Genomic DNA, 114933 nt, shown 5'->3' with positions numbered 1-114933 from the left:
ACGGCGTGGAAGGTGACGTCGTCGTGGTGGGTGCGGGTGAGCGATGACGGGACCAGGGAGACCCCGAGGCCGGCTGCGACCAGCCCGAGAATCGTCTGCATCTGCACGGCTTCCTGCACCACGGTGGGCGTGAAGCCGGCGGAGCGGCAGTAGTCGTCGATCTGGTCGCGCAGACCGGGGCCGAGGCGGCGGGGGAACAGCACGAACGGTTCGTGCGCCAGCCGGACCAGAGCGATGCCGCGGGTACGGGCGAGGCGGTGGCCGGCGGGCAGGGCCGCGACGAGGCGTTCGCGGCCAACCGATTCGACGTGCAGGCCGTCGGCGTCGGGCTCGGGCACCGGTGGCCGGAGCAGTCCTATGTCGAGCCGGCCCGCCCTTAACTGGCCGGCCTGATCGGCGGTGGTCAGCTCGCGCAGGTCCAGCGTCACGTCCGGGTAGCGGTTGCGGAACGCGCGCAGCAGAGGCGGCAGCAGGGTCAGCGCGGCCGAGCCGACGAAGCCGACCACGAGGTGCCCGGTCTCACCGCGGCTGGCCCGTTGCGCGGCGCGGGTCGCCGCGCCAGCGTGGTCGACCGCCTTTTGCGCGTCGGGCCGGAACGCTTCACCAGCGGCGGTCAGCCGCACCTGCCGGGTGCTGCGGTCGAACAACGCGACGCCCAGCTCCGCCTCCAGCGCCTGGATCTGCTGGCTCAGCGGCGGCTGCCGGATGCCCAACGTCTCGGCGGCCCGGCCGAAATGCAGGTGCTCGGCGACGGCGAGGAAGTAACGCAGGTGTCGCAGCTCCACCCTCTGACGATATGCGACGGATATCTAACAGTCGTCAGCGATATATGAAACGTGACGACAGCCCTCGTGGCCGAGAACGGTGGATGGCGACCTAAGGAGGAAACGATGATGAGGAACCTGCTGCTGGCCGGTGCCGGTGCGATCGTCGCGGCGACCCTGCTGCCGGTGACAGCCGACGCCACAGAGCACTCACGCACGATCCGAACAGATCTGCGAGTCACCAGCGATCCCGGTGTCCGGATCGCGGTTCGTGAGGTGCGACCGGCTCGCCCTTCACTACGGCCGCCGGTGCTGCTGCTACACGGCGCGCGGGTGCCCGGGGTGGCCAGCTTCGACCTGCCAGTGCCGGGTGGCTCCCTGGCCGGCGTCCTCGCGGACGCGGGCCACCGCGTGTACATCATGGACGCGCGCGGCTACGGCGCCTCCACCCGCCCGCCGTCGATGGAGCAGGACCCGCGGGCCAATCCACCCGCCGCCCGCTCCGCCGAGGTGGTCCGCGATGTCGCCGCTGTCGTCGACCTGATCAGCCGGCACACCCGCCACCCCCGGGTGGCCCTGCTCGGCTGGGCCACCGGCGGCCATTGGCTGGGCCAGTACGCCGCCGCCAACCCGCACCGCGTCAGCCACCTGGTGCTCTACAACACCTTGTACGGCGCCCACGACGGGCATCCGACCCTCGGACGCGGAAGCGACTACGAGGACCCCGACCGGCCCGGCCAGTTCCACGCGGCGGCTTTCGGCGCGTACCGGCTCAACACCGCCGACAGCCTGTTGCCGTCCTGGGACGCCGGCATCCCGGGCGACGACAAGACGGTGTGGCGTGATCCGGCCGTCGCGGCGGCCTACCAGCGGGCCGCGCTCGCCTCCGACCCGACCAGCGCCTCGCGGACCCCGCCAAGCTTCCGGGCCCCGACCGGGGCGCTGGAGGACAGCTTCCTACTCGCCACCGGGCGCCAACTGTGGGACGCCAGCCTGATCACCGCCCCGACGCTGATCCTGCGCAGTGAGTACGACTTCTGGAGCCGGCCCGAGGATCCCCGCGCGATGCGAGACCACCTCGTCCACGCCGCCGAGGTCCGCAGCGTCGAACTGACCGGCGCGACCCACTATGCCCACCTCGACCGCGACAACCACGGACGCAAGCGGTTCCTCGCCGAGACCACCAATTTCCTGGCCCGACGCTGAACTCGCTCAGGCGGCGGTTTTGCCGATCCGGGCCGGCCGAGCAGCCGTGCGGGCGACCTCGCCGACGCCTACCTCGACCTCGTAGCCGCCACCGGCAGCTCGGTGGGCGAACTCAACCGGGATCGGCCCGTCCCGGGCGGCCCGCCTGCTCGGTGACATCGCAGACGTCAGCCGGTTCCGCAGCAAGGCCCACTTCGCCTCGTGGAACGGCACCGCGCCGATCGAGGCATCCTCAGGCGACCAGAAACGCCACCGTCTGTCCCGGGCCGGCAACCGTCGCATCAACCGGGTCCTGCACATCATGGCCATCCTGCAACTACGCCACGACACTCCCGGCCGCGCCTACTACCGCCGCCGCGTCGCCGAAGGCAAGACCACGATGGAAGCCCTTCGCGCCCTCAAACGCCACCTGTCCGACGTGGTCTACCAGCGAATGGTCCTCGACACCCGACGCACCCAGACCAGCAAGGCCGGCCCGGGAGGACACCAGGCAGCGACTCTGCAATCCACCGCGGCCAGCCCAATCCCAACAGCCAACTCTTCGAACAAGTCACAACCCGGACCCGCTGCCCACCAGCCTAAAACATCCCTCGCCGCAACCCCTTGACCTAGAGGGAAGCCAAATGAGTGAAGTGGTGGGGCGACGTGGCCGTGTTTGCGGTGGCCGGCCACGTCGCTGGCTGCTCAACTTACTCGCTGATCGACAGATCCCGGCGGATGCCAGGCCCGTGCGGGCAAGGCCGCGACGCCAGGCATGCTGTGCCGGAAGGTACTCCCATACGCCGCCGGCACGGCAACGGACCAGGGCTCCTCGGGCCTAGCCGTGGGTCGGGCCGGCCAGCAGGGGCCCGCGTGGCGGTATGCATTGATGTTGAGGCGTCTCTAGGATTTCGGGTCTTCTTGACATGTAATCAAGTGCTCGACAGTTGAGCTTTGTGTCGTCGGACGGCTGCGGAGCGTTCGGCCAGTTGCAGCATGTACGCCTTCCGCGCGTGCTTCGCCATCGCGACGCGGGTCTCCTCAGGTAGCACGCCCTCGGGATCAACCTGACGCTCGAACCGATCGAGGAACGCCCTAGTGCCAGAAGACGTCCGGGCCGTCCGGTTGACGGTCCTGGCCCATGATGCGTGCGCGGCGATCCGAGCTCGGCGACTGCGCTGCGCCGCGGTCAACCCACTCCCCCGCACCCGGCCGCCGCGCCCATTCCGCTTTTCAGACACGTTCGCCTACCTTCAGCCGCGCGTGTATCTTCTGGGCGCGCTCGGCTGCGGCGCTCGCGCCGTAGCGGCGCGGCATGTCATCGGATGTCCAGCCCAGCAGGAGCATCAAATCGCCGGTGTCGCCGCCGGCCAGCTTCCACTCGTGGGCGAAGGTGTGCCGCCAGCGGTGAGCGTGCAGATGTGGCACGCCGGCCGCCTCGCCGCGGCGGCGGAGCATAAGCTTGATCCCGTTCGCGGCCAGCGGGTTGCCGCCGCGCACGGCGAGCCACAGGTGCTCGGAGATGGCGTACCGGTGCTGGGCGCGGGCGCGCAGGTATCGGCTCAGCGCTCGGCCGGTCCTCGGTCCGAATCGGACCTGCCGGTCCTTGGCACCCTTGCCGTGGTAGTGCACCACGTCGCGATTGAGATCGACGTCGGCGACGGCCAGGTGGGCGACCTCCGACAGCCGCGCTCCGGTGTTGTACAGCAGGCGGATGATCGCCTCGTCCCGTAGTCCGGCGAAGTCGTTGCCCTTGCACACGTCCAGGACGCTCTTGGTCTCTTCGTCACGCAGGACCGGGATGAGCTTCTGCGGTGTCTTCGGCTGCCGCATCCGCTCCATCGGCGACCGTTCGATGACCTCCTCGTCTTGGAGCAGCCAGCGGAAGAACTGCTGCAAGGCCTTGTACTTGTTCATCGCCGTGGACGGTGAGCGGGTCTGCACCATCCACGCCTGGAAGCTCTCCAAGTGCGCTCGCCGCACGGCCGTCGGATCCGCGGCGGCGGCCTCGGCGCTGGCATCGACACGGTGGTCGTCGAGATAGCGAGCCAGTTGCACGACTGCCAGCAGGTAGTTGTACCGGGTTGTCGTTGGATAGTTGCCGGCTCTCAGTGTTCGGTCCCAGTCCCGCACGAATCCGGCCCAGACGGCGGCAATTCCCGTTGTCAGCCGCACCAGATCTCCGGTCACGGCACTTCACCGTCTTCGCAGGTAGCCGCGCGCCGCTCCGCTCCCCTGAAGCTGCCGGTCACGTCAACGTCGGACGGCGTACGCGGGAGTGGACGCGTAGCTGCTTGTGTCTGTTCGAGATGACGCTCTCGCGTCGGATAGGCAGGCCCTTCATGTCCTTTGAAGGCCCAACAGCGCCGACGAATCTGTCGACCGGTGACGGTCAAGGAGCCAACAGCACCCAACAGCGCCGCTCGAGCCCGGACATCGACGGCCAACAGCGAGTGCTGTGCACTGGATCGTGTTGACCGGTGCCCTGGGCCGCAGAGACTCCCCTGACTGCCTGACCGGCAGCGACCCCCGCGACCGGACGCCGTGTCGTGGCGTGTTCGGGCCGTCGTGTGTCTCATGCCTTGCTCGTGGCGGCCTCTCACAACGGTCCCCGCCCCGGGGCGTTCGCGGCGAGCCGCCTGATCGCGATGTCGTGGTAGTCGGCCTTGATATCGATGCCCCAGTACTGCCGCCCGAACTGGACGGCGGCAACGCCGGTGGTGGCGACGCCACTGAATGGATCCAGGACGCGCCCGTCTGGTGGACATCCGGCCTTGATTGCCGTTGTCGGCAGATCCAGTGGATAGACGGCGAAATGGGCTCCGGCGTACGGGCGGGTGGGGATGCTCCAAACCGACCCCGGGTTGCGGCCTCTGGGGTGCGTGGTGGAGTGCGTGGTTCCGGTGGCCAGCAGGTGCCTGCGGCCTGGCTCGCTGTGCTGGACGGCCCGGTCGGTCGCGTATGTGGCGGGTTTGGCGCCGTAGGCGGTGGCTCCGCGGCGGCGGCGGGTCGGGCCGATCCCGCCTGCCTGGCCTTTGTGGCGGCCGCCGATGATGCGGGTGCCGTCGAGGGCGTCGGGTCGTGCGAGGGGGACGCGGATCGCGTCCAGGTTGAAGTAGTAGAAGCGGTTCTTGGCCAGCAGGAACACGTACTCGTGGGAACACGACGGCCGGTCCCGGACGGATTCGGGGGTGGCGTTGGGTTTGTGCCAGATGATCGCCTGCCGTAGGTACCACAGCCGGGTGTCCTGGAGCGCGAACGCGACCCGCCACGGAATTCCAATCAAGTTCTTGGCGGGCAGCAGATCCTGGGTGCGGGGCCGGATCAGGCCGGGGCGGCTGGTGGCGGTGCCGCGGTAGCCGCTGTAGGTGCCGCCGCGGGGTGCGCCGCCGGAGTTGAGGCTGTAGGAGTCGCCGAGGACCAGCCACAGCGTGCCGTGGTCGCGTAGGACGCGATGGACTTCGGTGAAGACCCGCACCATCGTGTCCACATAGGCCTGTGGGGTGGGTTCGAGGCCGTACTGGCCGGGCACGTCGTAGTTGCGCAGACCGTAGTAGGGCGGTGAGGTGACGACGGTGTCGACGGACGCGGTGGGCAGCGCGGTCAGGACGCGGTGGGCGTCGCCGAGGTAGAGGGTGACGGGGCCGTCGCGGTGGTAGAGAAACCGGTCGGCGGGTTCCGGCGCGGCAAGCGCGGTGCGGGTCATGATCGCCTCCGCGCGGCGTCGGCGGCCGTCTGGTCGCTGTTGTGGTTGTCGGTGGGGCGGGCGTGCCAGTCGGGGGTGGTGACCTGCCAGCGGGTGCGGGCGACCTGGTCGGCGCCGTGGCTGGTGCGGGGGCGGGTAGGTCGGTCCCAGCCGCTGCTGGCGGGGATGTCGGCGACGGCCCGCCAGCCGGCGGCGCGCAGGCTGGTGCCGGGCTCGTCGTGGCGGGTGTAGGTGATCATCCGCTGGTAGCCCATGCTCCGGGCGACCCGCCAGGCCGCGGCCAGCAGCGCGGAGCAGGTGTTGCGGGAGCCGTTGGTGGCCAGTCGGGTGACTTCGGCGGTGAGGCCGTCGTCGTGGTGGCGGGCGATGGGCCGGCCGACCATCGCGACGCCGACCAGGTCTCCGCTTGGGGCGGCCAGGCCGATGGAGTATTTGTGGCCTTGCGGTGGTCCCAGGTGCCGGTGATGGGTGCGGATGAACGCGCACGCCTGCCGATAGCTGATCGGACGGATCCGGGGCCGCGACCCGCGACGGACACGGTCAGTGCTGCGACGGGCACCGTGGCGGGTCATCGTGGGGCTCCGTCCGCCTGGCCGGCGGCCACCTGGATACCGCAACGCACAACAACGGGGTTGGCCGCCCGCCGTTCGCGGCCTGCTCGCCGCGGACTGGAGGTCGTGTCGCTTCGGCGGGCCGGCCGGGTCGCGACATCCTGGCCGTCCGGTCGCGACCGGTCTGGCCTCCTGGCGGCTGCGCCGCGACACGTCGCCTCGACGCAGCGGCGCATCTCGGGTGACGGCAGCCGGCCGGCGCCGGTCTTCGCGATGGGACGTTCGCCCTCTGGCCGGCGACGTGGTCTGCGCCCGAGCTGTGGTAGTCGAAGGGTCTGTGGGGACGGGGCGTGGCCGGCCTGCGGTTTCAGCGTTGACGTCTGGAGGCTATGCATCGGTACCTACCGGCAGGACGAAGACCAGTAGGTCTTGGTAGTGGCCACCGGTCTGGGCGGCGTCGTGGTGCAGCGCGGCGACCTCGTCTGGGGTGGCGACGTAGGTGAACCGGTCGGTGGCGATCGGCACCGTGACGGCGACGATGTGATGCAGCCGGCGCAGCTGCGCACGACAGGCCGCGGCGAGCAGGGTGCGGGCGTCATCGGTGTAGCGGCGGTCCGGTGTTGTGGTGGCACGGCTGACGAGCAGACACCCGTCGGGGGCCAGAAGCCCACGACAGGCGGTCAGCAGCTCCACCAGATTTCCGTCGGGCTTGTCCTGCTGGTGAGGCCAGCGCAGTGCGATAAGTCCGGCCGGCCGCGGGAGATGCGTCGGGGAGGGCACTCGGGTCGGCGAGGTGACCGGCATGTAGCGGCGACCCGTTGCCTGGGTCACCGAGCGGAAAGTTGGGTCGTTGTCGAGGTCGACGACCACCGCGCCGGGCGTGGTGTAGGTGCGCACCAGCAGTCGCGCCAGCCGGGCGGCGGGGTCGCTGCCGCTGTCGTGGCCGGTCGCGAATCGCCAGACAATGACCGCGACCGGGCCATCGCTGTCGTTGATGGTGAAGGCGTCGGCGGCGACGAGGGCGTCGGTGAGCCGGCCGACTGCGGCAGCCAGCTCAGTAGCGATGAGTTCGGTGTCGGTAGGTTCGTTGTGGACGTGCGGGGGTCCAGTCATACGCGGGTGTTGCTCCCGCGCCGGCCGGCCGTGTTCACATCCATACAAGGCCCAACAGAAGTGCCCGTTGGCGCTGTGTGACCCGATCCGCCACCCAACAGCACCCAACGGCCCTGACCAACGCCGCCAACACCACGTCGGCAGACAGCCTCCACCGCGGAGCGCGTGGCCGGACGCCAACCGTTGGCGGCTGTCGAGATCTACGGTGCTACTCGGCTGCCGAACTGTCGTCCGCGACGCGGATGGTGGTCAGGGTCAGCCACTGGTGCTGCTGCATCAGCTGCGGTAGCGGCCCTTGCCCCCGGCGGCCCGGCGCCACAGCTCTTGCGGTGTGGGCCGTGGCGGCGGCGTTGCGTCGTCCGTCGGGAAACGGGCGGTCAACGCATGGTCGACGTAGTCAGCGTCGACCAGGAACGGTGCGGCCGCCTCGACCACCGCGCGCGCCAGTCTGCTCACGTCGCGCCGTAGGTCGGCGGCGAACTCCTGGGTGATAAGAGCGGCGGCGTGGTCGGCGGCTGCCGAGCGTCGGTCGTTGGAGAGGCTCAGACCGCAAGCCTTCGCGCCGCTGCCGCGTGGTGGAGGCCGCCCAACGCTGTGGTGTGGCCGGCGCTGTTGTGCCCGTTGGGCGCAGGCACTTGTGGAAGGCGGCGCCGTTCGAACATCACGTTGGCCGGTATCGAGTTTCATCGAACAAACACCTTCTGCGTGGTGGTGATGACCTGCGCCATCGCGGGAGAACCTGTCCGCGACAAGGTTCTTGGCGCTCCGCGCTGCCGTTGCCGTCGCGGCCTCGTCGGCACGGCTGCTGAGCTGGCCCAACAGCCGGTCATCGCGGCGTTCCGGGCGTCTGCGCCCCGGGTGGACTTGTTGGCGGCTGTTGGCCGGCTCGCGTTGGGTTGATGTGGCTGGCTTGGGGTTGCGGCACACCCGGGTGGTGTCGCGCCTATCCCCTGTTCCTGCTCTGTGTCGGGAGCCAAGCCATGTCATCAATGCGAGTCTCCGCCTGGTGGATGTCGGCGCCGGAACACGCCGAATCGGCCTTCGACGTTCTCGCCGGCCCACCGTCGCCATTGCAGGTGGACGGCGAGGTACCTGGCTTTCCGGAGCGCACGCTGCGTCTGGACGAGCTACAGACGATCGTGCGGGCGGCGCGGACACCGCACCGGGTGCGGGTGGCGGTGTGGCGGGTTCTGGTGTTGCGGGCTCGCTACGACGGTCCGGACTGGACGGTGGCATGGGTCGGCTTGGCCATGCCTGGCCTTCGCCGGCGTGCCCAACTCCTCGCCGACCGACGAGGCGGCGACGCATGGCAAGACGCGGTGCTGACCGGCTTCCTCACCGCCGTCCGGTTGGTCGAACACGACGACCGGCCGGGCGGCCGTCTGTGGGATCCGTACCGTGTGCTGGAGCGGCCGGCAATGATGGCCGCCAACCATGTCTACCGCCGTGCTGGTCGCCGGCTGGCGTGGGTTCGTCTGGCGGTGCGGTGAGCGGGGTGGCTTCGTCGTGGCCGTCGTCGTCTCTGGCCGCCGCTGATCGGGCTTTCGCTCTGTTGACCTGCCCGCCGGCCCCGCTCGCTTTTGACGGTCGAGGCTTCGACGGGTTACCGGACCGCATCGTGGCTTTGGACGAGCTCAAGAAGCTGCTGCTCGGGCGGGGCATGTCCCGGCTGGAGCAGGACGCGGTCTGGCGCGAACTCGTGGTGCGGGCTCGCCGGGACGGTCCGGCCTGGGTGATCGCCTGCGTTGGCCTGGCCATGCCGGGCCTGCGTCGCGCGGTACGCCGGGTGGGCAGTGACTGGGCGTCGCCTACGGTCGACCTGCACGCCGAGGTCTTGGAAGGCTTCCTGACCCAGTTGAAGAGGGTCGACCTGGACGACGACCGGATCGTCGGGAAGCTGGTCGATGCCGGCACGCGTCGTGCGCGTAAAGCCCGCGACGCGGACGCCGACGCGTCCGCGATCCGCGTGAATCGGCCGTGGTCGCGGGCGCCGCTAAACCCGTGGGACCATCCGGACTGGGTCCTGGCCCGCGCGTTCGCGGCGGGCGTGATCGATAGCGAAGAGCACCAGCTGATTGGCCGCACTAGGTTGGAAGGTCACACGGTGGCCACGGTTGCCGCGGAGTTGGGCATCAGCGCAGCCGTCGCGGGTGACTGGCGGCGCAAGGCACAGCTGAAGCTGGCCGATGCGATCCGCGCCGGCGAGTTGGACCACGTCCGGCTGGACGCCACCCTGGTCCGCCGCCGTAAGCGGCTGCGCGAACTGTTGGGCGTCGTGCCGGTCGCCGCATAGCTGGTTTGTTGGGTGCTGTTGGGCGCTCAACAGGCCGTGGCGTGCTAGATCGGCCACCCAACACGAGCCCTTGGAGGGGCAAGGAGTCACCACGGCCGGACGCGGTCACCGGTGTCTCCCTGCGCCGCCAAGGGCTCAACCGTGTGTGGTGACGGGCTGGCCGACCCGGTTCGTGTTCACACCTGGCCCGCATTCGGCAGACAAGGAGCAACGCTCCCACCCGCTTGCCGCACGCCTTGTTGATCCCTTGGTGGCGCTTCCCCTACCGCTTCGTGCACGCCCCCACCTGTGGGTGGGGGCGGGAGGTGCCCGTCATGAACCGCATCATCCGTACCGTCGCCCGGACCGCATCGGCTGTGACCACCGCAGTCGTGCTGGCCGCGCCCGAACCGGGCGAGGACCCGACCGCCGACCTCGAGCTCGTTATCGACGACGCCACCAAATGGATCGCGGGGATCGCGTTCGCCATCGCGACCCTGTGCGGCACCGCTGGCCTGGCCCTGTACATGATGGCCGGCGGCGACACGACCCAGCTCGAACGCGCGAAGGTCGCGTTCAAGGCCGCCGCTGTCGGCTACGCCGGCGTGATCCTGACGCCGGTCTTCATGGGGATCCTGGGCCAGATCCTCGGCGAGATCTGACATGGGCTGGACCCCCTGGGGCTTCGGTGTCGAGGCGCTGCTGGATCAGGTCGTCAAGTGGTTGGGCGGTGTCGCCGCTGACGTGATCAACACCGTCTGGGGTTGGCTGGCCGCAACTGTGCTGGTCGTGCCGAACGTGACCGTCCTGCCCCAGGTCCAGGCCCTCCATGACCGTTCCTTGGCGATCGTCAACGTTTGCTATGTCCTGGCGTTTGTCGCGGTCGCGGTCGTGGTGATGGCCCGCGGCACGGTCCAGATGCGCTACGGCTTCACCGACCTGGCCCCGCGTCTGGTGATTGGGTTCGTCGCCGCGAACTTCGCTATGCCGATATGTGATGCGCTGATCACCTTCGGGAACGCGGTGACCCGGGCGATCACCGGGCAGGACATCGCCTCCGACGAATCGCTGTCCCAGATGCGGCGGATCGTCGAGGGGTCACTGGCGAACCCGGCGATCGGGCTGTTCACCACGATCGTTTCACTGAGCATCGCCGGTCTGGTGATGTGGATCATCCTCGGCTGGATCCTTCGGCTCGGGCTGGCCATCGTCCTGGTCGGCGTGGCGCCGATCGCTTTGGCCTGTCATGGGACTCCGTGGACCGATCCGGCCGCTCGGTTGTGGTGGCGGGCGTTGTTCGGCGCGCTCGGCACGGTGACCGCGCAGGCGGTCGCGTTGCACACCGCCGCGGTCATCTACTTCTCCCCCGACGCGCAGGTCGACCAGTTCGGGCTGCCCAATGACCCGACCGAGGTGTTCAACCTCTTCGTGATCGCCTGCATCCTGTACGCGGTCGCGAAGATCCCCAGCCTGATCCGCCAATACGTCACCCACAGCCGCGGCGGCGGCAACGTGCTCGGGATGATCCTGCGGGTCGCGGTCGTCCAGCAGGTGACCCGGGCCGTGACCGGCGGCGTGTGGGGCGGCGGACGAGCCGGCGCCGCCGCAGCCGCCGGCGGCAAGACCAGCCGATTTCCGCGCAGCGGAACCGGCCGGCTGCCCCGCACCACCCACACGCGGATCCGACCCACCTGGATCCGGCCACGCTCGGCTCGCACGTCGACCACCAACGCCAGTCACGTTTCGGCCAGCGCCGCAACCGCCGGCTCATCGCAGGCCGATGTTGATCCGGCCGCACGGTCGCGGCCGGTCGTGCCGTCGCATGTCACCCCGGGCACCGCGATGCCGCGCAAGCCGTCCCGGTGGTCGCGGCCTTGGGCGCACACCGGCTCGGCCACCGGCTGGCCGGCCGAGCCGATCCAAGGCCCGCAGCCGTCCACCGCCCGGTCCTACCAACGCGCCGTCCCGGCCACCTTGACCGCCTCCACCCACGGCTCACCGCTGATCACCGCGGGCGAACCCATCCGGGCCACCGCCCCAGCACCGGCTGGGGTCGCGCCCACCGGACGCCGCGCCACCGGCACCGGCTGGCCGGTCCTACCCGACCGGCCGGTCCGGACCCGGCCACGGGACCGGCCGCAACTGTGGCCGGACACCCAACCGAAATGGCCGCGGCCGGCCGGCTGGCACGCGCCGCCACCAGCCGCGACACCACCCCGAAACCGCTGAAAGGACCAACCAGCGATGCCCGCAACCCACCCGCCCACGCCCGACACGAGCAGCGCCGACACCGGCGGGCAGGCCGCCACCCGGGTGCCTACCGGCACTGGCTGGCCCACCGACCCACCCACCGCATCACCAACTGGCCGGGCGACCGGCACCGGCTGGCCCACCGACCCACCTGCGGCGAAGGAGCACCCCGATGTCTGAACCGGAGATCCGCGCGAAGATCCACGCGGACGTCGAAGCCCCCGACAAGATCCTCTACGGGCTGACCGCCCGGCAGGTCACCATCCTGGCCGCCGCCGCCCTGGCGGCGTATCTGATCTGGCGGGTCGGCGCCGGCTGGCTTCCGACGCCGGTCCTGGCCGGTGCTCTCATCCCGCTGACCGCCGCCGCGGCGGTGCTCGCCCTGGGCCGCCGCGACGGGCTCAGCTTCGACCGGTGGCTGCTGGCCGCGCTACGCGCCGCCCGCGCCCCACGCCGGCTGGTGCCCGCCGCCACCGAGGTCACCGCCCCGCCGCGCTGGGCACCCGCCGGCACAAACCCTGCCGCGGATCCTGCGCCGGCGGTGCTGCGGCTGCCCACCAACGGCATCACCGAGGCCGGAGCGATCGACCTGGGCGGCAACACCTACGCCGCGCTGGTCGCCGTGTCCACTGTGAACATCGGGCTGCGCACTGGTGAGGAGCAGGCGGCGATGCTCGGCGGGTTCGCCCGCTGGCTGCACGCCCTGTCCGGGCCGACCCAGATCGTGGTGTCCACCCGCCGGGTCGACCTGGCCGCCCACGCCGACCGGGTCCTGGACGCCGCGCAGGCCCTGCCGAACCCGGCCCTTCACGATGCGGCCTGCGACTACGCCGGCTTCCTGCTCGACCTGGCCGAGCATCGCGACCCGCTATGGCGCACCGTCACCATCGCGCACACCGCGACCGGCCGCCACGCCGATATCGAAGCGATGCGGCAGGCCGAACACACCGCCGGCGCCCTGTCGGCGCTCGGCGCCGCCACCCGGGTCCTGGACGGCGGCACCGTCACCGGCGTCCTGGCCGCCGCGACCGACCCCTATGCCGGTGTCGACCCGCATCCGGGCCGGGCGCGGCCGGACCAGCCGGTCACCACCAACGGGTGGAGGCCGTGATGCGGGTTCCATGGTTGACCCGGCCACGCCCGGCACCGCCGCCCGCCCAGGGCGCCGACACCGCGGCGGCGACCGCGGTCCTCGGCCCAGCCGCCGTGGAGGTCGCCGCCCGGCATCTGCGGGTCGGGGATGGCTACGCCGCCGTCCTGATCGTCACCCAGTATCCGGCGGAAGTGTCCGCCGCCTGGCTGGAGCCGCTGCTTGCCTGGCCGGGCCGCCTCGACCTGACGTTGCACATCGAACCGCTCCCGGCGCCGGTTGCGGCTCGCCGGTTGCGGGCGCAGCGGGCCCGGCTGGAAACCGTCCGCCGCTCCGACGCCGACCACGGCAGGCTGCACGACCCGAACACCGAGGCGTCCGCCGAGGATGCCGCCGACCTGGCTGACCGGGTCGCCCGCGGCGACGCCCGCCTGTTCCGGGTCGGGATCTACCTGGTCGTGCACGCCCCCACCCTGGACGAACTCGGCGAGTCGGTGGCCGAGGTGCGAGCCATCGCCGCCTCGGTTCTGCTGGACACCGTCCCGGCCACGTGGCGGCAGATGCAGGGCTGGACCTCGGGGTTGCCGCTCGGGGTGGACAGCCTCGGCATGCGCCGGGTCTTCGACTCCGACTCCCTGGCCTGCGCCTTCCCGCTCGCCTCCGCGGACCTGCCGGCGCCGCTGCCCGGCGACCCACCCCAACCGGGCGGTGTGCTGTATGGGCTGAACACCGCCACCGGCGGGGTCGTGTGGTGGGACCGGTGGAACGCGGACAACTACAACAGTGTCGTGCTGGCCCGAAGCGGTGCCGGCAAAAGCTACTTCATCAAGCTGGAGATCATCCGGTCCCTGATCGGCGGGGTGCTGATCCAAGTGATCGACCCGGAGGACGAGTACGTCCGCCTCGCCGCCACGGTCGGCGGCACGCTCATCCAGCTCGGCGGCCCCGGGGTCCGGATCAACCCCCTCGACATTCCGCCCGGCGACCGGCATCCGGCGGCGTTCGACCGGCGGGTCCAGTTCGTCGTCACCCTGGTCGCGGTCATGCTCGGCACCGACCACCTGTCCGGCCCGGAACGCGCCGCCCTCAACGCCGCCATCCTGGCCGCCTACGAACAGGCCGGCATCGACCTCGACCCGGCGACCTGGTCTCGGCCAGCGCCGCTGCTGCGTGACGTCCTCGCCGCGCTCGAAGCGGCCGGCACCACACCGGCTTTGTCGCTCGCCGCGCAGCTGAGGCCGTGGACGTTCGGCAGTCTCAAAGACCTCTTCGACGGCCCATCCACCACCATGCCGGACGGGCGGCTGGTCGTCTGGTCCACCCGGCAGCTGTCCGAGGAACAGCGGGCGCCGGCGATGCTGCTCGCCTTGGACGCGATCTGGCGGCAGATCGACACCCCCGCCCCGCAGGCGGTCGCCGACGACCTGCGCCAGTTGGTCATCGTCGACGAAGCCTGGAAACTGCTGCAAGACGACGCCGGCGCCGCGTTCCTGCGCACCCTGGCCAAGTCCGCCCGCAAACGCCGCGCCGGCCTGTCCGTGATCACCCAGGATGCCGCCGACGTCCTGGGCAGCACACTCGGCCGTGCGGTGGTCGCCAACTCCGCCACCCAGATCCTGCTGCGCCAGGACGCCTCCGCGATCGCCGACATCGCCACCGCGTTCGGGCTGACCACCGGCGAGGCACGGCTGCTGCTGTCCGCCCGCCGCGGCGAAGGCCTGCTGCTGTCCGGCGGCCACCGGCTCGGATTCCAGGCGGTCAGCTCCCCCGCCGAGCACGCCGCGTGTACCGGGGACCGCGACGTCGACGGCGGCCAGCCATGACGCCGCTGCGGGTGTGGACGGATCGGGCCTGGCTTCGGCCTACACCGACGCCGTCACCGACCAGCCGCACCCCGCGGCAAGACCACCACGATTCGTCCCACCCGACGATCGACGCGATCGGGCAGGCGGCCTGGTGGCTGCGGGACCGGCCCTGGCTGCTGCTGCTCGCCACCGCCACACTCTTCGCCACGATTGTGGTGCACGGACGGGTGCAGATGTGGCGGCACCAACGCCTCGCCCGGCACGCGCACCAGATCACCATCACCCCACCACCGGAGGTTCAACCCGAAGGCTCGGCGGTGTGGTGGGCGACCCTGGCCCAGATCCTGCGCCCGATCTGGTGGCGCCGGCTCATCTACGGCACCCCACACGTGGCCATGGAGTACCGGTGGGCCGGCCGACAACTGACGATCATGCTCTGGGTGCCCGGCACCATCCCGACCAGCCCGATCGTGGCCGCCGCGGTCGGGGCCTGGCCCGGCACGTCCTGCATGGTCGACAGCGCCGCATCACCACCCGTGCCGCCCCCACCGGCCCACACCGTCACGGCGAAGCCGGACGCCCCCGTCGAGCCAGTCAACCGCGGCCGTTCGACGGTCCCGGGCATGCGCGCCGCGGCTGGCCGGCTGTTCACCTGCCGCGCCAAGGCGAACGCCCCGACCGCGGTCGCCGCTGGTGGCGCCCTGGTCCCGGCCCTGCCCGGCTGGCAGCCGCTGCGCACCGAACACGACACCGACCCACTGCGGCCGCTGCTGACCGCCGCCGGTGGCCTCGGCGACCACGAACACGCCTGCGTGCAGGTCCTGACCCGGCCCGCCACACCGCATCAGGTCCGCCGGCTACGCCGCACCGTCGGCGCCCTCCGCGCCGGTCACCCACCAACCGGTCTGCTCAACCCAGGCCGGTGGCTGGGCGCACTACTCGACCCGCTGCTGCCCACACCAGCCCCCCGCCCCCAAGGCCCGGCCGGCGGCCGGGTAGTCAACGTTCACCACCCGGAACGGGACCGAGACATCCGGGCCGCGGTGGACAGGCTCGTCGACGGCCCGATCTGGCAAACCTGCATCCGCTACGCCGTCGTACACACCAACCCCCGACGGGTGCCCGCCGCCCACCTCCACGCCCGGGTCAAGACAGTCGCGCACGGCATCGCCGGCTCGTACGGCGTCTACAGCGGCGCCCGGCAACGCCTGCGCCGCCTAGCCATGCCCCACCCCGCCCGGGTGCTGGCCGGCCGGCCGCTGCGCGGCGGGTTCCTGCTGTCCACCGACGAACTTGCCGTCCTCGCCGGGCTCCCCCTGGATCTGGCGGTGCCCGGGCTGCTGCGGGCCCGCGCGAAGCCGATGCCGGCACCGATCGAGGTCCCGGCCGGCGGCCGCAACGTCAAAATCCTCGGCCGGGCCGAGGTCGGCGGCCACACCGTCGGCCTCGCGGTCGCGGACGCCCGACATCACCTGCACGTCATCGGCTCCACCGGCACCGGCAAGTCCACCCTGCTGGTACGGATGATCGTCGCCGACATCCTGGCCGGTCGGGCCGTGGTGGTCATCGACCCCAAAGGCGACCTGGTCACCGACGTCCTCGACCGGATCCCCGCCACGATGGCTGACCGGGTCATCCTGATCGACCCCGACCAACGCGTCGGGGACCGGCTCAACCCGCTACTGGGCGACGACCCCGATTTGGCCGTGGACAACATCGTCTCCATCTTCTCCAAGATCTTCCAAAGGTTCTGGGGACCACGGATGGACGACATCTTCCGCATGGCCGGCCTCACGTTGATGCGGCACGCCAACCCGGTCCTGACCAACATCTCCCCGCTGCTGCTGCAAAAACAGTTCCGCTCGCAGCTGACCGTCGACCTGGACGACCCGGAAGGTTTGCGCGGGTTCTGGGACTCGTTCGAGACCACTCCGCACGCCCAACGCGCCCAGATGATCGCCCCGGTGCTGTCCCGGCTGCGGCTGATCCTGACCCGCCCGTTCCCGAAGTACACCCTCGGCGCCGCCACCTCCACATTCGACATGGCCAAGGCGCTGAACACCGGCGGTATCGTGCTTGCCCGGCTGCCCAAAGGGCTGCTGGGTGAGGACACCGCCAGGGTGATGGGCTCGTTCGTACTGTCCACCGCCTGGCAGGCCGCCACCGCCCGCGCCCGCGTCCCTGAGGACCAGCGCCGGGACGCCACCGTCTTCGTCGACGAGGCGCACAACTTCCTCAACCTGCCCGGCTCGGTCGACGACATGCTCGCCGAAGCCCGCGGCTACCGCCTGTCCCTCGTCCTCGCGCACCAGAACCTGGCCCAACTGCCGAACGAGACCCAACGCGCTTTGTCGGCCAACGCCCGCAACAAAATCTTCTTCGACATCGCCCCCGAAGACGCCGTCGATCTGGCCAAACACACCCTGCCCGAGCTCGACGCCCACGACCTGTCCCACATGGACGTCTACCGCGCCGCCACCCGGCTGGTCGCCGCCGGCCGCCCCACTCCAGCGTTCACCCTGCGCACACTGCCGCCGACCGACCCGGTCGGCGAAGCCACCGCGATCCGGCAGGCATGCACCGCCCGCGTCGCCAAGAGCGACCCGGACGAACCCACCGGCATGCAACGGCTGGCCCGCCGCAGATAACCAGCACCGCGTCGGATGGCGACAGTCCCGGCGCCGGTGCCAGGCCCGGCTCAGACCCGGCGCAGCCATGGTCACCGAACTGCCGACCCTACGCCGGCCCACACCAGCCCAACACCGCAGCTAGGAGACGGTCATGCCCGCACCCATCCGATCCCAACAGTCCCCACAGGGGGACTCACTCCTACCGGGGGAACCCGTGTCCACACCAAACGATCGACGGTCCGCTCCCCGCTCCACCCGCCGCACACTCGTCGACATCTCCCCCCGGCTCCAACCCCGCGACTACGCCATCGCCGAACTCCTCGTCGACCACCAAGTCCTCACCACCCGACAACTCACCAACATGCTGTTCACCTCACCCACCACCTGCCTGCACCGGCTGCACACGCTGCGCCACCTCAGCGTCGTCGACCGCTTCCTGCGTCACCGGCCCGGCCAGCCCGAACCCCTGCACTGGGTCCCCGGGCTGCTCGCCGCCCGCTGCGTCGCACTGGCCCGCAACGAAAAGCCACCCACTCCGGCCGCGGTCTACGAACGCAAAGACCGCGCCATGATGCGCCCCGACCTGAACCACCTCATCGGCGTCAACCAGTTCTTCACCGACCTCATCGCTTATGCGCGCGCACATCCCGAGTATCGGCTGGCCCGCTGGTGGCCCGAGAACCACACCGTCGACGCCTTCGGTCGCCGGATCCACCCCGACGGGCACGGCGTCTGGAACCACCCCGACGGTAGCGTCGGCTTCTTCCTCGAGTACGACACCGGTACCGAGAAACTGCCCGTACTGACCGACAAACTCGACGGCTACCGGCGGCTACGCCGCGAAGGCGGACCCCACTACCCGGTGCTGTTCTGGCTGCCCACCCGCACCCGCGAACAGAACCTGCACCGCCGCCTCGCCGACGGCGTCACGCCGGGCATCACCATCGCCACCGCCGCCCGCGACACCGTCAACGGCCACAGCCCCGCAGGGCCCATCTGGCGGCTCTACGGCAACGGCCGCCACCGCCTCCACCTGGCCGACATCCCCGCTCACCACGGCGCCGCCGGCCCGCTCAACCCCGCAGCCCCTACCCCAGACCAGGACCCGCTCGCCGCGCTCAACGGCGCATAGCTCGTCGTGGGTGGCTGGGCTGGCGGTGTTGAGGAAGTCGTAGCAGAGGTTAAGCAGGACGGCGATCTGGTGGCAGCTGTTGGTGCCGGCGCCGTCCGGGTCGAAGGCGGGCTGTTGCTCGCGGCCCGCGCGTTCTGGATGCTCTGATGTGGACACTGCGACTGGGGTGTGGGTCAGGCGGCGGGTTTCTGCCTGCGGTTGCGGGTGGTGCGTAGTCGGTAGGAGTCGGTGCCGGTCTCGATTTTGTGGCTGTTGAAGGTGAGCCGGTCCACGATCGCGGCGCAGAGCCGCACGTCGGTGAAGGTGCGTTTCCACTCCGAGAAAGGCGCGTTGGACGCCACCGCGATCGCCCGGCGCTCCTCGCGTTCGGTGAAGACCTGGAACAGCAGCTTCGCGCCAGCGGCGTCCGGCTCGAGATAGCCAAACTCGTCCAGGCAGAGCAGGTCGACCCGGCCGTAGCGGGCGATGGTCTTGGACAGATGTTTCTCGTCAGCAGCCTCGACGAGCTCGTTGACCAGGTTCGCGGTGGTCGTGTACTTGACCTTCAGCCGGGCCTCGGCGACCGCGGTGCCAAATCCCGATCAGCAGGTGTGACTTGCCGGTGCCGGAGTCGCCGATCAGGCAGAGCGGGCTGCCTTCACGGACCCAGGCAGTGGAAGCGAGGGTGTTCACCGCGGCCGGGGAGATGTGCGGGTTAGCGGCGAAGTCGAAGTCTTCCAGGCGTTTGGGGCGAGGGAACCGGCTTCGCGCACGAGTCGGATCTTGCCGCGTTCCTCGCGGTCGGTGACGTCGCAGGCCAGCAGGTCGGCCAGGAACTGTCTGTAGGAGGCGTGCTCGCGCAGCGCGTCCGCGGCGATCTGGTGGTAGCGGTCACGGATGGTGGGCAGGTGCAGGGTGCGGCAGGCGTCATCGATCGCCGCGTCGGTGGCGTCGACGCCGGGCGCGGCGGCCCGGGTGCGCGGTGGGCGGACCGGCCGGTCGGTGACGGTGCTGGCGGTCATGCGTTGTCCTTTGCTGGGCGAGAAAGCAGTTGGTCGTAGATGTCGACCGACGGCGGTGGCCGGTTGTCCGGTGGGACGCGGCGGTGCGCGTCAAGGTCGATGACCGGTGCGATGGGCAGCTCATCGACAGCCGGCGGCCACTGCTCGACTGGTTCGTCGTCGACGTCGAGGTCCGGCTCCCGTATCAGGTCGGCTGGGTGGTCGTGGTGCAGGCCGCCGGCGGCCTTGCGGGCCTCGATCGCGACCAGCTCCGGGCTGGTGGAACCGACGCCGAGCGCGGCCCGCATCCCGGCGACCACGGCGTGGGCGGGTCGGTGCCGATGCAGCAGCAACACCTCGATCAGTACCCGGGTGCTTTTGGCGTCGCCGTGGGGTGTGCTTGGCCGCGGTCCAGAACTGCTCGTGCACGTCGGTGAACGAGCCCTGGCGCGGGCCTGCGCCAACCCGGTCGATCCGGCCAACGCACGGGCTTGGCGATCAGGATCTCGATGAAGTGGTCCAGGTCGTCGCGGTAGTCGTAGCGGCGGTTGATCCGCGGATGCCGGGCCATTAGGCGGCGGCCGTCGAAGACCAGTACCTCGTTCGCACGCAGCAACAGCCGCACCTTGGCGCCGATGAATCTGGCCGGCATCGAGTAGTAGCACTGGCGCACCACGACCCGCGAATAGCGGTTCACGGTCGGCGTCAGCGTCGCCCCGCACTCGAACTCCTCGCCGGGCAGCGGCGCCAGCAATGGCGCCTCGACGGCGAAGTTGACCCCGACCGGGGTCGGGCTGCCGTGCACGTGCCGGCGGTCTTCGGCGGCGTCGATGACGGCCAGCTTCTCCTTGAGCTCGGCCAAGGACTCAACTTCGGGCACCGGGACCAGGTGCGTGCGGCGGAAGCGGCTGCCTTCCTGCTCCACTCCGCCTTTCTCGTGCGCGCCGTCCTTGCCAGGCTGACAGTAGAAGGCGTCGAAGCCGATCCCCGGTGAGTTCACGAATACTGACGCCGCGCCTTCCTGAACTCACCGCTGCAACAGCGCAGCAACGGCCGAGTTCGACCTTCGTGGCGCTACTGACAATGAGCGCCGTCGCGCTCATTACGCTGCCGCCTGCAGCACCGCGCAGCACTCATCCCTCGATGCGAATCACCGCGGACGGCCGCGACCTGTCAGCCGTCCTTTGTTACTCAGCCGGTCCCATGCGGTTGTCGGCCGTCTCTGTGGCGAGCAGCCCCCGCAGTATCTCCATGTCGCCGATGTCTTTCTGCCGCCATGGCCGGCCGTGGCGCAGGTGTGGAAACTGCTCCTTCATCGCGAGCATGCCGGAAGCGCTCATGGCCAGGACCGGCGTGCCGTCGAGCGTCACGGGCTCGTCGTCAAAGGATCCTGGCGGAAACCGCCAGTCAGAGAACCCCCCGATGGGCTGGTAGAAAGATCCGTCCGGCCGCCGGTCGAAGTAGGCGGTGCTGAAAGAGGTCCCGTCAAGGATGAACTCGCAGGCCTCTTCTGGCGGCTGAGTCGACAAAGCCGTGCCACCAATCCCTTCGATCAGCGCCCTTGATTGGTCGGCGTGAATGCGTTCGACCCAGAGCTCCACGTCGCCGTGCTCTCGCGTGATCCGGCCGATCCTTGCGTCGAGTCCCCAGCCGCCGAACAACCACGCCGAGATGCCCTCAGCTTGCAAGGCCGCGATGACCTCGCGGATGACACGCAACTGCGCCCTGGCCTTTGAATCCATGGATTGATCCTGTCATGCAGCGGACGGCGCACCCATGTCCCCTGGAGCAGTGGATCGTGATGCTTATCGATTCACTTCGAGTTGTTCACGTCGGGTTCTGGTCGGCGGGCTCCGGCCAGACAGTCTTGGCGTAGCGCAGAGCGGGTTTGGCGGTGAGGCCGAACATTGCGGCGATGTGCAGCGGGTCACCGTTGGCAGCTCGCGCCTCCTCCAGGATGCGATCCTCGCGAAGCTGGGCGGCGGTGGCCGGCAGGCCGTCGAAGAGGCAGGTGAGCCAGTGGGCGCTGACCGGTCCGCGTTCGTGGGCGTTGCGTCGCGTCAGCTATAGGTGCTGGTTTCCCGTGTCTGGCCAGCGCTGATGCCGGTAGTCCAGGTAGGCGGCCAGCGCTGCGGCGGTGAACGGATCCAGGCGCCGTCGGGCGTGCCCAGGTCGACGCGTTGGTTGGGTAGATCGATCTGATCGAGCGTCAGGCTGCGGACCTGATGAGGGCGTAAGGCGTGGACGCCGATGAGCGCCACCACGGTCTGCAGGGCTGGGTCGTTCTTGGCCGCGTCGCCGATGGCGTGGAGTGCTTCGCAGGTCAACGCGGCCGGCGTGCTCGGGTTGGTACTTCCGACGTGAATTCGTGTGAGCGGATTGGCGAAGACCAGGCGCTGGGCCTTGAGGACGCCGAATAGGTCACGCAGGGCGTGAGCGTCGGAGGCCCGGTGTTTGCGGTCGTCGAGCCAGTCGAGCACGTCTTGGCGGGTGACCTGGCGAAGCGTGGTGTAGCGGTCGGCGATCTCGGTGAGGAACGGGTGAGCGGCGGCAAGCAGCGTGAAGGCGGTGATGCGGGGCCGGGCTCGCCGCCGTGCAGTGCCGTGTCGTAGCACCGTGATCCAGGCGTCGAGCTCGTCGCGCATCCGCGGGGGCAGCGAGGCGAACTTGGCGTCGATCCGGACGGTGAGCGAGTCGGTGCGATCGTCGACGACGAGGTCGTCGCCAGCGGCGAACAGGACTTCGAGCACACGCAGGCCGGGGACGCCGTGCGGGCTCATCGCGGTGGCGGTGCTGGCCCTGACCGGCTCACCCGGCTCGTGACAGCTGGCGATCATCCGCAGGCCTCGGCGGACCTGTTGCAGGGTGCGTGGTGGCCAGCCGTTGTGCTCGGCCAGGACATCCGCGTGGCGCAGCGCCAGGTGCAAGAAGCCGGGATCGCGGGGCGGGTCGAGGCTGCTGGCATGTCGGCAATCGCGCGGCGCATCGACAAGAATCGGCTGCTCCCAGCCCTTCGGCTGCGCTGCCAGGGCCGCCAGTGTCGGCGGCGGCACTCGTGACCGCACCCACTTCGAGCGCGTCCGGGCTGCCCGGGAGAAACCGGCGAGGAATAGTTGCTGGCCGGTGCTGGCCGCGACGGTCAGGTCCAATGCGGTCTTGCAGTGGGGTCCGGCGATCAGGCTGGCCTGTCGGCGGCAGAGCCGGCAGACGCCCTCGTCGACCGGGACGGCCCAGCGGGCGCAGGTGCGGCAGCGACCGAGCGGATGCATGGTGGCGAAGGTTTCGCAGCCGCGGCAGAGCCGCTGGCGTAGCACGCCCCAGGCCAGGCACTGCTCGCAGCTGCGCGCCGGCCCTCGATAGACGCGTTTGCCCCGGCGGCGCAGTGACGCTGTCCTCATACCGGGGGTTTGCTGCGTCCGGCGTGTCGGCGCTGGATCGGCGCCTCGCCCGCTACGGCCCGCAGCGGAGCTGCCTCGGCCGGGCGCGGCGCCGGCAGCGGGGCGTCTTCCAGCACCAGCAGATCGTTCGGGGTGCAGCCGAGCACCGTGCAGATGATCTGCAGATCTTCGAGCCGGATCGTCACCGGCTGGCTCGACCACAGGTGCGACATCTTCCCGGCGCTGATCACCAGACCGGCGTCCGCGAGCATGGCCTGCAGCTGCGAGGGCTTCCAGATGTCGCGTTGCGCGGCGGCCAGGCGCAGGTTCCACTTCATCGTCGGCTCCCGAAACGGTTCGCGGCCCGCTGGCCGACACCGGCCCATGCGTCTTCGATGTGGGTCTTGTCGACGTGCTCTGGCGACGTCAGATATTGGAACTGTCTGAATGCCCGTGTGCAGACCACCGCGCCACGCCGCCCGCCTGATGGCTGAGCAACACTCGGGCGGGCACTACGTTCAGTGACCGGCAGAGATTGGGTCCGGAATCCCGACGTGTGCGTGTGGCCGCGCGTCCGGCCGAGGCCGCCGCCGTACAGTTGATCGCGTCGGCGAGCGTTGTACCCGCGACCGCCCGCCGACCCTGCGGTGACGCGGTGGCCAACGCGAACATTGACGACTCCTTCGCGTCAGCGCCTTACCGGCGGCAGATCCGGATACCCGATGACCGACGATTCGCTTCCTCTCTAGTCTCAGCTCTTCAACGGGCGCGGCTGGCTGAGGTGCCGAGGAACGCGAAAGTGCTTCTGATCTGGGATGACATGACTTGTCTAGGACCAGAATCGTCGTTTTCGAAGGCACTCTCAAGGTGCAGAGTACCGGCACGCGTCCGAAGGTTAAGGTCACCCGCTCACGGCCGCCGCCCAGTGCTGGTTGAGGGAAAGCACCTGTCCGGTCAGCGGGTCCGCCACCACGACGGCCGGCCCAGACGCAGCGCCGAACGGCGTACGGCCAGCTCACGCACGATCGGGTCGCCGAATCCCAGAACCTCGATCTGGTCGGGGAGCCGGTCCTCCAGCATCGCCTCGTACTCCTCCTGATGGCCCTGGTCGAGCAGCTCGGCGATCAGGAAGAATGCGATGGTCGCGGTTTGCCGGTGGGTGCGGCCGAGCACCCGGTCGGCGTCGGCCAGCCCGGTGCGCAGGGTGGCCAGCGCCGCGGCCGGGTCGCCGCCGTCTTTCTCGCAGCCCGCGAGATGCCAGCGGGCCCGGATCACCTCGGGATGGCCCGGTCCGAGCAGTTGAGTGCCCTCGTCGACGACCCGGCGCAGGACAGCACCGGCAATCGCGGGATTGCCGGCGCGCCGGGCCGCGGCCCCGTGGTCGACCCAGTCCTGGATCGTCTCCGCGGTGATCGGCCCGGACGGCTCGGCAGGTTCGAGGTCGCCCGGGTTGTCCTCGGCGGCGATCGCCCGGCGGATTAGGGCGGTCACCGGATGATCGGCGCCGAGTTCCCGGTCGGCGTCGGCCAACACGTCCCGCCACACGGCGAGCGCCTCGGCGGGCCGGCCGCTGTGCCGCTGCACCGCGCCGACGTTGATGATCGCCTTGAGGGTTTCCGGGTGGGCCGGCCCGAGCACCCGCCGGTGCCGGTCGGCGACCCGGCGGGCCAGCTCCAGTGCCCGGTCGAAGGCGCCGATGGTTTGCAGATCCACCGCGAGGTTGGCGTAGGCCAGCCAGATCGCCGGATGGTCGGGGTCGAGCCGAGCCGCCGCGATCGCCTCTTCCCGGACCCGGACCGCGCGGTGCGGCGCGCCTTCCTGCTCGTGCACCGACGCCCGGTGGTCACGCACGGTCAGCAGTCGCGGGTCGTCGTCGTCGAGCAGCCGGGTCGCGGAGCGCACCGTCCGGTCGATCAGCGGCCGGGCCGCCGCCCCGTTCTGCGCGGTGAGCAGCACGACCGTGGCCCGGTCGAGCAGGTCCAGCACCCGAAGGAAGTCGTCATCCGGATCGGTCAGCGAGATCCAGGCCAGCATGTGTGGCAGCAGCCGGAAGCACCGGGCCGTGATGGCCGGATCGTCGTCGCCGAGGTAGGCGCGCATGTACAGCACCGCCTCGGCCCGGCCGTCGGCCCCGTGCCGCTCGCGGATCTCCCGTTGCAGCTCCGGCGCGATCGACACCGTTCCGTCGGCATCGCCGGCACGCAGGATCCCGGACAGCTGCCGGCGGGTGCGCCGGCCGGTCCAGCCGCGGCCCGGATCGGGCAGCACCTCCGCCGGGATGTCCTCCGGCGCCAGCCAGGCGGCGATCTTCAGGATATCTTTGGCTCGGCTCACCTCACGCTCCCACATGCACGTACGAGGCCCACGTCGTCGGCGCAGCCCGGTGGGTTTCCCGCAGCTTGCGTACGGCGTGGTGCAGCGCGACCGCCGACACGGCTGCTCGTGGCGGATGCTGCCCGCCGGTGGTGAGCCGGTCGTAGAAGTCCCCGGCGAGCCGGGCCGCGATCGTGTCGCTGACAGGCCACAGCGCCCCGATCACGTGCCTGAACCCGGCCAGCTGGAAGGCCGCGGTCAGGTGGGTCGACTCGTCGGTGAGGTCCGGGTCGACCTCGGAGGTGCTGCACGCGGACAGCATCGCCAGTTCGCGCCCGGGCAGGTGCAGCGCGGCCAGGTCGGCGACGGTCAGCGGGGCGGTCTCGTGGTCGGCGAGCAGCAGCCGGCCGGCGCCGGGCCGCCGGGGATCGGACATCGCGTGGCAGGCGAGGTGCACGTGGGTGTGCCCGGCCAGTGCGGCGAGCACGGCTTCGCGGGTTGCCGCCGCCCCGGCGAGGACGGTGCTGCCGGGCAGCAACGGCCCGAGCGCCGCGATCTCCTCGTCGACGCCGCGCAGCGGGACGACACCGGCCACCTCGGGGGCGGCCACGACCAGAGTTCTCGGCGGCGCCGGGTCTCCCCCGGCGCGGGTTTCCCGCAGGGCGCGCAGCCCGGCGGTGTAGGAGGACACAACGTGGTCGAGCACCCCCGGCCCGTCCGCCAGTCCGGCCGCGTGCCACGGCAGATAGCCGAGGAAGCCAATCGGGCACCACCACACCCGCGGCCCGGCGGTCGCCGGCTCACCGATGACACCCAGAGCGTCGAGGATCGGCCGGGCCGCGGCCGTCCACAGCCACTGCAGGGTGGCGCGCACCTCCTCTTGCGCGCGGCGGCGGACCTTGAGCGGGTAGACATCGTCGAGCGCGTAGTGCCGCGCGGCCAGGAAGGTGAGCACCCGGTCGCGGGTCTCGTCGGCGGCCAGGCCAGGCAGTGGCAGCGCGACGACCGGCCGGTCCGGCTCGCCGGTCAGGATCAGCGCCTGCCCGTGCGGGTCGGCGGCCGCGACCAGCAGGATCGGGCCCGCGGCGGCGAGCTCGGTGAGGCTGGCCGCGGTCTCCGGCCGGCCGGTATGCACGGCGGCATCGGCGCGCAACCGGTCCCAGCGGTCGAGCAACTCGGCGCGGTCCGCCGCCAGCGCCCGTTCGGCCTCGCGGGTGCGTTCCGGGCCGGTCGAGCCACGGTCGCGAGCCTGCAGATCCCGCAGCGCCGCGGCGGTCTCCTCCAGGGCGCCGGCGAGCGCCTCGTCGCGGGCCCGCACCCGGCCCAGGTCGCCGCGCAGGTCGAGGGCGTCTTGGGCGAGCAGGCCGCGGGCGCGCTCGAGCAACCCGACCGTACGGACCGGGTCGCCGGACGCCGCGCCGGCGGTGACAATGACCGCGCTGAGATCGGCATACGTCCGCAGGATCTGCTCGCGGTCGGACAAGAGCGCCGCGGTGGAGAAGTTGTGCCGCAGCAGATCGACGACGATCTCCATATCGGACAGTTTGACGGCGGTGGCCGGCCCGGACGCCAGCTGCGCGGCGGCCCCCAGCCGGGTGTCGGGGCGCGCGTCCACCGATCGGGCGACCTCGCGCAGCGCATGCCGGGCCTCGGCCAGCGCGGCCGGGTCGCCGTCAGCGCGGGCGAGGGCGGCCAGCGCGGCGGAGCGTTCGGCGGCGGTGAAGGCGGTCATCTCGGCCGGCGGGCCGATAGCGAGGAGCCGGTCGGCGACACGGATCGCATCGCGCAGCCGGTCCCGGTCACCGCTCGCGGCGCCCAGCGCTCGATACACCCGCAGCAGCGTGACTTGCGCGACCGACGCCGCCGCATGGTGCGCCGGAATCACCGTGGCGGCGGCCTCGGCGTGCTCGACGGCCTCGTGCAGGGTGGTCAGCGGCTCGTCGAGGGCCACCAGGAACAGGTCGGTGAGCGCCTTCGCGAGGATGGTGCGGGTCACGGCGTACGAAACCTGGGCCGCGCCCATGCGGGCACCGACCTCCCGCAGCGCCTCGACCGCCTCCCGCAGTTGGCCCGGATCACGGCGGTGCGCTGCCAGGGTGTAGCGGAACGTGGCGTGATTGACAGCCATCCGGATCGCGTTCGGCGAGTCGTCGTCCGGGGCCAGGGCGGCCTCGGCCTCACCGGCGGCGTGCAGGGCGTCTCGCTGTGCCTCAAGGTCGCCCGTCAGCTCGTACAGCGCCCAGTGCGCACCGGCCAGCACGCCGGTGACCACAGAGCGATCGTCGGGGTCCAGCGTCAGTGTCGCCTCGGCAATGGCAATCGACTCCCGTACGGTAACGAGGTCCCCGTCGACCTGACCGATCACCGACAGTGCGGACGCGACACTGGCCGCTATCGCGATTTTGTCGATAACCGGCTGGGCCGGCAGCGCGAGCGCCCGGCGGCCCCAGCCGGCGACCTCACGGAGACTGTCGAGCCGCAGCTCGTCCAGATAGGCCAGCGAGGCCAGCTGAGCCAACGCGGCCAGCGCCGGGGCGTCGGCCGGCGTGTCCGGCCGGCCGGAGCCGAGCGAGTCGCGGCAGAAGGCGGCGATCCGCTCGTGCCAGGCGGGGTCAGCGACGAGCTTGCCGAGCAGCACGGCCAGATTCGCGATAGCGCGAGCGTCCACATCGGCGGTTTCCCGCAGCACCCGCAGCGCGCGAAGACCGACCGTCTCGTCGTCGCTCAGCGGCGCCAGGGTAGCCAGCGCGCCGCCGAGATTGATCAGCGTGGTCACGTCCCCCGGGTCGAGCTCGTGAGCCTCGTCGAACAACCGCACCGCCAGCGCCAGCAGGTCGAGGTCGTCGTGGTCGTCGCCGAGGCGGAACGCCGAGAAGCCGGTGAGCATCAACAGCTCCGACCGCTCGGCATGGTCCGGTGGCAGCAGGCCGAGCGCGTACAACCCGGTCTCGACCAGCTCGGCGCGGGCGTCGTCGTCGCCCGCCGAGCGCAGCACGTCGAGGTAGCGGACCAGCCGCAGCGCCACCTCGCCGATCCGCGGATGCTCCGGGTAGGCCGCGTGCAGGGCCAGCCGCTGCAGCCCGACCGCGACCTGCAGCGCCGCGGCGTCGCCGTGGTCCAGCCAGTCGGCCATCGCCATCGCCGCGATCTCCTGGCGGCCCTCCGGGTCGTCCGGGAGGTTCGCCGGATCGAGTTTCGACCGGTCTGGACGGCTGGATCGACTCATGGCCCACTCCGCACGGTGGATTTGGACGATAAGCTACTCGCGTGTCCGAGGATGCGCCCGTCGCGCCAGTGTCACATCCCATTCCCGCCGCGCTTGCCGAGCGGATCGGGCAATTCTGCCGGCAGTACGGGAGAAACGATCAGCTTGCCGACCTGATGACCGAGGTCGGCGCCGACGACCTGCTGGCCTCGGCCCTGTCGCTGGCCACTTCGGACAGTGCCGGCCCGGCCGAGGTGACCCGCGCGCTGGACGCCGTCGAGGAGGTCCTCGCCGGCCTCGGCATTCACGGCCTCACCAGCCCGAACCGGGAATGGCGCCCGCTGCCCGGAGTGACCGCGTCGGACGCCGCTCTGTCGGTGTGGGTGTGCCCGGTCCGCCGCTGCGCCCGGGCCGAGACCAGCGCCGCCGCCTGCGGCCTGACCGGCGGGCCGCTGACCGCGATCCCGATCCCCCGGTGAACCCGCTGCTGCAGGAACTGTCCAAGAAGCTCGCCGAGCGGTGGGCGACGCTGTTCCTCGGCCCCGGCCTGCTGTTCGTCGCCACCGCCGCGCTGGCCCGGCACCAGGGTTTCCGGCATGCCGTGGACCTGCCTTTCCTGCGTCGTCACCTGTCCGGGATAACGACCGACACCCGAAACCGGGAAACCGCGGTCCTTCTGATGATCGCCGCGTTCGCCGCACTGGCCGCGGTGATCGCCGGCCTGCTGGTGGCCGCCGCCGGCCGGCTCATCGAACGGTTGTGGACCCCCACCGGAACGGCCCGCTGGACCGGCTGGCTGACCGCGTGGCGGCTGCGCCGCTGGACGCGCCTGCGCACCGCGCTGGCCGAGGCAACCACGCAGGCGGGCGCCACCCTGGCCATCGACCGCTTGTCCGCCGGCACGCCACTCGAGCGCCACTTCCCGCGCCCGCACCGGCTGCGCTCACGCTTGGAGCACTGGTCCGAGGGCCGCCCCGACCAGCCCACCTGGTACGCCCAGCGGATGGCCGCCCTGACCCGGCGCCTGCACGACCGCTACGGCATCGACCTGGCCCTGTTCTGGCCGCACCTTTGGACGATCGCCGGCGCCGACGCCCGCGCGGACGTGCAAGCTGTGCAGGACAATTACGCTTCCGCCGCGCGCCTGGCCGGCTGGGCCGTCGCATACGCAATAGTCTTCCCTGGAACGGGTTGGTGGCCCGCCCTGCTGATCGCGCTCGCGCTGGCCGCCATGGCCCGCAGCCGCGCCCGCGCCGCCGTGAACACGCTGGTCCCACTGGTCGAGAGCATGGCCGACCTGAACCTGCGATCCCTGGCCGACCGTCTCGGCGTGCCGTGCCCGCAGACGTTCACCCCGCAGGTCGGAGCCGAACTCACCACAATCCTCCGCAGCACGGGCACGGCGAACACCTCACCCGATCCGATCCGGCCGGCACCGAGGTGAGCGCGACGCTAGCTTCAGCCCTTCAACAGGCGCGGCTGGCTGAGGTGCCCAGGAACGTGAAAGTGCATTCGCGGGACTGTGCCACGAACGGCACCTCTCTGCTGCCGACGTCTTGACAAAGAGAGGTGCCGTTCGTGGCACAGAACCGGCGAACCAGCCGCTCCCGCGGCGCGATCGTGTCCTCTTGCAGCCCCCGAGCCGCCACCTCGTTGGCGTGGTATCCGAGGACGTCGCGCAGGATGAGGACGGTGCGTTGGCGGGCGGGCAGGACCTGCAGTGCGGTCACGAAGGCCAGGGAGATGGCTTCGGTCTGTTCGTAGTGTGCCTCTGGGCCGAGCGGCACGTTGATCGCGCCTTCGAGGAGGGCGTCGGGGTACGGCTCGAGCCATACGACTTCGCCGATCCGGGTCGGCTCTGGCGGGTCAATGTCGGGGATGTCCCATTGTTTGGCCGGGCGTCGGTTTGCCGAGCGAAGCGCGTTGAGGCAGCGGGTGGTGGCGATCCGGTATAGCCAGGTGCGGACCGAGGCGGCTTGGTGGCCAGGACGTAGCCGACACGGTGACCGGCCAACCGCGAAATCACGCAGCCACACGCCGATCGAACCCACCGGCCGGTCACCCGCACGGTCCACGATCACCATCGGATAGCCCTCACCGTCACGGGCACGCGCGTGCTGCCGCGCGATGAACGCCAGCCCATCCTCGCGCGTGAACGGGCACGGGACCGTCGTCACCAACGGGATATACGGATCGGCCGCGGCCTCCCGCACCAGCCCAACGTCACCCGGCTCGAACGCACGCAACACGTACGGCCCGGCAGCCAGCCTCGGCACCGCGAGCGTTGACGTCACCCGCCGATTCTCGCCATCCCCGCAGTGGTGCTCAAACTCATTGCCAAACGATCAAGGGCAGCAACGCCAACTCGCTACCACCCAAGTAGGAAGTGGCGCTCGTTCTCCTTGCCCGACTGGCGCTCAAACACGTTGCCACAAACATCGATAGGCAACTGGTTGCCTGCCACCTAACCGTAGTGGATTCGGACTCTAAGCTCTCCGTACGCCTCGGCGCCCTCCGCGTTGAGGTCCGCGCGTCGACGGCAGTAGATCCGGTAGCGGACGAAAGTGGCCAGCAGCCCGAGCGCCGCGACGGCGAACGTCAAGAGGTCAAACCCCCACGCCACCCACAGCACGCTCCGGTGCCGATCGCCGCTGACGTCACCGAGCAGAGCTAGAACACCGGCGCCGACGGCGGCCAGCACACCGCCCACAAGGAACCTGACCGCAATCGACCTGAGTCGTTGCCTGATATGGGCGGTGTGGTCTGCCGGATAGATCGGCGCCATGGGATCAGTGTGTCGACCGGACCGCAAATCCTACAAGGACTCGGCGCGGTCACGACGCGAGCGGGACATCTCTCGCCGGCCTCGATGCCGTGCAAGCCAGCCCAGTAGCTTCAAACCCGGCACCTGACGACGCCGCACCCCAACAGTAGTCAACAGCTAGCCCTCCTGCGGCCGCTGAAACCTGGCCAACAGTGCAGGTCTCGGTCGCCCTACCGGGGTTTCTCGCGGTGGCGTGATCTGTTGGGTTGGCGCGGTACGGTCGCATTTCAACAGAGTTTGAGCACCACCTGGGGCGTTGCCCGCTCGCGGTCGCAGCCGCATCAGCCCACCTGCCGCACTGGCCGGTCGGCGGCGTCACTGCCCGCGCAGCCCACGCCCACCCGCACCACCTTTCCCGCCGCTCTTGACGGCCACCGCCAGCCAGATCCAGCTTTCTGGACGCTCACGGCGGCACAGCCGGCACCCACTCACGGGTACGCCCGGCCAATCCCCTCTGCTTCGCCCCCATCGCCGCGTCCGCGACCGCAGACCGGTCCCATGCCTTGCGTGCGCGGGCAACCCGTCTCCCCATGGAAAGGGGGTCTTCCCATGCCGATCGCCATGCCCTGCGGTGTCATGGTCCGCACCATCACGTTCTGGTACCCGGCCGACCATCTGGGCATCGACGACTGGACGGTGCCGCTGGCCACCTACTTCGACGACGAGATCCAGCCGCACCGCCGGCTGCTGGCCGCCGCGCCGCGGTCCGCGTGGTCGCTGCTCGCCGCCCCGCGCAGCGGGCGCCGCATGTGGTGTGCCGGCGGGCCGCTGAACCTGCTGGACCTCGCCGGCACCGGCGCCATCGCCGGCGAAGAGGCCCGTTCCCGCTTTCAGCTGTGGACAAGCACCGGGACGGTTCGTGGGCGTCGACCCGGCCCGGCCGAAGCTGACCTGCTCCGCGCCGGTGAGCAGACCTACGTGGCCTACCACAGCCTGCGTCGCGTGGTCGGCGACGTGTTGGTCGTCATGCGCAACGGCTGGCTGCCGCAGCAGCCCGCCGCGGGCACACCCGACGCCCTAATTGCCTTCGTCCAGCGCGCCACCGGCCTGTTGGCCCAAGCCAACCCCAACGACGTGCTCATCACCGTCGCCATCTGAGCACCGCCCCCGCTCGGTCTGCCCGCGTAGCGGGCACCCACTGGCCGCTGCCTACCGACATCACCCCGCACCGCCGCGGCGACGCCGCCGCCCAGTGGCCCGGCGCCTATGCCGCGCGGGCCGCGGCCCTTTCATCCATGCAGAGTAGGAGGAGGTTTCCCTGTGTTCATCGATTCGCGGACCGTCGTGGTCTGCGTGCCCGCCGCCACCCCGGTGGAAGACCTGGTCGATGTGGCTGGCGCCCGGCTGGCCACGCTCGGCCTGACCACACACGGCCCCGTTGGCCACTTCGTCGTTCACCCTGGGCCCGCCCCACGCCGGTTCATCCGCGGGAAACGCCGCCCGACACCGACTCTGACGTACGGCGGGCCGATCCGCCAGCTGGACCTGGCCGGCATGCGCCACGGCGCCGCCGCGCACGCCGCCGAACTTTGGCAGCTGTGGCAGCAGGTGGTCGCCAAGACCCCGCCTGCGCGGCCGTACTGGTCCTTTGAAGACCGTCACTACGAGGACCCGCAACGGTGGCCGTTGGCCCGCGCGCAGCTGGCTTACACCAGCCAGCCCCGCTACCAGGCCATGGCCGTCTACAACGCCGCCGTGCACCCGGTGCACCAGCTTTCCACTGACCATCTCGAAGCGTTCCAGGCCGGCGCCGACGCCTACACCCGGCTCGCCGCCCTCGCGGCCGTCCCCGCCGACGCGGTCGCCACCGTGCCGGCCGACGCGGTCGCGGTCGCTTCCGGACCGCCGGGCTGGTTCACGCCCACCTCCGCACGCCTGGCCGACCTGGTGGCCTACCTGACGCTCGCCAACCGGCTGCTGGACAGCCTGCCCCTGGACACCCGTCTGGCGGCGCTCACCGCCAGCTGACCGACTCGCACAACCCGTCCGGGCACGGTGTTTCGCCGGTCCCGCCCGAGACCGCGGCGGGACCGGGGGCGTCGCGTATTGGCCTGTCGACTCCGTTCGGCGCCTGCTGCGCGCCGAGCGCTCACCTCAGAAGGAGATCCACATGACCATCGCCAACCAGCCGAGCGGGTCGCTCGACGACGAACAACTCCGCGCTGTGCTGACCCGCGCCTGGGCCGAGTATGGCTTCGGGCCGGTCGCGGACCCGATCGTCCAGTCGTTCCTGTCCGCTGCCGCCGCACGCCGGGCTATCGGACTGGAGCCTGACCCGGCCGGGCACAACCATTTCGACGACGAGCGCGATGGCTGCGTCGCCCGGCTCGTTGAGGACGTCCGCGCGAGCCTGCGACGGCGGGCTGCCGCCCAGGCCGCCACCGACAGGCAGCGCCGGGCACTGCACCAGTTGCAGGTAGACCTCCGAGCAGCTGCGGTCGACGCGCTGGCCACGCAGCCGCAGCTCGCGCAGAGTCTGGAACCGGCGCTGCGGGACTGGGGTATGCCACCGATCCCCACCCCATACGCGGTCACGTTGCAGGTCCCGATCGTCGTCCACGTCGACGCGGCCGGTGAGCAGGAAGCCACGGACCGGGCGACCGACCGGCTCCGCGACGAACTCCACCCGCCGTACGGGATGGACATCGACATCAGCGAGGCGTTCTGCACCGACCTCGCCGCCGAGTAACACCTGCCGCACACGCCGTGCCACAACCGGCTTTGCCTAAGCCACCTCGAAATCCACCGCAGGTGGCGTTCTTCGTATCCGCTCACTCCCGATTGGAGACGCCTGGCCATGACCGACTCCCCGCCCCAGCCCGCCACCGCCGACACCAACGCCGTAACGGTGAAGCCCGTTGAACTCGGCGTCGCCGAGCAGCTCACGGCTGTCGAGCTGATGCTGGCCAATGCATGGTTCGCCATCGACGGCCAACCCGTTGCCCCGCCGGCATGGCTACACCTGGTTGCCGCCCGCGTGGTGGCTGACCTTGGCCCGATCCCCGGCCTGGACACCCTCGCCGGGGTACACCGGTGGCTGGTCGGCTTCGCCGACGCTACCCGCGCCGCTGCCGACGCCGCGCACGCAAAAGCCGACGAGGCGGGGCAGGCGCTGGATGACTTCCACGCCGATGTACGCCGCCGCGCCGCGCACGCCGTGGCGGAGGGCCAGATCTGCCTCTCCGGCACCAATCGCACCCTCGACCGGTTCGGCGTCGATGAGTTGCCCGAGAAATACCGGGTCGACCTGCTGGTCCCGGTCGCGGTCACCGTATACGCCACCGACGAGGACGACGCATACCGGCAAGCCGAAGAAGCCGTCCGTGACGACCTGGTCGGATCCGTCGTCGACATCCACACCTGCGATCTGCGGCATGAGGGCGCCGACGCCACCGGCGAACTCGATCCGGACGATCTCGACTGAACCCGTTCGCCTGGGCCTATCTCGGGTCCTACCACCGTTTCCCACACCGCCGCCGGTTCAGCTAACGGCGGTGAGTGAAAGCGCGCAAGCACCCGGCGCTGACGCCGCTCGACCCCGACGCTGGCGCCCGGCTCGTTGACACGGCACCGCGGCGGGCCGGTCGACCAAACCCCTTGTGGTCCTCTGCGGCCTCCGGCCTGCGACCGCCTTTGCTCTGGTCGGATCCGGCGCGCCGATGAGCCCTCACGCCGATGGGCGTTTCCACGTGGTCGCACATCGCGCTGCGAATCCTTCTTCCGTCGCTCCGCTCGGTTGCCTATGCCGCGCGGAGTCCACTCATGCAGGGAGACAACGATGACCGAGTCGACCAACATCCTGGCCGGTACCGCTGATCCGGCCTGTCCGCGGTTCCGGGTGACCGGCACGCTGCCGGTGACCGTCACCGTCGCCGCCAACCACACCAGGCACGCACGCCTGCTCGCCCTGGCAACCATCGCCACGGCGCTCGCCCCGCACGCCGACTTGCTCGTCGACCTGCACGTCGACCCGCAGGCCGCCTACCCGGTCGGCACCGCCGACACCGAACCGGTCGCCGACGGCGAACCCCCACGGCAGTGGCGGGTACCGGTGACCGTGGCCGGCCACATCGACATCGCCGCAGACGACGCCCTGACCGCTGCGGTGCTCGCCCTGGAAGCCATCCATGGCCGCCTCGCCCCGCACCCCAGCCTCGACGTCGACGCCGCGGCCGCAACCTGCGCCACCTGCGAGCCGATCACCGAAACCACCGTCAACTGACCGCGGTCGTGCTGACCCCGACAGCCCCGGTCAGGGCGTCGCCCTCGCGGGACCGGCCCGCCGCCCCAGCGCCAGGGCGATCCACCGTTCGACCCAGCACTGCCGCCCACGGGGGCTCACGTCGTCGAAATCGCCCGCCCTGCGGGCTGACTCAAACGCGGCAATAGTGCGGCGCCCACGCCAGCGCATGCCCGATGCGGCGTCGCGGCACAGCGCTGCCCTGCTGTAAGCAGCACACCGCTTCTCTGCGGCCGTTGCCCGGCCACTGACCCACCCGCGCGAACGCGCAACGTCCGGGCACGGCCACCTGGCCGCGCCCGGACTCCGTCTGTCCACAAAGGAGATCCGGATCGTGAGCCATCCAACGCACACCCCAATCGTCCAGCGTCCGATGCTGCGTCTGGGCCAGCAGGTGCATGTCAACGCCCGCGCCAGCTGGCTTGCCGCCACCGTCACCTCGATCGCCCCGGTCAGTGTCGGGGTCCGCTACCACATCGCGACACCGCTGGCCCCGCTGGTCGCGCCGTGGCTGATCCGCCCCGCCGCAGGAATCCGGCTACAACCGGTCCACCAGCTCGCCGCCGGCGATCAGGTGGTCGCCTACGACGGCGCCATTCAGGTCATCAGCGGCCCGCCCTGGCGGGGCCGCGACGGCTGGTGGGTGCTCACCTACGACAACGGCGAATCCGCCGTCCTGCCAGCATCCGCCGTTCTGCGTCTGAACGACCCCGGTAGTGGCGATGCCTGAGGCGGCCGATTGTGACGCTGCCTCGCGGCCGGCGCGGGCAGGGACAGGGTGTGCGCGCTGCGGCGGCGCCGCAACGGCGCTGGGAGGCCGTCGGTGGTGCCCGTCGTGCGGCATCTATCTGGTCCTTGATGTCGACTCCGGCGAATGGGGTCAGCCACGCCGAGCTCGACCATCGCCAGCGCGAGGCCCGCTCCCGACGGGCCGTGGGTGTCTCCGCTCGGCTGGCTGCCGCGCACTGCCTGGGGTCCGCAGGTTGTTGCCGGCCGGCTGGTCGGCCACCGCGTCGCAGGCGATCAGCGGGGCGACGCACACCATCGCGATCACACCGCCGGTCGGCGCCGTGGATGCCAGCGCGTACCTGTCCCCGCCCGCGTCGGACAGTGACAGCGGTTGGACCGTGCGGATCCACCACCGTGCCGAAGGCATCGGCTTTCCGCTCTACACCGCCGGCGGCGCCCACGCCGCTACCTACTCCACGGCGCCGGACGCGGCTGCTGCGGCCGTCGCAGCCCTGCGCTGCGAAACCGCGCGATAGACCCGCCGCAATCCCGCGACTACGGGCCATAGGCGAGCCAACCCGGGGCCGCCACCGGCGAGCGTCCGCACAGAAAGGTTCTCATCCGCATGACGATCTTTGACCTTTTCAGCGCGACCGAGGGCCACGACGGGCACCGGCGTGCGTCCGGCCTGACGGCCGTGGTGTGCCTGCCGCCCGGCAGTTCCGACAACCCGGCCGCGGTGACCGCGGCGGTGCAGAGTCGGCTGCCGGCCCTGGTTCATCCGCAGATCGACCTACGCCTGAGCGAGACGGCCTATCTGTCCCGTACAGGTCTCACCGCGCGCGAACACCGGCAGCTGGTCGGCGCCGGTGCCGTGGTGGACGGGCGAGTTGGCTGCGCGGGTGGACCGATCGGCTTGCTGGACCTGCCGGCCACCCGCGAGGTCGCCGCCGCCGCAGCCCGGCAGTTGTGGCAGCGGCACCACAGCGTCGTCGCCGGGACACCGCCAGCGGCACCGTGGTCACAGTTCGCCGACCGCAACGAGGCTGACCCCGACCACTACCCGTATGCCACCGCGGTTTGCGAGTTCACCGCGCAACCCCGGATCGCGACCATGCTCGCGCACGACGAGTTCACCACTGATCCCGACGACACGTTCACGCTCGACGACTATGGACCGGGCCTGGCCGCCTACGACGATGGGCCCGCTGCGTACGCCGACTACCGCGCCGGTGTCCTGCTCTACGGCGACGTGCTGATCGGCGTCAACGGCCGCCCGGTGACACCGACCGGGCAGCTGCTGCCGTGCACCTCGCACACCTGGCCGCAGCGGCAGGCATACCACCAGCTCGCCGCCGCACACCTGGCCGACTGCGAGCCCGGGACCGTGCTGCTGTCCGTCACCGTGCAGGGCAGCGAAAACTTCTAGCCCCGCACCCCGCTCGCCCGGCCGGTCCCCTTTCGTGGGACCAACCCGGACATTGGCACCCGTTGGTATCTGGTAACCGCGTCGCCGCTTGCACCCGCCTGCGGCGACGCAGGCGGCGACGCGCACCTCCACTGGCGAAGGAGCGCGCCATGCCAGCCACGGCCTACCCCGTCGGCACCTCCCGGCGTCCACGGTGGACACCCGCCTGGATCGGGCTGCCCGACCTGCCCGCCCCGTACCCGGCGCTCGTGGCTACCCGCCGCCGCCGACACACCAACCCGATCGCCCGAGTAAGTCTGCCGGTCCTGCAACGGCTCGCCGGCGACACCATCGACCGCTGGCACACCGACCCCGAACCCGGCCGGCTGCTGCCCGTCATCACCCTGCACGACGGCGACGTTCACATCCTGGCCCGCTTCGGCGACCGCGACACCCCCGTCGAACCCCTGCCACCAGACGCGGACGGCCTCTACCGCATCGCCGGCCCGCTATGGCCCTGGATCGTCAGCCACTAACCGGCACACCCCAAACCCTGCGCGGGTCGCAGCGCCGTTGCCCGGCGCTGACCACCGATGAAAGGGGCGTGCCTGATGGCTTCCTTCCTGCAATCATTGACCAGCTGGCGCCGCTACCGCGACCGGACACTGGCATTCGCCGCAACCACCACGCTGGCCGGCCTCTGCCTTTACCTGCTCACCGGCTTCGCCTGGATCGTCGCCGCGGTGCTTATCGCTGCCACCGCGGCGTTTCTGGCCGGCCTCCACACTGGAACGGCCGGCACCCGGGACCTGCTCGGCGCCGCCTACACCGACCCGGTCACGGGCCTGGCCACCCGGGCGGTCGCCGACCACCTGCTGTGGGAAGCCGACCGGGCCGGCATCGGGTTGCGGGTCGCGGTGGCCGACGTGGACAACCTCAACGAAGTCAACGCCGTCGGGCACGCCGAAGGCGACCGCTACCTGACCACGATCGCCCGGCGGCTCGAGGCCGCAGCCAGCGCTCACGGAACGGTGGTACGGCTTGGCGGGACGAGTTCGGGATCCTGTCCACGAGCCTGTCCGCCGACCAGCTCCGTGACGCGGTCGACGCGTCCCTGGCCGAGCCGACCGTGGTCGCGGCGACCCGGATGCGGCCACGGCTCAGCGTCGGTATCGCCAGCACCCGCATCGGCCGCCCCTCGCATGTGCTGGCCTGCGCGGACGCGGCCATGCAGACGGTCAAGACGGCCGGCGGACACCGCAGCGCCGTCTACCACCCCGACCGTGACGGCATCCCCCGACACGATGGCCTGCTGCCCCAACTGCGTCGGCCCGAACCACTGTTCGCCCCACAGGCTGTGGCCGCCAGACCCGACCGGCTGTTGCGCCTCTACCTCACCGCAGCCGAAGCCCGCGGCGTGCACCACGCGTTGCAGGCTCTGCACGACCGATGGGCCCAGGTCACCCGGACCCCCGAGGCCACCGTCCTCGACCTGCCGGCCACAGCCGCACCCGCGCCGCCTGGGCTCGCCGACGTCTCGGCCAGTTCGCCGTGGCGAGCCGGCATCAGCCGCATCAGCCAAGCCCAGGCCAACCGCTACGGCGCACTCGCGCAGCAGGTCCAGCACGTCATCACCATCGCCGACGTCCTGACCTGACCGCCGCCCGCGTCCCATCTCGCCGCGGGCCCGTTCACCCCCAAGACGCGGGTAAACCCAGCCGCCGGTGTCCACACAAACCCGGCCCGCTGCCGCGACGGCCGCACACCATCGGCCCGACGTCCCAGACCTTCGGCAGCCATCGCGGCTAGGCATCCCAGGCCGGCCCGCGCATCCGCTTGAAGACGTATGGACTTCCGTTGCAGCGGCCGGGCCAGCGAACGCCTTACGGTTACCGCACCACACCAGCTCTGACGAGCAAAACGCATGCTCCACAACCAGCACAGCCCGCCATGATCCACCGCCGGTTCCCGATCCGGCTGCGCCATCGCCTCGAGCCCGCCACCTCCACCGGCTAGTACCTGACGTTGCTGGACAGCGAACGCGAAGCGTCGCTGGGCACGGCTCGGCAGGCGGCCGAATGCGCGGACGCCGGCTACGCCGACCTGCTCGCAATCGCGGCCCGCGCACCAGCCACAGGTGGCGCGGCTGGTGTTCAGCCTCAGCGAAGGCGTCACCCATCGGCGCCGCGCGATAACACCGCGTTTTCGTCGACCGGTCGTCGCTGCCGGAACACCCGCGATGCCCGCGACCGCACCAGCCACCACAACCAGCTCCACACCGACGGACCGTGCTGGTAGCCATCCACCGGCCGACGAGTCGTCGCGGCTGGCGACAGAGCCTCACAGGCCGTCAGTCGCGACCGAAGCGACAACCGTCGCGACGGGACCGCAGCCTGTCGCGACAGGCCGATCCCCTCAACATCCCGGGGCGACCACCTTGCCTCGACCCCGAAGGGCTGATCATGATCCCTGTCAACGCCGCGCGACACGCTCGGAGTCCGTCGCGACGGCCATCACCTGCCGCGAGCCAGCGGTGACCGGCCACCCCGACGAGCAGCCGCGGGAAACATTCACCTTCGCCAGCTGGGTGTGGGACATCACCACCGCCCGCGCCATCGTCGCCGGACGGCCCCACCAGCTGATCGCCGTGGGGCCGCTGCACAGCTACCTGGCCATCGGCCTGATCCGCGTCGACCCGAACCACGCGATGACCACCGACCTGTCCCAGCCGCTGATCCTGGCCCCACTGCCCGGCGCCGGCGGAAACCTACCCATCGACGGCTGGCACCGCATCTACCACGCTGTTCGCAAGCGGGTGGAATACCTGCCGGCGGTCGCGTTGACCGACGCCGAAGGCGACCAGATCCGCACCCAAATCCCCGGCTGGCAGCCTCTCACCCGACCCGCACCACCACCGGCCGTGCCCAGACCGGCAGACCAGCTCCGGGCCGAAACCCCGTTCGGGCGTCTGCCTGAGGGCGCCGTGCGGGACCTGGTCGCCGCGCACCTGGACAACCACCCCGGGCAAGGCTTCACCATCGGCGAACTAGCTCGTGTCCTGGGCATCGCCAAAGCCCCGGTCCGCGACGCCGTACAGCGCCTGGTCGCCGACCACCGCGCCACCCGGACAGCCGGCCGGTACACCAGCACATCAGGACCCACCCCCGCGCCCTGACCCATGCCCAGACCCCTGCCCGGCCCTGCGGCTGGGCACGCCGGGACGGCGGTCACCCACCCGTCCACACCCTCGGCGCCCAGTGTCGAGATCCCACCAACCCCTCGCGTGGGTGTGCCGACGCCCACGCGAGGGCGCGGCACACCGCGCCCTTTCATTCGTGGAAGGGAGCGTTGCTGTGATCCACCACCAGCGCACCGGCCGACTCCGGCCAGCGGAGCACAGCCACCAACTACGCCCGACGCACACCACCCCGACCGTGGCCCGGCCCGCCGGCCTACGCGGCCGGACCGGTCAGCAAACGTCACCGGCCACCCCATCGACCGCAGCAGCAGCGGCGATCGTCCACATCGGCGGTCCGGCCCCCTCGACGGCGCCGCCTCACCCGCCGGCCACGAACCGACTGGCCCGGCGGTGACCGCGATGGCGACGACCGACCTACCCGAACCGGCCTCCCCGACCCCGCCCGCACCGACCACCGGCCGGACTCCAGCGGTGGTACCGCCGCCACGATGGTCGCCAGCCCGGCTGGCCTACTGGTTCTACACCGTCGCCGCCGCCGGCGCAGTCATCGGCCAAACCTGGGTCGCGGTCACCCACATCCCCTGGAGCTCGTCCCTACCCGCCGTCGCGCGTGTAGCGGCGGTGCTGCCGTTCGCGCTCTGCCTGGAACTGCTCGCCATGGCCTTGGCCGCGATGGCCGACCAGCGGATGCGGCTCGGCGAACGCGCATACGGATTTCGCCTTTTCTCCGCGACAGTCGCCGCAGTCTCGGTCGGGATCCTGATCGGCGGTCACTGGCCGGACCTGTACTGGTCCGCCGGGTTCGGCCTGCTATCCGCGGCGGCGTACCTGCTGTGGCTGCTGCACGCCGCCGCCCGCCGCCGGGACGCGCTACGCGCCACCGGCAAGCTCGCCGACACCGCCCCCGACTACGGGCTCTGGCGCCGCCTGCGGTACCCGCTATGGACCGCCCGCGCCGCCGAACTCGCCCGCACCGGCACCCACAAACCCCACGGCCGGTGGCGGCCGCTCGGCCTGCACGAGTCGCTGGAAGCCGCCCGACTAGCCATCCGGGCCGACAAGCGACGCCCGGCCATCGCCAAGGCGGTCGAACAGGTCATCCGCGCCGACCAGTCAGACCCGCTCATGGCCGAGATCGCCGTCCGCACCCTCGATCTGGACCGGCTCGCCGCCGGTCTCGCCGACCAGATCGACTACACCGCCTGGACGGCTCGGCTGGCCCCCGCCATCACCGCACTGCCAACAGCGCGGATCGAGAAGCAGGCCAGCTGGCCGAACAATGGCGACAGCCCGACCGGCTCAGCCACCGGCAGCGCCCCAGACAAACCAGATCTCGCTGAGGACGAAACCTCCGACAGCCGGCAGCCACCGGTGGATCTGATGCGCCAGATCCCCATCCAGCAGGAGCAGTACCGGGCCTGGCAGACCGTCTGGGCCGACCTGACCAACCACCCCGACGAGCCCCTGGACACGATCGCCGCCCGCCACAAGATCAGCCGCCGGCAGGTCGAACGGATCCGCCGCGCTGGCCAGTTCAGCCTGCTCAACTGGCCCATCCCACCGGCCCGACTGATGGCCACCATGCTCGTCGACGGCTACCTGACCAGTCCGCCCCTCACCGTTGGCCGCCCGCAGCCACCGCTAGCCGACACAAATGCCGGCCACACCGCCACCGGATCCACATCCCACGGCGGTGTGCCGCCGGCGGCAGACAACGGCGGCACACCGCCGACGTGAGCCGGCCCGTCCACCGCGCATTCCTTCACGCCGTCAGGGGCCACCACTGCCCGGTCAAAAACCTCGAGCAGCCACGCCCTCTCTTTCCCGCGGCGTAGCAGCCCGCGTGCCCGTCGCCCAACCCCACGTCCCGGAGGTCACCATGTCCAGCCGATCACCGCGGCAGGTCCACCCATGAGCAGCCGCGCCATCGCCACCATCGTCGCCGCAGGCCTATGCGTCGTACTCGTCTGCGGCGCCGGCACCGCCGTGCTCACCGCCGGCACCGCATCCGCCTGCACCACCACCGCCGTCCCCACCGCGACGCACACCACCGGCGCCGGCGCCGCGACAACGTCGGGGCCGTCCACGCAATGGTCACCGATCGAGCCGTTCAACTCCGAACAGGTCGGCAATGCCGTCACCATCATCCGGGTCGGCGCCGACACCGGCCTGCCCAGCCAGGCCTGGGTGATCGCGGTTGCCACCGCCATCACCGAGTCCAGCCTCTACAACCGCACCGTCCCGGTCGACCACGACAGCCTCGGCCTGTTCCAGCAACGCCCCAGCCAAGGCTGGGGCACACCGCAGCAGCTCACCGACCCCGTGTACGCATCCCAAGCCTTCTACCGCAAACTCGCCACCGTCGACGGCTGGCAGACGATGCCTCTCGCCGAGGCCGCACAAGCGGTGCAGAAATCGGCGCGCCCGAACGCCTATCAGAAGTGGGCGGAGCACGCCGCCATGCTAGTCACCACGATCAGCGAGACCTTGGGCCTGGCCAGCTGCGCCGCCAGCGGCTGGACCCAGCCCGTTCAGGCACCGGTCACATCCGGCTTCCGGACCGCCGAACGTCCCACCCACGACGGCGTGGACCTCGGCGCACCCCGCGGCACCATCGTCCGGGCCGCGGCAGCCGGCAAGGTCGTCCGCGTTCGCTGCAACGCCATCGACATCCGCGACGACAGTGACTGGGGCTGCCACCGCGACGGCGACAAGAACCTGACCCGCGGCTGTGGCTGGTACATCGACCTGGCCCACGACGGCGGAATCATAACCAGATACTGCCACCTCGGCCGCCAGCCAACCGTCCACGTAGGAGACACGGTATCCGTAGGCGCCCCGATCGGAGTGGTCGGCAGCACCGGCCACTCCAGCGGACCACACCTGCACTTCGAGGTTCATGTCAACGCTGATTCCACATCGGACGGTGTAGTTCCGCCGGAGCCGTTCATGGCCCAACATGGCGCACCGCTAGGCCAAGCTGGCTAAACCTCGTGAAGGATCAACGATTCTCACCTTCACGTCGGCACAGACATTCCCCGCTCGCTGCCCTTCATACCCGTCCTGACCTCCGGCGCCAGCAGCGCCGACAAGAGCCGGGGAGTCGCTGACGGCAAAGCTCAATGTCAGCATGATCCACACCCTTCTGTACCTGAATCCAGAACGCGCACCTGATCTCGCACGTTGCAGCTTCTCGCGCGCTTCTCACGCAGAAAAGGAATACCAACAACACCGATGGAGGCGAACCGCACGATGACAACACGGTTGTGGTGGCGGGTCACACAGTTGCTCCCGATAGCCGAGCACGCCGCTGCCGTAGCGACCGGCCGCGACGCCTGCTCATCCACCCCGCGCTGGTTGGTTCAGCGACAGCGGCGGCGACCGCATCGAGTCCAGCGGCCAACCGGTCTGGTACGACGCCGACGGACACCTGCGTGCCGCGACCGCCGAGACCTGGACACATACTGCCCACCGGCACAATCGGGAACCCGGCGCCGGCCAGTGACCGCGACCGCCACCTGCCGCTGCTGGCAGACCACCCGGACGGGCGACGGAGCCTGTTGGATCTGCTGCGTTTCGCCCGCGCCCACGAGGTGAACTGGCTCGCCGTGCACCCGGACCCCCGCTTCACCCGCGAGACCGTGCAACGGATGGGCAGTGACCTGGCGTACATGAACAAACGGTGCAGTCGGGTATTGCAAGTCTCTGAATGTGTCCGTTCCCGGAAGGTCAGCGGGGCAGGGCGGTCGCCAGGACGTCGGCGGCGGCGTGGTCCAGATAGGTCCGGAGCCTGGCGCCCGTGGGCGGCGGATGGCCAGTCCACCTGCATGGCAGGATCACGACTATGGACGAGAAGACCGAAGGGCAGCTGCGTGTCATTCGCGAGGTCGTCGCGGTCCTGCAGACGGACGATATCCCAGCGTGGCTGTTCGGAGGCTGGGGACTCGATGCGAGGATCGGCCGGATTACGCGTGAGCACGGCGACGTGGAGTTCTGGGTCGAGCGCATTCATGCCGAGCGTTCGAAGGCGCTTCTCGTGGGAGCTGGCGCCACGGCTCTGCCGACTCAACCGCCGGAGGAGTCTTGCGAGTTCACGTGGGACGACGTTTCGTTCAGTACTGCTTACTTTGATCGGTGGCCAGACGGATCGTTCAGCCAGCCCCTTGGGCGGTTCGCCGACTGGCTGTTCCCGCCAGGATCCTTCGGCGATGAGCTCGTGACGCTGGACGGCACGCCGGTCCTGGCCATGAGCGTCTCTGGCATGCTCGCCATGAAGGAGCAGTTCCCCCATCTGCGCAACGGCCGGCCATGGCGACAGAAGGACATTACCGACATGGAGATACTTCGAGGATTGGCCTTTGCGGAGACGACCGACGGCCGCATCGGAGCGCCCTGAACGGCTCAGCCCGTGAGATGGACCAGGGATAGCGGATTGCATGGGTGAGAGTCGACGTGCCATGGCGGGAGTCGCTTGAAGTCAAGATGGCTTTCGTTGGCTTACGGCGGCGGCGTATCCGGACCAATCGCCTGCGGATGCCTTCTGCCATAGGACCGCTACCTGGATGTGGATCCCGAGCATCCGGGCGAGGACGGCGGCGGGGAGTTCGGCGGCGAGTGCGAACAGTGCGGTGGAGCGGTCTTGCTGGGGGCGTAGGCCGATCGCGTGGAGGCGTTGTCCGAGCCGGTCGTCGCCGAGCGGTTGACCCGGACGGCCACCCGGGAACAGCCACGGGATGTCGTCTGGGGTGCCGATTCTGGCCTTGCCGCGGCGTGTCGCGACGAGTTGGCGGACGAGGCTGGCCAAGGGCTCCGGGAGGACGACCGGTGAGCTGCCGAACCTGATCGTGAGCGTGTCGCCTTCGAGGTCGACGTGTTCGACGGTCAGCTGGCTGATCGTGGCGATGCGCTGCGCGTAGAGCAGCAGCAGTAGGCCGGCGACTCGGTCGCCCGTGGGCAACGTGTTGTCGTGCAGGAGTCGGCGGGCGTTGGCCCAGCGTTTCTCGGTGTCGAGCGTGCCCCGCGGGCCGGCCCACCGGACGGCTGGAAAGGTCAGCCCGGTGGTGTGTCGCTGTTGAACGGCCCAGCGGACGAAGTGCCCGGTCTCGTCGTGGTAGGTGGTGTCCGGATTGGCGATCCACTGATCGAGGTGCTGTTGGGTGCACGTCTTGATGGTCAGGCTGCTGGCAGTCAGCCAGTCGAGGAAGTTGACGGCGGCGGTGACGTGGCAACGGACGTTGAGGGCCTGCAGATGGGTGGTGTGGCCGTCATCGACGCGGCGTCGCAGCCGGCGCAGGTGGTGCCAGACGGCATAGCCGTGCAAGACCCGCCGCTCGACGGGGTCTGTTCGATTCTGAACCGCGGTCTTGATCCAGGCTTCCAGGACGACGAGGCGTTCGTCGCGGACTGGCAAGGCGCCGGTGGCGACCAGGACGCTGCGCAAGTGAGCCAGCAGCTTGTCGGAGGGCAGTTCGTCGAGGACGTTGTGCGAGAGGGGCCGATTGTCGCGGCTCAGGTGTTCCAGCACGGCGCTGACCTTCGTGCCGGACAGCCAGACGAGGGTGGAGTCGGGGCGTTCGGCATTGGCGAGCGCATCGCGGAAGGGCGCGAGGTCCGCTCGGACGACACCGGTGCCGTTGCTGAGAAGTTTGTCGATCCGTTCGTTCAGGTTGCAGCGCAGGCAGGGGCGTGGGCTGCGTTGCCAGGTGGCCTTGCAGGTCGGGCAGCGGCCCCAGAAGTCGGGGTCCGGGTTGGTGCACGCGGCGCAAAGCGGGGCGACCCAGGTGCCTCCGCGGATCGGCGCTGTGGTGGCGCAGCCGCTGCAGGTGGCCCATCGTTGCTGGCAGCGCCGGCACCAGGGCTGCCCGGTGGCCTGCGACATCTCGCAGGCTGATGTCCTGCCGCAGTGGAAGCATTCGGCGGTGAGTTTCGGGCGGCAGTTGTCGCAGCGAGGGCCGTCCGGGGTCCGGACCGCAACACGTTTGCGGCGGCCGCAACCGACGCATACCTCGAGGTTGGCCGGGTCGGAGATCAGGCAGTTCGGGCAGAGCGGGTTGCCGTCGGCGTCACGGGTGGCAGGTTCGCGTACCGCCCCGCAGCGGGCGCACGGGACGGCGGCGTGCCGGGCGAAACAGGCCCGGCAGACCCGTTTGCCGTCCAGCAGCTTCGACAGCACCTTCACCCCGTGGCAGCGGGGGCAGGCCGGCCGGACGATTCTGGTGGCGCCGACGGCAACGAGTTCGTCGAGGAACCGCAGCACCGCCGGAGTCGGCGCGTCGTGCCCCGCCCCGGTCAGCAACGCGGGTGAGGAGAGCACCGCCCAGGCGAGTCGCCGCTGCCCGGCTGGGCGGACGGTGGCCCGGCCGAGAGCAGCGTGCACCTGGTCGGCGGTCAACGCGGGGTCGAGCCCGGTGACCAGGTTGACGAGGTCATTGAGCGGGTCGCCGGCAGTGTCGGGGCATTTCGCGCACCGGGCGCTGCCGTGACGGTCGCGGCTGACTACTCGCCGCAGTTGACCGCAGCCTGCGCAGTTCGTCGGCGCGTCGGAGCATGGCGAGCAGGTCCACACGCCGCCACTGCGGCTGCCCACGTACGCCACCGCGCGATCACATCCGCTGCACCGTGGACGGCTGACGTCTCGGGCGCCCTCCTCGCGTAGCGCCATCAGCAGCTTGGCCACGCAGTATGGGGCGGGCGGCCGTCCCGTTCGCAGGACCGTCGCGTCCGCTTGGAGGGCTTGAGCCAGTCGCCGACGGCCGGCCCGTTGGCCCATCACCGCGCAGACGACCGCGCGGACGGCCTCCTCGTCGAGGTGCCGCTCGACGGACTTGACCAGACGCACGACCACTTCGACCGGGTCCTGCAAGACGTCATCGACGGTGTCGGTCACTGGTCCACCGCAGTGATCCGGGCACGCTTCGGCCGAAGGCTCCCGATGCTTTCCGCGCCGGCGCCGCCCGCTGCGGCCTTCCTCGGCTTTGCCCCCGTGCCGGCCGCAGAGACCGGCTCGATGAGGTCGTCCATAGTGCAGTCCAGAATGTCGAGCAACGCCATGAGAATCTTCAAGCTGAGACGCTCGGGGCGGTCGACGACCAGCCGGTAGACCTGGCTGGATGACAGTTGGATGTCGCGCTCGGCCAGCGGCTTGAGCAGGTCGGTCGTGGAGAACATCCCGCGGTCGGCCATGATCCTGCGGAGATGCCAGCGATAGTCGAGCTTGGCCGCCATCGGCTCGTCCTTCCTTATCGCGTCCTGCCGAAGGCAGGAGCCAGCGCCTTGTTCAGGGCAGTGTTCATGAAGTCGTCGCTTACGTGGGTGTAGATCGCGGTCGAACTGTCCCGTTCGTGGCCCACCTGCTGCTGAATGAAGCGGCGGTCGACGCCGTCCTCGGTGAGATGGGTGACGTAGGAATGTCTTAATGAGTGGGGTACGAGCTCGCCTGGCAGCTTGAGGGCGTCGCGGTAGGCGACGAACCGGGCGTTAATCTCCGACGGCGTGATCCGCCCGCGTCGTTCGGTAAGCCACAACCCGGGGTGGTCATCACAGCCGAAACGCGGCCGGACGTTCTCGACGTAGTCAGCAACCGCCTCCACCGCCCAGTCCATCACCGACAGCACATTGCGCCGACGCGGCGGCTGACCACGCTTGGCCTTGCCATACCGGACATTGAGCGTGCCGTACCGCCCGAACTGCGGTGCCTGCGGGTTACGGCCGAAGTCGACCAGATCCAGCTTCGCCGTCTCCGTGCGTCGTAGCCCCCACCCGTAGACGACCTTGAACAGGGTGGCATCGCGGTAGGCAGCCAGCGCACCCTTGCGTTCCGCCCGGACCGCACGCTCGACCTGTTCATCGGCGTAGTCGAGGAACAACTGCAGCTCCTTCCGGCTGAACGGACGGGCCTCGGGTGCACCTTCGTAGCCGTTGAGGTGGGCGATCGTGTTCCACTCGTGGCAGATCGCCACCGGATGGGTGCCGAACGCCTCCTCGCAGGCCGGTCCCCAGCCGTACCGGCCGTCGATCAGGAACTCGGTGAACATCCGCAGATCACCCTGATACGCGCGGACCGTCGACGGCGCCAGCCTCCGCTCACCGGTCAGGTGGGCCGACCATTCGTCGAGATGAGCCGGCGTCCACCGCCATGGATACTCGTTGACGTAGCCATGGAAACGGCGTACCAGCCGCTCCCGATCCTCGACTGTCTCGTCGCGCAAACCCCGAGCCTTCTGCTGCGCTCGCCATCCACGCAGCATCGCATCGAACATCGCGTCCTCCGGACGCAGCTGAACCACACCCGAGACCAGCTCCAAGCGTGCCGCCCCGGCCAGAGCTTTCATCTGCTGCCCCACTCCAGACCATCCCTTCTGGAGGGAAGATCTTGCATCAGACGGGCGCTCTCTGGCAAACTTGCTGATCAGACGCGATACGCTGCATCAGCTTCAGGAAACCGATGGCCACCCTGACAAGCAGGTTGTCCGATCCAGTTGAAGTCTGCGAATCGTCGGCCGGCTGACCAGCGCTTCGCAGAGTAGATCTGACCGACCCGGCCGGGATTTGGTCAGAACTGCCTTGCGATTTCGGTGGATCTTGTTGGTTCGAGTAGGTGGTGAGTGCGGGAATTCTCCGGCTGGCGTGGGGTCAACGGAGGACCGTGATACTGGGTCTCCGTGACCGTCCGCTGTGTATTGGTAAACCCCGGACCGGAACGCATGTCCATTGCGGCATGACGGCTCCAAGATCCACGGAGATGGGTAGACATCCCCCTATATCCTCTCGTCATGTCCTCGGATGAAGGGCGCGAAACGTGACGCTGCCCGGCTGGCAGCCGCCCGCGCCGACGCGGTCCCGGAGGAGGTTGGTGCTGTGGATGGTCATCGCGGCACTCATCGGAGCAGCGGTGCCCGGGGTCACCCTGGTCAGGTACTACCTCGAACTCGAACCCCGGCCCCCGTCCCTCCCCGCCACGCTATGCCCCCAGGATCGGGGAACCGGTCCGGTGCGGCATCCATCGGAGTACACCGATCGGGCCGCACCCTACGCCGGGCCCGGGCCACACCCCGCGGACTTCTTCCAGCTTGGCGACGGCCGTGAAGTCCACCCTGTCCTCACCGAGCCGGACAACGAACGGTTGCCGGCCGAATGGAGGCCAACCGGCGCAACCGCGAGTACCAACGCCAGTACCAATGTGCAGCTCGTGGTCTGCGAGTACCTGACCAGAACCGGATCAGCGATCAAGTCGTGCACGTACCACCAACCGCCGTACGACGGTCTCTCCACCGCAGTGCCCCGTGTCGAAGGCAGAGCGGTGACGATGTCGCTGATCGAGGCGTCGTACACCTACCAGGTCTACGAAGCGCGGACCGGCAATCTCATCGCCAAGTTCGACCTGGACGGCTCAAGCTCCTGCCCTCCCTTCGGCTTCCCCTACCAGGCACGCCTCAGGCCCGGGGAAACGCAGCTGCACTGGCCGCAGGAGATCCAGGAGCAGGTCTCGAACTCGCACCTCTACGACCAGTTGCGCCCGATCATCGCAGGTACGGTCCGAACGCATACCCCACGATGAACCCAACGAGGGACAACAACAGCGGCTGCGACCGCCACCCGCGCGAGAATCCGCCGCGACAACCGCACGGTCCCCGAGAACCTGCCAACTTCACGGAGGCTGGACAGCCCGCCCGGCAGCGACTCGCAGGGTAATTCTGACCCTCGCAAGATCACTCGCAACCTAACTCTGACACTCGCAACCTTCGGCGATACAGGACACAGGTGACTTGAGGATCCTCGCCCATCTGATGCAATTCCTGAGCTTTCTTGTAGCCCAGGGTGACGTTGATGTCGCGGTGGCCTGCTATGACCTGGGCGATATGCGGTGGCAGGCCGCTCATGACGGCGTCGGTGATGAAGATTCGCCGGAAATCGTGGGGCGAGTAGTGCAGGGGTTGCCCGTACCGTCTACCCCGAGGAGGCCATCCAAGCCCACCTGGCCTTCCTCGCCCGCCGCCGGTCCCTGCGCCCAGGCGAGGAATACCGCATCCCCACCGACGCCGAATGGGAGGAATTCCTCGGACATTTCGAGCTGAGAAAAGTCGCCACGGGAACATGCGGACGCGCCTTTGGAACCCCGCGCGTTCACGAGCACAGCTGCCTACGTTGCAGCATGCACTGGCCCGACCCCGCTCAACGCCCCCGCATCGCGGAGATCCGCGACAATCTGATCGCCCGCATCGCCGAGGCCGAGCGTGAGGGCTGGCTCGGCGAAGCCGAAGGCCTCAAAATCAGCCTCGCCGGCGCCAACGACAAGCTCGCCCAGATCGACCGACGCTCCCGCACCACTGTCGAACTCGGCAGTCCGGCGGTCCCTGTGGCCCGCTGACCAGGGATGCGAGCCATCAGAGCCTGAAGATCACCTTAAGAGAAGAGGATGTGGTTCCTTCAACCCCTATCATCGACCAACGGCACGAGGGGAGTCGTCATGACCGTGATCATCGGGTTGGTTGGAGCGATCGTTGGTGCTGTTGTCGGGACTATCGCTACCTACCTGACGACGCGCTCCAACATGAGACTCACGCTTGAGCACTCGTACGATCAGACAATGCAAGGCAAGAGGCTAGAACGCTATCAGGCACTATTTCATGTTTCTAGACACTTACCTCGGTACTGGCCTCCAATGGAAGAGCAACCAAAACGAACTGATTTGCAAAGATACATGCGAGACTTCCACGACTGGTATTTCGGCGAGGATGCCGGAGGAATGTTCCTCACTCCAGCCGCGAAAGACATCTACATGAGACTACTGAACCTACTCGCGGAAGCCGCGTTTAAAGACAAGGACGGACCCAATAGCGCGGTTGACTCTCCGCTGTCAGCCGCCGAATCACAGACTTTGCGTAACCTGGCCGGTGAGCTCCGACGCCAACTTGCTGAGGATGTAGGAGCAGCGAACCCGCCTCGCCTGCGATGGACGCGACCAAACCCACAGACCCCACTACCGAGGATCAGCAACTGACGCCGGTCGCCAGCCAGCACTCCTGAGCCGCGCGCTTCGGCCGCAAGTTCAGAGAATGGTCATCGGCCCGGAGCTGGCCAACGTGTTCGCCCAAGTCATCCACCGCGTCCGGGGCGGCAACGAACGCGTGCCCCTGGTCACCCGGTACGACCACGCCGAACGGCTGCACAGCCCGCCGCTGCCGTTCCTGTTCCAGCGTCGGTGGGGACTGAACACCATCGCGGTCACGCATACTCGGGTCAAGGAACTCCTCGACGAGCTCGTCGCCGCGGCCACGATTACCAACCCGGACGGCACCCCGGCCGCGTTCAGCCCACACGACTTCCGGCGCATCTTCGCCACCGAAGCGGTCGCATCCGGCCTGCCCGTGCACATCGCCGCGAAGATCCTCGGCCACGACGCGATCGCCACCACCCAGACCTACATCGCGGTCTACGACCAGGACGTCATCGACCACCATCGCGCGTTCATCGCCCGCCGGCGAAACCTGCGCTCGAGCGAGGAGTACCGCGAACCCACCGACAGCGAATGGGACGAGTTCCTCGGACACTTCGCCAAACGCAAGATCGAACTTGGCACCTGCGGACGCGCCTACGGCACGAGCTGCCAGCACGAGCACCCCTGCTTAACCGAAGTGATCTTGGTCGACAGCGCACCGCGCCCGGCATCCACTCCTCACCTAGAGTGATGGAGAGGGATTGCAATGCCTTCTCGCCCGGGCGTGTCGGTGTGTGAGTTCGGACGAAGAAGTGCATCAAGGAGCGGTGGCGCGCCCTTGTTCGCAGCCGCTTCTGCGCACTTGACCTTGACAGCCAAGGGCGGCTGGTGGCACGCCGCACTGCGGTAGGCGATGCTTTCGTTCAGCGGTGCTGCACCCAGAGATTCTGCTCTACGTAGACACCGCAGTCCCGTTCCCGGTCGATCCGGACCAGGTTCAGCGCGTCTGGGACGACATATTCTCGCGTGACAGGGAAGACCATGCCCGTCCAGCTCTCCCATTCCGCGACGGTGCCTTCAACCACCATCGAGCTCAGTGCCGGGCCAAGCACCCGTGCGCCCATCCGCTGATGGGCGCGAATCCACGGATCGATCGAGAGCCCGTCTGCGCGTGCCCACGCGGCGTATTCGTCCATGGGAACCATCGGGTACCGGTGCTTCCATGTCGGCCGTAGCGGAGCAATGACGTGGACAAGGCCAGCCTCGTGAGCCCGTCGCGTCAGCTCCTGAAGAACAACAGTGGCGAGACCCCGCTTGTCATGCGCTGATCCGACGGCGACGGCCATGAAGCTCAGCGTCGTGGCTGGGATGGCCGCCTCCCGCGCGTGCACGGCTCGGACCAGCGCATCGTCATAACCCGACGGCAGATCGTCGGCGTCGCCGCTCCACGGAATAGGTACGCCCCAACCACCGGCAACCACGGCGTCGTGGTCGAGCACCATGATGTCGAAGCGGCCGAAGTGCTGCTTGACGCGGCCCATGTACTTCTTGGGTATCTCGTCGTGGAATATGAACTCCGGCCAGCGTTCCTTGAACACGGTAGCGGCCATGTCGTGCAGATCCGGCCTGTCCGCGCGAGTCACGACCTCCACGGCAGGACTCTACCGTCACCACGGCCGGGTAGGGACCTTGGCAATCCGCCGACATCCGCTCAGCAGAAGATGATGCGACGATCGACGCCTGTGGCGGGGCCCTCATCGTTTCGGTTCACGCCAGTTCGATCGGCCGGCGGGTAGACGGGCATGGGGCATGCCGAGGAGAACAGGTGTCTCGCGGGCAGTGCGCATGGCTTCGAGCTTTTGAGCTGCGGCCGCCATGGTGGTCTGGATCGCGGCGACCTCGCCCAGCCAGCCCCGCTCCTTGGCCTCGGCGAGTCGGTCGGCGAGGTTGGCGTGGATCTCCTCCAGTCGCAGCATCTGGGCCGGATCAACCCGAAGGAGTGGGCATCTGACGCAGGCGTTTTCGTGCGCGCAGGGGGTGCCATAGTCCCGGCCGCAGGTCCCGAGAGCAACTTTCCGCAGCTCGAAGTGGGCGAGGAATTCGTCCCATTCGGCGGCGGTGAGGTCGCGGTATTCCTCGCTGGGTCGCTGGTCGCGGCGGCGTGCGATGAACGCCCGGTGGTGGGCGATCACGTCCTCGGGGTAGATGGCGGCATATCCTATCGTTGTGTCTACTGTGGAGTGGCCGCAGAGCTTGGCGGCGATGTGCGGGGGCAGGCCAGAGCGGACGGCGTCGGTGACGAAGATCCGGCGGAAGTCGTGGGGTCGCCATTGCAGTGGCTGGCCGGCGGCGGTGATCTGCGCGGCATGGGATGTGGCGAGAAGGCATTCGCGGATGTAGCTGCGAGTCAGCGGACGGTCCTCGGTGCCGTATCGGCGCTGGAATAGAAACGGCATCGGCGGGCTCCAGGTCTGCTCGAACACGTCGTAGGCGGAGACCAGCGGCAGGGCGGCGTTGCCCGCGCGGACGCGGAAGATGATCGCGGTCAGGACCTCAGCCAGCTCGGGCGAGACCAGCAGCAGTCGCTCGGCGTCGGTCTTGGACGGAGCGATCTGCAGCATCGGGACAACCTCGCCGGTGGTGGGCAGCGTGTAGGCGACGAAGCTCTGGTGGGTCAGTTCCAGCATCTCCTCGATGCGGATTCCGGTGTGCCGCAACACTTCCACCGTTGCCCACGACCAGAACGCCGCTTCCTTCTCGTGGGTCAGGTCTCGTCGCTTGCCTGTGCTCAGGTCGATGGCGTAGACGCGGCCGGAGTCGCCGACGCGGCAACGCTGGAACTCTATGCCGCCTGCGGTGAGCCGACTGCCGGAGGGGACAGCCCTTGCGATGCCGACGCGTTCCTCGGCGTCTTTGTGCTGCTGGTCAACCGCGCGTAGCAGGGCGGGCAGCAGCGGCAGCTGGGTCCGGGTCCGCTGATCCATCCGGGCCTTGACCCGCGCCTGGACCTTCTTGCGAGTCACTTCATAGGCCTTGATCGGGCACGGCGCGACCCAGCGCGCCCAGCGGGCCGGGTCGTCAGCGGCCCAGCGGGCGATGTCCTCGTAGAAGGCCCGCACGAACACCAACTCGCTGCGGTAGTTCACCCGCGGCCGCACGGGCTTGCCATCGGCGTCGCGGATGTGGGCCAGCCGTTCCTTCCACGCTTGCGCGATCTCGGGGGCCAGCCTCAGCGAGTCGATGCCCGGGTGGTGGATCTCCAGATCGCGCCAGAACAGCCGGCAGAGGTTGCGGGCGACCGATCGCAGCGAGGTGTGGTCGAGCTCGGGGGATCGCTCGGTGAGGTATTCGACCAGCAGGTCCCGGACCGGCCCGCACTGGATGTCGTAGGCGTCGACGATCTGCTCGACGCTGCGGCGGCCGTCCACCCGCAGCGCCCGTAGCCGCTCCGGCGCCGCGGCTGGGAGCACGCCGGTCGCCTTCAGCAGCGCGTAGAACAGCGGACGCCCGGCGCTGCCCCGGAAGTGGTGCTCCTGCAGCGCTTTGGTCAGCTCGACGCAGTCGCCAACGGTGATGTCGGCGACCAGGCCGCCCTTGCGGATCACGATCCAGGTGAGCTTGTTCAACGCATCAGACCTCGCGTAGCGGGCGGCCTGGTTGGCGTCACGCTCGATGCGGGCGAAGCCGTCGGGGTCGATGGCCGCACGAACCTCGGCGAGCATCAGGGCTTGGCGTTGCCGCAACAGCCATGGGTAGCCGGGCCGGATTGCCTGGCCGGCCACCAGCATGGCCAGTCCACAGCTCAGCTCGTCGCGGTGGTGACGCCGCGGGTCGACGATTCCGTTCAGTGGCAGGTCGGCCCAGTCGAAGCCGGCCGCGTTGGCGCCGCTGGCCAGCCATCGCTGCTGCCAGGTGGCGCCGGGCTGGCGTTCGAGCCAGTCCAGCACCTTGCCCAGGCCACGTCGCCGGGTCTTGTCACGGGTGCTGCTCGCTCCTTGCCCGGTGAACATGCGCAGGAGCCGCTCGACCAACGCGACGCGGGTCTGGCAGGTCTGCCACCAACTCTGCTCGACCGGCCGCGGCTCCCACTCGCCGAGCCGCACCGCCTCAACAACGTCGAGCTTCGCGTCGGCGACTGCGGTGTCGATCGCCGTGACGCTCACCGATCACGTACCTCGGCAGGCGCGGCACCGAACAAGGTCGCAAGCACCTCCGGCCGGTAACCGGGCGCCGGGGGCGCTGGTGGTCCTTCTCGCTCGGCGCGCTGCCGGTCGTGGTGGGCTAGGACGTGAGCGATGACCTCGTTGGGAGTGGGTGCGGTGTAGATCTCCGTGGTGGTGATGTGGGCGTGCCCCAGGACCCACTGCACGTCGGCCAGCGTGAGGTTCGGGTCGCGGACCATCCGCTTGGCCGCAGAATGTCGCAGGTCATGGAGGGTCCAGTTCGCGCCGAGGGCGGCGTTGACCTTGGTGAACACCATCCGCACCGCGTCGTACGTTAACGGCCGGAACGGTCGGCGCAGCGACCACCACAACGGCTCGTTCGGCCCTTTCGGAACCAAACCCATGGTCTCCTGCTGGTAGAGCCGCAGCCAGACGAACGCGTCCGCTGAGGCAGGCAGCCGCTGCAAGGCTTGGCTGCCCTTGCGGACCACACCGATCACCTGCTCCTCCGGTTCCACCAGGCCCTGGCGGACGCCCAGCAACTCGGAGGCGCGTGCGCCGGTGGAAATGTAGAACGCGAGCAGCGCCCGATCCCGGTTGCAGATCAGCGCCGCGAAAAGGACGTTGAAAGCGTCGTCCGGAATGCTCCGTGGCGCTGCTTTGGGCTCCTTCGGCTGATACATGGCTCGGCGAGACTGCCGGCGGAACGGTCGCATCGGGTTGTGGTGGGCGTTGAGATCCTCATCCTCGACACCCGCGGTCTTGGGGAATGGGTTGACCAGGGGTCGACCATGAGTCTCGCGGTGGTACTCGTAGAAGGCGCGGACCACCGCTCGGGCGTGCCGCCGGGTCCGGGCCGCGTAGTTTTCGGCCGGCGTTGCCTTGCCTGTCACCAGGTTCACCGACCCCGGCGCCGGCGCATCAGGCAGCCGCGGCCGTGCCGGCTTCTTGCTCGTCTTCAGCCACAACGCGAAATCGCGGGCTTCCACCCGGCTAGCCAGATGCCACGGCACCTCGACCGCGCGCAGGAACCGGAACCAGGACAACAGTTCGTAGGCATACGAACGCAGCGACGCCGGGCTAGCGTCGTCGGCGAGCATGTGGCCCAGGAACTCCGTGACAGCCAGTTCCTCGACACCATGCTCATCGACAAGCCTGAACGGCCGCAGCCGGTCACCGGTCTCCTCGACCCGCCCGACTCTCGCGACCGCCAAGGCCGCCACGTCCCGGATCACCCTGCCGCGTTCCGCCACCCGAACCTCCACGAGCCGTCTTCCCCTGACAGCACGGGATCAGAGCAGAGACACCTCACTACGCGCAGTGACCCGCAAAAGCAAAACGGCCACGAACGTCACCGTCCGTCAACATCGGAGAACCGCAGGACGTCCCCGGTTAGTTCGGTCAACGGGACATACGGTGCCCGATGCTGCGCCCCGAACCGGCTCAACAACAGCGCCTCGAAGCCATCATCGCCAGCCTCCGCGAACGCATCGTCGAGGCACATGACCGCGGCTGGCTCGGCGAGGTCGAGGGGCTGCAGACCAGCCTGACCGCGGCCGAACAGAAGCTCGTCCACATGCGACGGACCGCCATCAACCTCGGCATCCCCACCCTGCCTACAAAGACATCAAGCGCGGGTAGCGGGGCTCGGTCGTAGGTCCGGAACCTCGCGTGCCAATAAACTTGCCGAGTGTCTGGATCGTTCTCTTGGGTAGACCTCGCGGCTCTTGTGGTCTCGACGGCCTCGTTCGGCGTCACGATCGCCATCTTCCTTCTTGGGCGGCGCCTATCGTTCCGGCAACAGCGGGAACGGGTTCGCGAGCTCGAATCCAAGGCGTGGGAGGTGCTTGGGCCGATCCGTACCGAGGGACTCAACAACAAGATCATCATCATGAACGTGGCACGCTATGAGCGCGGCTACGACGGCAGTAACAATATGACTTGGCGGGGGTACGCCTACACGGGACCAGAACTGATCGAGATTGTCCATGGCGGCGTGGAGGTCGTTATTAGAGGTAAGAAGAGCTATTACGATGACCGAGGACGACGCACTCTCACGCCAACCGAAAACCCAGCGCCTACGGTCGTCGAAGTCGGGCACATCCCGTGGGCCCGGATTGAGGACATCGCGAAGGAAGGCGACGAGTTCGACGGCGCACCTATCTTCTTCGTCCGTCACCGTGCGCCGGGGCGAAGGCCATACGACTTCATCACCTACCGCGAAGGAGTCCCCGTTCCGTTCGGGCCGAATAGCCGCGACTACTACACGCAGATCCCGGAGCTGGGAACCCGGCGACCGCGATTCATCCGAGACTGGGTTCGTTTCGTAGGGCTAATACGGCAAAACAGGAAGATGGAGGCAAACGCACGGCGGACATGGAGAGACGGTAGTTGAAGTCATTTTCCACGCATGGGAGCCAAGCCGAGCGCCACCGGCCTCTTACCGGCCGCAGTCAGGCGTCAACAGCGCCATGCTCCGAGTTGCCTCCTGCTTTCTCCGCAGGTTTTCGCCCATTTCCACCGGATCGGCGCCGAGGACCTCGATCTCCACCTCGCGGGGCTCCGGGAGGTCCCGGTTGAGTAGAGCCCTGTCCTCCGGGTGATGGAAGATCCACATGCGTGCGTTGTTGATCGTAGCGTTGTTGAACAAGTCGGCGAGCTGCACGGTGCCGGGCTGGCGCGAGTCGACCCGTCCCTCCGCGACGGCGTCCAACGTGATGTGTCCAAAGAGCGGCGACGGGTCAGCCATAAGCAAGCCCACATCGCGCGAGAGTGGAAAGGTGATTCCCCACGCGGTGAGCAGACCCACACCTGAACCAGGTGAACGGTCCGCATGAGGAATCAATGCGATCGGCGTGTCGCAGGTGCACAGCCTGCGCCGCTGAAACCTTACGAGCACCCAAGGGCGCCCGAGAAAGTAAGGCAGAATCTCCGGCAGTACCCGGAGTAGTTGTTCGATGTGTCCCAGGCTGGATAGGCGAATCGGTGGTCCACCCGGCTGTGTTACGTCAGCCCAGAGGCGATCCGCTTCTTCTTCAGTGATTTCGCGACCCAGCTTGTCCTTCGCGTAGGCAAAGACGCTGTCTCGGCCGCCCACGCCGAGTTCGATGCGGGTCGTGGCCGCAACAATTTGCTCCATATGGCGCCGCTGATTCGGTCCGCGCAGGGCCTGCGTCGCGGCGAAGACGCCGAGCGCTGTGCGTTCTTCCGAGTCGAGCGGCCAAACGTCGCGTTCGATGACTGCCCTAAGAGCGACGGAGGCCACGCGCTCCATTCGACCAAGGCTTCGTTCGAAGAGGTCGGCGTCCTTCGGCTCTGTCGTATCCAGGGAGTAGAAGTTATTGTTCGTCGCGGCGTTTTTCACCGACTGTACGAACCGCTGGTCGCCGGGGAGCCGAACAGTCCCGATCCGACCGTCCTCGGAGAACCGCTCCAGATAGAACCGCGGAACCGTATGGTGGCGGCGAGCGATATTAGGCACACCTCATTATACGGTTTCTGCAGTCCGGCGCGTGCCAGGTGGCAACTACTGACATAGCCTGCCCGATCAACGTCTGTCCGATCCGCACCCGATCTCGTCAGGCCAGCAATCCCAAATCTAGCCGGCGGCCCCGCCGTGCCCGAACTCGCTGGTTCTGCTCGCCGACAGCCCAAACGGCCAACTCCAGGGCGTCGCTGTTGACCCGGCGTCGCCGCGGCTGGTCGATCCCATAACACGCGCCCAAGGGGCGTTCCGGTTCGGCACCACACCCGGGACGCCATCAGGGCGCCCGGGTCCACATACCCGGAAGGAGCACCACCCATGTCCAGCACCGCACAACCAGGCGACGTCAACGCGGCGTTCGCCGCCGAACGCGCCGACCAGATCCAAGCCGCCAACGCGAGGCAGGCTGACTTCGACGCCCGCGTCGCCAACGGCAAACTCATCCCCCTCGGGAACGGCCGGTTCCGAGTCAACGACCCCGGCAGCTGGGACAACGGCGAAGTCCTGATCCAGCAACAGGATGGACAGATCCTGCCGCAGCACGGCCTGGACACCAGCCGCGGCCAAGTCGCCCTCTACAGCAGCGTGCCCGCCTGGCACCAGCTAGGCAACATCGTGCCCGGCGGCATCAGCGACATCGAGGACGTACTCAAGCTTGGCGGTATCGACTTCGACGTGGTGCGCCGACCGGTCGAGTTCCGCAACAGCCTCACCGGCCCGCACCGGGTGTTGTCCGAGCAGTTCGTCACAGTGCGCCAGGACACCGGCGCTGGCCTCGGTGTCGTCGGAAGCAAGTACGAAGTGCTGCAAAACCGCGACGGGTTCGCGTTCCTGCAAGACCTCGTCGACCGTCGCGACGTGATCTGGGAGTCCGCCGGCGCGGTCCGCGACGGGCGGAAGGTGTTCATCAGCATGCGCCTGCCCCACACCGTAACCATCGACGCGGCAGGCGTGGCTGACCAGATCATTCCGTTCATCGTGGCGCTCAACAGCCACGACGGGTCCAGCTTGTTCCACGTGGTTGTCACCCCATGGCGGCCGGTATGCCGCAACACCGAACGGTTCGCGCTCCGCGACGCCATCACCCGCTGGGGAGTGCGGCACACCCGCAACGCCCGCGACCGGATCGAGGAAGCCCGCCGCACGCTCGGCCTCTCCGTTACGTATTTCGACCAGTTCGCTGCTGAGGAAGAGGCTTTGGCGCGCACCGATCTGGCATTGGGGGAATACCGCCGCGTCGTCGACGACCTGTGGCAGCCACCGGCCGACGACGCGTCCACTCGCACCAAGAACAGCCACGGGCGGCGAACCGACGAGCTGATCGACCTCTACACCGCTAACGCCGCACAGCTGGGAACCACGGCATACGCCGCCGAACGCGCGCTAACCGAGTACGCCGACTGGAAGCAAACGATCCGCCCGACCGGCTCACTGCGGGGCAACAACCTCGCAGCTCGCGCCACCGCCGTCCTCGAAGGCAGCAACGACGACCTCAAGAGCCGCGCCCACCGGCGTCTGCTCACCCTTGTCCGTCGCTAACGAGGATCATGCGAACCCCTTACCATTGGCCAAACGTCGGCCGTCCGCACGTGGACCTAGACAGACATCAATCAGATGAACCGAAAGCCATAGCCCATCACGATCGGCATCCCCGGCAAGGCGTCACGGCCGTTCGCCGGTCGCCGATCTCCATGCCATCGCCAGCACGACCAAACGATCCGCCCATCTGGTGCAGAAAAGAACTGGCGCACATCCGCTGCGGGCACCTCGATGACGCCTCCGGCCAGGACTTGCACCGCGGCCGGTTCGAGACCGAGGCGGAAAGTGTCGCGCACATCGTGCTGCGCGCCCTGGGGCTAGACAGTGCGGCCTACTCCGACGCCTACGTGTTCGGCTGGGCCGACGGCGACCTCGACCTGGTCCAGCAGTGCGCCGAAACGGTCCTGCGGGTGGCCAGGCGGATCCTGACCGACCTGACCCCACCCGACGAAATGGATCCAGCCGCCGACCATACGGGCGGCGACCGCACCGAACCCGACCTGGCCGCGGCCCCTACCGCCGGCCTGGAAGATCTCGCTGCGGAGGTGGCCTGATGGACGAATTCCACGACGAACGGACGGCGCGGGCGACCCTCGGTTGGCTGTGTGAACCGGGCAACCCGTTCGTGCAGCAGTTCCTGCCCACGCGCGGCGCGACCGAGATGGTGGACATGTTGTTCTCCGGGTAAGGGTCGGTCGCGGTCCGGGCCGGGCTGCGGAACATGCCTGCATCCCGGCTGTGGGTGCAGGCGCGGGCTGCGCGCGCCGACGCGGAACGCGCCGGCTGGCGGGTGGTCATCCCGCAGGACAAGGACTGGCCGGCCGGCCTCGCCGATCTGGGCGGCTGGCAACCGGTGTGCCTGTGGGCGCACGGGCCAGCCCCCATCCCGCAGCCGGCGACGTCGGTCACCGTCGTCGGGTCGCGAGCCGCCACCAGCTACGGCCAAAACGTGGCCGCCGATCTCGCGTTCCGCCTCACCGACCGGACGTGGACGGTGGTGTCCACGCCGGCGCTGGGCGTCGACGGCGCCGCCCTCCGCGCGGCCCTCGCCGCCGGCACCGGCACCGGTAGCGGCGGTGCTGTCGCGGTCCTGCCGCATGGCCTGGACCAGATCCACCCCGCCGCGCACGCAAACCTGTTCAGCCAGCTCGCCGACCGGGGACTGCTGCTGAGCGCCTGGCCCGCCGGGGCCCAACTAACCCGGGAACGGGTCAAGACCAACCTGGCCTTGGTGGCGGCGTTAACCGCCGGCACCGTCGTGGTCGAAGCGTCCTTGCGCAGCGACGCGTTAGGCGTTGCCCACCACGCCCTCGAAGCAGGCCGGCCTTGCAGGGTGGTGCCCGGCCCGATCACGTCGGCGATGTCCGCAGGCTGCCACGAACTGCTACGCGCGCAGCCGCATGCCCGTCTGGTCACCGGCGTCGACGACATCGTCGCCGACCTACGCCGCATCCCGTGGCCAGCCAGTAGCCCACCGGCGGAAGAACCCCGATGACCCGCACACCTGACATCCCGCAACATCTGGCCGGATCGCACTGCGTAGGCGGGCTGGTCGTTCCCCAGATCACCCCGGTCAGCCGCACTGGTGTGCCACTGTTCGGCAAGATCAGTGATCTGGCGCAGTACCGGTTCCTGCACGGCCGCCGCTGCCAGGTCTGCGGCCAGAGGCTCGGCGATCGGACCGTGCTGTTCGCCCGGCACTCGGATTTCGCCTACCAGTGCACCGCTGAGCCTGGGGTTTGTCCGCCTTGCGCCGCGTACAGCGCTCGGGCCTGTCCCATGCTGGCCGGGCGCCGCGACCGCCACCGGCCTCGCCAACCCCCGGCCTTGGCTGGCATTGCGGTCAGCGACGACCAACTGCTGCGGATGGGTGCGCCGGCCGAGGACTGGTACACGGTCTGGATCCGGGACTACGACGTCGTCGCCCACCCCGCGCAGTCCGACACCCTGGCCGCCTCATGGCGGCGGATCCCGCCGCTGCGCATCCGCCGGCTGCCGGTCGGCGCCTAACGCGACCGCCACCGGCGCGTCGCCGTCGCAGCATGCGGCCCCCGTTCACCTGAACCAGTCCCGGCACCCTGCTCGGCCGCCGGTTGTGCGCGCGCATCCGCCCGGGCACGATCCACTACCCCATCGGGTTTAGCTGACCGTCGAGCCCACCCATCCCACCCTTTGACCCCGTCCGGGGCCGCGTTGATCTTGCCTGGCGCCAACCCCGGGGTTTGCCCTGGGTGGTGCGCGGCTCGGCGCGGCGCCGGCCAGCGCAGAGAGGATGCGGGCCTCATGTTCGAGCCGTCCGCGCAGATCGAGTCCGTTCTCGCCGCCGTCGTACAGAACCCGATCGCCTCGACGGGCCTGCGGGCGATGACGGAACGGGAATCGGAGTTCCCCAACCCGTTGCAGGCCAAGCTCACCGGTATCGCCCTGGACCCGTATGGCCGCGATATCGCCGACCAGGCGCTGGACGCCTACTGGTCGGACGAGCCGCGTCAGACGGATACCCTCAGCTCCAGCAGCATCGCTCGTGAGGTCATCATCGGCAGCGGCTTCCACGCCGCTGTCTACGCCGCAACTCGTGTCTTGAGCGGCTACCCGAAACCGTTGGTCTTGGAACGCAACGAGCGCGTCGGTGGCACGTTCGCGATGACCGCACGGCCGACGTTTTTCTTGAACTCGCGTAACCGTGCCGGCGCCGCGGGGTTGGCCGGTGACCAAGGGGCAGCCCTGAACTTCCTGCCCGGCGGGCTGATCCAAGCCGCGAACGTGTCCATGGTGGAGTACCAGCCGAACACCGACATGGCGTTCGTGATCCGGGTCGCTCTGGCGCAGTTCGCCGACGTGTTGACCAACGCCAACGTCCTGGCGGTTTCCCGGGACGGCAGCGGGGCGCAGATCGAGATCGCCGACCGCAGTCCGCTGTTCGCCGGTCGAATCATCGACGCGCGCGGCGTGGGTGACCCGGCCGACCAGAACATCGCCAATGGCACAACGATTCTCACCTTCCCACAGTTCATGCAACGGATGGCCCGCCTGTGGCCGCTACGGGGTATGCGTCGAGTCGCGGTTGTCGGCGGCGGCGACGCCGGCAAATGCGCGGTCGAGTCGTTCCTGGGCATCGCGCCGCAACCGCCGATGGCCGCCGCGGCCTTGGACAGCGTGGACCGCATCGACTGGTACGCCGAAGACCTGCCGACCACCTGCGAACGGTGGCAGCAGACCATCCGCGGCCGATACCAGGGGATCGGCCGCTACCTCAAGCCCGGCCGGCTGCTGACCGTGGTCAATCGGCGCGCCTTTCCCATCGCCCTGCCCGGCGCGGTACTCATCGACGGCCGCAGCTACGACCTGGTCGTGCTGTGCACCGGCAACCGGGAGACGACCATGCCCGGACTCGACCAAGGCGCATTCGACGACTACGAAACCGCCGACGAGAACGTCGTCGCCAGCCAGCACTACAGCCTTCCCGCGTTCCGCGTCGGTCCACACGCGAGACTGCCGTTCACCGACCAGGAAGCGGCGACCGGTATAGCCGCCATCCCGGAGAACGCCGTCGCGATGTTCCGCACCGCCACCAAAACAGCGGCACTGGCGGCCACACTACCGGCCGTCTACTAGCCGCTGGCGCACAGACACCGCAAACAATAGCCGGGAACGCGTCGACGACGTGACGGCTGCCGTCTCGACAATCGGTGCCGCCACCGTGGGCCACCGCCTTGACCTGGCGACGGCGGCCGGCCGGAAAATCACCGAGGCAGCACGGCCTAGCCCCGGCTGGCACTTGCGCAGCGCGGGCACCACCACCGCCAGTCCGGCAAGCCGTGCCGGCATCCCGTCACCACCACGGCCGGCCTCCGGGCGGGCGTGGTCGGCAACACGCGACCACGGCACGTGACGGCCTGCTTCCTGCACCGCACACTGTCGCGCCGATCGTCGGATCCCACGCTGAGTCTGCTGCGACAACGCAGCCGGCTTCGGCGTCCGTTGTGGACACGCCCGTGTGGAGCTCCTCCGTTGAACCCGCGCCGCTCATTCTGAGCGGCCTTCGCCAGCACAAGCCCATCCAGCCCTCAACAGGGAGCGTACATGTCCAGTGACAACTTTCGGCCGGAGCTGGAGTCTCAGCTTCCACCGGCCCGCACCTGCGCCGACCTGTTGGCCATCGTGCCGTATCTGGTCGGCTTCACCCCAAAGGCCAGCCTGGTGTGCCTTGGCGTTCGCGGCATGAAGGTTGTGTTTGCCGTACGCGCTGACCTTCCCCCCGCCGGCAGCACCGCCTCCGACATTCAGAATCTTGTCGACGACGTCACCCGGGTGATCGGCCGGCAGGGCCTGACCAGCGTGATCGCCGTCGGATACGGGACAGCGGAACAAGCCGACCCGGTACTGGTCCAGGCGGCCTCGACCATCACCTCGATCGGCTTGCCGGTCGCTGATCTGCTCCGCGTTGCCGGCAACCAGTTCTTCATCTACCAACCGGACCAGCCTGACGCGCCGCCGCGGCACGGCGGCCGCCTCACCATCGACGACAGCGTCATGGCCGCGCACGCCACCGTCGCCGGCCTCGTGGCCCTACCGAACCGGGCCACCCTCGCCGCCCAACTGGAACCCCTGGATGAAGCCGCCCGCCACGCCATGGCTCAGGTGGTCGACGACGTCCACGACCAGATGAGCATCCGGCTCGCCGAAACGGTCAAGCACCGCATGACCGAGAACGACGAACCCACGCCTGCGCGATCCTGGATCGCCGCCGCCGACGAGGTCATACAGCAGTGGGGCCGCCAGACCGCCAACGAGGCGATCAGCCAATACGAACACGGCGACCGGCTAAACGATCACGACGCCGCGCGGCTCCTGCTGCTGCTGCACCACCCGCGAGTACGCGAGCACGCGTGGGAGCACATCCGCCCGACCCCGGAACATCTGCGCATGTGGATCGACCTGACCCGCCGCGCACCGACCCCACTGGTGCCCGCACCGGCCAGCCTCTTGGCGTTCACCGCCTGGCGGCTCGGCAACGGCGCCCTAGCAAATGTCGCGATCAACCGCGCGCTCACCGCCGATCCCCGCTACCCGTTCGCCCACGCCCTGCACGAACTCCTGCGTAGCGGCCTGCCGCCCGGCGACTGGGACGACGAAAGCGGTAGCGACCCCGACTGACATTGATCATACCGGCGAGCCCTAGCGGCCTGGCTGAGGCCGGGCACGCACGACGCCCCACGACAACACTGTCCACAGTGGCGTCGCGGCCGGACGGCCGGGGCCTTCGGAACTGGCCAGCCAGGCGTTCTCACATCTGATCGCTAGGCGCTCGCCTCGGTGGAAGGGAGTCTCGATGGCGCTGTACCGCTTTGGCCTGATCCTCGGCCGTCCGGTAGAGCGGTCGCAGGCAGACGCCATCGCGGCCGTCTGCCCGGACATAACAGCTAGCCAGCAAGCCGTATCGGTGGCGCGCACAGCCGACACCTTCGCCGCGGCCATCGTGTCCGCCATCAACGACCTGGAATCCCTTGACCTCGTCCCGGTTCGAGTCTGTGCTGACGACTGGGTCACCCTTGCCGACATCGGCGCTCGGATCGGCCGATCGCGGGAGATCGTCCGGCTCTGGTCGATTGGCCAGCAAGGGCCCGGCGGCTTCCCACCCCCCGTCAATCCCGGCTGCGACACCCGCTTCTACTCCTGGACCGAAGCAACGCTCTGGCTGCGTGAAGCCATGGGCTTCAGCCTTGCCCGACCGCACGCGGACCTGGTCGCCGCGAACCTGCTGCTTCAGGCTCGCCGACTCGCGCCACTGATCCGGGACAAACGGACCCTGGCCACGCTGCTGCCCTGGCACGAGAAGCCCGCAGCCGCAAAGGCAGGCCGACCTGCTGGTCAAGTCAGGTCGACGCCCTGACCAGGACGGTCGGCCCGCCAATCCTTGGAGCTCCACTGTGGACGTCACCGGCGCATCGAATGCACGTCAATGTGAACGCTTCGTTTGCCGTAGGTCCGCATCGGTTGGCGCCGGGGTTTGGCCAGCCACACTTGCCCGTGCCCGGACCCCGACGCCTGTACCTGTACGCCGCCGCCGCTACCTGGCCCGCCTGAACCCGCTGCTGGACCGGGTAGCCATCCAGGTCAGCCTGCCACCGCAGCAGCTGCCCACCGCGGGCGAATCGACCGCCACGGTCGCCGCCCGCGTCGCGCGGGCCCGGACGACGCCACGCTGGCAGACCCAACGGTCACCTGCAACCGGGAGGCGCCCATCGAAGCGGTGCAGGCCAGCATGACCCGTCAGCGGCGCACCGAACTGGCGCCGTTGGCGGCCGCGGTGGACGACGTCCTGACCGCACCGGGGGGCGACACGCGTCCTGCTGCTGGCCTGGACCATGGCGGACATCCACGGCCGGGACCAGCCAGAACGCGACCACGTCGCTGAAGCGCTCACCCTGCGCACCGGTCAGTAGATCCAGGGTCGTTCACGCTTACCGCCACAAGCCCTCCGACGCCCGCCGCAATCGCGCCCGGCGGGGCGGTCAGGGCGGGGACCGCTCCCATTTGGTGCCACCTAGACCGGGTGGCGTTTCGCATGTTCTTCGACAGGAGTAGCCATGACTGTGAACCCGGCAATGGACCGGGCCTTCCGGCGACAGCTGCAACAGCAGGTCGACGCGCTCGCCGCGACGGTCTCACTCAAACCCAACAGCACCTGCGTCGCCTCGGCGATCGACGACGCGCGGCGGGCGGTCGCCGCCGCCTGGGTCTACACCTCCTGCGTAGTCGTCTGGGCCGAGGACCACGACCTGGTGCGGCCGCTGTTACGCCGTTCCCCCACCGGCCTGGTCCGCACCCCGGCCAGCGGCGCGCTCTGGCTCGGCCGCGCCTTCGAGCAACTGGCCGTTCACCCCGGCACCCAATGGCTGATCCATCCCGCCTACCAGCCGGCCCTGTGGGCCGGCCTGCCCAGCCCAGCGGCGTGCACCCGCCTGATCGACTGGTGGGCCAACCAGGCGCCCAGCCTGGCCTACCCGGCCACCGACACCACACCCGGATCGATCAGCGGCTGGCCGGTCGGTGACCTGCTCCCAGTCCTGCACGACCACCTGCGCGCCGGCAATGCCCTGGTCCAAACTCCGTCCTGGGTCGCCGACCTGATCCTGGACCTGAGCCTTATCCCCGCCGTCGACAGCTTCCGCGACGAACACCTCGTGCGCACCATCGACCCGGCCTGCGGCACCGGCCACTTCCTGATCCGGGCCATCGACTACCTGTGGCAATGGTGGACCACCGGCACCCTCAGCAGCCGCTCGACAAGTGGCCGGCCACCGGTCATCGGCGGCCCAGCCCGGTCGCCGGTCGAGGCGGCGCGGCGGATCCTGGCCAGCGTCGACGGCGTCGACATCGACCCGCTCACCGCGGCCGTCGCCCGTTTCCGCTCCACCATCTACATCGGACACCTCCTGGCCGACAGCGGCGTCCTGCCGCGTCCGCTGCGCCTGGAACACATCCCGCACACCATCACTCCGCGGATCGCGGTCGGTGACGCGCTGCTGCTGGGCCGGATCCCCCGCAGCCAATACCGCCGCGTCCACCCCCACCTGGCCGACCTACCGGGTGCCATGTTCCCGTGCGAGGAGTTCACCTGGCCACCCGAACCGGAGCCGAACCCAGATCCCGACCGACCACCGGCCGACGACTGCCCACGATGACCCCCCAACCGCCGGCAGGCCAACCACCCCGGACTGTGTATTCCGCACGTCGGTCAAGCCTCGCCCTCGCCAGAGCCGTCGACGGCCGGCGCGGCGGAGCAGCCCCGGCTGTCCAGGGCGACCGGAAATGGGCAGGCTTCACCTACCGGGTCAGCGACCGGGCCCGTCTGGGCCGGCTCCGGGTCGCCTGTCTAGCCGAAATCGTCACCACGACCGGCTGCACCGTGCACACCACCGCTGGCCGCAGCGGGCACCGGCTGCAGGTCTGGGGCACGCGTCCGCTCGTCGAGCATCTCGCCGCCACGATCCACGATCTCGCCGAGACGCTGGAAGCGGCCTCACTGGCGGCGACATTGCGGTACGGACGGTGGCTACGCGACCAACCCGACCCGGACCACACCCCGGCCGAACGGCGGAACCTGCGGCGCGCCTGGCGGCGCACCTACCTATCGGCGTGGGCCAACGCTTACGCCCACCGGCTGCTGTCCCTGGCCACCGGCCGACCCGAACACCCCGCCACCCGCCTACCGCCGATCGGACACCACAGCGCGCACACCCAAGCCCGACACGACGTCGCACACCTGCACCCGACCCTGCTACAAGACACCGCTGACCTGATCGCCCGCCAACGCCGCCGAACCCTCGCACGCCAAGCCGATCACCAGTAATCCGTCCACCAGCGGACCGCCGCTGGCGTGAATCATCGCGTCGGCGCCACGGCCAGCCTGGTCCACGTCGACGGCGAAGGGCAGCAGCGACGCATCGCCAATTTCCTGCTTCGGCCCACCTGGGCGCCGTCCATCACCGCACAAATACAAGGACGCGGGCTGCCGGTCACCTATGCCAACGGTCGCCCGTTACCCGGCAGGCTATGGCTGACCTGGACCATCGCCGAACACCTCGAACCAACACGGACACCGCCACTGAGCACAACGCCGGCACCAGACCAGCTCATCATCGTTAGTGGCGCCCGGAAACGACCCGAGCCGTGTGAACGTCCCGCCGGACAGCTCTACACTGGCCCCCGCGCCGCTGGGCAGGCCATCACGGCACCCGGCTCGCCGCTCTCGCCACCGACCACGCACCTGCGGCCGGTTCACCTAGCAGGTTTGCCTGCCCGGACCGCTTGCTCGATCTCGTGCCGGCTGGGCGACGTGGGCGGGGAGCGCACGTATTCGTAGCGTGCCGGTCGAGCGGCAGCGACGCCCGCTGACCTCACATTGCTGGCGCCGCCGACCGCGAGCGCAGCACCACCACCCCTTACCCCCTTGGATCCGTGCGCGTCACACGCCGAACAGCCGTTGGCTGCCCGCGGCGTGTGCCGCGGCAGGAGCTGGCCGCGTGCGGCGCGCCCGGCGCAGAGCATGTTTGGAGGACCACCGCATGAACCGCGACGACGCCGCCTGGCTCGAACACCTCGACATCATCACCGCCTGGGGCCGAGCCAGCGCCATCAACGGCAGCCCACCGGCCACCGACGACGAGTTGTGGACCATCTCCCGCCGCCGGCAGGACCTGAACCTGCCCGAACACCTCGATGCAGGGCTGCTGCCCCGACTGCGGGACGCGTTCAACAAGGGCCGATTTGCTGGCCGCATCGACCTGCGGGCGCTGGCGGACGCACTACGCGAGCGCGGCCACGACGCGGTCGTGGAACGCACCGACGGCGGCGTCGTACTCTACGGCGGCCGTCAGGCGCCAGACCGGGACGGCGTCCCACGCTGGTCGGCGGTTGTCAGACCCGGCTGGTACCAGACGCGGGACCTGCGGCACGCGGTCGCCGACCTCGCCGATTGCCGCATCGGACCAGACGGCGAAAATGCCTGGGCAGTCACCGTCCCCCACACGTGGACGATCGACCCGCTGGTCCAGCTGACCATCGCGGTCATCGACGAGGTGGAAACCCGACGGGCACGATTCGCGCGTGCGGCCCAGGACGCCCTCGACGCGATCTGGACGGCCCTCGCCGCCGCCCACCAGGCGTTCACCACCAGCGACGCGGCGCCCGGCGCAGACCACCCTTTTGCCGCCGAATCGACCAAGCTGCTGGCCGGTTGGCTCGCCGACAACTGGCCCGACGCCCGCACCGTGCCCGCCCACATCGCGGCCTTCGCCGCTGGCGGCCGCAATCGGAATGACGATCAACCGCCGGACGAACACCCACACGACTACGGCGACTACAGCGACGTCCAGTAACGCACGGCAGAACCATCATTACCCGCGCTTGCCGGACCCCCGACCGCCGGCACAGCAGCACCGTCATGAACCACTGCGAAGCATCCAATGCCGTCAAGGCCGTCGCCGGCCACCTCACCGCTCACCCGCGTCGGTAGAGCGAGCCCGTGCACGCGACAACGCTCTGCCCGCTGTTTAGGGCAACGCGCCCGAGCGCCACTCGGGCAACCGATGGAGCGCCACTCCTTCGGATCGGTTGGCACGGTCCACCGCGCGCGCGTGATCGTCTGCCGACGAGATCGGGCGCCATGGTCGTCGGCACGCTCCGGCGCGCACCGTGGTCGGTGGCATCTGACACGCGCTGCCGGCGCGCAAGCGCCCCAGAGCGGCAGTCAGAGCGTCACCGATAGCGACCTCACCCCGACGGGGTGGGTGGATCCCAAACCCGCTGCCCATTGGCCGTCCGAATTGGTCAATCGCCGCCGCCGCGCTCCGTGCCATTGCCGAGATGGTGCTCAGCCGCCTTGCCGAAACAGCCCGCCCCGTCCCGGTGCAGACGTTCGCGCAGCGGACAGATCCCGCCCGACAATGGATCGCGGACAGCGGAACGTGGCGGGTCCGCCACAAACAGCGCGCGGGCGGGGCTGACCAGGTAGCCAGCTGACAACGCCCAAGTGACCACGCCAGCGGCGTTAGACCCACCACTCACCAGCCGTGCCCCATGCGCCACGACCGCCGCCGATGCCACCCATAGCAGCGGTTGCCAACCTTGTGCCGCGCCGGTTCTGAAGCCGGCGACACGGGTCCAATCAGGACCAGACCGGCGTCCGCGGCAAGGGCCGCGCCATGTAACACGGCGCCACCCTATGAGCGGACCAGCCAACGTTCAGCGTTCGCCGTCAGCCCTGCCGCCAGTCCAAGCCCCCGGTCGCGGCGCGCAGTCGTCCTCGAGCCCGCAGCTGACGCGCGTACCGGCGGCGATCCCGACACTGCGCCCGAACTTTCTACCGCGCCCTCTGGAAGGGAGCGATCGTGCTGATCTACAACGAACACGCCAACGACATCGGCGACTGGTGTCTGCACTCCGGACAGCCGGCCCCGCCGGACACTGGCGACCAGGACGGCTGCCCGGCTCTCTGCCACGCCAGCCGCATCATTGAAGGCCTAACCCATGCGGCCCCCGGTGTGGCGCCCACCGCACCGGGATCGCATCTGCCGAGCTTGGGTGAACTCACGTACCTCATCTCACCCAGCTATGCGAAGTCTTGGACAGCGGTTCGTGCCATCGCGGAGCTCATCGCCAACGCGCTCGACGAAGACCCGCGACCGTGCGTCGCGTGGGCCGACGGCGTGCTGACCATCACCGACGACGGTCCCGGCATCCCCGAGGAAGGACTCATCCTCGGGGAATCGGACAAGACCGAGCGGCAGATCGGCCAGTTCGGTGAAGGCAAGAAGGTCGCCTGCCTGGTGCTGGCCCGCAGCCCCGGCATCGGTGCGATCCGGATCGACACCGTCGGCTACGGCCTCGTCCCCACTGTCCAGCGTGGACGCCTGCTGGACGGTCAACTCCCATCCCGAACGCAGCAAGGTGCGCAAAAGCTCGTCTACCGGGTGTACGGCAACACCCGCACCCGGGGCACCACCGTCACCATCGAATGCCCGCACGACCTCGCCGTCGAGGCCATCGGCCGGTTCCGGGCCTTGACCGAGCCGGACTACACCCCACCCGCGCAGCCCGGGGCCTGCGTGCTGACCGGCGACCCCGGCCGGGTCTGGATCGGTGGCGTGCTTGTCAACACCGTCCCCGATCTGATCGCCTCCTACGACCTGCCCCTGACGGACAAGGACATGCAGAACCGGGACCGGACCGTCATCGAGGCGGACAGCCTGCGTGACGCGGTACGCGGCATCCTCGCCGCCTGCCAAGACCTCACGGTGATCGGCCGGTTCGCCCGGCACGTGCTAGACGGCAACGGCCTGCGCGAACCCGAAGAGTTCTTCGACCACGTCACCCGCCCCCGGGTACGCGCCGCGTGGCGGACCTGGGCCCGCACCCATATGCCGGACAGGGCCTTCTACGCCGGCACCGGCCACGAAGAGGCCGCGCTCGACTTGCGCGACAAAGGCTTTACCGAGGTAACCGCCCGCGGGTTGCCGGCCCACCGGCAGCGAGTTTTCATGGACCTGCTCGGTGTCGAAATCGCCCGAACGAGCCGACAACGCCACTACGAAAAGACCCGGGACAAGACCACCTGGGTCGCCGACCGTGACCTCACGCCCGCCCAACGCACCCTCCTACAGCAGTCGCGGCAGCTGGTCCGGGCAGCGATCGGCGCGTTCGCGCTGGACCGGGTCCGGGTGTACTCGGCCAGCGAGCAATCCCCGTGTTCGTTGGGGTTCTACAGCCTGCGCACCGGTGACGTGGCCGTCCACCTTGACGCGCTCGCCGACCGCTACCAGACGCTGACCACGTTGATCCACGAAGCCGCACACCGGGTCGGGCACCGCGGCGGCGGCCGGTGGACACCGATCCTTGATTACGGGGACCGGTCCCGCGGGTTCGAGAACCTGCTCAGCGAGTTCGCCGGGCTCCTGCTCAGCTACCTCGCTGACGCCGGAGCGTTGGCGGACCCGGTCGAAGCACCAGCAGAAGTCGCGCGCGGCGATCGGGGGCCTGCCGTAGAGGATTCCGCGGCCCCGGTCAGCCGTCGGGAACTGGCCCAGCTACTGCGCGACCAGCTCCCGCAGGCGTTGGTCGCCAAAGGTTTTACCAGCGAAAGGGATCTCGTCGACTCCACCGCCGTCCATCCCGAAGTCTGGCGCACCCTAACCAAACCACGCGCGGCCGGCTACCGACGCAGGTGGGGCGCCGGCGGCCGGGCGTGGGACTACGACAAGGTCGCCCTGCTCGCTGAGGCCGCGGGTGTCGCGGCGCCAGTCGTTTGGCTGGGCTACAACCTCTGTGAAGGACCGATCTATGGCCGCCAACGCCAACACTGGAACCGGCCCGGCCCCTGGACCAAGAAGATGCGCGAGGCGACCATGCGCGCCTGTGCCGATCTACAGACACTCGGCGGCGCCTACGCCGAACAGATCCCGGCCCTGCATGCCCTTGTCAACGGGCAGGCCGTCGCTGTCCTGGGCGACGACAGCTGGCAGGCACCCATCCGCGTCCTGATCGCGCTGGAACGCGCTCGGCTGCGCCTCGACGCCGGCAGCGGCTGACCATCTCGGTTCCTCGAGTGTCCGGTGCGGTCTGAGCGTTGACGCTCCCGGCACCTGCCGCCCAGTCCAGGCCCGCGCCCATCGACGGTGTTCGTCCCCGCACGGGGTGCGTCAGGTCCACTGTCGACGGGCGCGGGTCTGCGGCGCCGGGCGTTGCAGGGCGCGCCCCGCCCTGAACGCTCGACCACCCCTTTTTTGTCCAACGCTGACCCTTATACGGCTTATGTACACGAAGTCGCGGGTGACGACTTGCTTGCCATGTGCTTCCTCCCGCGCTTGGTCAACTCGGACAGCACGTTTTCAGCGGTGGAGGTCGTCGCCGCGGGGCGGCTCCTCGGGGGCCGGCCGTGGTTCGCGGACCGCCACGTCGCGGCAAAGTTGTGCGGCGAGCGCGGCGGTTTCCTCGGCCGGTTCCTGACCCGTGTCGAGCAGGGCACGGGACAGCCGGCTGAACCGGGCTCGGATGGCGTTGATGTCTGCGGTGGCGGCGTGGGCGCGCATTGCCGCGACGGCCAGTTCCTCGTTGATCGGGTCCAGGTCCGCAGCGGTCTGCAGGTAGCGGGCTGCCCGTTCCGGTTGCTGCGGGCCGACCAGGTCCGCGAGTTGGGCGTGGGCGGTGACGCCGTGACGGCGGCTGATCTCCACGTCGACGTTGGCCCATTCATAGGTTCCGTCCGCGTCGTACAGCAGGCCGCCGAACCCGCCGACGGCTCGTTCGAGCGCGGCCCGTCGAGCCGGCGTGTCGGCGGCGGTGCGTGCCTCGGCGACGGCGTCGCATACCCGCCACCAGTCGATGTCGACCAGATCCGGGGCCAGGATGTAGCGGCCTCCTGGGTTGATCACGAACTCCGGCCCGGCGGGTTTGCGCCCACCGCGTGCGGGCTTGCGCTGTCCGGTCCCGGCGGGATTCGGCTCCTCCTGCTGCGGGGTGATGCCGGCGCCGGCGCGCAGGCTGGCGCGGAGGTTGGCGACGTCGGTGGCGAGGCGTTCTTTGGCGCGGCTCATGGGTGCGTCCGGCCACAGCGCCTCCTTGATGTCGTCGATGGCGGCTCCGCCGCGGTGCGTGGCGAGGTAGAGCAGCAGTTCGGCGGCTTTGCGGCGCAGCCCGGTTACTTCTGTGCCGTCCGGTTTGATGATGGCGACCCGTCCGAGGACCTGGACCGAAACCCGGATCTTGGCCCCGCCCGGGAGGTCTGGGCCGTCGCGGTCGGCGGCGTGGGGCGCGGGCGATCTGGCCTCCGTCACCGTGGCTGTCTTCCGGGAAGGCCCGCTGGTGCTCGTGCTGGTGGCGGCGACCTGTTTCTCGGGTTTGCTGCCCGGTTCATCGGCGGCGAGGGCTTGGTCGTGCGGCGCCGGTGTCGATGCGGTTGATGTCGATGCGGTTGGTGCCGCCGGGTGAGGCGTGCGGGAGGTGTCGGTGTGGGGGGTGGACGGCTTCTGCGTGGCGGTGGCCGGCTCGCCGGTGTGCGCTTCGCGCAGCAGCGCGAGGCTCTCCATCATGGTTGTCTGGTCCAGGGTGGACAGCCGCTGGCCGTCGCCGCCGGTGGTGCTTCCGTCCGGGTCGACTTGCACGGTGGTTCCGGCGGGCCAGTCGCCGAGCAGGACCGCGCCGATGCCCACGGTGTCGGACATTTCCAGGATGGTCGACAGGCGGGTCCGTGTGGCCGGTTCCGGTATGTCGGCGATCAGCAGCACGGGGGGCAATGGTTCGTGGCCGGGGAACCGGGTGCGTAGCTCCGTCACCGTGTGTACGTCGTGCTGGTCCAGAATCCAGGCGCGGTCCAGGTTTTCCCGGTGTAAGTGGGTCACCGCCTCGCTCAGGCCGGGGGTGATGATCAAGCGCGGGATCGATCCGGCCAGGTCGACAACGGCGGGATCGCCGGCCAGGTCGGCCAGGACGCTGGCCGGCACGACAACGGTTGCCTCGGCGTCCGGGTCGTACGCGTGCCCGGCCGACAGGGTAGCCACGAGCATGGCGCGGGCCGCGCCGGCGGCACCGGGTCCGGCAAGGCCCAGTCCGCCTGCTGGTAGTGGCCCCCAGCCGGCTAGCTGCGATCCGTGCGGACCGGGTTCCGGCAGTGCGGGCTTGGGATCCATCTGGACGTATTCCCGCACGGTTGGGCCGGGGTCCGGGGCTTGCAGCAGGTGCGGGGACTGGCGGCGGACCTCGCGGCGTAGCCGGGTGACAGTGGCCGGCAACGGTTGCAGGCTGGGATCGGCTGCTGGGTCCGGTGTGGTGCGGGGGTCGTAGCGATGCCGGCGGCGCAGCCAAACCCCGGCCGCCGCGGCGACGAGCGCGGCGGCGAGCCCGGTGGTGAGCCAGCCATTGGGTATCGCGACGCCGTTGTCGTTGTCGGATCGGTGCTGCGGGCAGTCGCCCGCGGTCTGGGGCGCCGCTGGGCCTGCGGTGTTCGGGCTGGATGGTGTTGTCCGAGCAGGTGATGGGTGAGGTTCGACGACGCCGTCGGGGTCCGGCGGCGCTGGGTTTTGCTTCGGTGCGGGCCTAGCCGGTGGGGCGGGACGCACCGGGGTGGCATCGGCGGGCGGTCGGGCATCGGTGGGCAGGCGCAGGTCCCAGCCGGGATAGATCAGGTCGCAGTCGCGCAGGGTGCCGCCCACGGTCGGGAAATGGCGGTGGTGGTTCAGGCGGCAGATCTGCGGCCACCGTCCCGGCGTGCCGAGCCAGTCGCGGGAGATCTTGGACAGGGTGTCCCCCGGCTTGACCACGTACCGATAGCTTGTCGATCCGACGTGGACAGTCGCCGGTGCCGGCTGCACCGACGGTGGTGTGGCGGCGACGGTTCGGGTGTGGTTGCCTTCGTCGGCGGTGACGGCGGGCCCGCCGGTGTCCGCGACCGTGGCGGCGCCAGCGGTGGAGCTGACCGCGGCGGTCCCGACGAGGGTTGCGGTGAGCATTTGCGCGGGTTGCGGGATGTGCAGCCGCGGTAGCCGGCGTCGCCGGGCCAGCCACCGGCACACCTCGACAATCGCTATGCCCAGCAGGATCAGCCAGGTCAGCCAGGCCAGGATCACCATCGTGGCGGTGATCGATCCGTAGGTCAGCGGCTCGGCAACCCAGGCCGCGAGATCGGCCCGGCTCGGTGCGGCAGGCAGCGGCCAGCCGGTTAGCCGCACCAGCCCGACCGGGAGGCCGATCAGCAGCAGCGCGCTCCAGAAGTCGATCGGTGCCCGCGGTCGCATCCCGCCCCCTTTGTCGCTTCGGGTATCCCCGGTTGGATGTCTTCGACGGTGGGGCGTATCGGCTGTGGCGGCAAGGCTTTCGGGCGTGTGGCGACCTGACACAAACCTCACACGCATCTCACACGACCTCACACGGCCTGGTCAGAGGCCTTTTCGAGGTTGGCGGCGGCGAGGTGCCGGGCGTGGTCGTCGCTCAGTAGGCGGGCGGCGTGGTGGTCGCCGGAGGCGATCAACGCGTGGACGGCGTGGTGGTGCAGGTATTCGTTGACCGGGTCGATGCGGGCGGCATCGCGCCACAGCCGGGCGGCCTGGTCGGGGAGGTCGGCGGCGAGCCGCGCATGGGCGTTGATCACTTCGCGGCGGACGTGTTCACGTAGCGGGGCCAGCCACGGCCAGGTGCGTCCGGCGGCGAGCTCACCGCGGTACAGGTCGATCACGTCCCGCAGGGCCGCCTCCCGAACTTTGCGGTCGGTTGCGGTGGTGGCCTGCCGGCCGGCGGTCAGCAGCCGGTCGACGTCGGTGTCGACCAGGTGGTGGTCGATCTGGTAGCGGTCGCCGGTGTGGGTGATGACCTCACGGCCGCCGGTCGCGGTGCGTAGGACGCTACGCAGTTCGCTGACCGTGGTGTAGAAGCGGCCGGCGGCGGTGTGCGGGCGCAGCTGCGGCCACAGCGCCTCGCACAACTCGGCGGTGGTGGCACCGGCCGGGTGCAGGGCGAGGAACACCAGGATCTGGGTGGCCGCGGTCCGGCGAACAGCCACCGGGCCCTGGCCGGCGGTGACGGTGACCTGGCCCAGCAGGCTCAGACGCAGCCGCACGTTTTCGGCGGGGCCGGTGACGGTCGGGCTGACCGGTGGCGCCGGCCCGGCCGGGTGCTGAGCGGTCGGATGCTCGGCGGTGCGCAGCGCGGTGAGGGTGAGCAGGTCGAGGGCGGCGGCAGCGGTCAACGTGGTCAGCCGGCCGGGCGCGCCGTCCACCCGGCCGTCGTCCTCGACCTGCCAGGTGGTGCGGTGCGGCCATGCTCCGACGATCACCCCGGACAGGCCCTGCCCGGCGCCGAGGGTGAGCAGCGCCGCCAGCCGGCGCACCAGCCCATCGTCGGGCGCGGCGGTGATGATGGTGACCGGCCGGCCCGGATGATCGACCACCATGGCGTCCAGGACAGCGCAGGCATCGGCCAGACTGTTCGCCACCCGCAAACCGGGCAGCTGCGGCCAGGACGTCGGGCGGTCAAGCAGAGTGTCCAGGTCGTCCCCTGTGGTGACCACGCGGGGACGGTCACCGGAATGGGACAGCAGCAGCGCGACCAGCACGCCGCGGGCGGCCGCGGCGGCGCCGGGTCCGGTCAATCCGACCCCGCCGGCGGGTAGGTCGTGGACCAGGCCGCCGGCAGATAGGTGTCGGTGGCCGGCGGGGTATCGGCGAGTGCGGCCTGCACGGCGTGGGCCGTCCGCGGCAGCGGATTGAGGTCTTCGCCGGCCCGATGCGCGGGCAGGGTCGGGTCGTAGTGGCGGCGGCGGCGCCACCACACCGCTGCCGCGGCCGCCTGGACCGACTGCGCCAGCGGGGCAGGTAGCCAGCCGCCATCAGCCAGCTCCACCCCACCGGACACGCCCGCCTGCCGTTCACCGTCAACGACCGGCGCCCACACGCGACCGGCATTGTCTACATTGGATGCGGCGGTGGCTGGTGGGGTCGCTGGCGCGCTGGTCGGGGTAGCGGTTACCGCGACTGCGCCCAGCATCCCACCCGCCAACCCTTGCAGCGGTGTGGGCAGCGGCAGCCGTGGCAGGCGACGCAGCCACGTGACCGACCGGCGGACGGCCTGCCCGATCGTGGCGATCGCCGCATACAGCACACCGGCCCAGATCAGCCACGCCGCCACCGCGATCGCGGCGTAGATGTTCTGTTCGGTCAACGGCTGCTGGATCAGCCCGGGCAGGTCACCACGACGTGGTAACGGGTTGCCGACCGTGCGGACCAGCACCACCGGGACGCCGACGAGCATCACCACGGCCCAAAAGCCACTCCACAACCGTTTGACCATCAATAACCCACTCGGATGTGACCGACGGCGCGGTGTGGGTAGGTCATGTGCCCGGTAGCCATTGTCGCGGCGGACCGGTCCACAGCTGCCACAACCGTTGCAGCCACCACAAGGTGACCGCGGCGATGTAGATGACCGCGAGCACGCCGGTCGTGCGCCAGTCGGTGATCGCCGCCGCCGCGACCCCGACCGGGCCGGCCAGAACCAGCCGCAACAGCAGCGGCCGCACCAGCGCCAGCGCGGCACCCACCCCGATCAACAACCCACCGAACCGCCCCAGCAGGCCGTCCCACCCCCCAGCGGCGGAGTTGCCGTAGGCGTAGTCGACCAGCACCATCCCCACCGCGGCCGGCACCACCGAACTGACCGGAAACCCCAACCAGTCATGCCACCCCACCGCCGGACGCCTGCCCCACCGGGCGGCCAGCGCCGCGACCGCCACCACCACCGCCAACAGCGGCAGCACCGGCACCAACGCCCACCGCAGATACGCGCCGCTCGGCGCCCTGAAGTACAACGACACACCGACCGCGTACACGCCGGCCACCGACACACCCAACCCGGCCGCCACCAACAGCCCAGCGGCCATCTGCCCACCATCCGAACCCGCCGCACCGGCCGGGCCGACCGCGTACGGCAGCACCGACGCGATCAACGCCGCACCACACAAACACGCCACCACCGCCAACGTGGCCGCCAACGCCAACGCACCCCAGTTCACCGGCAGCGCGTACACGTCACCGTTCCAGGAACGCTGATAGAACTGGTACCAGTTGTACGGGCCCTCGGCCCGATCCTTGACCATCAACAACCGGGCCAGCACCAACAGCGACGCGAACCCGGGCACCGCCAACGACAACGCCCGCCGCAGCGGCGGCAACGGCGGCCCCGCCGCCACCGGCACCCCGGCGCCGCCCTGCGGACCGGTCGCCTGCGCCGCCCCGCGCACCGCCGCCACCCCCGGATCGGCGACCACCACCGGCGCCCGACCCACCGCCTCGCCCATTACCTGGCCGGCCAGCGGCATGCTCGCCCCGCCACCGGCCAGGAACACACCGGCCAGCCGGTCCGGTGTCAGGTCCGCTGCCTCCACAGCCTTCACCACCTGCTGGGCGGCCTGCTCCAACACCGGCCGCGCGACCTGCTGCACCTGCCCGGCCGTCCACACCGTCGGCGGCGAACCCACCGTCACCGTCGCATACCCCGACGCCGCCTCCTTGGCCGCCCGCACCGCCGCCACCACCTGCCACCGCCCATCCACCGCCGCCGCGGTTTCCGGCTGGTGGCCGTTGAGCTGCGCCGCCAACAGTTCATCAATCCGGGACCCACCAGCCGATTCGTCGTCCGCAAAGGACAAAACCTCGAACCCGGCCGGACCACGACGCAGCACGTTGACCTTGACACCGCCACCCAGGTCACAAACCGCCAGGTACGAACCCACCGGCAGCTGGACACCCGAAATAGTCAGGTGTTGGGCCACCGCGACCGGTGCCGGCACCAACGTCACCTCAGCCAGCCCGGCCCGCCGCGCCGCCTGCCGCAACCACGTCAAACGGGTCGGCCCCCACACCGCCGGCACCACCAGCCGCACATCAGCCACCGGCCCACCCGCGACCCGGGCCGCTTCCTGCCCCACCACCCGCAGCGTCGCCGCCACCAAGTCCACCGCCGGCAACTGCGTCCCGGCCACAACCAGCTGGTCCTGCCCCGCCCGGCGCACCGGCGACGGCTCAAACCCCGCCGGCGACGACACCGCCGCCAGCCACGCCTGCTGCCCCGCCGTCACCTGCCCGTCCGCTGCGACGTGAACAGCGCTGGACAGCCACGGCCAGCCATCCCACTGCAACGGCAGCCAACCACCATCCCACGCCAACACCGCCGCCGTGGTCACCGAGCCACAATCAACCGCCAGCCGCAAATCCCGGAAAGGCATAGACAACAGTCATACCACCAGCCACAACTGACCGTCACCCCACAACCCGAATCAGTAACCACGAGGCAGCACAATCCCTGTACCGCCGCCGGACGATGAGCACACGAACCACTGCCACCTCGGCCCGCGCCCACTCGCCGACCGGACAGTTGGCCAGGACGTCACACCGCCACAGCCGCAGGGCCCGGCGAGCAGCTCCGCGGCCTTTTCGACGACGTGGTAGCCAGGGCCGCCCGCATGCGCCGGCTCAAGGCGTCGAACCGATGGATGTCGTCTGCCGCGAGCGCGTACCCAGGTGGTGCGGTCCGGATCAGCCCGCGCAGGTCCGCGGTGGCGAGGGTCCGCGCAGGTATGCCACGTGGGCCCGCCGCGTGGCGTCGACCGTCTGGATCTGCTCGCGGGCGTAGGCGGCGAACTCACCGGCCATTAGAGGGCGTCTGGGCACCGCTCACCCCGGCAGCGCAGCGAAGTGAAGCCTAGTCGGGCTGTGGGTTTCCCCAGGTCTGTCACGGCGGAGCCGGTGACGACCAGGCGTACCGGCTCGGTGGCGGCGTACTGGCGGATTGCCAGCGATAGCTTCGGCTCATGACCCGCAATCATCGGGGTGGCGCAGAGTTGGTCGACGAACCGGCGCGTGAGCCGGACCCGGCCTTCCAGCACCCAAAGGTTCATCGATACGGTGGCGGCCCACCTGGCCGAGCAGGCTCCAGACGAGCTGACCCTCACCGTCGACCCCCAAGCCGGCGACCTGAACCGGGCGCGGGAGCAGTTTCACCGCGCCCAATTGATACCTGTCCCCCGTGGGCTTCCTCCGCGTGGTGACACAACTCGATGGGTTCGAGAATGACGGCGCTAATCGGCACCATCCACCTCGTCCTCAAACACCGCTGGCACCTGGACCAGCCCTGACCGCAACCGCCAGCAGGGCACCTTCGGTCCACGCCGCGTGAGTCACGGCAGCGAGTCCAGTGGCGCGAGAACCGTGTCTCCTTAGGACATGTCAGCCGCGGACCTGCGTGGGAACGCCGTCGTCACCCAGAGACGGCCCTCGCCCATGGTGCCAGGAGTCGTTCGGTGGCAACGATGGCGTAGAAGAGTGTGACGTTGAGGCCGGCGAGGATGGTGATCGCGGCGAAGGCTAGTGGTGTGTCGGCTTGGGCGGAGCTGGTCACGATGAGGGCGCCGAGGCCGCGGTTGGGGCTGGTGACTTCGGCGACGACGGCGCCGATGACGGCGAGTTGGATGCTGAGTTTGAGGCCGGTGAAGATCTGCGGTAGCGCGTGTGGGAGGCGGATTTTGCGGAAGGTTCGCCAGCGGTTGGCGTCCAGCGATCGGGCTAGTTCGGCGAGTTCGGCGGGGGTTGAGGTGAGCCCGGCGAGCGTGCCGAGCAGGATGGGGAAGGTGCAGATCAGCCAGACGAGGGCGATCTTGGGTTCGGGTCCGAATCCGAGCCAGAGGACGAACAACGGTGCTACGGCTACCTTGGGTACGGCGTTGAGCGCGACGAGCGGCGGCATCAGGGCGCGCTCGAGCGGCCGCCAGGCCGCGAGGACGGCGGCCGCGACCAGACCGCTGGCGACGGCGAAGGCGAACCCGGCCAGGATCTCGATGATGGTCACCCACGCTTCGCTGGCGAGGTAGCCGGGCATGGCGCGTCCCGCGCGGGCGACGTCCAGCGGATCGGGCAGGAAGAACGAGGGAATGTCGAACGCCGCCGTCGCGGCCCACCAGCCGGCGACGCCGGCGGTGCAAGCGGCCACCGGGAGCAGCGCCCCGAGCCAACGGCGGAACGGAAATGCCACCGGGCGAACCTCCTGGTCCGGTCGGAATCTGGAGGGGAGATGCCGGAGGGTGCCCACGCCTGCGGGGCACCCTCGGCGGTCCGTACAGCCCTACCGCTGGGGCACGTATCCGCTGGTGGAGTAGAGCAGGTGGGACTCCACTTTCAACGCGGGGTTGTGGAGCAGTTCCAGGACTGCGTCGATGTCAGCGGTGGTGAAGCCTTTGGCCAGTAGGCCGTCGGCCAGTTGCGGAATGGTGCCGGCGACCATGCGGGCGGCGGGGTCGCCGCCGCGCCAGAAGCTGCCGTGGATGACGGTGTCCACATTGGTCAGGCCGCGGTTCTCCATGGCGGTGGGTACCTGTTTTGCCCAGTGGGGGTCGGTGCCGGCGTCGTCGAAGATGCGGCCGCTGGCGTGGGCGAAGCGTTCGTACAGGTAGCGGGAGTCCGGGTCGGGTGCGGCAACGACCGGGTTGACCCGGACGGGCCGCCATGCCTCCTCGATCAGGACGCCGCCGGGCCGGAGCACGGCGATCAGCCGGTCCAGGATGTCCTCGCGGGTGGGCAGGTGTTGCAGGACCAGGCGGGTGTGGACGCCGTCGAAGGGTCCGGCCGGCAGGGCCGTGTCGCTGGTCAGGTCGTGCTGGATGACGGTGATGCGGTCGTGGTCGAGCGCCGGGGGTTTGAGGTCGGTGGCAGTCACGTGGCCGCTGTCGCCGACCATGTCGGCGAGGCGGCGCGCGAACGAGCCCTTGCCGCAGCCCACTTCGAGCACGTGCGCCCCGGACCAGTCGCGCAGGCCCGCGAGGCGGTGCTGGGAGAAGTTGTCCAGCAGGTGGGCGAGCCCGTGGTGGTGGGCGTCGGCACCGTCGGCGGTGTTGTCCAACGGGTACGGAGTGACGGTGCCGGTCGGCGGTGTCATTGGGGCACCAGGTCGAACGCGACCAGCTGTTCCGGCGTGATGTTCGGCATGGGCAGGTTCTGCAAGATGGCGATCGAGCGGGCAACCTGTGCCGGATCCATAAATCCGTACGGATGGCCGCCGGGTGGTACGGCGAACGGCTTCACCAGTTCCAACTCGCGGGCCGCGGTCGCGGGATTCTGCTTGGCGTCCATGTCGTGCAGAATCTGGCCGGCCTCTTGCGGATGCTCGACCGCGTACCGCAGGCCCTTCATCAGCGCCCCGGTGAACCGGCGGACCCGGTCCGGGTCGCGGTCGACGAGATGGGTGGAGGTGATCAGCACGGTGCCGTACATGTCGGTCAGGTAGTCGGAGTACGGCAGCTTGACCACCTGCCGCGGCGGCCGGTTCTGTTCCTTGGCCAGTTTCGCCTCGGCCGCCTCGACCTGCGGTATGCCCGCGACGAACAGGCCGATCGCGTCGACCTTGTTCGCCACCAGCAGCCCGGCGAGGGTGTCCGGCTTGTTCTCCACGAAGGTCACCGGGCCGACACCGGCCAGCTTCGCGTACAGCGGCCACATCACCCGTGGGGCGGCCCCAGGGCCAACCCCCAACCGTTTGCCGGCCAGGTCCTTGGGTACCCGGATGTTCCGGTCGCTGAGGGTGACCATCGACAGCAGGGTGCGTTGCTGCACGGCGGCCACCGTGCGGACCTTCCGCTGGCCGGGGGCTGCCTTGGCGAACCGGACGAACGCGCCGCTGGCGTCGACGCCGGCGAACTGCGCCTTCCCGGCGCCGACGGCGTTGTCGTTGTAGGGGCCTGCCTGCCCCGGCTCGATCGTGACCTCGAAACCGGCCTCGCGGAAGAACCCCTTCGCCACCGCGGTATGCGCGTGCGACTCCCGTCCGCTGATCCCGAACCCGGTCAGGTAGGTGACCTTGTCCAACGGCTCACCCGCGGCAGTCTCGCCGTCGCCGCCGCAGCCCGCCAACAGCAGCAGGACTACTGCGGCGACCACACCGACGCCGGGCCGCCGCCGGGAGGACCCCGGCGGATGTGGTGCTACCAACATCACATCTCCAGCTCGCATGCTATTCATTCCAAGTGGTCGGCTTCGCCGCCGTGGGCGAAGCGGTTGAATGATCACGACGAGGCCAGCCGGGCCGCCGCCGCGGGTGGCGATGTGCCGGTGCCGGTGGCGGCGGTGGGTGGCCCTTTTCGAACCGGCCACCGCCCGGCCCGCGTCTTGCTCGCTCCCCCGGTTGCCCGCAGGCTCACAGACCGATCCATGTGCCGACATCGACCGGTGGCGCTACCGCTGGTCGACGTGCCGGGTGGAGGTGAGCGCACAGGTTGCCGAACCGACCGGACACCTCCACCCGACAACAACTTAGAATGCTATTGCTGCCAAGTCAATGGATGCTGTTCATGCTTGGCATTCCACCTTGGCGCGTGGTCAGATGGGGGCGCCGAACCAAAGGAGCGCACGCACCGATGCCAGCCGCCGAAGCCGTCTACCAGACGATCATCGATGATATCCGCCGGGACATCGCCTCCGGCACGCTCAAGCCCGGTGACAAACTCCCCTCCATCAACGAGCTGCGCACCAAGTACGAGTGCAGCGCCGAGCCGGTCAAGACCGCCCTGCGGATGCTGTCCGCGGCCGGTGACACCATCGGCCACCAAGGCCGCGGCACCTTCGTCGCGCGACCTACCCAGGCGACGCGCGACCGCGCGCCCAGCGCACCGCCGCCGGCCTGACGACCAGTGGCCGGCCCGCCTCGGCTTGGCGGATGACTTCGCGGATTCGCAGCAGCCGCTGCTCGTACCAGTCGCGGTCCTCGTCCAAGCGCTCCAGCTGGTCATGCGCCCACACCAGGCGGTCGCAGCCGTCCGGGCGGCAGCCACCGCATCGGTCGCCCGCGCCGTGGCGTTGAACCAACCGCCAGGCACGAGCGAGCGTCGCCTCGCCGGCGTCGCCGCCGTGGTCACGTCCCATGGACCAAGGCACCTTCCTCTTGGATCTTCGTCAACCAGGTACGCGGCCGGAGTCCTTGCGGCGTCCACATGGGGCATAGAGGCATGACGAACCGATGATGTTCTAGGCGTGCAGGGCGGCGAGCAGACCGAGTGCGAGGCGGGTTGCGGTGGCCTCGGCGTCCGTGCCGGTGAAGCGCTTGCCCTCACCGATGCCGGTCACGGTCACGGACAGGAACAGGTTGCCGTCCCACAGGTGCAGCCCGTACGACCAGGTGGCCCGGCCGCGGCGGTTTGTCGGGCGGCGTTCACTGGTCGCGAACGCCTGACTGCCCAGGCCCACGACATCGTGGACCTGTCCGCCGCCCTTGTCGCGGATCATGAAATCCCGGCGGGTGCGCCAGGTCCATCCCGCCTGGGTCGATTCGTCCGGGAACGAGGTGGCGTCGACGACGATAGCGATCAACTCCCGGCTGGTATCGACGTCGCCGTCCGGGTCGAGGCGCGGTGCGTCGGCCAGCCGCAACACCATCCGGCATGAGCTGCTCGCGGAGAAGGTCAGCGGCACGGCTTCACGAACGACGAACCTGCGTTGGACCAGCGGTGCCACGTCTACGAGGGCGCACGGGTCGACGAACCCAGCGTCGTATCGTCGGCCGTGGGGAGATGGCAGCGACGATGTCGTGGTCGGCATGAGCGCGGTCACACCTGTCGGGGCCGGATGCGGGTCTGCGAGCCGGGTCCACGCCAGCCCGGCGGCGGCCACGCTGGCCGCGCCCGCCAGGGCGCCTGCTGCCATCACCGGCCGCGGCCAGCGGCCGCACCACCGCCACCCGCTCACGTTGTAAGCCCGGATGGCTTGACGGCCACGCCGGCGTGGCCGCCGGAGCGGGCCGGGTCCTGGGCGAACGCGGCCGGCTCAGCGTCGGCGTCGGCGTGGTGCCATTGGCTGACGTAGACCAGGCCGGGGTCGACGAGCGGGAAGTCGCCGAAGAACGCCCGGACCTGCTCGCGGGTGCGGGTGACTGGATATCCCGTGCCGCGTTCGCGGTAGATGCCCTGCACCGCCGCGACATCGGCCTGGGTGAAGGACTCGGTGGCGAGGTGACTGACCACCAAGGGACTGCCCGGTGGCATCGCCTCGCGGAGCCGGGCGACCAACTGCTGCGGGCCGGTGTGGTCGGGGAAGAAGTGCAGGACCGCGACGAGCAGCACCGCGAACGGCCGGTCCAGGTCGACGACCGGCCGTAGCCGCGGATCGGTCAACCGGTCCAACAGCAGGTCCACCTCGCGCAGGTCCCCCGGGACGACCACCGCACGCGCGTCGTCCTGCAGCAACTCCCGGCTGTACGTGACGGCGACCGGGTCGTTGTCCACATAGATGACTCCGGCATCCGGCGCCGTCTGTTGCGCGATCTCGTGAACGTTGCCCACCGTCGGTAGCCCGGAGCCGATGTCGACGAACTGGCGGATCCCCCGCCCGACCAGGTACTGCACGGCGCGGCGCAGGAACGCACGGTTGGCCCTGGCCACGAGCGGCGCGTCCGGGTTCTGGGCGATGATCGCCTCCGCGGCGGCCTGGTCGACCGCGAAGCTGTTCCGGCCGCCGAGCAGGTAGTCGTAGATCCGGGCTTGGGAGACCTGCTCCGGGTCCATCCGCTGCCGGGCGACAGCCGTCCAGTACCGGCGGTCCATCTCGTCGTACCGCTCCACTGCGGTCATGGTTGTCGCGTCTCCTGACTGCGCTACGACCGAGCTACGCCTGTCCACAAGGGACACAGGTGCCGATCCACCGACGCCGCTCCCGGCGAATCGTCGCGTCAATTGGCCGGCCACCTCGACTGTCACAGCGGGTCGCGGCCGGCGATGGCCGGCCGGCAGGATCCCGGCCACCGCGACCCAGCCCGGTCCCACCAACCGCGCCTACGCCATCCGCGCTTACGCGGGCGTGCAGCGTCCCGAAGCCGGTACCGGTCTCACCCCTTTGGGTCCCGGCCGGAACATGGGCCATAGCGTCGGGCCGTTATCGGGCAGGAAGGTATCCGCCGTGACGGTGAAGCCGTGGCGTTCCAGGAACATGCGATGGGTCGGGGACAGCGCGACCGCCCAAGTCGGCCAGTGGGCGCCGTGGGTGTCCATGTCGGACAACGTGTGTCGCATCAGCGTCGAGCCGATCCCGGTGCGGTGACGGGAGCGATCCACCGCTACGAGGGCCAGCAGCCAGCTCTCGCCCAGACCGCACTCGACCAGAGTCCGCCGGGCGATGGTGTCGAGCAGTCGGAACCTGTCCGCGTACGGTCCGAACACCTCGTCGAACACGTTGTTCCGGTCCAAGGGCGGATCGAGTTCGTAGGTGACGACATCCAGCCACCACGCGCAGCCGGTGGGAGTTGGGCCGCCGGTGACGTGCAGGATCGTCGCCATGTCGGTGTAGAGCTGGTCCGCCAGTCGGTGAAAGTAGCGCCGGAACAGGTCGGTGCGAACGGCCGGGTCGCTGATGAGCCACGCTCCGACCGGGGTGCCGGCGAGCGCGTCTGCCATCAGGACGGCGACCTGCCCCGAGTCCTTCTTCTCGGCGTGGCGGATGGTCCGGTCTTCGTCGCTTGTCACGTGTTCCCCGCTGATGTGTTGTCGGCCATGTTTGTTGCTCTCCTGTCGATTCGTTGGATGGGCGAGGAGGCGACCGCCCTACCAGCCGGTCCTTACATCCGAGCCGACAGCGAGCCGCACCGGCGCGGGCGGTGCGGCCATGCCAGCGGCGCGCCTGTGTTGTCGAACTCCACGCGTGGAAAGTCGCTCTTGGCTTGTGCCGATCGGCGTGGCAGTGCGCGGTGGCCGAAATGGGCCCACGTGGCATTGGCGGCGTGGGTTGATACGCCAGGTATGGCTACAGCCTTAGCACGGTGGTTTGGCGTGTTTCGACGCCGACATCGCGCGCTGGCCCGGCCGGCTTCGTCACCGCCTCCGGGGCGGGCGCGGCGTCGTGGGCGGGCCGGTTCATCATCGCCACGACGCGTTCGAGCTTGCCGCCCATCTCTGCGGTGACGTCCTTGCCGTTGACGGTTACCAGGAACGGCGGCTCGCCAACTTCGTGGCACGATCCGTCCGGCCACACGTGGAAGTTGACCCGCAGGACCGCCCGGACCTTGGGCATGCGAACTTCGGCCGCCCAGAACACGGAGCCGACCGTTCCCACCACGCATTCGGCGGACTTGCCGAACGCGCGGCTTAGCTTCCGCAGGCCCTTGGCCACCGGCGCCGGCGCCTCGGCCGTGGGCCGCACGTGTATGACTGCATCCAGTGGAGGCGGTGGCAACTGGCGGCGGTTGTATTCCTCGTCCGGGTTGGCGAACACGCGCACGAAGTGCTCCAGGTTCTCCGCTGCTGTTACCGGTTGCCCGTCGATGGACAACGTGGAGCCGCGCCTCACCCACCGACCGCCGCTGCTGGGTCGGAAGTCTATGGTCAGCAGCACGCGGTCATTGGCCAGGCTAAGCTGCCACCGCGGAGCCGGGGTAATGGTCCTGTGGACCTGCGGTGCAACACCTGTCGTGCGATGCAGTAGGTCAACCCACTCCCGCACCGGCGCGGGTATCACCTGGTCGGCCATACCGTCCTCCACTCTCCGAATAGAAACTCACATGCGGTTCGCCGTGGGCATCAGTGACGCCCCCGTGCGCAGCGGCTTGATCGCCGCCAACGGACAGTCAGCAGGTGGATTGTTTGGTTTGGCGTGTGTCCTTCCATTCGTGAGCTGTCGCGCGTGGTGTCTGGTCTGCTGTGGATTGGGGGTTGTGGGCTTACGATGCGACCGCGGTGATGGCCGCCCACATGTCCGAGCCGATGGCGAGCAGCAACATGGCGGCCACCGCCACCAATCCGGTGGTGCGGTACACGTGGACCGCCCAGCGCGGTATCCAGCGGTGCAGGAGCAGGTCCACGACCTTGCCGTTGTCCAAGCCGAACAGCGGCAACGCGTTCAGCGCCCCCAGCGAGAACGAAGCAAGGCCGAGAAACTCGACCGCGCCCGCGACGCCCGGCCGAACCAGGTTGGGTAATCCGTTGAGCCCGGCGCCGGTCTCACCGCGCGACCAAGCACCCGCGAGGGCAACGATCACGAAGACGAGGACCGGCACCGCGGCAGCGGGTATCAGGTAGGCAGCGACGATCCGACGTCCGGTCCACGTCACCACACCGAACGCGCAGGCGACGATCGCGTAACCGGGGTGGCCGACCAACACCGCGGTGGCGGCGAAAGCCCCGAAACCCAGGATGAGATTGACGACGGTGCCCGCATTCAGAAACCAGGCTCGGTCCCGGAAACGGAGCTCTTCGATCTGCCTGACATAGTGCGGGTGGGCCTGGACGTAGGCGCCGACCAGCCACGGCGACACGGTGAACGTGACGCCCCGAACCCGGAACATGGTGAACACCGGCGGGAGCGGCAGCCCGATGCCTGCCCGGTGGACGGGAATGCCGAGGCTACGCAGGGCGAACCCATGCGCGGCCTCGTGGGCGGCGACCGCGACCAACACCGCACTAGCCGCGACCACGACAGCCTGGATCATCAAGGACTATCTCCATCTGGCGGTTGGATGCCTGTGATTGCATGGCATATGTCAGGCGAGAAGCCGAAAAGGGGCTGGGGCCGTACGTGGTGTCGAACGCTGGCCGGATCGTGAAGTGGCGGTGTACGGCTGACCGGCTGCACCGACCTACGCGGGCCTCCACCCGCTCGCCCGAAGCGTTCTCGGCCGAGGTACCAGAACGTTGTCGGCCAACCGCCATCCACATCGGACACCAGTCCATCGCTGCTGGGACGCGCGTTACGGTGCGGCGGGGTCATAGCGCACACCGACGGGAAGATGTGTGGACGCCCGTCGCGCAGCCGGCGTGTCGACGGCGAAGTACTCACCGACGGCGTCGAGCATGCGCGAGGTGACCAGGACGCCGTCGACCGGCCAGCCGCTGTGCAGCTCGTCAGGCCAGTGTCCCGTGCTGACCGGTCGAGGCTGTTCGAGCACGGTGCTCGGATCGCGCAGCCCGCCCTGCGCGAGGATGTCCACGGCGACACGGTTAGCTAGCGCGACTTCCGATGGTTCCTGCTCGTCCCAGTGCGGCTCGGGCCGGACCAACTCGCTGCCGCACCGGTCGGTGTAGTAGTGGGGGTTGCTCCAGTCGGCCCCCACCAGCCCCATCGACCTGGTCATGGCCTTGACCAGCCGGGCGGCCTCGTCCGGGCGGCGTAGCCCACCCTCGCGGGGCGGGGCACAGTAGCAGCCGTGCCGGATCCGGTAGCCGTCACCGACGTTCAGCTCCACGCTGACCAACGCGTACCACCAGTCCACACCCTGATGGATGTCCAGACTGCCAGCGGTAGCCCACAGCGGCGGCCGCCACATCAGCCCGACCGCGAGGTCATCATGCGCGCCCCGCGCGACCGCGATGTGGCCGCGACGGTCCTCGCCGAGGGTGCAGACCATGCCGGTCTTGTACGCCAGCCGCATCATGGCTTGCTTCGGCGAACGACCCGGTAGTCCCTGAACGGCAACGACGTCCGGCGCAGCGTCCCGGATCACCTGCTCCACCAACCGGTACCGCTGATCAGGGTAATCGCCGAAAGGCTGGTAGCCGTCCACGTTGTACGTGAGAAACGTAATCACTGCACTGCCCTTCAATCTCGATTGCTTCGCGGCAGCGGTCTTCTGCTACCCGGTGCCCAACGTCGACGCGCGGTGTCGAAACGAGGAGCGCGGCGTGGCGGCTGCTTCCAGGAGTAGGAGGTCGGGGCCGAGGGCGTAGCCCGGGTGCGGGTGCGCGTCACTCGGTCCCGGGAGGTGGGACCGGGTGCAGCACGGCTGCGTCCACTCGACCCCGACCGGCTTGTCCACCAGGCGTAGCAGGCGTGCGGCCCTGGGGATGTCCACATCGAACAGGGCTTGATACCGCCTTGCCGTAGTGGTGTCCGAGGTGACTGGCCCCCTAGCCCGCCTCTTCGGCGAGTTTGTCGATCAGCTCGATGGACTCGCGCGGGCCGAGCGCCGTCTGCTCCCAGAGCTGTTTGTGCGCTTGGACGTGACGTTTGGCCAGCCCCGATTCCATGAGTAGCTGGCCGCCGAGATGCTGGGCGAAGGCGACCTCCGGGTACGGGCGGGGCATCTGATAGACGGTGAAGGCGCCGTGGACGCCCGGGTGCATTCCCAGACCAGTCGTCAGTACCCGGATATCGACGTGCGGCAGCTTGTCGACCAGGTGGACCAAATGTTCCAGCTGGGCACGCAGGACCAGCCGGCTGCCGACCGGGCGGCCCAGGGCGGCCTCCTCGACGAGCGCGTTGACCCGCACCGGCGGACGGTCATAGAGCCGCTCCTGGCGAGCCATGTGCGCCTTCAGGTGCTGGTCGAACACGCGGGCGTCAGCCCGCGGCGTGTAGGACTCGATAATTGCGGCGGCGTAGTCCTGGTTGTGCAGCAGGCCCGGGATGAGCATCCCGCCGTAGACGTGGACCTCCTCGGCCTGACGCTCGACCCACGGGTGGCCGACGCCAGCCGTGTGCAGTTCGTTGGTCGAGCCGTCCGGATAGCTCCACTGGTGCATCCGCCACGCGCTCTTAGCCAGAGTGAGCAACTCCTCACGCTCGGCCTCGTCCGCGACGCCGTACATGTCCAACAGCGCGACGATGTGATCGGGCCGGAACGGCCACTCCGCACGTTCGTAACGGGCCAGTGTGGAGAACTCGACACCCACGTACGCGGCGGCGTATTTGAGGGTCATGTCCCGGTCCTCCCGCCATTTGCGCATCCGCTGCCCCAAGTACTGGGCCCGAAGCGTCGGCATGAAGGTCTCTCGTTTGGTGGGCACGGAACCCATTCCTCTCAGCAAGATTCGGATGTGGACGATGGAGCTGCGGGGTCAGCGGTGCTGTTCGGTCAAGCTGGTGAGCAGATCGAGGGACGCGCGTACGTCCAGCGCTTGGCGGCGCAGCCGGTAGAAAGCGGTGTCGAACGCGGAGGCGGCGTCTTCGTCGTCGTGCCGCCACCGATCGTCGGGGACTCGCAACGTCGCCACCGCGGGGTACGGAGGGACGTCGAACACCGTGAAGGAGGTGTCCATGCCCGGCAGGTAGCCGGCTCGGTTCGGCAGCACCCGAAGGGTGAGCATCCGCGTGCGTGCCAGCTTGGCCAGGTACAGCAGCTGCTCAGTGTTAACGTCCGATCGGCCCACCGGTCGTGTCAGCGCCGATTCGGCGATGAGCACATGCAGATCTGGCTCATGCGGCCCATCCAGTCGCCGAGCGAACCCGACGCCGGGGCGGCGAGCAGCCGGCACCTCGACCTGCGCTACCGCGTCGGCGTACCGCTCAGTCCGCAGCGGATCCGGGACCAGCGCGTTGGAGAAGCAGCGGATCCGGGCGGCGTTCGCCTCGAGCCACAACAGGTCCACCAGCGACGGCTCCATGTCAGCCAGCGGACTGTCCGGCTCCGGCCAGGCATCCCGGGCAAGGCCCAGCACCTGCTCCTGCTCATCGAGGTCAAAGACCTTGTACAGCTCCAGGAACCTGGCCGCACGCTGCGGACCGACCACCTTGCTACCCGCCTCGTAGGCGCGCAGCAGCGCCGTGTCGATGCCAAGCTCCCGGGCGGCGACGCCGGCACCGCAGCGGCGCCGTTCACGCAACTCCCGCAGCCCGACGCCGAGCCACTTGGCGCGCAGCGACATCGGCTCGTGGTCAGCGGCAGACATCACCCGTCACCGCCCACTCCACTGTCATCCCGCACCGTCCCCAGTCGAGCAATCTCGTCCTCCTCGCACGACCGGCGGAGGCTGGGTGTGATTCCCACGTACCGCACCGGGCAGGCAGAGTTGCGTCAGCCATCTCAGACGGCATTGGACACCGTCTCCTCCATTGGCGCCCTACTGTCGCGGTCCAGGTACGGGTCCGGCTCGGTTCGAAGGGCTAGGTCTATCGGCAGAACCGTGTCCACGCTGGTACCCAGTCCGACGTTCTGCCTGTAGCGGACTGACACCGCCCTCTCCGAACCGAACAGCGCCACGCCCGGCCGCCAGCCCTGCCGGTATACCCACACCGGCTGACGCGCCTTGTACGCGGAGGCTGGCGCGATACCGGCACGTTCGCGTTGGTCAGGAATCGCTAGATTCTCACGCGTTGCCATCACCGGGCTCCGTCTCGGCGAGAACGCGGGCATTGCTGTTCCGCCGCCAGAGGCGTCCGTGATGGCTTCTCCATCAATACGGTGCCGCGTTGCCGACGGGGTAGGAGGCCACGCCGGTTGCCGATCGACCACGCCCACCTCCGTCTTTGATCTTTACGTCGCCATGCCAACGGCACGGGCCGCACGCGACCGCCTGGTGTCGAACTGCAATGGCGCAGCAGCGCGCCGCAAAGAGCGTGCAACAACCAGTCAGCAGGAGGGAACGCGTTCGGGTAGAAAAGGTGGGTACTAAGGTGGAAATCTGCCCGATAGGCTGCAGGCGATCAGGGCGTTGACATAAGGGGGCCAAGGTGCAGCAGTGGTCAGCGGCAGAAGCGCTTGCACTACGCAACGCGCTGCGGCTGACCAAGCGCGCGTTCGCAGCCCGACTCGGCGTAACCCACAGGTCGATCACGAACTGGGAAACGGGCAGGGTAACGATCTCTGGCTTCTCGCTGTCGCTGCTGGACCAGGCGCTGAAGACGGCTGACGATGACGCTCAGCGGCGTTTCACGGAGGTGCTGGCCGGGCTTTCGAGGCAGGTCGGTCCCGGCGGCTTTGACGAGTCGGCCAGGCCAGAACGGCTCGAGTGGGCCCTGGCTCACCCTGAGCAGGTCGACCTGATCGCGGTCGCCCTGCTTCGCGAGAAGGTCCAAGACCTCGACGAAAGGTACGAGCACGCCCCGTCGACCTCTCTGCTGGCTGCGGCCGGACAGCACCACGCTCAGATCACGTATCTGTCGGGCCACTGCAGGACCGGACGTATCCGCCGCGAGTTGACAACTGCGCGCGCCGAGTCGGCAATCCTCATGGGCCAACTGGTGTGGGATGCATCCCTGCGCCACGACCATGCGACGGCCACGGCGTACTTCGACGAGGCGATCGACGCCGCCCGGCAGGTCGGCGACACCGCAACTGAGGCTAACGCTCACCTGCGCAAGAGCTACATCGCCCTGTATGGATACAAGGACCCGACCTCGGGCCTGCATCTGGCGCAGGAGGCCGCCCGGCTCAGCGCCACCACCAGCCGCGTGATCTCGGGCCTCGGCCTACTACACATGGGGGAGGCCAGGGCAATGCTCCAGCAGCGCACGGAGTGCGAGGCAGCCCTCAGGGAGGCCGAAGCACAGTTTGCGCAAGTGAACAACACCGACGCGGCAATCGAGCTGTACTCGCCGAGCCAACTTGGCCGGGTCGCTGGCTCTTGCTACCTCTTCCTCAACGAACCGCGCGCGGCGCAGCAACACCTAGAACAAAGCTCGCACCTGGCTCACGGGCCAACCAAGGCGGGAACAATCGTGCACGCCAACCTCGCCATCGCCTGCGTTCGCCAGCGCCAACTTGACGAAGCTATTGGACATCTGCATCGGGCCATCGATCTGGCGGAGCAGACCCGCGGCGCAGGCGGACTCAACGTCACCTTCGCCGCCGGACGTGAAATGGCGCCCTGGCGCGATCAGCCTCAGGTGCGTGAGCTACACGACCGCCTCCTGGCCCTGATGACATGAGAGGCACAAAGTGGCAGAACACGCCGACACCCTGATAGCCAAGCATCGGATCCGCGAACGCGTCTGGAACCTGCTCATCCGCGAAGGCGTCAGTCCTGTATCAGCGGTGCGCGGCAAGATCCCCTACTTCGCCGGCGCAGAGGCGGCGGCGCAGCGACTAGCCGATACACCGCAATGGCACGCCAGCCGGACAATAAAGGCCAACCCAGACTGGCCCCAGCTCCCAGTCCGAGTCGGCGCGCTCACAGCCGGAAAGACCGTCTACATGGCCGTACCCCAGCTCGCCGACATCCGCCCCTTTTTCCGGCTCGACCCAACGCACCTACAAATCCCGCTAGACCAAGCAGCGATACCACAGGCCGCAGCAAGGGCCGCACCGAAAGTCCACGTCGACGAGATGCCCCACATCGACCTAATCATCTGCGGCAGCGTCGCGGTCAACCCCGACGGCACACGGATCGGAAAGGGCGCAGGCTATTCGGATATCGAAGTCGCACTACTAGCACAAGCCGGACTCCTAGCGCCGAGCACCGTCATCGCGACCACCGTCCACCAACTCCAAGTAGTCAACGAAGCACTACCTGTCGCTCGCCACGACTTCACCGTCGACTTGATTGTCACACCCGAACAACTCATTGAGTGCCCGCCCTCACGGCACCCGGACGGCCTACTGTGGCAAGATCTCGCCGCCGAGAAAATCGCCGCCATTCCACTGCTCGCCGACCTTGCTGGCCGACGTCAAACGAAAGACACCGGCCCGGAGATGGCAGGATAGATGTTGTGCATCGTTCGCGATGAGCATGACCGCGGCGTTGGAGATGACCATGAACGGTATGCTCGGTGCTCACGCTGTCACGGTGACGCTTACAGTGCCGGTGATGTCGGTCCATTCTGCGTCGGGCCACAAGCCCAAGCGGTTGGGCGTCTTTCACTACGCTCCGGTGGCCGGGTAGCGCTACGCCGACCGGACGCCGGGACGGTCGGTTCCAACTGCCGCACTCCACATGTAGCTGTGCCGACCAGGTCCGGTCCATTGTCATGGCGTCGCCAGGGTTGATGGGGTTCGTCAGCGCCGGGCGGGTGCCCGCCGGTGAACTCGCGGACCGTGATGACTGGCAAAGCACCTTGCCAGATACCGCCTGTTGGGGGGCGGCGGACCCGCTTTTAGGTGGGCTTTTCACGGCGCGGGGCCCTTGCCGTGAGTGGCTACGGGGTGAAGGTGCCTGCCGTGTGCAGGGCGGTGATGCGGTCGCGGAGATGTTCGTTGGTCATGCGCTTGGCGGTGGCGGTGTCGGGTGTCTCGGTGGCGGCGCCGTACTGCCACCAGGCTTTGCCGGTGGCGCGGTCGGTGACGACGAACCTGTCTTTGACGGCGGGGCCGCGCACGATGAGGGTTACGGCTTCGCTGTGCGCCGTCACGGAGTGGATCATGCTGTGGTGCAGGGTGTAGGTGTCGCCGGGTTCCTCGATGCGGCTCAGGCGGGGCGAGAGTGCGGCCACGTCGACTTCGTCGGTGAATTCGTGGTCGGTGCCGTAGAGGACGTGGGTGTAGCTGCCGGTGAGGATCCGGCTGGTGTAGGTCCAGCGATGGTTATGGGGCCTGTCGAAGTAGCCGTCGAGGAATACGTGGAGCCTGATCCGCCAGCCGTCTGGGTCGTCGTGCAGGACGATCTTGTCGAGGATGTCGTAGTGCTCGCACAGCCGGGCCAGGTGCGGATTGTCAACCACCGTGTCGGTCAGTTCACCGAGGAGGGCACGGTCGGCGGTGAGCTGGTCGAGGACCGTAGTGGAGGCGGCGGCAACGGCGGTCAGGTCGTTCCAGTCCAGGCCTGCGAGCGGGGCATAGAGGGCGGCGGTTGGGGCGACGGTAGTCATGACAGTGCCTCCATGATCAGATCGACGTCGGTGCGCTGGTGGGGTATCGCGCCGGTGGCTGCGCAGTGCGAGGTGCCCGCGAGGCAGGCGGCGTGGACGGCTTGGCGGGCGGTGGCTCCGGTGAGGTAGGCGTGCGCGAGTCTGTCGGAGAACGCGGCTCCCGCGCCGTGTGTGTGACGCACATGGATCTGCCGTGCCTGCATCCGGAAGGCGCCCGCCGACGTGTAGCCGAGGGCGCCGGGCCGGCCGAGGGTGACCACGACGGTCTCCGGGTGCAGCCGGGCATACAGGTCAGCGGCGACGGCCTCGGCGCGGCCGGCGTCTTGCTCATCGAGGTTGGTCTGTACGAACGTGATGTGGCGTCTGCTGGCGGCTTCGGCGGCGGTGTCGGAGAGCGGTCGCCGCCGAGGTTGAGCAGCAGCGGAGCGTGGCCGGCGGTGATCGCGGCGGCGGCCAGGCCGTCGATGATGCGATAGCAGTCGATGTACGCCAGCCGGGCCGCGCTCAGCGAGGTCAGGTCCGCGGTGGCGAGCTGTTCCAAGGTGTTGCCGAGCCAGGCGAACCATGTGCGGGTGCCCGCCTGGTCGGTCACGATGGTGAGCTGTGGCGTGCCAGAGCCGGGCGCGGCGCTGGGCAGCGCTTGGTGGGTGACGGCGGCGCTGTCGAGCATGTCGAGGACGGCCTGCCCGGCGGCGTCGACGCTGACCCGGTTGCTGATCAGGTGCGTGGTCGAGCCGAGCCGCCGTGCGGTCACGGCAGTGATGGGTGCGTCCCCGGCCAGCGACGGGAGGACCTGGACCACCTGCGCTCCGGTGTTCGCCGCCGGATAGGCCGCCACGGCGGTGACCTGCGCGTGGGTGAGGTAGCCGAAGCAGACCAGGTCTGGTCCCATCGCTGGCGTCATGGCTACGACCAGCCGCCCTCGCTGTAGACCTCGCCCGAGGCGATCTGCCGCAGCGCTTGCGCGACGTAGGGCACGATCTGCGGGGACGGGTCGGCCGGGTCGACGAACGACCATCCGGCGCACTTGTCCGGCTCCTGGTTGGTGATCTGACCGGACCAGTCGCGGGCCTCGAAGAACAGTGCGACCCGTCCGGAGTCGGTGCGGTGGTGCATCAGGTGGACCAACCGCAGGGCATCGGGCTTGACGAGTACGCCGACCTCCTCCTCGGCTTCGCGGGCGACGCCTGTGGTGGCGGACTCGCCGTTTTCCAGGTGCCCAGATGGAAGGCCAAGCTGCCCATCGGCCCAACCGGTGTTGCGGCGCTCGCCGACCAGCACCCGTCCGTCACCGTCGCGCAGGATCAGGTGCAGGTCGACACATGAGGTGTAGCGGGCCATCACAGCTCCTCGTTCGTTGATCATCGTTGTTGGGCCGGGTGTGTTTTGTCCCTGCCGTGGACCATTTTCGGCACTCGATCGTGGTTGGTTAGCCTGGCAGGCCGGTGGGCACGTCGGCTTTCCATAGCCGGCACACCGGCACGATGTCCGGCTCGGCGGCGCAGGACGCCTGCCCCATCACCAGCTCCTCGGCCGGGCAGCCGCCCATGCACGCATCAGAGACCTTGCATGAGCCGCAGCTCGGGTGCCGCAGAGTCTGGGTGAACAGGTCGAACTCGTTGGCTTGCTTGTTGAGGACCACCTGGCCGTCGACCTGTTCGCGAAGTGCAGGTCGGTGTCGAACAGGAACGAGCACACGTACGCCCGGCCGTCCGGGAAGATCGAGATCCGGTCCAGGGTCCGGCCGATACAGCCCCGATATCCGTCTGCGGCGTAGCCGGCCATCCGCTCCCGGCGGGCGTAGGTCGGCTGGTACCAGATGCGGGTCTTGTGGCCCGGCCCGACCTGTTCCAGGCGCTCGTAGAACGCGATCCACTCGGCAGGCCCGATGCCCCACTCTGCCGCGCCGTGCCCGGAGCCGATGACGGAGAACACGTGGAACTTGACCAGCGACACGCCCAGTTCGTCGGCGAAGTCCAACAGGTTCAGGCAGTCGCCGAGGTTGGCCCGGTTGACGGTACAGATGATCCGGGTGTCGAAGCCGCGCTCGCACAACCCGGCGACGGTGCTGAGGGCTTGGTCGAAGGTGCCCTCGCCGCGGACCTGGTCGTGGCTGGCTGCGCAGCCACCGTCGAGGCTGATCTGCACGTAGGAGAAGTCCTCCGGCTCCATCTGGGCGAACTTCTTCGCCGCCGGACCGAGCCCATTGCTGGTGGTGATCACGTGCTCGTAGCCGAGCGCCTTGGCGCCACGGATGATCGGGATGTAGTCGGGATGCAGCGTCGGTTCCCCGCCGAGGATGGTCAGCTTCGACCCGCCCATCTGCCGCCACGTCGTCAGCGTGTTCATGACCGCCTCGTAGGGCATCTTCAACGCCCGTTCCAGCCGCTCGCCCATGTAGCAGTGCTCACAGCGCAGCTGGCACGCCTCGGTGATGTACAGGTAGACATTGCGGAACCGCCCGTACGGGATCTTGTCCACCCGCCGGGGTGCGGTGTCGTGGGCGGAGGCGGGCAGGCGGGCATTGCCGTACGCGTCGCTAAACGCCGCTCGATCACGGCGCAGCGTCGGCATCGGTAGCGCGGTGGTACTCACGATCGGCTCCCTTCGTGCTTGGCGAGTGCGGTCAGCCGATGCACGGCATGGTGGGCCGCCTGGCAGACCTCGGACATGGTGGCGTCGGCATTGACGCTCAGGTGCGCGATGCCGCACTCGGCGGCAAGCTCGGCGATCTCCGGCTGGTTAGCGGCGTATCGGGCCAGCCGAAGCCCGTGCAGCCGGGGTACGTCGGTGTCGCGGCGGGCCAGAACCATGCGGCACGAGCCGCACCGCCGCGCGTCGTCGGCAGCCGCGACGGCCGGAGCATGCGGGTCCGGCCCACACACCAGGCACACCCGACGCTGCTCGACTCGCCCGACGATCGTGGCCATGTCGGCGCGAAGCTCCAACAGCGCCACCCGCGCAGCAGCGGCTTGGGCGGTCTGGGCCAGCAGGTCCAATTGGCCGGCGGTGCCCGGGAAGTTGTCCAGCAGCACCGTCGCAGCACCGAACGTGAACCGGCCCCGCACGAACGTGGCATCAAGCACCCAGCGCACCGCCTCCAGGCTCACCCAGCCCAGCGGGTCCGTGCTCGGTCCCAGCCCCGCAAGCAGCTCCGGCCGGGCGCGGATCGTCTCGCGAAGCCGGAACACCGGCATACCTTCCGCGCTGGCCAGCGCCGCGACCACCGTCGACTTCCCCACCCCGGGCGGACCGATCACCGCGACGAGCACCGTCGTCGGCGCCTGTCCCATCACCGGGCCGGACCGCGGTTCCCGTGCGGTCCGCGGCGCCGAGCGGGAGTCCGCGATCGTTATTGGGCGGCTCATGTGGGGTGGTCCGTCGACGGGACGACACACGTTGACACGGCGGGCGCCGACCAGTTGCGGCCAGGTCAGGCCGGGCGTGAGTCGAGGTAGTCGCAGGAATCGGGAGAAGACCACGGTGGCCGTCTCCCGCCGGTAGCACGGGCCGCGCACGCCGTATTTGAGGCACAGCCCAGTCGCGCTGGAGGTGACGTGCTCGTCCAGCACCTCTTGCGCGATGGCCATCTGGTCAGGCTCACCGGCATAGATCGTCTTGGTGGTCATTCGTCCCCTCCTCCGAAGCGGTAGTCGCTCTCACCCGAGGTATGACGAGCCGAAGCGGGCGCGGCGCGAGCCGGGCCGAGCGGGAGCCGACCCCACCCATCTCGCGACGCGCCCGCCGGATCACCCGGCAGCACGGAGCCCATGTCACGTACAACCGGGGAGGCATCAGGACGCGGATCTACCTGTGCGCCGCGGGCTGACATGAAGCACGCCCTCGCCTCGCGGCCGCTCGTGCCCAGTCCGCCATCGGTCTTGTGGTAGGCGTCGCTGTCAGTTCCTGGCTGGTCGGGCCGCCGTTGGGCTGGGAACAGCGGCGAAGCGAGGACGGTCGAGAGGATCTGACGATGGACGGGCCCGACCTCCAGTGCGGGCAGCCGGTTGACGGGGGTGAACACCATCGCGTCGCCCTCATCGCACTGGACGTCCTGCTGACCGGCACCGATCCGGCCGAGAAAGACGTGGCAGTCCGCGACCGCGCCGGGGAACCTCTGGGAAGGCACGCGCCCCTGCCACGCCAGTATCAGGTCGGTGTCCGGCGTGAGGCCGGTCTCCTCGAACAGTTCGCGGAGTGCAGCGGTGCGGGCGTCCTCGCCGGGCTCGACGGCCCCACCGGGAAGGCACCAGCGGTGTGGGTCGATGCGGGTATTGCCGTCGCGCAGCTGGAGCAGGATCCGCCCCTGCGGGTCGACGAGCATGACCACGGCGACCCGGAAGGCGTCCGCGGGCCTGTCGGCAAGCTCGCCGCTCGGCAGGCGAGAATCCATCGCCCTGCCCTGCCTTTCCCTCATCTGCTTCGTTGCTGTCAATGGGGCTGGTTGTCAGTCGATCCGGGATGGACAACCGCGCGTGACGTATCGAAGACTGAAGGTAGGTTCACCGTGGGCGACCAACCGGTAATTTTCGTACCAGGTCGCAGCCGCGTCGGCAGGCAGGATGATCGTGTGCGAGGCATGACCGATGACATGACCATCGGCCAACGCGTGGCGTTTTACCGCCGCCGCCGTGGCATCTCCCAAGACGTGCTTGCCGGGTTGGTGGGAAAGACCGCAGAGTGGCTACGCAAGGTGGAAAACAACCGCGCCGAGTTGGACCGGCTGTCAGTCATACGGGGCATCGCCTCCGCGCTGGACGTCGCGCTTGCCGACCTGATCGGCGAGCCGAGCCTGTTCGACTGGTCGGAAGGCTCGGGGCGGCAGACGATCCCGGCGCTGCGGGCGGCGTTGCGGGACTATCGGCACCTCACCCCGGCCATCGCGTCATTCCAAGACGATGACCCGCCTTCCCTCGCTGACCTGGAGCGCGACATCGCCGATATTTGGGATCGCTATCAGCGGTCGCAGTACGCCACACTCGCGCGGCGGTTGCCCTACCTCATCCACGACAGCCTCACCGCGACCCGCGCCTTCGACGGCAACGACGGGCAGAGAGCGCAAGCGCTCACCGCCTACGTTCACCAGGTCGCCACCCTGTTCCTGACCAAACTCGGCGAGGCCGACCTCGCGTGGATCGCCGCAAGTCGAGGGCTGGCGGCGGCCAACGCCAGCAACGACCATGTCGTGATCGGTTCGCTGAGCCGGGCAGCAGCGCATGCCCTGGTCTCCATCGGGGAGTACGGCCAGGGGCGGGGACTTGCCTCGGCCGCCGCGCAGTACCTTCAGCCACGCCTGTCTCGCCCGAGCCCGGAACTGCTGTCCGTCTACGGCAGCCTCCACCTGGTGTGCGCGATGGCCGCAGCGCACCAGGATGACCGCCCAACATCGGACACGCACCTGGGCGAGGCCAGCGACTCAGCCGCTCGCCTCGGCGGGGACGCCAACCACCTGTGGACCGCGTTCGGCCCCACGAACGTCACCATCCATCAGGTGTCCGTGGCGATGGAGTTCGGCGACGTTGCGCGGGCGATCGAGATCGGCCCCACCGTTGACACCCGGGCACTTCCCGTCGAGCGCCGGGTCCGGCATTCGATCGAGGTAGCGCGGGCGTTCGCACGCTGGAACCGTGTCGATGACGCCTTGGACATACTTCTCAGCGCCGAGCAGATCGGCCCTGACCAGGTGCGTTACCATCGGCTGTCGCGGATAATCGTGCGCGAGATCCTGTCCCGACCCCGCACGCCGAGGACAGCGATCGACCTCAGCACCCGAATGGGAGTCAGGTCCGCCACTCCGACATGGTGACCACCAGGAGCCGCTCTACACCAGTCGACTTGTGAACCCCGCGTTCACCAATCGACGGTAGGCCGCTCGGACCTCGTCCGGCATGTGCTGCGCAATGGCAAATCCACGTTCGGCGTACACCTCGATGCGCTGCGTGTCGCCGACGAGCATGTTGATCACCCGGTTCACGTCACCGATGCTGACCACATAGTCGTCCAGTGAGAGGGGTCGGGAAGCGCACAGGACATCCAATTCTGGCCACAGCTTCTTGCAGGTGGCGAACGCGCGTCGCTGCTGGTAGGGCCGCGACATGATGATCACCGAACGCGTCTTGATTTTGTGTTCAGCGAGGACCTCGCGTGCGAACCGGATGTTCTCTGCGGTGTTGGTGGCGCGGGTCTCGATCAGTACGGACTCTGGCGGTACACCGTTCTCAATGGCGTACTCCCGGTAATGGACCGCCTCCCCGCGCGGGAATCGGTCGATGGTGGTGGGCGCGTTGGCGCCGGTGAAGACGATGCGCGGAAACATCGCTTGGTGGAACAGATCTACAGCGACCACCGCGACGCCGAGATCGTGGCTACCCAGGCCGATCCCGACATCACACGGGCGCAGCTCATGGTGCATGTCGTGGTAGTCCCACAGCGTCTCCACATCCACGCGGAGGTCTTCTCGGATCATCGTCTCGGTCAACGTCGATCTCTCTTGCTCGGCAGCAGGGGCGGTTGGTCGGCGCATCCGGGCCGGGCAGCCACGACGGTCACGGTAGCGTGCCCGCTGCCTGCCCCCTCACCGGCCGGTAGACCTGGTTCTGCCCAGACGTCGTCCAGTGCCGCTCCGAACCGGTCTTCGCGCCGGACCGCGGCCGGTCGAGTAGCCTGCCAGACATGGACGATGCCGACATCGCTCGCGACGAACTCGACCGGCACTTCGCCGATGCCCTCGCGGCGGCGACTGCCACCCTCACCGACGCCCAACAGCGCCTTGACGACTGGCGACGGCACGGCATCAGCACCCGCGATGACGCGATCGCAGCTTGGAAGCTTGCAGCCAGACAAGCGCTCGCTGCCGCGCAGGACGGGCGGGACCCGCAAGACGAGATCGACCGCGTACAGGCGATGCGCCGCTGGGCGCAGGCACAGGGATACTGGTCGGCCGAGGAGGACCTCCCCGCAGAGGTTGAGGTTGCCCTCCGGAAAGCCATCCGCGCCGCCAACGCGTAAGACCAAGGATCGGGCAAGCCCGCCATGAACCAGCACACGGATATTTAGCCGGCGCTACCCGTTGCTCGCCACGACTTCATTGTCGACTTGGTTGTTGCGCCTGACCAGCTCATTGAGTGCCCGCCGTCCCGGCGCCCGGATGGCCTGGTATGGCGGGATCTCGCCGCGGAGAGAATCGCTGCCAATCCAGTACTCGCCGACCTTGCAAGCCGACGTCTAAGACCCTGGTAAATAAGGATGCCTTGGCCGGACGGCGAGCCGACACCGCGGTTTGGCTACGTCTGCCCGTCGCCGTGGCCATCGATCGCGCGCGAGGCCGCGACGGCGCCCGGTACAGCGGCGAGCTGCAGTCGTATCTGGCTCATGTGGACGATGCCTACCGCCGGCTGGCCGGTGACGACCCGAGCATGCTGACCGTCGACGTCGGTGACCTGGATCGCGACGGCGTGCACGAGCTGCTTTACCTTGAGATCTCCCGGAGGATGCGATGACGTCCACTCAGTTGCTGGTCGCCGATGACGGGCAGGACGTTGCAGCCGAGGCCCACGATCTGGTGACCCGCATCCGCGGTGCTCACCAGCTCGGCCCCGCCGCAGTGGCGAGCGCTGCACGGGATCTCGGCTTAGAACCGATGGACGGCGCCCGCAACAACTACGTATACCGACAGCCGAACTCCATTGGGCCACCGCGCTGCGTCAAGATCTACAAGGTCGATGATCGGCGGCGTTTGGAGCGTGAGTGGAACGCGTTGACCCTGCTGGCCGGTCACGGCGTAAAGCGGGTTCCCCGGCCGCTGTGGTGCGCCGACCACCCACACTTGCCGATCATGGGGATGACCATGCTGCCCGGCATGCCGGTCGCGGATCTGGTCGACCCGGTGCCCGCGCTGGCCGCGCTGCCCGACCTGATGCGCCAGATCCACCAGGTGCCGTTGTCGGTGTTCCGGCAGCTTGGGCGGATCGACTCCGCCGCGCACTACGTTAACCGCATCACCCGCGTCTGGCCGGAACAGCTCCTGCGCCACGCGCAGGACGATCTGACCCGGGAGATGCGGGACCTGCTGCGGTGGTGGCGTGGCACTGACGACGCCGACCTGGTCTGCGAATGGGCACCGCGGGTCCTGAGCCGGGGCGACTCCAACCTGCTGAACTGGCTCTGGGACGGACGCCGGATCGGCGTGGTCGACTTCGAGTTCAGCGGGTACGCCGACCGCGTGTTCGACGCCGCCGACCTGATCGAGCACATCAGCGCCCGGCCGATCGACGACGCGGTATGGGAGGCGCTGGTCGCCGACCTCGACCTCACCGGCCGAGACTGGCGGCGGTTCTTGGCCGCGCGGCGCACCTGCGCGATGCGGTGGCTGGCCGTGCTGTGGAAACACCGCAAGGACCGTCCCGACGACTTCGCCCGGCAACGCGAGCGGGTCCACGCCCTGCGCGCCCTGCCGGCATGACCACCACACCACCACTGAGTGGTGGGAGCCCGCACAGCCCTTGGGAAGGGATGAGACATGTCCGACAGCGAGCCATTCCGCGTAACGGTGGGTTGCGTTGCGTAACCGACTGTAGGCCCGGGTGGTGACACGCCGGATCCGTTGTGGTGCAACGAAAAGACGCAGAACCCCGGTATGAAGGTGGTCCTTCCACAGATCAACTTCATAAGGGTCCTGCGTCGACGATGAGTGTCACATACACCGCGGTGCTACCAGCACGCGAGGCGACTGTGAACGTCCTGGCCGATCTGCTGGCTGGCGAACGCCTGCGGCGCGGTACCCGCGCCGACACCCGCTCGTTGTCCGAGCGCGACCAGGCGATACTGATCCTTCGCTGGTTCCTGGACGGCACCCGGATGCGGCAGTTGGCCCGCGACAACGCCATCAGCAAATCAACCGGCTACGACTACCTACACGAAGGCATCGACGTGCTCGCCGCCAGCGCACCCAGCCTCCACGGCGCCCTGCTGGCCGCGAAGGCCGCCGGATACAGCCATGTGAACGTCGATGGGATGCTGATCGAGACCGACCGCTGCCATACCCCCGGTCCCACGCCGGGCGTGGACCTATGGTGGTCCGGCAAGCACAACAACCACGGCGGCAACATCCAAGTGATCACCGTCCCGGACGGCTGGCCGATCTGGACCTCCGACGTACGGCCCGGCCGCGAACACGACACCACAGCCCTGCGTGCCCACACCGAGATCCTGCCGAACCTGGCCGACGCCGGCGATGACCTGCGCATCCTCGGCGACCTCGGCTACGGGGACGAGTCCGACACGATCACCGTGGCGTTCAAAAGACCCAAAGGTGGCCGCCTCACGCTGGTGCAGCAGCAACTGAACAAGGCCCACAACAGCGTCCGCGCGATCGGTGAACGCGGCAACTCCCTGCTCAAGACGACGTTCAAGGCGCTACGCAACGTCAGCCTGGACCCCTGGCGGATCGGGAAGATCGTCGCCGCGGCACTCGTCATCCTCCACATCGAGCACGCCCGCACAACGTGACAACCTTCAATAGTCAACCGCCTGCGGGTCACACGTGCGGGGTGCCCCGCACCCTCAGTTCGGTGATCTGCAGCCCCCACGGGTCGGCGCCGGTCCCGCGGTCTTCGAACCGACCGTGCCGGATCAGGAACACATACCAGTCGCCGTCGAGCTTCTCGAAGACCTCACCCTCGCCCCAGTACGTCTCCGGCGGCGCCGTCCCCGGGCACCAGGCGAAGCCAGACGCCCGCGCCATCCCGGGCTCGTGCAGCCCGTACAGCACGCAGCCCTGCCCCCGGTCGAGAAAGTCGAACGAGTAGGGCCCGACACCGATGCCGTCGTGCGTGGCCCCGCGGTGGTCGGCGAACTGCTCCAGATCTGTCCGGTAGTGCGCGAACACGGCCCTGCCGACGAGATCGCCGGAGGCCACCCACCAGCTTGCCACGAACACCACCGGAACCACCGCGAGCGGCCACAGCCGCCAGCGCGCTTCGGGCGAGTCGACCGACCACCACGCCCACCCGAACACCGCCCAGGCCAGCCACACGACCACCCAGCCACACATCGCCGCGACCAGAAAGCCTTGGTAGCCTCCGGGCACGCTCACGCCGTACAGCATCAGGCCGGCCGGCACCACCGCGCCCCCCGCGGCCCACCACGGCGACTTCCGCCACGAGCTCACGCCGCTCATAGTGCCAGCGGTCGGCGGACCCTGCGACCCCGCACGACCTGACACACAACAGGTTCGGCGTGCCGGCAACGCCAACCAGGGACAACTACCGAACGTAACCTGCTGTTACGCGGAACGGCTCAGCGTCCTGGGAATCAACCTCTGCTTCGCGGTCAAGCGCTACCTGGAGCCGCAACGGTGGGCCCAGTTCGTCCGCGAGGACCTCGATGCGACGCCAAACGACGTCTGGATTGTTGGCGACACCAGCAACGACCTCAGCGCAACACACCGCCTCGGCATACGAGGTCTGCTCGTACGAACAGGGCACGGCAGCGCCGCTGAGCGCGATCACACACCCCGAGACGCGGTTGTGAATGATGTGCTGGACGCCGCACTTCACATCATCGAAAGCGCGCGACGTACTGGACCGCAGACCCAGGGCGGCCAGCACGCCAACTGCGTCGGCAAGCAGGTCAACGCCTAGGCAGGACCGCGTCGCCGGTCCCGACGTGCCCGCCTACCCGATCGAAGTTCGGCGACCTCTCCACGGCCACGGCCCATACGCCCGGCGCGTCCGGTCGGCAGGCCGGCCGCGCTTGGGCAGAGGCGGTCGCGTCCGCTCATCGGTCGCCCCGGGCCAAGGGGAAAGTTCATTGATACCAACGGCTTGGGGGGTTTGGGCCAAGGACGTACCTGCGACAGCGTCAAGCCCATGCCCAAACACATTGCCCTCGTGGACGATCTTCGCCAGACCGCAGTAACAAGCGCCGGTCTCGCGATCACAGCGACGATGCGACGCGACACGACGTGCCTGCCGCTCGCCGCCGTCGAGGCCGGCATCGACGCCGCCATGCCGTTTCTGGCCGACATTTTGTCCATCCAGGACGCCCTCGCCTCCGCAGCCGAGCCGGCCGCGGCGGGCGGTCAGGAGCGACGCAGCCTCATCCGCCGGCTGTGGAGGCGAGCCGACCGAAATCCATACGCCTACCTTCGCCTGCTCGATCAATACGGGATGCTGGCCCTGCGGACGGTGCAGCTTGACGATGATTGGCTGGCCGTCCACGGACCCGTTAGGGGTTCTCGCGCCGCAGGCCGTACCGGTACGCGTGCCGGCCGTCGATCTCGCCGGTATACACGTAAACGTGGTCGATTCGTGGGGCAGGCTCGTCGTCGGCGTTGACGAAGACACCGGTCTGGGGAAGGACCACGGTGGCCGGCAGTCCGTCGACAGCGTCCGTCTCGACCAGCAGGACACGGCCGTCTGCCGGCCCACCGTTCAGCCAGACCTCGATCGCGCCCACCTGTCCATCATGGCCAACACGCCAAGCCGGCCGCACCCATGCGGACCCTTGACGACGGGTTGAACGCTGTGGATCTGGCGGAATGCTTCCTTGATCGTCGGAGTACCACGCGTTCCGCAGGCGACGATCGGGGAGCCGCTGTTGCGGCTCCTACTGGGAGCCCTCCGGCTTCGACGGCAGCCTTGGCTAGGACATCGGCCCTGACGCTGGCTTGCGGTCGGACACACAGCTGGTCGCCGCGCGGGGAACTGGCTGGTCCGTCCGACCTGCCCGTCAGCCGGGTCGCAGTTCTCGGCGAAAGGCCCGGACGGTCTCGCCGGCCGCGAGGACCACGTCGACCCGCCCGTCTGCCGCCGGTGTCCGGCCTACCGACCGCACGGTCTTGCCCGCGTGCGTGGCGTACTGGGACGCATCCGGCCCGGTTAGCTCCGGCCGAAACACCCACTGCAACACCACCGCCGTACCGCGCCCACCACACGCCCCCGCGCTGGTTCGCCGATCATGCCCGCCACAACCCATTCCTTCCCCTAACGATCGATAACGACAGCCAGACCCGACAAAGGGACAGGCCGGCAGGTCCGACGCATCAACCAGCCAGCCGGTCCGCGCCGAGGCCCATCAGACGGCCGGCGCGCAGATCCCACGGGCGATCGCACCGTTGCCCGCGTCCCGATCGACCGGCTCGAAGACCGGTGGTCCCGCGGCGACCGGCTCATCCAGATCTGCGCCGGCGACCCGCTCAGCGTCACCCACACTCAGCGCATGCTCCTCAAGGACGCCCTTGTTTTCGCCCGTCCACGCTGGACACGCGGATCGCATGAGCTAGCCCGACGCTGTGGGGCAGCGATCAGTCGGAGAGGCCTGGTGTGCCGCTGTGTCGTGGTCGGGTTGGAGGTCTAGCACGGTGTCCAATCCGGTCAGGGTGAGCAGCCGACGCAACTGAAGGGATGGCCGGTCGATCACCAACCGGCTACCCACCTCCTCGACGTGGAACGACAGCCTGACCAGCAGCGACATGCCCATCGAATCGCAGAAGGTCAGCTGGCTGCAGTCGAGGACAAGCCGGATGGGTACCGGCCTCAACGCCTGGTTGGCGGCACTCTCGAGCGTGGCGCTGGTGTTCATGTCGAGCTCACCGCGAGCGACGATGACCACCGCGTCGGCCTGCCGCCGCACGTCGCAGCTCAAGGTTGGCGCCACGAGTTCAGGATATCCAGCCCGGCTGGTGTCGGGCGGCCGGAAACGCCACCGCCACCGGCCGCAGGCGACAGGCGTCCCTGCATCGCAACGCGCCCGGGGCCACCCGGCGTGCTCCGCCGCCTTCGCCGCCTGAATGAGCAGCGGTCATCGGCCACGGGTAGCCCTCGCCGTCCGGGCCCGCGTCAGAACCTCGAACGGATCGGATCAGCGGGGGTGGGCTGAGGCTTCCGGCCGGGGCGGGTGATCGCGGGTAGCCGCTCGGCGAGGCGGCACATCGCGGCGATGACCAGCATCGGGTGCGAGTAGCCGCCGTACGGCGGCTCGCCGGCCGGACGCCGACTGGGTTCGCTGAGCGAGTCCACGTAGAGGTTGGCGAACGTGGTCACCGCCAGCAGGTCGAGCCTACGGTCGGGCCGCCTCATGAGGTCGACCAACTGCTGCTCGTAGACGGTCAACACCTGGTCCAAGACGTGATCGCGGGCCGCGTCGTCGAGGACGTTCTGGCCGTACTCGGCACGCAGGTCGGCGATGGTGCGGACTGGCTGGCCGTTGAGCCGCGTCTGGCAGATCTTGCCGCGGCGGACCTGCCAGGTTGCCCGGCTCCCCTTGGCGCCGGCACGATCGTCGGGGCGGTGAACAGGCCCAGCAACCCGGTCACCTCCAGCACTCTGCCTCACGCGGCGTGATCCACTCGGCCGGGGACTGCGGTAGTCGACGCCGCTCCACCCAGGCCTCCTTGATGCTGGGGACTTTTCGTGTATCGATGGCGTATCAGAAATCGCATACGTCGTGGCAACAGTCTTCCGTCTTCAGTGGAGGCGTGGCTGATGACGGAGGATGGGACAGGCGTTCGCTGTTGCGGGGAGCCGCGGTGCTGACCGGCGCCGCTGTAGCCGCACCGCTGGTGGGCGGGGCGGCCGCAGCGCTAGCCGACACGACCGACGCGGACGCACTGTTCAAGGCAGGGAAGTTCGAGCAGGCCGGCCGCGCCTACGAGCAGATCTTGAGAAAAGACCCCACGAACCTGCACGCGGCCCGGCGGCGCGGCCTTGTGGCGCTACTGGTCAACCGGTTCGCCGAGGCCGAGAGGTATCTCATGATGGCCCTCGAACTGGCGCCCGCCGACAGGCAAACCAACCAGTTCCTGGCCGACTGCTACACCCGGCAAGACAAATTTGACCTCTCCGTACCATGCTGGCGAGCAGCCGGCGACGAAGCCTACGCCGCCTGGTTCGCGGCGGTCCAAGGCGAGGCGTATGAGATCCACGGCGACCTCACGCGGCTGAAGTGGCTCAGGATGGACCCGTCTCCGCTGGTTGAGGCCTCGGTCAACGGCGGACCGACGAAGCGCTTCACGTTCTACACCGGTTCCCCGTGGCTGGGCTTGTCCTCGCAGGTAGCCAAGGAAGCGGGACTGACCTCGGTCTACAGCCAGGAGATCGAGTTCATGAACGGCAAGATGTGGATGCACTTCGGGGTGCTGGAGTCGTTCAAGCTGGGCGGCATCGAACTGCGCAACATCCCCGTGGAGTGGTCGGAGTCGGACACTGTCTCGTTGGATGAACATGACCACGACGGCATGATCGGCACGTGGGTCTTTCATCATTTTCTGACCACCTTCGATTACGCGGGCCGATGGCTGATCTTGCGACGCAAGACCCCCGAAACTGCCGCGAAGGCACGCGCCGACGCCAACCGGGCCGGCGTGGAGCCCTTGCCGCTGTGGCTGGGCCGCGAGGGCGCGAGCCTCCACAGCAGGGGCAGTATCGACGGCTCCGGCCCTCGGGTGGTGGGCGTGAACTTCGGTGGAGAGGGCGAGATCGCCGCGGGCATGTCCGAGGAAACGGCCAAGCAGTTGCGGGTACGCATCGACTACGACCGCCCTATCGAGACCTTTGCCCACAGCCACCCAGCCGACGTCTACCCCTGCTACCCGAAGGAGATCCGCCTCGGCGTCGCCGTCGCCAAGGACGCCTACTCCTACGCGAACAAACGAGGGTCGACCAACCCCCTCGGGTTCGACGGGCTGGGCCATTTCCCGCACAGCTTCTTCAAGCCCTACACCATCACCCTCGACTTCACCGACATGAACCTCTACATCGCCCGCGGCGCGGCCACCTGACCGCCGCAAGTACACGGGCGCTGCCCGGCCCGATGAAGTCAGTTGGAGCGCTCACCGTGAATTTCAGGATCCGCCCGGCAGGACCGGACGACGTCGAAACCTTGCGGACCCTCGTCGCCGCGATGGGATATGAGGTCAGCTCCCAAGAGGTTCATACGCGTCCGCAGGCGCTTCCCGAGGCCCACGCCGTGTACGTGGCGGAGTCCGGGTCCGAGGGCACCGGCTGGATCCATGTTCTGATCAGCCATAGCCTGATTGTCGGACCGAGGGCCGAGATCGCCGGCCTGGCGGTCGCGCCGTATGCCCAAGGGCGGGGCGTAGGATCGGCTCTCCTTTCCGCGATCGAAAAATGGACGGCGCAACGCGGCGTCCGGACAATCTATCTACGATCCGGAGCGGAACGGAAAGAAGCGCATGACTTCTACCTCTCGCGCGGCTACGAAGCGGTGAAGACCCAGCTCGCCATGACCAAACGCCTAGGGTTTATCTGATGGATCGGTACGCCGCAGAGACCTCGAGGAGCGGATCGACCGGCTCAGCCGCAGGGATCTCCGGGTTTCGCCTCGGGTCTCAGCTGGAGTCCGCGGCGGCCGTCTACTCTCGGTGACATTCGGGTCCGCCGGCACGGACCGGCCGGCGAACAGAGTGGCGTCGTGGCGCCTGATCTAGTGGCGGCCGGGGCGGACATGGCAACCGCTCTAGGGGGACGGGCCCCCGCCCCGGCCTACAGCGGGTGGCCAAACCCGCCACCATGAGAGCGGCCGTCCGCCGTCACGCGTTACACCACCGCCACGGGCGAAGCGGGCCAGGGCTCGCACCGGCACGTTCCTCGGCACGTCGACGGTGTGCCACGGGAGGCGGTGGCCGCGCGGAGATCTGCTACCGCACGGCGGGGCTCATCTGGATGTGGGGCGCCGCGTGCGTGGCGATCGACGTGGTGCGCTGACCACCGTGGCGAAGGTGGTACCACCGGTCCTGCCGTCGGTCCGTCTCTGGTTGCCGGCTCGACCGCCGAGAAGTCTCGTCCGCATGAGCGTTACTTTCTCCCACGACGATGTCGGCATCGCCGTGAGGCCTGAGGACCTTGATGCCACCATTCAGTGGTACGCGAGCAAGCTCGGTTTCGTCCTTGACCAGCGGTTCGATTCCCACGGCACGACGTTCGCCTTCATTATCAGCGGCGACGTCAAGATCGAGCTGTTGGCAGGCGCGTCTAATCGACGTGAGGCACGGCCCGACAACGTCTTTGCGAACATGGATCCGGAGCGTCTGCACCATTTCTGCCTCGCTGTCGAGGACCTCGACACGACCGTGTCCCATTTGCGCGATAGCGACGTGCCGGCTTCCCCGCCTCCGTGATCAGTCGGCGCAGCTCAAGCGACGCCCGTCCCCTGTGCAGCAGACGCCATCGCAGACCGTCCAACGCGATCGCTTGGCAACGCCTACGCCGGTTCCAGCAGATCATGGCCTACACCTGCATGAACACCGCGGCAGCGGCAGGTTGAGCAGGACTACCTGCGCCGGATCGTGCTCCGCGAACCCGGCTGGTAGACGTTTCAGCCCGCTTGCCGGGGCTCGCGCCGACAGCGACGAGGCGCGCGATGCTGGACAGTCCGGCGCCGGTCGACATCGATAGCTGACGAACTAACCGCAATAAGCTCGTCCTGGCCGGGCACCTGCCGCACCCACCTGCGGGCCGCGCTTGCGCAGGCGCGCCGGAACGCGGGCCGCGTCCGGGCGCGGGCCACCGGCGTGTCCGCCGGCGCCGTCCATCTCCCGCGGTGGGCCGCACCCAGCCGTCCCATCCCGCCTGACCGCTATGCCCACGGCACACGAATCCGACCGGGACTACATCGGCGGTAGAACGGGAGTAGATCGACTCTCCTCAGTATGGGGAGAATGTGGAGATCCCTCATGGCCGCTGGCTTGACGGTGGTTCTGTTGCAAGGGCCGGCGGTGCCGGCCTCAGCACGGGTTGTGCCCGCGCCGGACGGCGGCGCGAGCGCGAAGCTTGACTGGTCCACGGCCGCCAAGCGCGGCCCCGCGCCCACGTCCCCGCCTTTCCGGCCGGTGGAGCCCGCGCCGCTGGCCCGCAGTGAGCCCGCGCCCGGAGCGAAGGCGACCGCGCTGCCGCGGCCGGTGGCCAAGGACGTGACCCTCACCGGGAAGCCGGTCCAGGTAGGGCCGATCACGGTGAGCGCGTCGACGCGTTCCGCGCTGGAGCCGACGGTACGCGTCGAGGTGCTGCCCGAGCGGCCGGGCCTGAGCGGCTTCGCTTTCCGGATGTCCGCAAAGGGCGGAAACGCGGGAGACGCGAAGGTATCCATCGACTACTCGGACTTTGCGGAGCGCTTCGGGGCGGGTTACGCCGACCGCCTCAAACTTGTCGCGCTGGACGGCGGCGACACCGTGCCGGCCACGAACGACCGCAAGGCCAAACGGCTGACCGCCCGCGTCGCGGTGGGCGCGCCGGCAACGTTCGCCGTGATGGCGGGCGCGGAGGGCGAGGAGGGGTCGTTCAAGGCCACTCCGCTGGCGTTGTCCGGCGACTGGCAGGTCGGGGCCGGGTCGGGCGAGTTCACGTATCGATACGACTTCCCCCTGGCCGAGTCGCCGGCTGGGCCGACGCCGCAGGTCGGGCTCGGCTACTCCTCCGGCGCCGTCGACGGAATGGTGTCCGGGCGTAACACACAGAGCGGCCCGGTGGGGCTGGGCTGGAGCGACTTCGCCAA

At 69.1% G+C, this 114933-nt stretch carries 111 protein-coding genes and 3 pseudogenes (2 of these 114 running past the window's edge); 61 read left to right on the top strand and 53 right to left on the bottom strand.

Annotated features, from left to right (window positions below; genetic code table 11):
• On the bottom strand, nucleotides 1–785 hold the 5' portion of the coding sequence (locus ACTMTJ_RS35050; protein ID WP_441222972.1) for a LysR family transcriptional regulator. Its footprint begins 124 nt before the window's first position; 785 of the gene's 909 nt are visible here — the first part of the coding sequence; its start codon is at nucleotides 783–785; its stop codon lies off the left edge, out of view.
• A 105-nt stretch (nucleotides 786–890) separates the two neighbouring features.
• Between ACTMTJ_RS35050 and ACTMTJ_RS35045 the strand changes: the two genes are divergently transcribed.
• The 3 genes and pseudogenes from ACTMTJ_RS35045 to ACTMTJ_RS35035 all read left to right on the top strand — a co-directional run bounded on the left by ACTMTJ_RS35045 (nucleotide 891) and on the right by ACTMTJ_RS35035 (nucleotide 2577).
• Nucleotides 891–1970 (top strand): alpha/beta hydrolase, encoded by a 1080-nt coding sequence (locus ACTMTJ_RS35045; protein ID WP_441222971.1) that lies wholly within the window; start codon nucleotides 891–893, stop codon nucleotides 1968–1970.
• Nucleotides 1971–2091: 121 nt separating this feature from the next.
• Nucleotides 2092–2262, top strand: a pseudogene (locus ACTMTJ_RS35040) (transposase); the annotation flags it as partial.
• A gap of 9 nt (nucleotides 2263–2271) precedes the next feature.
• Nucleotides 2272–2577 (top strand): hypothetical protein, encoded by a 306-nt coding sequence (locus tag ACTMTJ_RS35035; RefSeq protein ID WP_441222970.1) that lies wholly within the window; start codon nucleotides 2272–2274, stop codon nucleotides 2575–2577.
• Between the two features lie 605 nt (nucleotides 2578–3182).
• Here ACTMTJ_RS35035 and ACTMTJ_RS35030 read toward each other — a convergent pair.
• The 5 genes from ACTMTJ_RS35030 to ACTMTJ_RS35010 all read right to left on the bottom strand — a co-directional run bounded on the left by ACTMTJ_RS35030 (nucleotide 3183) and on the right by ACTMTJ_RS35010 (nucleotide 7775).
• On the bottom strand, nucleotides 3183–4139 hold the full coding sequence (locus ACTMTJ_RS35030; protein ID WP_441222969.1) for a tyrosine-type recombinase/integrase: 957 nt from the start codon (nucleotides 4137–4139) through the stop codon (nucleotides 3183–3185).
• A 409-nt stretch (nucleotides 4140–4548) separates the two neighbouring features.
• Nucleotides 4549–5655: a DNA-methyltransferase gene (locus ACTMTJ_RS35025; protein ID WP_441222968.1), complete on the bottom strand. Its 1107-nt coding sequence runs from the start codon at nucleotides 5653–5655 to the stop codon at nucleotides 4549–4551.
• A complete protein-coding gene (locus tag ACTMTJ_RS35020) occupies nucleotides 5652–6227 on the bottom strand; it encodes an XF1762 family protein (RefSeq protein ID WP_441222967.1) in 576 nt (191 codons plus the stop codon). Before ACTMTJ_RS35020 ends, ACTMTJ_RS35025 begins: the two co-directional genes overlap by 4 nt.
• A 366-nt stretch (nucleotides 6228–6593) precedes the next feature.
• Complete coding sequence (locus ACTMTJ_RS35015) at nucleotides 6594–7319, bottom strand: hypothetical protein (protein WP_441222966.1); 726 nt, start codon at nucleotides 7317–7319, stop codon at nucleotides 6594–6596.
• A 276-nt stretch (nucleotides 7320–7595) separates the two neighbouring features.
• The gene (locus ACTMTJ_RS35010; RefSeq protein WP_441222965.1) at nucleotides 7596–7775 is read right to left on the bottom strand and encodes a hypothetical protein; all 180 of its coding nucleotides are present in this window, start codon (nucleotides 7773–7775) and stop codon (nucleotides 7596–7598) included.
• 524 nt (nucleotides 7776–8299) lie between these two features.
• On the opposite strand from ACTMTJ_RS35010, the gene ACTMTJ_RS35005 reads away from it, so the two are divergent.
• From ACTMTJ_RS35005 to ACTMTJ_RS34965, 9 genes are all read left to right on the top strand, one after another.
• Nucleotides 8300–8809 carry a hypothetical protein gene (locus ACTMTJ_RS35005; protein WP_441222964.1) on the top strand — a complete coding sequence of 170 codons (510 nt, stop codon included), beginning with the start codon at nucleotides 8300–8302 and terminating at the stop codon, nucleotides 8807–8809.
• Nucleotides 8810–8943: 134 nt separating this feature from the next.
• A complete protein-coding gene (locus ACTMTJ_RS35000; protein ID WP_441222963.1) occupies nucleotides 8944–9612 on the top strand; it encodes a hypothetical protein in 669 nt (222 codons plus the stop codon).
• Nucleotides 9613–9926: 314 nt separating this feature from the next.
• Entirely contained in the window at nucleotides 9927–10253 is a 327-nt protein-coding gene (locus ACTMTJ_RS34995; RefSeq protein ID WP_441222962.1) for a pilin, read from the top strand.
• Between the two features lies 1 nt (nucleotide 10254).
• Entirely contained in the window at nucleotides 10255–11820 is a 1566-nt protein-coding gene (locus ACTMTJ_RS34990; RefSeq protein ID WP_441222961.1) for a hypothetical protein, read from the top strand.
• Between the two features lie 15 nt (nucleotides 11821–11835).
• Nucleotides 11836–12021: a hypothetical protein gene (locus ACTMTJ_RS34985; RefSeq protein WP_441222960.1), complete on the top strand. Its 186-nt coding sequence runs from the start codon at nucleotides 11836–11838 to the stop codon at nucleotides 12019–12021.
• Nucleotides 12014–12952, top strand: a complete 939-nt coding sequence (locus ACTMTJ_RS34980; protein WP_441222959.1) for a PrgI family protein — start codon at nucleotides 12014–12016, stop codon at nucleotides 12950–12952. Before ACTMTJ_RS34985 ends, ACTMTJ_RS34980 begins: the two co-directional genes overlap by 8 nt.
• Nucleotides 12952–14754 carry a VirB4 family type IV secretion system protein gene (locus ACTMTJ_RS34975; RefSeq protein ID WP_441222958.1) on the top strand — a complete coding sequence of 601 codons (1803 nt, stop codon included), beginning with the start codon at nucleotides 12952–12954 and terminating at the stop codon, nucleotides 14752–14754. The genes ACTMTJ_RS34980 and ACTMTJ_RS34975 overlap by 1 nt, the downstream gene beginning before the upstream one ends.
• Entirely contained in the window at nucleotides 14751–17384 is a 2634-nt protein-coding gene (locus ACTMTJ_RS34970) for a helicase HerA domain-containing protein (protein ID WP_441222957.1), read from the top strand. The genes ACTMTJ_RS34975 and ACTMTJ_RS34970 overlap by 4 nt, the downstream gene beginning before the upstream one ends.
• Nucleotides 17385–17580: 196 nt before the next feature.
• Nucleotides 17581–18498, top strand: coding sequence for a replication-relaxation family protein (locus ACTMTJ_RS34965; protein ID WP_441222956.1), 918 nt, complete (start codon nucleotides 17581–17583; stop codon nucleotides 18496–18498).
• 173 nt (nucleotides 18499–18671) lie between these two features.
• Here ACTMTJ_RS34965 and ACTMTJ_RS34960 read toward each other — a convergent pair whose 3' ends face one another.
• From ACTMTJ_RS34960 to ACTMTJ_RS34915, 10 genes are all read right to left on the bottom strand, one after another.
• Nucleotides 18672–19046: an ATP-binding protein gene (locus ACTMTJ_RS34960; RefSeq protein ID WP_441222993.1), complete on the bottom strand. Its 375-nt coding sequence runs from the start codon at nucleotides 19044–19046 to the stop codon at nucleotides 18672–18674.
• Complete coding sequence (locus ACTMTJ_RS34955; RefSeq protein ID WP_441222992.1) at nucleotides 18988–19185, bottom strand: hypothetical protein; 198 nt, start codon at nucleotides 19183–19185, stop codon at nucleotides 18988–18990. Before ACTMTJ_RS34955 ends, ACTMTJ_RS34960 begins: the two co-directional genes overlap by 59 nt.
• Nucleotides 19167–19499 (bottom strand): hypothetical protein, encoded by a 333-nt coding sequence (locus tag ACTMTJ_RS34950; RefSeq protein WP_441222955.1) that lies wholly within the window; start codon nucleotides 19497–19499, stop codon nucleotides 19167–19169. Before ACTMTJ_RS34950 ends, ACTMTJ_RS34955 begins: the two co-directional genes overlap by 19 nt.
• Nucleotides 19496–19834 (bottom strand): hypothetical protein, encoded by a 339-nt coding sequence (locus ACTMTJ_RS34945; RefSeq protein WP_441222954.1) that lies wholly within the window; start codon nucleotides 19832–19834, stop codon nucleotides 19496–19498. The genes ACTMTJ_RS34950 and ACTMTJ_RS34945 overlap by 4 nt, the downstream gene beginning before the upstream one ends.
• A gap of 5 nt (nucleotides 19835–19839) precedes the next feature.
• Nucleotides 19840–20478, bottom strand: a complete 639-nt coding sequence (locus ACTMTJ_RS34940) for a Mu transposase domain-containing protein (protein WP_441222953.1) — start codon at nucleotides 20476–20478, stop codon at nucleotides 19840–19842.
• 187 nt (nucleotides 20479–20665) lie between these two features.
• The gene (locus ACTMTJ_RS34935; protein WP_441222952.1) at nucleotides 20666–21220 is read right to left on the bottom strand and encodes a nucleotidyltransferase domain-containing protein; all 555 of its coding nucleotides are present in this window, start codon (nucleotides 21218–21220) and stop codon (nucleotides 20666–20668) included.
• A 318-nt stretch (nucleotides 21221–21538) separates the two neighbouring features.
• Complete coding sequence (locus ACTMTJ_RS34930; RefSeq protein ID WP_441222951.1) at nucleotides 21539–22747, bottom strand: hypothetical protein; 1209 nt, start codon at nucleotides 22745–22747, stop codon at nucleotides 21539–21541.
• Nucleotides 22748–22872: 125 nt separating this feature from the next.
• Nucleotides 22873–23193, bottom strand: a complete 321-nt coding sequence (locus ACTMTJ_RS34925; RefSeq protein WP_441222950.1) for a helix-turn-helix domain-containing protein — start codon at nucleotides 23191–23193, stop codon at nucleotides 22873–22875.
• Between the two features lie 616 nt (nucleotides 23194–23809).
• Nucleotides 23810–25189 (bottom strand): tetratricopeptide repeat protein, encoded by a 1380-nt coding sequence (locus tag ACTMTJ_RS34920; RefSeq protein WP_441222949.1) that lies wholly within the window; start codon nucleotides 25187–25189, stop codon nucleotides 23810–23812.
• A gap of 1 nt (nucleotide 25190) precedes the next feature.
• Complete coding sequence (locus ACTMTJ_RS34915; RefSeq protein WP_441222948.1) at nucleotides 25191–28394, bottom strand: CHAT domain-containing protein; 3204 nt, start codon at nucleotides 28392–28394, stop codon at nucleotides 25191–25193.
• A gap of 41 nt (nucleotides 28395–28435) precedes the next feature.
• Here ACTMTJ_RS34915 and ACTMTJ_RS34910 point away from each other — a divergent pair, with 41 nt between their 5' ends.
• Together ACTMTJ_RS34910 and ACTMTJ_RS34905 are read left to right on the top strand one after the other, a co-directional pair.
• Nucleotides 28436–28852 carry a hypothetical protein gene (locus ACTMTJ_RS34910; RefSeq protein WP_441222947.1) on the top strand — a complete coding sequence of 139 codons (417 nt, stop codon included), beginning with the start codon at nucleotides 28436–28438 and terminating at the stop codon, nucleotides 28850–28852.
• Nucleotides 28849–29817 carry a hypothetical protein gene (locus tag ACTMTJ_RS34905; RefSeq protein WP_441222946.1) on the top strand — a complete coding sequence of 323 codons (969 nt, stop codon included), beginning with the start codon at nucleotides 28849–28851 and terminating at the stop codon, nucleotides 29815–29817. The genes ACTMTJ_RS34910 and ACTMTJ_RS34905 overlap by 4 nt, the downstream gene beginning before the upstream one ends.
• A 22-nt stretch (nucleotides 29818–29839) precedes the next feature.
• On the opposite strand, the gene ACTMTJ_RS34900 is transcribed toward ACTMTJ_RS34905, so the two are convergent.
• Both ACTMTJ_RS34900 and ACTMTJ_RS34895 read right to left on the bottom strand, forming a co-directional pair.
• Nucleotides 29840–30667, bottom strand: coding sequence for a hypothetical protein (locus tag ACTMTJ_RS34900; RefSeq protein ID WP_441222945.1), 828 nt, complete (start codon nucleotides 30665–30667; stop codon nucleotides 29840–29842).
• A 170-nt stretch (nucleotides 30668–30837) separates the two neighbouring features.
• Complete coding sequence (locus ACTMTJ_RS34895; protein ID WP_441222944.1) at nucleotides 30838–31158, bottom strand: hypothetical protein; 321 nt, start codon at nucleotides 31156–31158, stop codon at nucleotides 30838–30840.
• 588 nt (nucleotides 31159–31746) lie between these two features.
• Here ACTMTJ_RS34895 and ACTMTJ_RS34890 point away from each other — a divergent pair.
• From ACTMTJ_RS34890 to ACTMTJ_RS34820, 15 genes and pseudogenes are all read left to right on the top strand, one after another.
• A complete protein-coding gene (locus ACTMTJ_RS34890; RefSeq protein ID WP_441222943.1) occupies nucleotides 31747–32295 on the top strand; it encodes a hypothetical protein in 549 nt (182 codons plus the stop codon).
• 162 nt (nucleotides 32296–32457) lie between these two features.
• On the top strand, nucleotides 32458–33165 hold the full coding sequence (locus ACTMTJ_RS34885; protein ID WP_441222942.1) for a hypothetical protein: 708 nt from the start codon (nucleotides 32458–32460) through the stop codon (nucleotides 33163–33165).
• Nucleotides 33166–33307: 142 nt separating this feature from the next.
• Entirely contained in the window at nucleotides 33308–33886 is a 579-nt protein-coding gene (locus tag ACTMTJ_RS34880) for a hypothetical protein (protein WP_441222941.1), read from the top strand.
• A gap of 108 nt (nucleotides 33887–33994) precedes the next feature.
• Nucleotides 33995–34621: a hypothetical protein gene (locus ACTMTJ_RS34875; protein ID WP_441222940.1), complete on the top strand. Its 627-nt coding sequence runs from the start codon at nucleotides 33995–33997 to the stop codon at nucleotides 34619–34621.
• 354 nt (nucleotides 34622–34975) lie between these two features.
• A complete protein-coding gene (locus ACTMTJ_RS34870) occupies nucleotides 34976–35419 on the top strand; it encodes a hypothetical protein (protein WP_441222939.1) in 444 nt (147 codons plus the stop codon).
• A 352-nt stretch (nucleotides 35420–35771) separates the two neighbouring features.
• Nucleotides 35772–36167, top strand: a complete 396-nt coding sequence (locus ACTMTJ_RS34865) for a hypothetical protein (RefSeq protein ID WP_441222938.1) — start codon at nucleotides 35772–35774, stop codon at nucleotides 36165–36167.
• A 253-nt stretch (nucleotides 36168–36420) separates the two neighbouring features.
• Nucleotides 36421–36702: a hypothetical protein gene (locus tag ACTMTJ_RS34860; protein WP_441222937.1), complete on the top strand. Its 282-nt coding sequence runs from the start codon at nucleotides 36421–36423 to the stop codon at nucleotides 36700–36702.
• 89 nt (nucleotides 36703–36791) lie between these two features.
• Complete coding sequence (locus tag ACTMTJ_RS34855; protein ID WP_441222936.1) at nucleotides 36792–37595, top strand: hypothetical protein; 804 nt, start codon at nucleotides 36792–36794, stop codon at nucleotides 37593–37595.
• A 149-nt stretch (nucleotides 37596–37744) separates the two neighbouring features.
• Nucleotides 37745–38110 (top strand): hypothetical protein, encoded by a 366-nt coding sequence (locus ACTMTJ_RS34850; RefSeq protein ID WP_441222935.1) that lies wholly within the window; start codon nucleotides 37745–37747, stop codon nucleotides 38108–38110.
• Between the two features lie 57 nt (nucleotides 38111–38167).
• Nucleotides 38168–38563: pseudogene (locus tag ACTMTJ_RS34845) on the top strand (hypothetical protein); the annotation flags it as partial.
• Nucleotides 38564–38703: 140 nt separating this feature from the next.
• On the top strand, nucleotides 38704–39231 hold the full coding sequence (locus ACTMTJ_RS34840; protein WP_441222995.1) for a hypothetical protein: 528 nt from the start codon (nucleotides 38704–38706) through the stop codon (nucleotides 39229–39231).
• An 876-nt stretch (nucleotides 39232–40107) separates the two neighbouring features.
• A complete protein-coding gene (locus ACTMTJ_RS34835; RefSeq protein ID WP_441222934.1) occupies nucleotides 40108–40749 on the top strand; it encodes a hypothetical protein in 642 nt (213 codons plus the stop codon).
• Nucleotides 40750–41172: 423 nt separating this feature from the next.
• A complete protein-coding gene (locus ACTMTJ_RS34830; RefSeq protein WP_441222933.1) occupies nucleotides 41173–42510 on the top strand; it encodes a hypothetical protein in 1338 nt (445 codons plus the stop codon).
• 174 nt (nucleotides 42511–42684) lie between these two features.
• Complete coding sequence (locus ACTMTJ_RS34825; protein WP_441222932.1) at nucleotides 42685–43761, top strand: M23 family metallopeptidase; 1077 nt, start codon at nucleotides 42685–42687, stop codon at nucleotides 43759–43761.
• Between the two features lie 856 nt (nucleotides 43762–44617).
• Nucleotides 44618–45169, top strand: a complete 552-nt coding sequence (locus ACTMTJ_RS34820; protein WP_441222931.1) for a nucleotidyltransferase domain-containing protein — start codon at nucleotides 44618–44620, stop codon at nucleotides 45167–45169.
• Between the two features lie 81 nt (nucleotides 45170–45250).
• Here the strand turns inward: ACTMTJ_RS34820 and ACTMTJ_RS34815 are convergent, their stop codons facing one another.
• Genes ACTMTJ_RS34815 through ACTMTJ_RS34805 form a run of 3 tightly spaced genes read right to left on the bottom strand, consistent with a single transcriptional unit; the run spans nucleotide 45251 to nucleotide 49115 of the window.
• Nucleotides 45251–47659 (bottom strand): hypothetical protein, encoded by a 2409-nt coding sequence (locus tag ACTMTJ_RS34815; protein ID WP_441222930.1) that lies wholly within the window; start codon nucleotides 47657–47659, stop codon nucleotides 45251–45253.
• Nucleotides 47656–47997, bottom strand: a complete 342-nt coding sequence (locus tag ACTMTJ_RS34810; protein ID WP_441222929.1) for a helix-turn-helix domain-containing protein — start codon at nucleotides 47995–47997, stop codon at nucleotides 47656–47658. Before ACTMTJ_RS34810 ends, ACTMTJ_RS34815 begins: the two co-directional genes overlap by 4 nt.
• A gap of 14 nt (nucleotides 47998–48011) precedes the next feature.
• The gene (locus ACTMTJ_RS34805) at nucleotides 48012–49115 is read right to left on the bottom strand and encodes a tyrosine-type recombinase/integrase (RefSeq protein ID WP_441222928.1); all 1104 of its coding nucleotides are present in this window, start codon (nucleotides 49113–49115) and stop codon (nucleotides 48012–48014) included.
• A gap of 509 nt (nucleotides 49116–49624) precedes the next feature.
• On the opposite strand from ACTMTJ_RS34805, the gene ACTMTJ_RS34800 reads away from it, so the two are divergent.
• From ACTMTJ_RS34800 to ACTMTJ_RS34785, 4 genes are all read left to right on the top strand, one after another.
• Nucleotides 49625–50329 (top strand): hypothetical protein, encoded by a 705-nt coding sequence (locus ACTMTJ_RS34800; RefSeq protein WP_441222927.1) that lies wholly within the window; start codon nucleotides 49625–49627, stop codon nucleotides 50327–50329.
• Nucleotides 50330–50923: 594 nt separating this feature from the next.
• A complete protein-coding gene (locus ACTMTJ_RS34795) occupies nucleotides 50924–51139 on the top strand; it encodes a hypothetical protein (RefSeq protein WP_441222926.1) in 216 nt (71 codons plus the stop codon).
• A gap of 99 nt (nucleotides 51140–51238) precedes the next feature.
• Nucleotides 51239–51772, top strand: a complete 534-nt coding sequence (locus tag ACTMTJ_RS34790; RefSeq protein WP_441222925.1) for a hypothetical protein — start codon at nucleotides 51239–51241, stop codon at nucleotides 51770–51772.
• 55 nt (nucleotides 51773–51827) lie between these two features.
• Complete coding sequence (locus ACTMTJ_RS34785) at nucleotides 51828–52460, top strand: tyrosine-type recombinase/integrase (RefSeq protein WP_441222924.1); 633 nt, start codon at nucleotides 51828–51830, stop codon at nucleotides 52458–52460.
• A 172-nt stretch (nucleotides 52461–52632) separates the two neighbouring features.
• Here ACTMTJ_RS34785 and ACTMTJ_RS34780 read toward each other — a convergent pair whose 3' ends face one another.
• The 3 genes from ACTMTJ_RS34780 to ACTMTJ_RS34770 form a co-directional block, all read right to left on the bottom strand.
• Entirely contained in the window at nucleotides 52633–53361 is a 729-nt protein-coding gene (locus tag ACTMTJ_RS34780; RefSeq protein WP_441222923.1) for a hypothetical protein, read from the bottom strand.
• A gap of 102 nt (nucleotides 53362–53463) precedes the next feature.
• Nucleotides 53464–55872 carry a tyrosine-type recombinase/integrase gene (locus tag ACTMTJ_RS34775; RefSeq protein WP_441222922.1) on the bottom strand — a complete coding sequence of 803 codons (2409 nt, stop codon included), beginning with the start codon at nucleotides 55870–55872 and terminating at the stop codon, nucleotides 53464–53466.
• Nucleotides 55869–57137, bottom strand: coding sequence for a tyrosine-type recombinase/integrase (locus ACTMTJ_RS34770; RefSeq protein ID WP_441222921.1), 1269 nt, complete (start codon nucleotides 57135–57137; stop codon nucleotides 55869–55871). Before ACTMTJ_RS34770 ends, ACTMTJ_RS34775 begins: the two co-directional genes overlap by 4 nt.
• Before the next feature lie 158 nt (nucleotides 57138–57295).
• Here ACTMTJ_RS34770 and ACTMTJ_RS34765 point away from each other — a divergent pair, with 158 nt between their 5' ends.
• Entirely contained in the window at nucleotides 57296–57529 is a 234-nt protein-coding gene (locus tag ACTMTJ_RS34765) for a hypothetical protein (RefSeq protein ID WP_441222920.1), read from the top strand.
• Nucleotides 57530–57562: 33 nt separating this feature from the next.
• On the top strand, nucleotides 57563–58267 hold the full coding sequence (locus ACTMTJ_RS34760) for a hypothetical protein (protein ID WP_441222919.1): 705 nt from the start codon (nucleotides 57563–57565) through the stop codon (nucleotides 58265–58267).
• A 45-nt stretch (nucleotides 58268–58312) separates the two neighbouring features.
• Here the strand turns inward: ACTMTJ_RS34760 and ACTMTJ_RS34755 are convergent, their stop codons facing one another.
• The gene (locus ACTMTJ_RS34755) at nucleotides 58313–59353 is read right to left on the bottom strand and encodes a DUF4238 domain-containing protein (RefSeq protein ID WP_441222918.1); all 1041 of its coding nucleotides are present in this window, start codon (nucleotides 59351–59353) and stop codon (nucleotides 58313–58315) included.
• A gap of 321 nt (nucleotides 59354–59674) precedes the next feature.
• Between ACTMTJ_RS34755 and ACTMTJ_RS34750 the strand changes: the two genes are divergently transcribed.
• From ACTMTJ_RS34750 to ACTMTJ_RS34690, 13 genes and pseudogenes are all read left to right on the top strand, one after another.
• Nucleotides 59675–60895 carry a DUF932 domain-containing protein gene (locus ACTMTJ_RS34750; protein ID WP_441222917.1) on the top strand — a complete coding sequence of 407 codons (1221 nt, stop codon included), beginning with the start codon at nucleotides 59675–59677 and terminating at the stop codon, nucleotides 60893–60895.
• A 50-nt stretch (nucleotides 60896–60945) separates the two neighbouring features.
• Entirely contained in the window at nucleotides 60946–61449 is a 504-nt protein-coding gene (locus ACTMTJ_RS34745; protein WP_441222916.1) for a hypothetical protein, read from the top strand.
• Complete coding sequence (locus ACTMTJ_RS34740; RefSeq protein ID WP_441222915.1) at nucleotides 61449–61583, top strand: hypothetical protein; 135 nt, start codon at nucleotides 61449–61451, stop codon at nucleotides 61581–61583. The genes ACTMTJ_RS34745 and ACTMTJ_RS34740 overlap by 1 nt, the downstream gene beginning before the upstream one ends.
• Before the next feature lie 33 nt (nucleotides 61584–61616).
• Nucleotides 61617–62390 carry a DNA-processing protein DprA gene (locus tag ACTMTJ_RS34735; RefSeq protein ID WP_441222914.1) on the top strand — a complete coding sequence of 258 codons (774 nt, stop codon included), beginning with the start codon at nucleotides 61617–61619 and terminating at the stop codon, nucleotides 62388–62390.
• A 332-nt stretch (nucleotides 62391–62722) separates the two neighbouring features.
• Nucleotides 62723–62905 (top strand): hypothetical protein, encoded by a 183-nt coding sequence (locus ACTMTJ_RS34730; protein WP_441222913.1) that lies wholly within the window; start codon nucleotides 62723–62725, stop codon nucleotides 62903–62905.
• Nucleotides 62906–63178: 273 nt separating this feature from the next.
• The gene (locus tag ACTMTJ_RS34725; RefSeq protein ID WP_441222912.1) at nucleotides 63179–64510 is read left to right on the top strand and encodes a hypothetical protein; all 1332 of its coding nucleotides are present in this window, start codon (nucleotides 63179–63181) and stop codon (nucleotides 64508–64510) included.
• Between the two features lie 537 nt (nucleotides 64511–65047).
• Nucleotides 65048–66052: a DUF4192 domain-containing protein gene (locus ACTMTJ_RS34720; RefSeq protein WP_441222911.1), complete on the top strand. Its 1005-nt coding sequence runs from the start codon at nucleotides 65048–65050 to the stop codon at nucleotides 66050–66052.
• A 175-nt stretch (nucleotides 66053–66227) separates the two neighbouring features.
• Nucleotides 66228–66788: a hypothetical protein gene (locus ACTMTJ_RS34715; protein WP_441222910.1), complete on the top strand. Its 561-nt coding sequence runs from the start codon at nucleotides 66228–66230 to the stop codon at nucleotides 66786–66788.
• A 448-nt stretch (nucleotides 66789–67236) separates the two neighbouring features.
• A pseudogene (locus ACTMTJ_RS34710) lies at nucleotides 67237–67341 on the top strand (hypothetical protein); the annotation flags it as partial.
• A gap of 144 nt (nucleotides 67342–67485) precedes the next feature.
• On the top strand, nucleotides 67486–68583 hold the full coding sequence (locus tag ACTMTJ_RS34705) for a hypothetical protein (protein ID WP_441222909.1): 1098 nt from the start codon (nucleotides 67486–67488) through the stop codon (nucleotides 68581–68583).
• Between the two features lie 224 nt (nucleotides 68584–68807).
• The gene (locus ACTMTJ_RS34700; protein WP_441222908.1) at nucleotides 68808–69251 is read left to right on the top strand and encodes a hypothetical protein; all 444 of its coding nucleotides are present in this window, start codon (nucleotides 68808–68810) and stop codon (nucleotides 69249–69251) included.
• A gap of 715 nt (nucleotides 69252–69966) precedes the next feature.
• Nucleotides 69967–70779 carry a hypothetical protein gene (locus ACTMTJ_RS34695; RefSeq protein WP_441222907.1) on the top strand — a complete coding sequence of 271 codons (813 nt, stop codon included), beginning with the start codon at nucleotides 69967–69969 and terminating at the stop codon, nucleotides 70777–70779.
• 1011 nt (nucleotides 70780–71790) lie between these two features.
• Entirely contained in the window at nucleotides 71791–73986 is a 2196-nt protein-coding gene (locus ACTMTJ_RS34690; RefSeq protein ID WP_441222906.1) for a hypothetical protein, read from the top strand.
• A 300-nt stretch (nucleotides 73987–74286) separates the two neighbouring features.
• Here ACTMTJ_RS34690 and ACTMTJ_RS34685 read toward each other — a convergent pair whose 3' ends face one another.
• From ACTMTJ_RS34685 to ACTMTJ_RS34655, 7 genes are all read right to left on the bottom strand, one after another.
• Nucleotides 74287–77289: a BTAD domain-containing putative transcriptional regulator gene (locus ACTMTJ_RS34685; protein ID WP_441222905.1), complete on the bottom strand. Its 3003-nt coding sequence runs from the start codon at nucleotides 77287–77289 to the stop codon at nucleotides 74287–74289.
• A gap of 26 nt (nucleotides 77290–77315) precedes the next feature.
• The gene (locus ACTMTJ_RS34680; protein ID WP_441222904.1) at nucleotides 77316–78536 is read right to left on the bottom strand and encodes an AfsR/SARP family transcriptional regulator; all 1221 of its coding nucleotides are present in this window, start codon (nucleotides 78534–78536) and stop codon (nucleotides 77316–77318) included.
• A complete protein-coding gene (locus ACTMTJ_RS34675; RefSeq protein ID WP_441222903.1) occupies nucleotides 78533–79201 on the bottom strand; it encodes a hypothetical protein in 669 nt (222 codons plus the stop codon). Before ACTMTJ_RS34675 ends, ACTMTJ_RS34680 begins: the two co-directional genes overlap by 4 nt.
• Nucleotides 79202–79277: 76 nt before the next feature.
• Complete coding sequence (locus ACTMTJ_RS34670) at nucleotides 79278–81125, bottom strand: Hsp70 family protein (RefSeq protein WP_441222902.1); 1848 nt, start codon at nucleotides 81123–81125, stop codon at nucleotides 79278–79280.
• Nucleotides 81126–82198: 1073 nt separating this feature from the next.
• On the bottom strand, nucleotides 82199–82969 hold the full coding sequence (locus ACTMTJ_RS34665; protein WP_441222901.1) for an ABC transporter permease: 771 nt from the start codon (nucleotides 82967–82969) through the stop codon (nucleotides 82199–82201).
• A gap of 90 nt (nucleotides 82970–83059) precedes the next feature.
• A complete protein-coding gene (locus ACTMTJ_RS34660; protein ID WP_441222900.1) occupies nucleotides 83060–83869 on the bottom strand; it encodes a class I SAM-dependent methyltransferase in 810 nt (269 codons plus the stop codon).
• The gene (locus ACTMTJ_RS34655; RefSeq protein ID WP_441222899.1) at nucleotides 83866–84921 is read right to left on the bottom strand and encodes an ABC transporter substrate-binding protein; all 1056 of its coding nucleotides are present in this window, start codon (nucleotides 84919–84921) and stop codon (nucleotides 83866–83868) included. The genes ACTMTJ_RS34660 and ACTMTJ_RS34655 overlap by 4 nt, the downstream gene beginning before the upstream one ends.
• Nucleotides 84922–85343: 422 nt before the next feature.
• Between ACTMTJ_RS34655 and ACTMTJ_RS34650 the strand changes: the two genes are divergently transcribed.
• Nucleotides 85344–85610, top strand: a complete 267-nt coding sequence (locus tag ACTMTJ_RS34650; protein ID WP_441222898.1) for a winged helix-turn-helix domain-containing protein — start codon at nucleotides 85344–85346, stop codon at nucleotides 85608–85610.
• Here ACTMTJ_RS34650 and ACTMTJ_RS34645 read toward each other — a convergent pair.
• From ACTMTJ_RS34645 to ACTMTJ_RS34605, 9 genes are all read right to left on the bottom strand, one after another.
• Nucleotides 85561–85848 carry a hypothetical protein gene (locus ACTMTJ_RS34645; RefSeq protein WP_441222897.1) on the bottom strand — a complete coding sequence of 96 codons (288 nt, stop codon included), beginning with the start codon at nucleotides 85846–85848 and terminating at the stop codon, nucleotides 85561–85563. The genes ACTMTJ_RS34650 and ACTMTJ_RS34645 overlap by 50 nt on opposite strands.
• Before the next feature lie 102 nt (nucleotides 85849–85950).
• On the bottom strand, nucleotides 85951–86436 hold the full coding sequence (locus ACTMTJ_RS34640) for a hypothetical protein (RefSeq protein ID WP_441222896.1): 486 nt from the start codon (nucleotides 86434–86436) through the stop codon (nucleotides 85951–85953).
• A 227-nt stretch (nucleotides 86437–86663) separates the two neighbouring features.
• The gene (locus ACTMTJ_RS34635) at nucleotides 86664–87521 is read right to left on the bottom strand and encodes an SAM-dependent methyltransferase (protein ID WP_441222991.1); all 858 of its coding nucleotides are present in this window, start codon (nucleotides 87519–87521) and stop codon (nucleotides 86664–86666) included.
• A gap of 243 nt (nucleotides 87522–87764) precedes the next feature.
• Complete coding sequence (locus ACTMTJ_RS34630; RefSeq protein ID WP_441222895.1) at nucleotides 87765–88436, bottom strand: GNAT family N-acetyltransferase; 672 nt, start codon at nucleotides 88434–88436, stop codon at nucleotides 87765–87767.
• Nucleotides 88437–88713: 277 nt separating this feature from the next.
• Entirely contained in the window at nucleotides 88714–89436 is a 723-nt protein-coding gene (locus ACTMTJ_RS34625) for a hypothetical protein (RefSeq protein ID WP_441222894.1), read from the bottom strand.
• Between the two features lie 190 nt (nucleotides 89437–89626).
• Nucleotides 89627–90394 (bottom strand): site-2 protease family protein, encoded by a 768-nt coding sequence (locus ACTMTJ_RS34620; RefSeq protein ID WP_441222893.1) that lies wholly within the window; start codon nucleotides 90392–90394, stop codon nucleotides 89627–89629.
• 258 nt (nucleotides 90395–90652) lie between these two features.
• Complete coding sequence (locus ACTMTJ_RS34615) at nucleotides 90653–91465, bottom strand: hypothetical protein (RefSeq protein ID WP_441222892.1); 813 nt, start codon at nucleotides 91463–91465, stop codon at nucleotides 90653–90655.
• Between the two features lie 343 nt (nucleotides 91466–91808).
• The gene (locus tag ACTMTJ_RS34610; protein ID WP_441222891.1) at nucleotides 91809–92696 is read right to left on the bottom strand and encodes a helix-turn-helix domain-containing protein; all 888 of its coding nucleotides are present in this window, start codon (nucleotides 92694–92696) and stop codon (nucleotides 91809–91811) included.
• A 42-nt stretch (nucleotides 92697–92738) separates the two neighbouring features.
• Nucleotides 92739–93569 carry a DUF5753 domain-containing protein gene (locus ACTMTJ_RS34605; RefSeq protein ID WP_441222890.1) on the bottom strand — a complete coding sequence of 277 codons (831 nt, stop codon included), beginning with the start codon at nucleotides 93567–93569 and terminating at the stop codon, nucleotides 92739–92741.
• 781 nt (nucleotides 93570–94350) lie between these two features.
• On the opposite strand from ACTMTJ_RS34605, the gene ACTMTJ_RS34600 reads away from it, so the two are divergent.
• Both ACTMTJ_RS34600 and ACTMTJ_RS34595 read left to right on the top strand, forming a co-directional pair.
• A complete protein-coding gene (locus tag ACTMTJ_RS34600; protein WP_441222889.1) occupies nucleotides 94351–95547 on the top strand; it encodes a helix-turn-helix domain-containing protein in 1197 nt (398 codons plus the stop codon).
• Nucleotides 95548–95557: 10 nt separating this feature from the next.
• Complete coding sequence (locus tag ACTMTJ_RS34595; RefSeq protein ID WP_441222888.1) at nucleotides 95558–96322, top strand: 5-formyltetrahydrofolate cyclo-ligase; 765 nt, start codon at nucleotides 95558–95560, stop codon at nucleotides 96320–96322.
• A gap of 431 nt (nucleotides 96323–96753) precedes the next feature.
• On the opposite strand, the gene ACTMTJ_RS34590 is transcribed toward ACTMTJ_RS34595, so the two are convergent.
• A complete protein-coding gene (locus ACTMTJ_RS34590; RefSeq protein ID WP_441222887.1) occupies nucleotides 96754–97422 on the bottom strand; it encodes a hypothetical protein in 669 nt (222 codons plus the stop codon).
• Nucleotides 97419–97988, bottom strand: coding sequence for a PfkB family carbohydrate kinase (locus ACTMTJ_RS34585; protein ID WP_441222886.1), 570 nt, complete (start codon nucleotides 97986–97988; stop codon nucleotides 97419–97421). The genes ACTMTJ_RS34590 and ACTMTJ_RS34585 overlap by 4 nt, the downstream gene beginning before the upstream one ends.
• Nucleotides 97989–97994: 6 nt before the next feature.
• Between ACTMTJ_RS34585 and ACTMTJ_RS34580 the strand changes: the two genes are divergently transcribed.
• A complete protein-coding gene (locus ACTMTJ_RS34580) occupies nucleotides 97995–98252 on the top strand; it encodes a hypothetical protein (RefSeq protein WP_441222885.1) in 258 nt (85 codons plus the stop codon).
• Nucleotides 98253–98328: 76 nt separating this feature from the next.
• Here ACTMTJ_RS34580 and ACTMTJ_RS34575 read toward each other — a convergent pair whose 3' ends face one another.
• The 4 genes from ACTMTJ_RS34575 to ACTMTJ_RS34560 form a co-directional block, all read right to left on the bottom strand.
• Nucleotides 98329–98763: an NUDIX hydrolase gene (locus tag ACTMTJ_RS34575; protein WP_441222884.1), complete on the bottom strand. Its 435-nt coding sequence runs from the start codon at nucleotides 98761–98763 to the stop codon at nucleotides 98329–98331.
• Nucleotides 98764–98940: 177 nt separating this feature from the next.
• On the bottom strand, nucleotides 98941–100017 hold the full coding sequence (locus ACTMTJ_RS34570; RefSeq protein ID WP_441222883.1) for a radical SAM protein: 1077 nt from the start codon (nucleotides 100015–100017) through the stop codon (nucleotides 98941–98943).
• A complete protein-coding gene (locus ACTMTJ_RS34565) occupies nucleotides 100014–101051 on the bottom strand; it encodes an AAA family ATPase (RefSeq protein WP_441222882.1) in 1038 nt (345 codons plus the stop codon). The genes ACTMTJ_RS34570 and ACTMTJ_RS34565 overlap by 4 nt, the downstream gene beginning before the upstream one ends.
• Complete coding sequence (locus ACTMTJ_RS34560) at nucleotides 101048–101815, bottom strand: NUDIX domain-containing protein (protein WP_441222881.1); 768 nt, start codon at nucleotides 101813–101815, stop codon at nucleotides 101048–101050. The genes ACTMTJ_RS34565 and ACTMTJ_RS34560 overlap by 4 nt, the downstream gene beginning before the upstream one ends.
• Nucleotides 101816–102001: 186 nt before the next feature.
• Between ACTMTJ_RS34560 and ACTMTJ_RS34555 the strand changes: the two genes are divergently transcribed.
• Entirely contained in the window at nucleotides 102002–103228 is a 1227-nt protein-coding gene (locus tag ACTMTJ_RS34555) for a helix-turn-helix domain-containing protein (protein ID WP_441222880.1), read from the top strand.
• A 15-nt stretch (nucleotides 103229–103243) separates the two neighbouring features.
• On the opposite strand, the gene ACTMTJ_RS34550 is transcribed toward ACTMTJ_RS34555, so the two are convergent.
• On the bottom strand, nucleotides 103244–103888 hold the full coding sequence (locus ACTMTJ_RS34550; RefSeq protein ID WP_441222990.1) for a YdcF family protein: 645 nt from the start codon (nucleotides 103886–103888) through the stop codon (nucleotides 103244–103246).
• 206 nt (nucleotides 103889–104094) lie between these two features.
• Between ACTMTJ_RS34550 and ACTMTJ_RS34545 the strand changes: the two genes are divergently transcribed.
• On the top strand, nucleotides 104095–104430 hold the full coding sequence (locus tag ACTMTJ_RS34545) for a hypothetical protein (RefSeq protein WP_441222879.1): 336 nt from the start codon (nucleotides 104095–104097) through the stop codon (nucleotides 104428–104430).
• Nucleotides 104431–104705: 275 nt separating this feature from the next.
• On the opposite strand, the gene ACTMTJ_RS34540 is transcribed toward ACTMTJ_RS34545, so the two are convergent.
• On the bottom strand, nucleotides 104706–104882 hold the full coding sequence (locus ACTMTJ_RS34540) for a hypothetical protein (RefSeq protein ID WP_441222878.1): 177 nt from the start codon (nucleotides 104880–104882) through the stop codon (nucleotides 104706–104708).
• A gap of 35 nt (nucleotides 104883–104917) precedes the next feature.
• Here ACTMTJ_RS34540 and ACTMTJ_RS34535 point away from each other — a divergent pair, with 35 nt between their 5' ends.
• Both ACTMTJ_RS34535 and ACTMTJ_RS34530 read left to right on the top strand, forming a co-directional pair.
• Entirely contained in the window at nucleotides 104918–105883 is a 966-nt protein-coding gene (locus tag ACTMTJ_RS34535; RefSeq protein WP_441222877.1) for an aminoglycoside phosphotransferase family protein, read from the top strand.
• 224 nt (nucleotides 105884–106107) lie between these two features.
• Nucleotides 106108–106929, top strand: a complete 822-nt coding sequence (locus tag ACTMTJ_RS34530) for a transposase family protein (RefSeq protein WP_441222989.1) — start codon at nucleotides 106108–106110, stop codon at nucleotides 106927–106929.
• Between the two features lie 28 nt (nucleotides 106930–106957).
• On the opposite strand, the gene ACTMTJ_RS34525 is transcribed toward ACTMTJ_RS34530, so the two are convergent.
• The gene (locus tag ACTMTJ_RS34525) at nucleotides 106958–107590 is read right to left on the bottom strand and encodes a hypothetical protein (RefSeq protein ID WP_441222876.1); all 633 of its coding nucleotides are present in this window, start codon (nucleotides 107588–107590) and stop codon (nucleotides 106958–106960) included.
• 10 nt (nucleotides 107591–107600) lie between these two features.
• On the opposite strand from ACTMTJ_RS34525, the gene ACTMTJ_RS34520 reads away from it, so the two are divergent.
• Nucleotides 107601–108062 (top strand): HAD hydrolase-like protein, encoded by a 462-nt coding sequence (locus ACTMTJ_RS34520; protein ID WP_441222875.1) that lies wholly within the window; start codon nucleotides 107601–107603, stop codon nucleotides 108060–108062.
• Between the two features lie 586 nt (nucleotides 108063–108648).
• Here the strand turns inward: ACTMTJ_RS34520 and ACTMTJ_RS34515 are convergent.
• The 3 genes from ACTMTJ_RS34515 to ACTMTJ_RS34505 all read right to left on the bottom strand — a co-directional run bounded on the left by ACTMTJ_RS34515 (nucleotide 108649) and on the right by ACTMTJ_RS34505 (nucleotide 110756).
• Nucleotides 108649–108879, bottom strand: a complete 231-nt coding sequence (locus ACTMTJ_RS34515; protein WP_441222874.1) for a hypothetical protein — start codon at nucleotides 108877–108879, stop codon at nucleotides 108649–108651.
• Nucleotides 108880–109701: 822 nt separating this feature from the next.
• A complete protein-coding gene (locus ACTMTJ_RS34510; protein WP_441222873.1) occupies nucleotides 109702–110079 on the bottom strand; it encodes an STAS domain-containing protein in 378 nt (125 codons plus the stop codon).
• Between the two features lie 182 nt (nucleotides 110080–110261).
• Nucleotides 110262–110756, bottom strand: coding sequence for a hypothetical protein (locus ACTMTJ_RS34505; protein ID WP_441222872.1), 495 nt, complete (start codon nucleotides 110754–110756; stop codon nucleotides 110262–110264).
• Between the two features lie 143 nt (nucleotides 110757–110899).
• Here ACTMTJ_RS34505 and ACTMTJ_RS34500 point away from each other — a divergent pair, with 143 nt between their 5' ends.
• The 4 genes from ACTMTJ_RS34500 to ACTMTJ_RS34485 all read left to right on the top strand — a co-directional run.
• The gene (locus ACTMTJ_RS34500) at nucleotides 110900–112201 is read left to right on the top strand and encodes an aspartyl protease family protein (RefSeq protein ID WP_441222871.1); all 1302 of its coding nucleotides are present in this window, start codon (nucleotides 110900–110902) and stop codon (nucleotides 112199–112201) included.
• Between the two features lie 56 nt (nucleotides 112202–112257).
• A complete protein-coding gene (locus ACTMTJ_RS34495; RefSeq protein ID WP_441222870.1) occupies nucleotides 112258–112692 on the top strand; it encodes a GNAT family N-acetyltransferase in 435 nt (144 codons plus the stop codon).
• Between the two features lie 538 nt (nucleotides 112693–113230).
• Entirely contained in the window at nucleotides 113231–113560 is a 330-nt protein-coding gene (locus ACTMTJ_RS34490) for a VOC family protein (protein ID WP_441222869.1), read from the top strand.
• 555 nt (nucleotides 113561–114115) lie between these two features.
• A protein-coding gene (locus ACTMTJ_RS34485) for an RHS repeat-associated core domain-containing protein (protein WP_441222868.1) crosses the window boundary here: on the top strand, nucleotides 114116–114933 show its 5' portion. 5194 nt of this gene lie beyond the right edge of the window; the window shows 818 of its 6012 coding nt (coding positions 1–818); its start codon is at nucleotides 114116–114118; its stop codon lies beyond the right edge, outside the window.

Source organism: Phytohabitans sp. LJ34, from assembly GCF_052068095.1.
Lineage (GTDB): Bacteria > Actinomycetota > Actinomycetes > Mycobacteriales > Micromonosporaceae > Phytohabitans.
The sequence above is the reverse complement of the archived record's forward strand: the minus strand, read 5'-3'. Positions and strand labels throughout refer to the sequence as shown.

Bases quoted from the DNA above. Each gene is read 5' to 3' on its own strand.
- ACTMTJ_RS34635 (WP_441222991.1), bottom strand. From the start codon at position 87,521: ATGGACCGCCGGTACTGGACGGCTGTCGCCCGGCAGCGGATGGACCCG.
- ACTMTJ_RS34925 (WP_441222950.1), bottom strand. From the start codon at position 23,193: ATGAAGTGGAACCTGCGCCTGGCCGCCGCGCAACGCGACATCTGGAAG.
- ACTMTJ_RS34695 (WP_441222907.1), top strand. From the start codon at position 69,967: ATGAACCGCGACGACGCCGCCTGGCTCGAACACCTCGACATCATCACC.
- ACTMTJ_RS34555 (WP_441222880.1), top strand. From the start codon at position 102,002: ATGACCGATGACATGACCATCGGCCAACGCGTGGCGTTTTACCGCCGC.
- ACTMTJ_RS34740 (WP_441222915.1), top strand. From the start codon at position 61,449: ATGGACGAATTCCACGACGAACGGACGGCGCGGGCGACCCTCGGTTGG.
- ACTMTJ_RS34820 (WP_441222931.1), top strand. From the start codon at position 44,618: ATGGACGAGAAGACCGAAGGGCAGCTGCGTGTCATTCGCGAGGTCGTC.
- ACTMTJ_RS34550 (WP_441222990.1), bottom strand. From the start codon at position 103,888: ATGATCCGAGAAGACCTCCGCGTGGATGTGGAGACGCTGTGGGACTAC.
- ACTMTJ_RS34605 (WP_441222890.1), bottom strand. From the start codon at position 93,569: ATGTCTGCCGCTGACCACGAGCCGATGTCGCTGCGCGCCAAGTGGCTC.
- ACTMTJ_RS34725 (WP_441222912.1), top strand. From the start codon at position 63,179: ATGTTCGAGCCGTCCGCGCAGATCGAGTCCGTTCTCGCCGCCGTCGTA.
- ACTMTJ_RS34870 (WP_441222939.1), top strand. From the start codon at position 34,976: ATGACCGAGTCGACCAACATCCTGGCCGGTACCGCTGATCCGGCCTGT.
- ACTMTJ_RS34735 (WP_441222914.1), top strand. From the start codon at position 61,617: ATGCCTGCATCCCGGCTGTGGGTGCAGGCGCGGGCTGCGCGCGCCGAC.
- ACTMTJ_RS34490 (WP_441222869.1), top strand. From the start codon at position 113,231: ATGAGCGTTACTTTCTCCCACGACGATGTCGGCATCGCCGTGAGGCCT.
- ACTMTJ_RS34535 (WP_441222877.1), top strand. From the start codon at position 104,918: ATGACGTCCACTCAGTTGCTGGTCGCCGATGACGGGCAGGACGTTGCA.
- ACTMTJ_RS35015 (WP_441222966.1), bottom strand. From the start codon at position 7,319: ATGACTGGACCCCCGCACGTCCACAACGAACCTACCGACACCGAACTC.
- ACTMTJ_RS34890 (WP_441222943.1), top strand. From the start codon at position 31,747: ATGCCGATCGCCATGCCCTGCGGTGTCATGGTCCGCACCATCACGTTC.
- ACTMTJ_RS34810 (WP_441222929.1), bottom strand. From the start codon at position 47,997: ATGGCGGCCAAGCTCGACTATCGCTGGCATCTCCGCAGGATCATGGCC.
- ACTMTJ_RS34715 (WP_441222910.1), top strand. From the start codon at position 66,228: ATGGCGCTGTACCGCTTTGGCCTGATCCTCGGCCGTCCGGTAGAGCGG.
- ACTMTJ_RS34645 (WP_441222897.1), bottom strand. From the start codon at position 85,848: ATGGGACGTGACCACGGCGGCGACGCCGGCGAGGCGACGCTCGCTCGT.
- ACTMTJ_RS34970 (WP_441222957.1), top strand. From the start codon at position 14,751: ATGACGCCGCTGCGGGTGTGGACGGATCGGGCCTGGCTTCGGCCTACA.
- ACTMTJ_RS34545 (WP_441222879.1), top strand. From the start codon at position 104,095: ATGGACGATGCCGACATCGCTCGCGACGAACTCGACCGGCACTTCGCC.
- ACTMTJ_RS34655 (WP_441222899.1), bottom strand. From the start codon at position 84,921: ATGTTGGTAGCACCACATCCGCCGGGGTCCTCCCGGCGGCGGCCCGGC.
- ACTMTJ_RS34950 (WP_441222955.1), bottom strand. From the start codon at position 19,499: ATGACCGCCAGCACCGTCACCGACCGGCCGGTCCGCCCACCGCGCACC.
- ACTMTJ_RS34585 (WP_441222886.1), bottom strand. From the start codon at position 97,988: ATGGTTCGCCTGGCTCGGCAACACCTTGGAACAGCTCGCCACCGCGGA.
- ACTMTJ_RS34660 (WP_441222900.1), bottom strand. From the start codon at position 83,869: ATGACACCGCCGACCGGCACCGTCACTCCGTACCCGTTGGACAACACC.
- ACTMTJ_RS34625 (WP_441222894.1), bottom strand. From the start codon at position 89,436: ATGGCCGACCAGGTGATACCCGCGCCGGTGCGGGAGTGGGTTGACCTA.
- ACTMTJ_RS34705 (WP_441222909.1), top strand. From the start codon at position 67,486: ATGACTGTGAACCCGGCAATGGACCGGGCCTTCCGGCGACAGCTGCAA.
- ACTMTJ_RS34855 (WP_441222936.1), top strand. From the start codon at position 36,792: ATGACGATCTTTGACCTTTTCAGCGCGACCGAGGGCCACGACGGGCAC.
- ACTMTJ_RS34985 (WP_441222960.1), top strand. From the start codon at position 11,836: ATGCCCGCAACCCACCCGCCCACGCCCGACACGAGCAGCGCCGACACC.
- ACTMTJ_RS34825 (WP_441222932.1), top strand. From the start codon at position 42,685: ATGAGCAGCCGCGCCATCGCCACCATCGTCGCCGCAGGCCTATGCGTC.
- ACTMTJ_RS35020 (WP_441222967.1), bottom strand. From the start codon at position 6,227: ATGACCCGCCACGGTGCCCGTCGCAGCACTGACCGTGTCCGTCGCGGG.
- ACTMTJ_RS35025 (WP_441222968.1), bottom strand. From the start codon at position 5,655: ATGACCCGCACCGCGCTTGCCGCGCCGGAACCCGCCGACCGGTTTCTC.
- ACTMTJ_RS34750 (WP_441222917.1), top strand. From the start codon at position 59,675: ATGTCCAGCACCGCACAACCAGGCGACGTCAACGCGGCGTTCGCCGCC.
- ACTMTJ_RS34980 (WP_441222959.1), top strand. From the start codon at position 12,014: ATGTCTGAACCGGAGATCCGCGCGAAGATCCACGCGGACGTCGAAGCC.
- ACTMTJ_RS34610 (WP_441222891.1), bottom strand. From the start codon at position 92,696: ATGGGTTCCGTGCCCACCAAACGAGAGACCTTCATGCCGACGCTTCGG.
- ACTMTJ_RS34875 (WP_441222940.1), top strand. From the start codon at position 33,995: ATGACCGACTCCCCGCCCCAGCCCGCCACCGCCGACACCAACGCCGTA.
- ACTMTJ_RS35045 (WP_441222971.1), top strand. From the start codon at position 891: ATGATGAGGAACCTGCTGCTGGCCGGTGCCGGTGCGATCGTCGCGGCG.
- ACTMTJ_RS34975 (WP_441222958.1), top strand. From the start codon at position 12,952: ATGCGGGTTCCATGGTTGACCCGGCCACGCCCGGCACCGCCGCCCGCC.
- ACTMTJ_RS34765 (WP_441222920.1), top strand. From the start codon at position 57,296: ATGCTGCGCCCCGAACCGGCTCAACAACAGCGCCTCGAAGCCATCATC.
- ACTMTJ_RS34560 (WP_441222881.1), bottom strand. From the start codon at position 101,815: ATGGATTCTCGCCTGCCGAGCGGCGAGCTTGCCGACAGGCCCGCGGAC.
- ACTMTJ_RS34575 (WP_441222884.1), bottom strand. From the start codon at position 98,763: ATGGCCCGCTACACCTCATGTGTCGACCTGCACCTGATCCTGCGCGAC.
- ACTMTJ_RS34915 (WP_441222948.1), bottom strand. From the start codon at position 28,394: ATGAGTCGATCCAGCCGTCCAGACCGGTCGAAACTCGATCCGGCGAAC.
- ACTMTJ_RS34590 (WP_441222887.1), bottom strand. From the start codon at position 97,422: ATGACTACCGTCGCCCCAACCGCCGCCCTCTATGCCCCGCTCGCAGGC.
- ACTMTJ_RS34790 (WP_441222925.1), top strand. From the start codon at position 51,239: ATGACCGTGATCATCGGGTTGGTTGGAGCGATCGTTGGTGCTGTTGTC.
- ACTMTJ_RS34880 (WP_441222941.1), top strand. From the start codon at position 33,308: ATGACCATCGCCAACCAGCCGAGCGGGTCGCTCGACGACGAACAACTC.
- ACTMTJ_RS34650 (WP_441222898.1), top strand. From the start codon at position 85,344: ATGCCAGCCGCCGAAGCCGTCTACCAGACGATCATCGATGATATCCGC.
- ACTMTJ_RS34620 (WP_441222893.1), bottom strand. From the start codon at position 90,394: ATGATCCAGGCTGTCGTGGTCGCGGCTAGTGCGGTGTTGGTCGCGGTC.
- ACTMTJ_RS34530 (WP_441222989.1), top strand. From the start codon at position 106,108: ATGAGTGTCACATACACCGCGGTGCTACCAGCACGCGAGGCGACTGTG.
- ACTMTJ_RS34895 (WP_441222944.1), bottom strand. From the start codon at position 31,158: ATGGCGCCGATCTATCCGGCAGACCACACCGCCCATATCAGGCAACGA.
- ACTMTJ_RS35035 (WP_441222970.1), top strand. From the start codon at position 2,272: ATGGCCATCCTGCAACTACGCCACGACACTCCCGGCCGCGCCTACTAC.
- ACTMTJ_RS34990 (WP_441222961.1), top strand. From the start codon at position 10,255: ATGGGCTGGACCCCCTGGGGCTTCGGTGTCGAGGCGCTGCTGGATCAG.
- ACTMTJ_RS35005 (WP_441222964.1), top strand. From the start codon at position 8,300: ATGTCATCAATGCGAGTCTCCGCCTGGTGGATGTCGGCGCCGGAACAC.
- ACTMTJ_RS34850 (WP_441222935.1), top strand. From the start codon at position 37,745: ATGCCAGCCACGGCCTACCCCGTCGGCACCTCCCGGCGTCCACGGTGG.
- ACTMTJ_RS34935 (WP_441222952.1), bottom strand. From the start codon at position 21,220: ATGGATTCAAAGGCCAGGGCGCAGTTGCGTGTCATCCGCGAGGTCATC.
- ACTMTJ_RS34830 (WP_441222933.1), top strand. From the start codon at position 41,173: ATGGCGACGACCGACCTACCCGAACCGGCCTCCCCGACCCCGCCCGCA.
- ACTMTJ_RS34995 (WP_441222962.1), top strand. From the start codon at position 9,927: ATGAACCGCATCATCCGTACCGTCGCCCGGACCGCATCGGCTGTGACC.
- ACTMTJ_RS34795 (WP_441222926.1), top strand. From the start codon at position 50,924: ATGCACTGGCCCGACCCCGCTCAACGCCCCCGCATCGCGGAGATCCGC.
- ACTMTJ_RS34785 (WP_441222924.1), top strand. From the start codon at position 51,828: ATGGTCATCGGCCCGGAGCTGGCCAACGTGTTCGCCCAAGTCATCCAC.
- ACTMTJ_RS34565 (WP_441222882.1), bottom strand. From the start codon at position 101,051: ATGACCACCAAGACGATCTATGCCGGTGAGCCTGACCAGATGGCCATC.
- ACTMTJ_RS34930 (WP_441222951.1), bottom strand. From the start codon at position 22,747: ATGCATCCGCTCGGTCGCTGCCGCACCTGCGCCCGCTGGGCCGTCCCG.